100 protein-coding genes, 4 tRNA genes and 1 pseudogene (1 of these 105 cut by a window edge) are annotated in these 115,343 nt (G+C 65.0%); 23 read left to right on the top strand and 82 right to left on the bottom strand.

All coding sequences use genetic code 11. From position 1 onward, the window contains the following. A protein-coding gene (gene sufB / locus E3O25_RS01355; protein WP_092107867.1) for a Fe-S cluster assembly protein SufB crosses the window boundary here: on the bottom strand, positions 1–307 show its 5' end (the start). 1,112 nt of this gene lie to the left of the window's left edge; the window shows 307 of its 1,419 coding nt (coding positions 1–307); it begins with the start codon at positions 305–307; the stop codon falls past the left edge of the window. Positions 308–628: 321 nt separating this feature from the next. Here sufB and E3O25_RS01360 point away from each other — a divergent pair, with 321 nt between their 5' ends. Continuing rightward, positions 629–1,600 (top strand): heme A synthase, encoded by a 972-nt coding sequence (locus E3O25_RS01360; RefSeq protein ID WP_092107865.1) that lies wholly within the window; start codon positions 629–631, stop codon positions 1,598–1,600. Between the two features lie 47 nt (positions 1,601–1,647). Continuing rightward, positions 1,648–2,235: a hypothetical protein gene (locus E3O25_RS01365; RefSeq protein WP_134360263.1), complete on the top strand. Its 588-nt coding sequence runs from the start codon at positions 1,648–1,650 to the stop codon at positions 2,233–2,235. 31 nt (positions 2,236–2,266) lie between these two features. Here E3O25_RS01365 and E3O25_RS01370 read toward each other — a convergent pair whose 3' ends face one another. Then, the gene (locus E3O25_RS01370) at positions 2,267–3,187 is read right to left on the bottom strand and encodes a heme o synthase (RefSeq protein ID WP_092107861.1); all 921 of its coding nucleotides are present in this window, start codon (positions 3,185–3,187) and stop codon (positions 2,267–2,269) included. 346 nt (positions 3,188–3,533) lie between these two features. Between E3O25_RS01370 and tkt the strand changes: the two genes are divergently transcribed. The 6 genes from tkt to pgl all read left to right on the top strand — a co-directional run bounded on the left by tkt (position 3,534) and on the right by pgl (position 11,877). Continuing rightward, the gene (tkt, locus tag E3O25_RS01375; RefSeq protein ID WP_092107859.1) at positions 3,534–5,627 is read left to right on the top strand and encodes a transketolase; all 2,094 of its coding nucleotides are present in this window, start codon (positions 3,534–3,536) and stop codon (positions 5,625–5,627) included. Positions 5,628–5,721: 94 nt separating this feature from the next. Continuing rightward, entirely contained in the window at positions 5,722–6,864 is a 1,143-nt protein-coding gene (gene tal, locus E3O25_RS01380) for a transaldolase (protein ID WP_134360264.1), read from the top strand. Continuing rightward, positions 6,864–8,465 (top strand): glucose-6-phosphate isomerase, encoded by a 1,602-nt coding sequence (locus E3O25_RS01385; protein WP_092107855.1) that lies wholly within the window; start codon positions 6,864–6,866, stop codon positions 8,463–8,465. The genes tal and E3O25_RS01385 overlap by 1 nt, the downstream gene beginning before the upstream one ends. 126 nt (positions 8,466–8,591) lie before the next feature. Further along, on the top strand, positions 8,592–10,133 hold the full coding sequence (gene zwf / locus E3O25_RS01390; RefSeq protein ID WP_092107853.1) for a glucose-6-phosphate dehydrogenase: 1,542 nt from the start codon (positions 8,592–8,594) through the stop codon (positions 10,131–10,133). Further along, on the top strand, positions 10,130–11,092 hold the full coding sequence (locus E3O25_RS01395) for a glucose-6-phosphate dehydrogenase assembly protein OpcA (RefSeq protein WP_092107851.1): 963 nt from the start codon (positions 10,130–10,132) through the stop codon (positions 11,090–11,092). The genes zwf and E3O25_RS01395 overlap by 4 nt, the downstream gene beginning before the upstream one ends. A 2-nt stretch (positions 11,093–11,094) precedes the next feature. After that, positions 11,095–11,877: a 6-phosphogluconolactonase gene (pgl, locus tag E3O25_RS01400; protein WP_092108161.1), complete on the top strand. Its 783-nt coding sequence runs from the start codon at positions 11,095–11,097 to the stop codon at positions 11,875–11,877. A 102-nt stretch (positions 11,878–11,979) separates the two neighbouring features. Here pgl and E3O25_RS01405 read toward each other — a convergent pair whose 3' ends face one another. Continuing rightward, positions 11,980–12,348: an RNA polymerase-binding protein RbpA gene (locus E3O25_RS01405; RefSeq protein WP_092107849.1), complete on the bottom strand. Its 369-nt coding sequence runs from the start codon at positions 12,346–12,348 to the stop codon at positions 11,980–11,982. A gap of 27 nt (positions 12,349–12,375) precedes the next feature. Here E3O25_RS01405 and E3O25_RS16840 point away from each other — a divergent pair, with 27 nt between their 5' ends. Further along, complete coding sequence (locus tag E3O25_RS16840) at positions 12,376–12,543, top strand: hypothetical protein (RefSeq protein ID WP_166805936.1); 168 nt, start codon at positions 12,376–12,378, stop codon at positions 12,541–12,543. Positions 12,544–12,554: 11 nt separating this feature from the next. On the opposite strand, the gene secG is transcribed toward E3O25_RS16840, so the two are convergent. The 9 genes from secG to uvrA form a co-directional block, all read right to left on the bottom strand. Next, positions 12,555–12,806 (bottom strand): preprotein translocase subunit SecG, encoded by a 252-nt coding sequence (gene secG / locus E3O25_RS01415; protein WP_092107845.1) that lies wholly within the window; start codon positions 12,804–12,806, stop codon positions 12,555–12,557. A 131-nt stretch (positions 12,807–12,937) separates the two neighbouring features. Beyond that, complete coding sequence (gene tpiA, locus E3O25_RS01420; RefSeq protein ID WP_174721691.1) at positions 12,938–13,738, bottom strand: triose-phosphate isomerase; 801 nt, start codon at positions 13,736–13,738, stop codon at positions 12,938–12,940. Continuing rightward, positions 13,729–14,943, bottom strand: a complete 1,215-nt coding sequence (gene pgk, locus E3O25_RS01425; RefSeq protein ID WP_092107843.1) for a phosphoglycerate kinase — start codon at positions 14,941–14,943, stop codon at positions 13,729–13,731. The genes tpiA and pgk overlap by 10 nt, the downstream gene beginning before the upstream one ends. Before the next feature lie 10 nt (positions 14,944–14,953). Continuing rightward, entirely contained in the window at positions 14,954–15,961 is a 1,008-nt protein-coding gene (gap, locus tag E3O25_RS01430) for a type I glyceraldehyde-3-phosphate dehydrogenase (RefSeq protein ID WP_092107841.1), read from the bottom strand. Between the two features lie 98 nt (positions 15,962–16,059). Next, on the bottom strand, positions 16,060–16,686 hold the full coding sequence (locus E3O25_RS01435; RefSeq protein WP_092107839.1) for a superoxide dismutase: 627 nt from the start codon (positions 16,684–16,686) through the stop codon (positions 16,060–16,062). Between the two features lie 102 nt (positions 16,687–16,788). Further along, the gene (whiA, locus tag E3O25_RS01440) at positions 16,789–17,769 is read right to left on the bottom strand and encodes a DNA-binding protein WhiA (protein WP_092107837.1); all 981 of its coding nucleotides are present in this window, start codon (positions 17,767–17,769) and stop codon (positions 16,789–16,791) included. 80 nt (positions 17,770–17,849) lie between these two features. Next, complete coding sequence (gene rapZ, locus E3O25_RS01445; protein WP_092107835.1) at positions 17,850–18,725, bottom strand: RNase adapter RapZ; 876 nt, start codon at positions 18,723–18,725, stop codon at positions 17,850–17,852. Positions 18,726–18,786: 61 nt separating this feature from the next. Then, positions 18,787–20,697, bottom strand: a complete 1,911-nt coding sequence (gene uvrC, locus E3O25_RS01450; RefSeq protein WP_134360266.1) for an excinuclease ABC subunit UvrC — start codon at positions 20,695–20,697, stop codon at positions 18,787–18,789. Positions 20,698–20,710: 13 nt separating this feature from the next. Beyond that, the gene (gene uvrA / locus E3O25_RS01455) at positions 20,711–23,578 is read right to left on the bottom strand and encodes an excinuclease ABC subunit UvrA (protein ID WP_092107831.1); all 2,868 of its coding nucleotides are present in this window, start codon (positions 23,576–23,578) and stop codon (positions 20,711–20,713) included. Positions 23,579–23,781: 203 nt separating this feature from the next. Between uvrA and E3O25_RS01460 the strand changes: the two genes are divergently transcribed. The 4 genes and pseudogenes from E3O25_RS01460 (at position 23,782) to E3O25_RS01475 (ending at position 27,087) form a co-directional block, all read left to right on the top strand. Next, a complete protein-coding gene (locus E3O25_RS01460; protein WP_134360267.1) occupies positions 23,782–24,390 on the top strand; it encodes a PadR family transcriptional regulator in 609 nt (202 codons plus the stop codon). Beyond that, a pseudogene (locus E3O25_RS01465) lies at positions 24,387–25,108 on the top strand (ABC transporter ATP-binding protein). The gene E3O25_RS01460 and the pseudogene E3O25_RS01465 overlap by 4 nt, the downstream one beginning before the upstream one ends. Before the next feature lie 300 nt (positions 25,109–25,408). Next, positions 25,409–26,431 carry an FtsX-like permease family protein gene (locus E3O25_RS01470; RefSeq protein ID WP_166805937.1) on the top strand — a complete coding sequence of 341 codons (1,023 nt, stop codon included), beginning with the start codon at positions 25,409–25,411 and terminating at the stop codon, positions 26,429–26,431. Positions 26,432–26,688: 257 nt separating this feature from the next. Next, positions 26,689–27,087, top strand: a complete 399-nt coding sequence (locus E3O25_RS01475; RefSeq protein ID WP_139175904.1) for a hypothetical protein — start codon at positions 26,689–26,691, stop codon at positions 27,085–27,087. On the opposite strand, the gene uvrB is transcribed toward E3O25_RS01475, so the two are convergent. The 6 genes from uvrB to E3O25_RS01505 form a co-directional block, all read right to left on the bottom strand. Beyond that, positions 27,041–29,104: an excinuclease ABC subunit UvrB gene (gene uvrB / locus E3O25_RS01480; RefSeq protein ID WP_134360269.1), complete on the bottom strand. Its 2,064-nt coding sequence runs from the start codon at positions 29,102–29,104 to the stop codon at positions 27,041–27,043. The two genes, E3O25_RS01475 and uvrB, sit on opposite strands and share 47 nt — an antisense overlap. 69 nt (positions 29,105–29,173) lie before the next feature. After that, positions 29,174–29,797, bottom strand: coding sequence for a dephospho-CoA kinase (coaE, locus tag E3O25_RS01485; RefSeq protein WP_134360398.1), 624 nt, complete (start codon positions 29,795–29,797; stop codon positions 29,174–29,176). Beyond that, the gene (locus tag E3O25_RS01490; RefSeq protein ID WP_166805938.1) at positions 29,797–32,028 is read right to left on the bottom strand and encodes a response regulator; all 2,232 of its coding nucleotides are present in this window, start codon (positions 32,026–32,028) and stop codon (positions 29,797–29,799) included. Before E3O25_RS01490 ends, coaE begins: the two co-directional genes overlap by 1 nt. Before the next feature lie 404 nt (positions 32,029–32,432). Next, a complete protein-coding gene (rpsA, locus tag E3O25_RS01495) occupies positions 32,433–33,887 on the bottom strand; it encodes a 30S ribosomal protein S1 (protein ID WP_092107815.1) in 1,455 nt (484 codons plus the stop codon). A 217-nt stretch (positions 33,888–34,104) separates the two neighbouring features. Further along, the gene (locus E3O25_RS01500) at positions 34,105–35,781 is read right to left on the bottom strand and encodes a DUF885 domain-containing protein (RefSeq protein ID WP_134360271.1); all 1,677 of its coding nucleotides are present in this window, start codon (positions 35,779–35,781) and stop codon (positions 34,105–34,107) included. 9 nt (positions 35,782–35,790) lie between these two features. Beyond that, complete coding sequence (locus E3O25_RS01505) at positions 35,791–36,237, bottom strand: sensor histidine kinase KdpD (RefSeq protein ID WP_092107811.1); 447 nt, start codon at positions 36,235–36,237, stop codon at positions 35,791–35,793. Between E3O25_RS01505 and E3O25_RS17245 the strand changes: the two genes are divergently transcribed. Further along, a complete protein-coding gene (locus E3O25_RS17245; protein ID WP_206750203.1) occupies positions 36,140–36,685 on the top strand; it encodes a hypothetical protein in 546 nt (181 codons plus the stop codon). The genes E3O25_RS01505 and E3O25_RS17245 overlap by 98 nt on opposite strands. A 12-nt stretch (positions 36,686–36,697) precedes the next feature. Here the strand turns inward: E3O25_RS17245 and polA are convergent, their stop codons facing one another. Further along, positions 36,698–39,370: a DNA polymerase I gene (polA, locus tag E3O25_RS01515; protein ID WP_134360274.1), complete on the bottom strand. Its 2,673-nt coding sequence runs from the start codon at positions 39,368–39,370 to the stop codon at positions 36,698–36,700. A 53-nt stretch (positions 39,371–39,423) separates the two neighbouring features. Between polA and E3O25_RS01520 the strand changes: the two genes are divergently transcribed. Beyond that, positions 39,424–39,849 carry a hotdog fold thioesterase gene (locus E3O25_RS01520; protein WP_092108157.1) on the top strand — a complete coding sequence of 142 codons (426 nt, stop codon included), beginning with the start codon at positions 39,424–39,426 and terminating at the stop codon, positions 39,847–39,849. On the opposite strand, the gene E3O25_RS01525 is transcribed toward E3O25_RS01520, so the two are convergent. Together E3O25_RS01525 and E3O25_RS01530 are read right to left on the bottom strand one after the other, a co-directional pair. Then, positions 39,846–43,355, bottom strand: coding sequence for a bifunctional RecB family nuclease/DEAD/DEAH box helicase (locus tag E3O25_RS01525; RefSeq protein ID WP_134360275.1), 3,510 nt, complete (start codon positions 43,353–43,355; stop codon positions 39,846–39,848). The genes E3O25_RS01520 and E3O25_RS01525 overlap by 4 nt on opposite strands. A 129-nt stretch (positions 43,356–43,484) precedes the next feature. Continuing rightward, the gene (locus E3O25_RS01530; RefSeq protein WP_035879545.1) at positions 43,485–44,090 is read right to left on the bottom strand and encodes an ANTAR domain-containing response regulator; all 606 of its coding nucleotides are present in this window, start codon (positions 44,088–44,090) and stop codon (positions 43,485–43,487) included. A gap of 37 nt (positions 44,091–44,127) precedes the next feature. Between E3O25_RS01530 and E3O25_RS01535 the strand changes: the two genes are divergently transcribed. Then, positions 44,128–44,213 (top strand) — tRNA-Leu (locus E3O25_RS01535). 113 nt (positions 44,214–44,326) lie between these two features. On the opposite strand, the gene pyk is transcribed toward E3O25_RS01535, so the two are convergent. The 15 genes from pyk to rpe form a co-directional block, all read right to left on the bottom strand. Beyond that, on the bottom strand, positions 44,327–45,772 hold the full coding sequence (gene pyk, locus E3O25_RS01540; RefSeq protein ID WP_092107803.1) for a pyruvate kinase: 1,446 nt from the start codon (positions 45,770–45,772) through the stop codon (positions 44,327–44,329). 66 nt (positions 45,773–45,838) lie between these two features. Further along, a complete protein-coding gene (locus E3O25_RS01545; protein ID WP_134360276.1) occupies positions 45,839–47,296 on the bottom strand; it encodes a glutamate synthase subunit beta in 1,458 nt (485 codons plus the stop codon). Continuing rightward, a complete protein-coding gene (gene gltB, locus E3O25_RS01550) occupies positions 47,289–51,830 on the bottom strand; it encodes a glutamate synthase large subunit (RefSeq protein WP_370448703.1) in 4,542 nt (1,513 codons plus the stop codon). Before gltB ends, E3O25_RS01545 begins: the two co-directional genes overlap by 8 nt. Before the next feature lie 187 nt (positions 51,831–52,017). Beyond that, positions 52,018–52,980 (bottom strand): prolipoprotein diacylglyceryl transferase, encoded by a 963-nt coding sequence (gene lgt / locus E3O25_RS01555; RefSeq protein WP_370448704.1) that lies wholly within the window; start codon positions 52,978–52,980, stop codon positions 52,018–52,020. Positions 52,981–53,067: 87 nt separating this feature from the next. Continuing rightward, complete coding sequence (gene trpA / locus E3O25_RS01560; RefSeq protein ID WP_134360278.1) at positions 53,068–53,916, bottom strand: tryptophan synthase subunit alpha; 849 nt, start codon at positions 53,914–53,916, stop codon at positions 53,068–53,070. Continuing rightward, a complete protein-coding gene (gene trpB, locus E3O25_RS01565; RefSeq protein ID WP_134360279.1) occupies positions 53,913–55,139 on the bottom strand; it encodes a tryptophan synthase subunit beta in 1,227 nt (408 codons plus the stop codon). Before trpB ends, trpA begins: the two co-directional genes overlap by 4 nt. Position 55,140: 1 nt before the next feature. After that, positions 55,141–55,911, bottom strand: coding sequence for an indole-3-glycerol phosphate synthase TrpC (gene trpC, locus E3O25_RS01570; protein WP_134360280.1), 771 nt, complete (start codon positions 55,909–55,911; stop codon positions 55,141–55,143). Between the two features lie 19 nt (positions 55,912–55,930). Beyond that, positions 55,931–56,158: a DUF6704 family protein gene (locus E3O25_RS01575; protein WP_134360281.1), complete on the bottom strand. Its 228-nt coding sequence runs from the start codon at positions 56,156–56,158 to the stop codon at positions 55,931–55,933. Positions 56,159–56,231: 73 nt separating this feature from the next. Then, positions 56,232–56,876 (bottom strand): Trp biosynthesis-associated membrane protein, encoded by a 645-nt coding sequence (locus tag E3O25_RS01580; protein ID WP_166805939.1) that lies wholly within the window; start codon positions 56,874–56,876, stop codon positions 56,232–56,234. Positions 56,877–56,887: 11 nt separating this feature from the next. Continuing rightward, entirely contained in the window at positions 56,888–58,444 is a 1,557-nt protein-coding gene (locus tag E3O25_RS01585) for an anthranilate synthase component I (RefSeq protein ID WP_092107786.1), read from the bottom strand. Continuing rightward, a complete protein-coding gene (gene hisI / locus E3O25_RS01590; RefSeq protein WP_092107784.1) occupies positions 58,441–58,806 on the bottom strand; it encodes a phosphoribosyl-AMP cyclohydrolase in 366 nt (121 codons plus the stop codon). Before hisI ends, E3O25_RS01585 begins: the two co-directional genes overlap by 4 nt. Next, a complete protein-coding gene (hisF, locus tag E3O25_RS01595; protein WP_092107782.1) occupies positions 58,806–59,567 on the bottom strand; it encodes an imidazole glycerol phosphate synthase subunit HisF in 762 nt (253 codons plus the stop codon). Before hisF ends, hisI begins: the two co-directional genes overlap by 1 nt. A gap of 23 nt (positions 59,568–59,590) precedes the next feature. Beyond that, positions 59,591–60,430 carry an ATP phosphoribosyltransferase gene (hisG, locus tag E3O25_RS01600; RefSeq protein WP_134360283.1) on the bottom strand — a complete coding sequence of 280 codons (840 nt, stop codon included), beginning with the start codon at positions 60,428–60,430 and terminating at the stop codon, positions 59,591–59,593. Between the two features lie 70 nt (positions 60,431–60,500). Then, the gene (locus E3O25_RS01605) at positions 60,501–60,764 is read right to left on the bottom strand and encodes a phosphoribosyl-ATP diphosphatase (protein ID WP_092107778.1); all 264 of its coding nucleotides are present in this window, start codon (positions 60,762–60,764) and stop codon (positions 60,501–60,503) included. After that, positions 60,764–61,444 (bottom strand): ribulose-phosphate 3-epimerase, encoded by a 681-nt coding sequence (rpe, locus tag E3O25_RS01610; protein WP_092107776.1) that lies wholly within the window; start codon positions 61,442–61,444, stop codon positions 60,764–60,766. Before rpe ends, E3O25_RS01605 begins: the two co-directional genes overlap by 1 nt. Positions 61,445–61,618: 174 nt before the next feature. On the opposite strand from rpe, the gene E3O25_RS16845 reads away from it, so the two are divergent. Continuing rightward, positions 61,619–61,948, top strand: coding sequence for a DUF2809 domain-containing protein (locus E3O25_RS16845; RefSeq protein ID WP_166787696.1), 330 nt, complete (start codon positions 61,619–61,621; stop codon positions 61,946–61,948). Positions 61,949–62,052: 104 nt separating this feature from the next. Here the strand turns inward: E3O25_RS16845 and E3O25_RS01620 are convergent, their stop codons facing one another. The 19 genes from E3O25_RS01620 to E3O25_RS01710 form a co-directional block, all read right to left on the bottom strand. Next, positions 62,053–63,513, bottom strand: a complete 1,461-nt coding sequence (locus E3O25_RS01620; RefSeq protein ID WP_092107774.1) for an RsmB/NOP family class I SAM-dependent RNA methyltransferase — start codon at positions 63,511–63,513, stop codon at positions 62,053–62,055. Then, positions 63,510–64,427 (bottom strand): methionyl-tRNA formyltransferase, encoded by a 918-nt coding sequence (gene fmt, locus E3O25_RS01625; RefSeq protein WP_134360285.1) that lies wholly within the window; start codon positions 64,425–64,427, stop codon positions 63,510–63,512. The genes E3O25_RS01620 and fmt overlap by 4 nt, the downstream gene beginning before the upstream one ends. Continuing rightward, a complete protein-coding gene (locus tag E3O25_RS01630) occupies positions 64,428–66,515 on the bottom strand; it encodes a primosomal protein N' (RefSeq protein ID WP_134360286.1) in 2,088 nt (695 codons plus the stop codon). A 13-nt stretch (positions 66,516–66,528) separates the two neighbouring features. Then, positions 66,529–67,722: a methionine adenosyltransferase gene (gene metK / locus E3O25_RS01635; protein ID WP_092107768.1), complete on the bottom strand. Its 1,194-nt coding sequence runs from the start codon at positions 67,720–67,722 to the stop codon at positions 66,529–66,531. Between the two features lie 140 nt (positions 67,723–67,862). Then, positions 67,863–69,089 carry a bifunctional phosphopantothenoylcysteine decarboxylase/phosphopantothenate--cysteine ligase CoaBC gene (coaBC, locus tag E3O25_RS01640; RefSeq protein WP_092107766.1) on the bottom strand — a complete coding sequence of 409 codons (1,227 nt, stop codon included), beginning with the start codon at positions 69,087–69,089 and terminating at the stop codon, positions 67,863–67,865. Positions 69,090–69,126: 37 nt separating this feature from the next. Next, positions 69,127–69,387 (bottom strand): DNA-directed RNA polymerase subunit omega, encoded by a 261-nt coding sequence (gene rpoZ / locus E3O25_RS01645; RefSeq protein WP_092107764.1) that lies wholly within the window; start codon positions 69,385–69,387, stop codon positions 69,127–69,129. 97 nt (positions 69,388–69,484) lie between these two features. Beyond that, on the bottom strand, positions 69,485–70,405 hold the full coding sequence (gene gmk / locus E3O25_RS01650) for a guanylate kinase (protein WP_092108153.1): 921 nt from the start codon (positions 70,403–70,405) through the stop codon (positions 69,485–69,487). Then, positions 70,398–71,297, bottom strand: a complete 900-nt coding sequence (gene pyrF / locus E3O25_RS01655) for an orotidine-5'-phosphate decarboxylase (RefSeq protein WP_092108151.1) — start codon at positions 71,295–71,297, stop codon at positions 70,398–70,400. The genes gmk and pyrF overlap by 8 nt, the downstream gene beginning before the upstream one ends. 17 nt (positions 71,298–71,314) lie before the next feature. Next, positions 71,315–74,602 carry a carbamoyl-phosphate synthase large subunit gene (gene carB, locus E3O25_RS01660; RefSeq protein ID WP_134360287.1) on the bottom strand — a complete coding sequence of 1,096 codons (3,288 nt, stop codon included), beginning with the start codon at positions 74,600–74,602 and terminating at the stop codon, positions 71,315–71,317. Beyond that, positions 74,602–75,735 carry a glutamine-hydrolyzing carbamoyl-phosphate synthase small subunit gene (gene carA, locus E3O25_RS01665; RefSeq protein ID WP_092108149.1) on the bottom strand — a complete coding sequence of 378 codons (1,134 nt, stop codon included), beginning with the start codon at positions 75,733–75,735 and terminating at the stop codon, positions 74,602–74,604. Before carA ends, carB begins: the two co-directional genes overlap by 1 nt. Before the next feature lie 130 nt (positions 75,736–75,865). Further along, entirely contained in the window at positions 75,866–76,405 is a 540-nt protein-coding gene (locus E3O25_RS01670; protein WP_174721692.1) for a hypothetical protein, read from the bottom strand. Next, positions 76,398–77,759, bottom strand: a complete 1,362-nt coding sequence (locus E3O25_RS01675) for a dihydroorotase (RefSeq protein WP_241988465.1) — start codon at positions 77,757–77,759, stop codon at positions 76,398–76,400. The genes E3O25_RS01670 and E3O25_RS01675 overlap by 8 nt, the downstream gene beginning before the upstream one ends. Continuing rightward, complete coding sequence (locus E3O25_RS01680; protein WP_134360288.1) at positions 77,749–78,711, bottom strand: aspartate carbamoyltransferase catalytic subunit; 963 nt, start codon at positions 78,709–78,711, stop codon at positions 77,749–77,751. Before E3O25_RS01680 ends, E3O25_RS01675 begins: the two co-directional genes overlap by 11 nt. After that, on the bottom strand, positions 78,708–79,250 hold the full coding sequence (gene pyrR, locus E3O25_RS01685) for a bifunctional pyr operon transcriptional regulator/uracil phosphoribosyltransferase PyrR (RefSeq protein ID WP_092107758.1): 543 nt from the start codon (positions 79,248–79,250) through the stop codon (positions 78,708–78,710). The genes E3O25_RS01680 and pyrR overlap by 4 nt, the downstream gene beginning before the upstream one ends. A 93-nt stretch (positions 79,251–79,343) precedes the next feature. After that, positions 79,344–80,351 carry a thioredoxin domain-containing protein gene (locus E3O25_RS01690; RefSeq protein WP_092107756.1) on the bottom strand — a complete coding sequence of 336 codons (1,008 nt, stop codon included), beginning with the start codon at positions 80,349–80,351 and terminating at the stop codon, positions 79,344–79,346. A 53-nt stretch (positions 80,352–80,404) separates the two neighbouring features. Beyond that, positions 80,405–80,824: a transcription antitermination factor NusB gene (gene nusB / locus E3O25_RS01695; protein ID WP_092107754.1), complete on the bottom strand. Its 420-nt coding sequence runs from the start codon at positions 80,822–80,824 to the stop codon at positions 80,405–80,407. Next, positions 80,821–81,384 carry an elongation factor P gene (gene efp, locus E3O25_RS01700; protein ID WP_092107753.1) on the bottom strand — a complete coding sequence of 188 codons (564 nt, stop codon included), beginning with the start codon at positions 81,382–81,384 and terminating at the stop codon, positions 80,821–80,823. The genes nusB and efp overlap by 4 nt, the downstream gene beginning before the upstream one ends. A 74-nt stretch (positions 81,385–81,458) precedes the next feature. Then, positions 81,459–81,923, bottom strand: coding sequence for a type II 3-dehydroquinate dehydratase (locus E3O25_RS01705; RefSeq protein WP_134360289.1), 465 nt, complete (start codon positions 81,921–81,923; stop codon positions 81,459–81,461). A 45-nt stretch (positions 81,924–81,968) separates the two neighbouring features. Beyond that, positions 81,969–82,373, bottom strand: a complete 405-nt coding sequence (locus tag E3O25_RS01710) for a hypothetical protein (protein WP_092107749.1) — start codon at positions 82,371–82,373, stop codon at positions 81,969–81,971. Positions 82,374–82,679: 306 nt separating this feature from the next. On the opposite strand from E3O25_RS01710, the gene E3O25_RS01715 reads away from it, so the two are divergent. The 3 genes from E3O25_RS01715 to E3O25_RS01725 all read left to right on the top strand — a co-directional run bounded on the left by E3O25_RS01715 (position 82,680) and on the right by E3O25_RS01725 (position 86,146). Then, positions 82,680–83,954, top strand: a complete 1,275-nt coding sequence (locus tag E3O25_RS01715; RefSeq protein WP_166805940.1) for a GAF domain-containing protein — start codon at positions 82,680–82,682, stop codon at positions 83,952–83,954. Between the two features lie 56 nt (positions 83,955–84,010). Beyond that, positions 84,011–85,534: an aldehyde dehydrogenase family protein gene (locus E3O25_RS01720; RefSeq protein WP_092107745.1), complete on the top strand. Its 1,524-nt coding sequence runs from the start codon at positions 84,011–84,013 to the stop codon at positions 85,532–85,534. A 132-nt stretch (positions 85,535–85,666) separates the two neighbouring features. After that, the gene (locus E3O25_RS01725; RefSeq protein WP_092107743.1) at positions 85,667–86,146 is read left to right on the top strand and encodes a DUF779 domain-containing protein; all 480 of its coding nucleotides are present in this window, start codon (positions 85,667–85,669) and stop codon (positions 86,144–86,146) included. A gap of 3 nt (positions 86,147–86,149) precedes the next feature. Here the strand turns inward: E3O25_RS01725 and aroB are convergent, their stop codons facing one another. The 11 genes from aroB to E3O25_RS01785 all read right to left on the bottom strand — a co-directional run bounded on the left by aroB (position 86,150) and on the right by E3O25_RS01785 (position 97,611). After that, the gene (gene aroB, locus E3O25_RS01730; RefSeq protein ID WP_092107741.1) at positions 86,150–87,247 is read right to left on the bottom strand and encodes a 3-dehydroquinate synthase; all 1,098 of its coding nucleotides are present in this window, start codon (positions 87,245–87,247) and stop codon (positions 86,150–86,152) included. Next, on the bottom strand, positions 87,240–87,761 hold the full coding sequence (locus tag E3O25_RS01735) for a shikimate kinase (protein ID WP_166787694.1): 522 nt from the start codon (positions 87,759–87,761) through the stop codon (positions 87,240–87,242). Before E3O25_RS01735 ends, aroB begins: the two co-directional genes overlap by 8 nt. 19 nt (positions 87,762–87,780) lie before the next feature. Beyond that, the gene (aroC, locus tag E3O25_RS01740; RefSeq protein WP_134360291.1) at positions 87,781–88,989 is read right to left on the bottom strand and encodes a chorismate synthase; all 1,209 of its coding nucleotides are present in this window, start codon (positions 88,987–88,989) and stop codon (positions 87,781–87,783) included. Positions 88,990–88,994: 5 nt separating this feature from the next. Further along, on the bottom strand, positions 88,995–89,888 hold the full coding sequence (locus E3O25_RS01745; RefSeq protein WP_092107737.1) for a shikimate dehydrogenase: 894 nt from the start codon (positions 89,886–89,888) through the stop codon (positions 88,995–88,997). Then, a complete protein-coding gene (gene mltG, locus E3O25_RS01750) occupies positions 89,881–91,296 on the bottom strand; it encodes an endolytic transglycosylase MltG (protein WP_092107735.1) in 1,416 nt (471 codons plus the stop codon). The genes E3O25_RS01745 and mltG overlap by 8 nt, the downstream gene beginning before the upstream one ends. A 1-nt stretch (position 91,297) precedes the next feature. After that, the gene (ruvX, locus tag E3O25_RS01760; protein WP_092107733.1) at positions 91,298–91,768 is read right to left on the bottom strand and encodes a Holliday junction resolvase RuvX; all 471 of its coding nucleotides are present in this window, start codon (positions 91,766–91,768) and stop codon (positions 91,298–91,300) included. Positions 91,769–91,857: 89 nt separating this feature from the next. Beyond that, the gene (gene alaS / locus E3O25_RS01765; protein ID WP_092108143.1) at positions 91,858–94,512 is read right to left on the bottom strand and encodes an alanine--tRNA ligase; all 2,655 of its coding nucleotides are present in this window, start codon (positions 94,510–94,512) and stop codon (positions 91,858–91,860) included. Positions 94,513–94,615: 103 nt separating this feature from the next. Beyond that, positions 94,616–94,840: a hypothetical protein gene (locus E3O25_RS01770; RefSeq protein ID WP_092107731.1), complete on the bottom strand. Its 225-nt coding sequence runs from the start codon at positions 94,838–94,840 to the stop codon at positions 94,616–94,618. 134 nt (positions 94,841–94,974) lie between these two features. Continuing rightward, positions 94,975–95,346 carry a DUF948 domain-containing protein gene (locus E3O25_RS01775; protein ID WP_092107729.1) on the bottom strand — a complete coding sequence of 124 codons (372 nt, stop codon included), beginning with the start codon at positions 95,344–95,346 and terminating at the stop codon, positions 94,975–94,977. Between the two features lie 96 nt (positions 95,347–95,442). Then, entirely contained in the window at positions 95,443–96,072 is a 630-nt protein-coding gene (rpsD, locus tag E3O25_RS01780; RefSeq protein ID WP_092107727.1) for a 30S ribosomal protein S4, read from the bottom strand. Positions 96,073–96,270: 198 nt separating this feature from the next. Further along, complete coding sequence (locus E3O25_RS01785) at positions 96,271–97,611, bottom strand: replication-associated recombination protein A (RefSeq protein ID WP_134360294.1); 1,341 nt, start codon at positions 97,609–97,611, stop codon at positions 96,271–96,273. Positions 97,612–97,717: 106 nt separating this feature from the next. On the opposite strand from E3O25_RS01785, the gene E3O25_RS01790 reads away from it, so the two are divergent. The 3 genes from E3O25_RS01790 (at position 97,718) to E3O25_RS01800 (ending at position 100,585) form a co-directional block, all read left to right on the top strand. Continuing rightward, positions 97,718–98,512, top strand: a complete 795-nt coding sequence (locus tag E3O25_RS01790) for a peptidylprolyl isomerase (RefSeq protein ID WP_134360295.1) — start codon at positions 97,718–97,720, stop codon at positions 98,510–98,512. A gap of 109 nt (positions 98,513–98,621) precedes the next feature. Next, positions 98,622–99,854, top strand: a complete 1,233-nt coding sequence (locus E3O25_RS01795; protein ID WP_092107719.1) for a DUF349 domain-containing protein — start codon at positions 98,622–98,624, stop codon at positions 99,852–99,854. A 110-nt stretch (positions 99,855–99,964) separates the two neighbouring features. Continuing rightward, entirely contained in the window at positions 99,965–100,585 is a 621-nt protein-coding gene (locus E3O25_RS01800) for a type IV toxin-antitoxin system AbiEi family antitoxin (protein ID WP_134360296.1), read from the top strand. Here the strand turns inward: E3O25_RS01800 and E3O25_RS01805 are convergent. From E3O25_RS01805 to E3O25_RS01880, 16 genes are all read right to left on the bottom strand, one after another. Further along, positions 100,572–102,827 carry a bifunctional (p)ppGpp synthetase/guanosine-3',5'-bis(diphosphate) 3'-pyrophosphohydrolase gene (locus E3O25_RS01805; RefSeq protein WP_092107715.1) on the bottom strand — a complete coding sequence of 752 codons (2,256 nt, stop codon included), beginning with the start codon at positions 102,825–102,827 and terminating at the stop codon, positions 100,572–100,574. The genes E3O25_RS01800 and E3O25_RS01805 overlap by 14 nt on opposite strands. Before the next feature lie 244 nt (positions 102,828–103,071). Then, positions 103,072–104,085: a protein translocase subunit SecF gene (gene secF, locus E3O25_RS01810; RefSeq protein ID WP_092107713.1), complete on the bottom strand. Its 1,014-nt coding sequence runs from the start codon at positions 104,083–104,085 to the stop codon at positions 103,072–103,074. Next, the gene (gene secD / locus E3O25_RS01815) at positions 104,085–105,809 is read right to left on the bottom strand and encodes a protein translocase subunit SecD (RefSeq protein ID WP_134360297.1); all 1,725 of its coding nucleotides are present in this window, start codon (positions 105,807–105,809) and stop codon (positions 104,085–104,087) included. The genes secF and secD overlap by 1 nt, the downstream gene beginning before the upstream one ends. Positions 105,810–105,925: 116 nt before the next feature. Beyond that, on the bottom strand, positions 105,926–106,312 hold the full coding sequence (gene yajC / locus E3O25_RS01820) for a preprotein translocase subunit YajC (RefSeq protein WP_092107709.1): 387 nt from the start codon (positions 106,310–106,312) through the stop codon (positions 105,926–105,928). 224 nt (positions 106,313–106,536) lie between these two features. Next, entirely contained in the window at positions 106,537–107,616 is a 1,080-nt protein-coding gene (gene ruvB / locus E3O25_RS01825; RefSeq protein ID WP_134360298.1) for a Holliday junction branch migration DNA helicase RuvB, read from the bottom strand. Then, positions 107,613–108,278 (bottom strand): Holliday junction branch migration protein RuvA, encoded by a 666-nt coding sequence (gene ruvA, locus E3O25_RS01830; protein WP_092107705.1) that lies wholly within the window; start codon positions 108,276–108,278, stop codon positions 107,613–107,615. The genes ruvB and ruvA overlap by 4 nt, the downstream gene beginning before the upstream one ends. Continuing rightward, on the bottom strand, positions 108,275–108,967 hold the full coding sequence (gene ruvC, locus E3O25_RS01835) for a crossover junction endodeoxyribonuclease RuvC (RefSeq protein ID WP_166805941.1): 693 nt from the start codon (positions 108,965–108,967) through the stop codon (positions 108,275–108,277). Before ruvC ends, ruvA begins: the two co-directional genes overlap by 4 nt. Next, positions 108,918–109,682, bottom strand: a complete 765-nt coding sequence (locus E3O25_RS01840) for a YebC/PmpR family DNA-binding transcriptional regulator (RefSeq protein ID WP_134360300.1) — start codon at positions 109,680–109,682, stop codon at positions 108,918–108,920. Before E3O25_RS01840 ends, ruvC begins: the two co-directional genes overlap by 50 nt. Before the next feature lie 76 nt (positions 109,683–109,758). Continuing rightward, the gene (locus tag E3O25_RS01845) at positions 109,759–110,328 is read right to left on the bottom strand and encodes a DUF1697 domain-containing protein (RefSeq protein ID WP_092107699.1); all 570 of its coding nucleotides are present in this window, start codon (positions 110,326–110,328) and stop codon (positions 109,759–109,761) included. A gap of 74 nt (positions 110,329–110,402) precedes the next feature. Further along, a complete protein-coding gene (pdxT, locus tag E3O25_RS01850; protein ID WP_241983852.1) occupies positions 110,403–111,038 on the bottom strand; it encodes a pyridoxal 5'-phosphate synthase glutaminase subunit PdxT in 636 nt (211 codons plus the stop codon). A gap of 17 nt (positions 111,039–111,055) precedes the next feature. Next, positions 111,056–111,958, bottom strand: a complete 903-nt coding sequence (pdxS, locus tag E3O25_RS01855; protein ID WP_092107697.1) for a pyridoxal 5'-phosphate synthase lyase subunit PdxS — start codon at positions 111,956–111,958, stop codon at positions 111,056–111,058. A 120-nt stretch (positions 111,959–112,078) separates the two neighbouring features. Next, positions 112,079–112,648 (bottom strand): HIT domain-containing protein, encoded by a 570-nt coding sequence (locus E3O25_RS01860; protein WP_092108139.1) that lies wholly within the window; start codon positions 112,646–112,648, stop codon positions 112,079–112,081. Between the two features lie 25 nt (positions 112,649–112,673). After that, positions 112,674–114,641, bottom strand: coding sequence for a threonine--tRNA ligase (gene thrS, locus E3O25_RS01865; protein WP_241983851.1), 1,968 nt, complete (start codon positions 114,639–114,641; stop codon positions 112,674–112,676). A 210-nt stretch (positions 114,642–114,851) separates the two neighbouring features. Then, positions 114,852–114,923: transfer RNA gene (locus E3O25_RS01870), tRNA-Val, on the bottom strand. Between the two features lie 46 nt (positions 114,924–114,969). After that, a tRNA-Cys gene (locus E3O25_RS01875) sits at positions 114,970–115,040 on the bottom strand. 73 nt (positions 115,041–115,113) lie between these two features. Next, a tRNA-Gly gene (locus tag E3O25_RS01880) sits at positions 115,114–115,185 on the bottom strand. Positions 115,186–115,343: the final 158 nt, after the last annotated feature.

Consider the following 115,343-nt stretch of genomic DNA (forward strand, 5'->3'; position numbering starts at 1 on the left):
CGGGCAGGTCTTCCCAGGTCTGGGCCTGCTTCTCCGTCGAGCGCACGAAGTACTTGATGTTGTCGAAGTCAATCTCCGAGAGATCCGCGCCCCAGGTGGGCATGGGCTTACGTTCGAACAGTTGCAGGGCCTTGAGGCGTCGCTGCAGCATCCAGTCCGGCTCGGACTTCAGGTTCGAGATGTCGGTGACGACCTCGGGGGAAATACCACGGCGAGCGGATGCGCCGGCCTTGTCGGAGTCGGCCCACCCGAATTCGTAGGTACCGATCCCCTCAAGGTCGGGACGGTCGAGCAGGACATCCGACATAATTACCTCTTCTCTACCCAGCACAACCCGGATATTAGTCCGGTCATTCCCGCGGGGCCGCCGTACTGATCAAGTCAGTGGAGACCACGGGGAACGGGTTGTGTGGACAGCTTCGTTGCGTACCTAGAATATTCATGGAGCAAGAAACGAACCGGAGCCAGCCAGACCTCGGTGAGGCTGTTCGGTTCCGACCACAACGTGCAATCACCATGACCGCACGAAGATCTCCATGGAGATCCTAATTCTACAGGTTGATCAGCACGATACGCGTGCTTTGCTGGTCGATTCACATTTGCACAGGGCACGATCAGAAGGCACGCGATGAGAAGCAAGACAGTGGGAGCAGAACCGGTGAATGCGATATACCAATGGCTACCGAGCGCTATCGATGCACGAATTCGGGTGGTCGCCTGGCTGTCACTCGTGACGGAGATTCTCATTGTCGGAACGGGAGGCGCCGTTCGCCTCACCGGCTCCGGCCTGGGCTGCCCAACCTGGCCGACCTGCGTCGCCGGTTCACTCGTGCCGACCCCGGAGATGGGGATCCACGGCGTCATTGAGTTCGCGAACCGCACCATGACCGGACTGATCGGCATCATTGCGATCGCGGCAGTTGTTCTGCTCTGGCGTTTGCGCAAGGAACGCAAAGACCTGTTCGTTCTCGCCGTGATTCTCGCGGCCGGCGTTCTCGCGCAGGCGCTCGTCGGCGGCGTCACCGTGCTGACCGGCCTCAACCCGTTCATCGTCGGATTTCACTTCACGATCTCGCTCGTCATGGTCTGCTTTGCAACGGTGCTCGTTCACCGCGTCTACCTCGCCCCCGGGCCGCGCGCGCTCGTCGTTCCGGCTGGGTTCGCCGGCCTGGCCCACGCCACGAGCTTCGTCGTGGCGCTGACGGTGATGATGGGCGTTCTCACCACCGCTTCCGGACCGCACTCGGGCGATGCCGCCGCCGGGCGCACCGGCTTCAACGCCGAACTGCTCGAGCACCTGCACGCCTGGCCGGGCTACGCGACGCTGGTGTTGACGATCGTGCTGCTCGTGGCATCCGTTCGCGGCACGCTGCCCGTTCGTTCCTACGTTGTGACGTTGCTGGTGGTCGAGCTCGTGCAGATCGTCGTTGGACTGCTGCAGGCGAACCTGGGGCTGCCGCCGGTGCTCGTCGGCCTGCACATGGTGCTGGCCTGCGTGCTCGCTGCAGCGATGACTCTGGTCATACTGAACCTCAAGGCTCCGGTCGGTCATCCTGCCGCACTCCCCGAGTTTGCCGGGAACGGGACCGCGAGGAATTAGTCCGCGTGGCTCTCCCCCGGCGGGGTGCACCGGTGTACTCTCCAGACATGCATCTCGCTCCGGGAGCCAAGTGGAAGCCGCCAGACGACGCGGCGCGCCTTGCTTTGTTCGGCCCGCCGGTGTTCGGTTTTGTTCCGCAACCGCGGATTCAGGAGCGTGGCTGGAGTTGGTACGGCAACCACGGGCGCACGTTGGAGGCTCAGGCGCATTATTGGCTAGCCGATCCGTTGGGTAATTTCTGGTTCGAAGATTCCCCGGCGGGCCCGGTTGGCATCGCCGAACTTCGCGGATTCGTCTTCACCGACGTGCCGGGCTCCACCAGTCGTGGCGGTGACCCCATTCGCGACGCGCTCAATCAGCATCTGCAGTACATCGTCATGAACTACGCCAAGAACCCGCACGACTTCGGGTCGGAGTTGTGGGCCGCCAGGCACACCCAGCAGCAGGCGGAAATCGAACTCGCCCTCGCACACCGGTCCAATCTGGTCGTCGATGACACGGCCCTGCCCGCCATCACCGTCACGGCGTCCGATTTCACCGCGACGACGATGGCCCTGGCTGGACGAGTGGTCACGGTCGTGATTCATACCGCCGACGTCGGCAAAATCGATACTCGGCTCACTCGCCGCGTCTGACTCCGCCCGCGCGCGGACGAGGGCGGTGGGGTTAGAACGGCAGGAGCGGATCTACTCCGACAGCCACGAACAGCAGCGTCAGGTAGGCGATCGAACCGTGAAACACCCGCATCGGCGACACGTGCTCGTGTCGGATAGCCAGGCTGTACAGGCGGTGCGTCTCGTAGATGAACCATCCACCCGTGACGAGGGCGGTGAAGCTGTACAGCAGCCCCATATCGGCGATGGGAATCAGAAGCAGTGAGCAGGCTACGGTGGCCCAGGCATAGAGGATGACCTGCAGGCCCACCTGGGCACGACCCCGCACCACGGCGAGCATCGGAACGCCGGCAGCCTGGTAATCGGCGCGGTATTTCATGGACAGCGGCCAGTAGTGCGGCGGGGTCCACAGGAAGATGATCATGAACAGGATGATCGGGGGCCAGGACACATCATTGGTCACAGCCGCCCAGCCGATGAGCACGGGCATGCAGCCGGCGACGCCGCCCCAGACGATGTTCTGCGGCGTGCGACGCTTGAGGATGATCGTGTAGAACACGACGTAGAGCAAAATGGCACCGAACGACAGTGCGGCGGCGAGCCAGTTGGTCAGAAGTCCCAGCCACAAAATGGATGCTGCACCCAGCGCCCATGCAAAAATCAGAGCCTCCCGATCGCTCAGTTCTCCAGTGACGAGCGGCCGGTTCTTGGTGCGTTTCATGAGGCGATCGATATCGCGATCGAGATAGCAGTTGAACGCCCCGGCGGATCCGGCGCTGAGCGATCCGCCGACGAGTGTGGCCAGGATCAGCCACAGATTGGGGATTCCCCGCTCAGCGAGCAGCATGGTGGGGGCGGTGACCACCAGGAGCAATTCGACCACTCGCGGTTTGGTCAGGGAGACGTAGGCCTTAACGGTGCGCTTCAGTGTGCGCGGTCCGCTCCGGACCGGGGTCTTCAGGGCGACGTCCATTAATCCTCTAACGCTAGGCAAGTCTTCCTATTCTAGGACACGTCCGGCGCGACGCTCCACCTTGGTCAAATGCGGTTTGTGTCTCCATGTCACGTCATTCCGAGCGTCTCGATACATTCCTTCCGTATACTTGTGGTGCTCCCCACAGTGAATCAGTAGTTCGGCGAGCCCCCGGGTGGGAGATGGCAGCACTAAGCAGGCCAACTCGCTGGGGGTGACATTTCGCTTGCGGTCCAGCGCCAGCACGGCGCGACCGGCAGGAGCGAAATGGTTGCCGACAATTGCACAACTATCAAAGGATGGGTTGAGCTCAACCCGCCTTCGCTCCGATGAAGGGTTACGAGACGTGGCAGCTTTCCAATGGGATTCCATTGACGATCAGGCGGTCGACACCGCGCGCATTCTGGCGGCGGACGCCGTTGAGAAGGTTGGGAATGGGCATCCGGGCACCGCGATGAGTCTCGCCCCGGCCGCCTACCTGCTCTTCCAGAAGATCATGCGCCGCGATCCGGTCGACAACGAGTGGATCGGTCGCGACCGCTTCATTCTCTCGGTCGGCCACAGCTCACTCACCCAGTACGTGCAGTTGTACCTCGGCGGCTACGGCCTCGAACTCGAAGACCTCAAGGCCTTGCGTACCTGGGGATCCAAGACCCCCGGCCACCCGGAATACGGCCACACCGACGGTGTCGAGATCACGACCGGCCCGCTCGGCCAGGGGCTGGCATCCGCTGTCGGGTTCGCCTACGCATCGCGTTTCGAGCGTGGCCTGTTCGACCCGGATGCCGCTGCCGGCGCCAGCCCGTTCGACCATTTCGTCTATGTCATCGCCGGCGACGGCGACCTGCAGGAAGGGATCACGAGCGAGGCATCCTCTCTCGCCGGCCACCAGCAGCTCGGCAATCTCATTGCCATCTACGACAGCAACCAGATCTCGATCGAGGACGACACCAATATCGCCTTCACGGAGGACGTCGCTGCCCGCTATGCCGCCTATGACTGGCACGTGCAGACGGTGGACTGGAAGAAGACCGGCTCCTACGTCGAAGACCTCGCCGAGCTGAACAACGCCATCGAGGCCGCCCAGCACGAAACCGGCAAGCCCAGCTTGATCATCCTCAAGACGATCATCGGCTGGCCGAGCCCGAAGAAGCAGAACACCGGAAAGATTCACGGCTCCGCGCTCGGTGCCGATGAACTCGCCGGGGTCAAGACGGTTTTGGGATTCGACCCGGAGAAGACCTTCGACGTGTCCCCCGAGGTCATCGCCCACACCCGTCTGGCCGTGGAGCGCGGTGCCACCGCGCACACCGAGTGGACTGTTCAGTTCGATGCCTGGGCGACGGCCAACCCCGAGCGCAAGATCCTGCTCGATCGAGTGCTGTCCGGCGACCTGCCCGACGGCGTCGACGACGCTCTGCCGGTTTTCCCTGGCGGCACCGCGGTCTCGACCCGCGCAGCCTCCGGCAAGGTGCTCACCGCCCTCGGCGGCGTCATCCCCGAACTGTGGGGCGGCTCGGCCGACCTCGCCGAATCGAACAACACCACCATCGGCGGTGCCGCCTCGTTCATTCCGAGCGAGCACTCCACCGGTGAATGGACCGGCAACTCCTACGGTCGTGTTCTGCACTTCGGCATCCGCGAACACGCCATGGCCGCGATTCTCAACGGCATCGTGCTGCACGGCAACACCCGCCCGTTCGGCGGCACCTTCCTGATTTTCAGCGACTACATGCGCCCGGCCGTGCGACTGGCCGCGCTCATGAAAGCGCCGTCGATTTTCGTCTGGACCCACGACTCCGTCGCACTGGGCGAGGACGGCCCCACCCACCAGCCGATCGAACAGCTCGCAACCCTGCGTGCCATCCCCGGACTCGACGTCGTGCGCCCCGGCGACGCCAACGAAACCGCCTGGGCCTGGAAGACCATCCTGGAACGACGGAATGGCCCGGCCGGGATCGCCCTGACCCGCCAGAACATTCCCGTGTACGAGCGTGGCGAGGGCGCAGCATCCGCTGAAATTTTCGCCTCGGCCAAGAACGTAGCCCGTGGCGCCTACGTACTGGTCGAAGCGGCCGGCGGAACCCCTGACGTCATCCTGATCGGAACCGGCTCCGAGGTGCAACTTGCCGTGGACGCCCGCACGCAGCTGGCTCTCGAAGGCATCAATGCGCGCGTGGTCAGTGCCCCGTGCCTGGAATGGTTCGACGAGCAGAGCAGCGAATACCGTGAATCGGTGCTTCCGGCCGCGATCACGGCCCGGGTCTCGGTCGAGGCCGGCCTCGCGCTGACCTGGCGCGGCTACGTCGGCGACGCCGGCCGCAGTATCTCCATCGAACACTTCGGGGCGTCCGCCGACTACCAGACGCTGTTCCGCGAATTCGGCATCACCACAGAGGCCGTTGTCAGAGCCGCCAGGGAATCAATCAGCGCAGCCTGATGTTGGCCCCGATACGGGGTCAACATCGCACTATCCTCTCCACCACACCGCATCAGCTCACTGCCTGACGGCAGCACGAAGGAGATTTTCAACAATGACAAACCCGACACCCCTCGCCCAGCTGTCCGCAGCCGGCGTCAGCATTTGGCTCGACGATCTCTCCCGCGAACGCATCAACTCCGGCGGGCTGCAAGACCTGATCAAAAACAGCAACGTCGTCGGCGTTACCACCAACCCGACGATCTTCGCCGGCGCTCTCGCCAAGGGTGAGGCATACACCGAACAGGTTGCGACGTTGGCCGCCGCCGGCAGGAACGTGACCGACGCAGTCTTCGCCATCACCACAGACGACGTCGCCGCTGCCTGTGACATCTTTCGCCCGGTGTACGACTCAACCAACGGCCAGGATGGACGCGTCTCCATCGAGGTCGAGCCGAGCCTCGCCCGCGACGCGGCCGGTACGGTCGCCGAGGCGCAGCAGCTCTGGGCCAAGGTCAACCGCCCCAACGCGATGATCAAGATTCCTGCGACGATTGAGGGCCTCGAAGCCATCACGTCGACCATTGCTCTTGGCATCAGCGTCAACGTCACCCTGATCTTCAGCCTCGAGCGTCACCGCCAGGTCATCAACGCCTACCTCGCCGGTCTCGAGCGGGCCAAGGCCGCCGGCCTCGATCTCTCTACGATTCACTCGGTCGCCTCGTTCTTCGTCTCGCGCGTCGACTCCGAGATCAACGCCCGCCTCGAAGCGATCGGCACCCCGGAAGCCCTCGCGCTCAAGAGCAAGGCCGGAGTCGCCAACGCGCAGCTCGCTTACCAGGTGTACGAGCAGGCGTTCAGCAGTGAGCGCGCTCTCGGTCTGATCAGGGCCGGCGCTACCAAGCAGCGTCCGCTCTGGGCCTCGACCGGCGTCAAGGACGCCAGCCTGCCCGACACCCTGTACGTGACCGAGCTGGTCGCCCCCGAGGTCGTCAACACGATGCCGGAGAAGACCATGCAGGCCGCCGCCGACCACGGCGTCATCCCAGCTGACTCGGTCACCGGCTCCTACGCGGCTGCGAACGCCATACTCGACGCACTCGCAGCCCAGGGCGTCTCCTACGACGACGTGACCCGTCTGCTCGAAGAAGAGGGCCTGTCGAAGTTCGAGGTGTCCTGGAACGAACTGCTCGATACCGTGCAGACCGCCCTCACCGCCGCCTCGACCAGCGCGGCCCCGACAAGCTCGGCTCTCTGATGAACTTTCGCATCTCGGTGAGTGGCGCTGCGGCCGATGCCGTGCGCGCCACGGTTCCTACCCTGGTCACGGATCGCGTCGCCTCCGGTATCACTGCCAAAAATGCCGCCCTGTGGGGCCCCGAGGCCGAAGCCGAGGCTGCTTTGCGCCTCGGCTGGACCGAGTCCGCCTCGGTATCCCGCCCGCTGGTCGCCGAAATCGTGCAACTGCGAGCCATCCTGCAGGCCCGTGGCGTCACGCAGATCGCCCTCGCCGGAATGGGCGGATCGTCGCTCGCCCCCGAGGTCATCACCCGCACCGCCGGCGTGAACCTGACCGTGCTCGACGCGACCGACCCCGGACAGGTGCTCGCCGCGCTGAACGACAACCTGGCCGGCACTGCGCTCGTGGTTTCGTCCAAGAGCGGCTCGACGGTCGAAACCGACAGCCAGCGGCGCGTGTTCGAACGCGCGTTCCGCGCCATCGGCGTCGACCCGGCCGAACGCATCATTGTCGTGACCGATCCGGGATCGCCGCTCGAGGCATCCGCTCGGGAAGCCGGGTACCGTGTCTTCACTGCCGACCCGACCGTCGGCGGACGTTATTCGGCCCTGACTGCATTCGGTCTCGTGCCATCGGGACTGGCCGGGGTCGATGTCGGCGCACTGCTCGACGAGGCCGAGTCGATCGCACGGGCGCTGGCCGTGGACTCCCCCGAGAACCCGGGACTCGTGCTCGGCGCGGCGATCACCGCCACCGACCCGAGGCGCGACAAGCTCGCCATCGTCTCTGACGGTACCCACATCATCGGTTTCGCCGACTGGGTCGAACAGCTCATCGCCGAATCAACCGGCAAGCTCGGTACCGGCATCTTGCCGGTCGTGCTCGAGCTGAATGCTCCCGAACTGATCGAGGCGCTGCCCGATGTGCAGCTCGTTCGGGTCGTCGCTGATGCCGGGACTGAACTCTTCGGTGACGCGGGCGATGAGATCCGGGTCAGCGGAACCCTCGGGGCGCAATTTATGGTCTGGGAATACGCGACCGTCGTGGCCGGACGACTGCTCGGCATCAACCCGTTCGACCAGCCCGACGTGGAATCCGCTAAGATCGCCACCCGTGGTCTGCTCGACGCCCGCCCAGCACCGGAACCTGCCGCGTTCATCGCAGACGGCATTGAGGTGCGTGGCACCCCGCACGTCATCGGTGCCGCGAGCGACCTCGCCTCAGCGATCGACGCGCTGCTGGAGGAACTCGGCCCCGACGGTTACGTTGCCGTTCAAGCGTACGTCGACCGTCTCGCCCTGCCGGAACTGGCCGAGGTGCGCAACAAGCTGGCCGCCCTGTCAAAGCGGCCGGTCACGTTCGGTTGGGGTCCGCGCTTTCTGCATTCCACCGGGCAGTTCCACAAGGGCGGGCCGGCCACTGCCGTGTATCTGCAGATTCTCGCCAGACCGGCGGAGGACCTCGACATTCCCGAGCGTCCGTTCACGTTCGGTCAGCTGATCCAGGCGCAGGCCAGCGGCGACGCGAGCGTGCTCGCCGAGCACGGCCGCCCCGTGTTGACGCTCACCCTGACCCAGCCGGCGCAGAACATCGCCACCCTGTTCCGCGCACTCGCCTAGCCACTGATCGGTTCCTCGCGGGCATGCGCCCGCGAGGAACCGGCCACCAGCACCAGCCAAGATCTTCGCTGCATCCCCGCGTTTCACCCCCTCATATTTTCTGCACTGTCCCGTCAAAGGAGCTGCATGTCCCCGGTGGAAATTACCCCGGAGTTTAATCCGCTCAGGTCGCCCTCCGACTATCGTCTGAATCGTATCGCCGGGCCTTCCAGCCTCGTAATCTTCGGCGTCACCGGTGACCTGGCGCGCAAGAAACTCATGCCCGCCGTCTACGACCTCGCAAACCGTGGGCTGTTGCCGCCCGGTTTCGCCCTCGTCGGTTTTGCCCGCCGAGACTGGGACAACGAAGACTTCATGCAGGTTGTGCACGATGCCGTCAAAGAACACGCCCGCACCGACTTCCACGAGGATGTCTGGGCGCAGCTGGCCGAGGGCATCCGTTTTGTGTCGGGCACTTTTGATGACGACGAAGCCTTCACCCGGCTCAGCCAGACCATCGACGACCTCGACCGTGAGCGCGGAACGATGGGCAACCATGCGTTCTACCTGGCGATTCCGCCCAAGGCCTTCCCCCAGGTCACCGAGCAGCTGCGCCGCTCCGGCCTCGCCGAGCAGAAGAACGGCCAGTGGCGTCGGGTCGTCATTGAGAAGCCCTTCGGGAGCGATCTCAGGACAGCGCGTCAGCTGAACGATGTGGTCGAGTCGGTCTTTCCGCCCGATTCCGTCTTTCGCATCGACCACTACCTCGGGAAGGAGACGGTGCAGAACATTCTGGCGCTGCGCTTCGCCAACGAGATGTTCGAGCCGCTCTGGAACGCCAACCACGTCGAGCACGTGCAGATCACCATGGCCGAGGACATCGGTGTGGGTGGCCGTGCCGGATATTACGACGGCATCGGCGCCGCTCGCGATGTGATTCAGAACCACCTGCTGCAGCTCCTCGCCCTGACGGCCATGGAGGAGCCCATCTCATTCGATGCCGCCGACCTGCGCGCTGAGAAGGAGAAGGTGCTCGCCTCGGTTCGGCTGCCTGCCAACCTGGGCACCGGCACCGCCCGCGGGCAGTACGCCGGTGGTTGGCAGGGTGGCGAAAAAGTCGTCGGTTTTCTCGAGGAAGACGGCATGAATCCGGACTCGGTCACCGAGACCTACGCGGCCATGCGATTGACGATCGACACACGCCGCTGGGCGGGAGTGCCGTTTTACCTGCGCGCCGGCAAGCGTCTCGGACGCCGCGTCACCGAAATCGCCGTGGTGTTCAAACGCGCCCCACAATACCTGTTCGCTCCCGGCCAGACCGCCGAACTCGGCCACAACGCCCTGGTCATTCGGGTGCAGCCTGACGAGGGCGTCACGATCCGGTTCGGATCGAAAGTACCGGGAGTCGTCATGCAGGTGCGCGATGTGACCATGGACTTCGGGTACGGCCATGCCTTTACCGAGGCGAGCCCTGAGGCGTACGAGCGACTCATCCTCGATGTGCTCCTCGGCGATCCGCCGCTGTTTCCCCGGCACGAAGAGGTTGAACTGTCGTGGAAGATCCTCGACCCGATTGAAGAGTACTGGGCCGCGCAGGGGCAGCCGGAGCAGTACCGCCCGGGAACCTGGGGTCCCACATCCGCTGATGATTTACTGGCCCGCGACGGCCGCACCTGGAGGCGTCCATGATCGTCGATCTGCCCAACACCACGACCGCGAAGATCTCGAAGGCTCTCGTTCGCATTCGGGAAGAGGGCGGCGCTGTCGCCCTCGGACGTGTGCTGACCCTGATCATCGCATCTACCCTCGGACACGAGGAAGAAGCCATCGAGGCCGCCAATGACGCTTCTCGGGAGCATCCAATGCGAGTCATCGTCGTTTCTACCCAGGAAACCACCTCGTCAGCGGCGACGCCCGAGGCCCGGGTTGATGCGGAAATTCGGGTCGGCGGCGACGCCGGCGCCAGCGAGGTCATCGTTCTGCGCGCGTACGGTGACGCTGCGAGTGATCCGGAGAGTCTGGTCACCGGCCTGCTGTTGTCGGATGCTCCCGTCGTAGCCTGGTGGCCGGGGACGGCCCCGGCCGTTCCCGGTGATTCACCGCTCGGGCGTATCGCCTACCGCCGCATTACGGATGCCTCGGCGCAGCCGGACCCGCAGTCTGCGCTGCACCACCTGTGCGGAAGCTACCGTCCTGGTGACACCGACTTTGCCTGGACCCGCCTGACGCTGTGGCGCGCTCAGCTGGCCGCCGTGCTGGACCAGCCGCCCTACGAACCGGTCACGGGCATCCAGGTCACCGGCGCTGCGGCCTCACCGTCGACCACCCTGTTGGCCGCATGGCTGCAGATGCAGCTGCAGGTGCCCGTGGACTACGAATTGACCACCGGCCCCCTCGCCAATGGCGTGCACGGGGTTCACCTCACCCGGGCGTCCGGGACGATCTCCCTCGAACGTGAAGTCCCCGACATCGCCACGCTCAGCCAGCCGGGACAGCCGATGCAGGATCTGACCCTCAAACGTCGGAGCCTGCGCGACTGTCTGGCCGACGAACTGCGTCGACTTGATCCCGACGAGCTGTATGGTGAGGTCATCACCCGCGGTCTGCCGCAACTCGATGACGTGGTGAGCTCAGGAACCGGAGTGTGACCGTGACAAATGATCGCCGCGTGCTGGTGCACCAGAACAAGCAGGCGCTGGCCGGGTCGGTCGCGGCCCGTTTTCTGACGAACATGGTCGACGTGCTCCAAGAACAAGACGAAGCGCATGTTGTGCTGACCGGTGGCTCCGTGGGAATCGCAGTCCTGGCGGCCATCAATGAGTCGGCCGCACGAGACACCATCGATTGGTCTCGGGTTAATTTTTGGTGGGGTGACGAACGTTGGCTTCCGCGCGCTGACCCCGAGCGCAACGAGTTGCAGGCACGGGCAGCTCTTCTCGACCACATCGATGTTCCGCGCGCCAACATCCACGCGTTCGGAGCGTCGGATGATCCGGCTGAAACCGGGACCGACCCCCTCGAGGCCGCAGCCGCTCGGTATACGGCCGAGTTGCTGGCCCACGCGCCGGAGGGTGCCCAGTACCCCCGTTTAGACGTGACGTTTCTCGGAGTCGGACCAGACGGGCATGTCGCGTCGCTGTTCCCGCATCGGGCGGGCATTCGGGAGCGTGAGGCCAGTGTGATCACCGTGCGCGACTCGCCAAAGCCGCCGGCTGATCGTTTGTCGCTGACGCGTCCCGTGCTCAATTCCTCTGACCGGGTTTGGCTGGTTCTGGCCGGATCCGACAAGGCCTCAGCGCTCGGACTCGCACTGGCCGGCGCGAGCCGCGACGAGGTTCCGGCAGCGGGAATCAAGGGACGCCACCGTACGATGTTCTTTGTGGACAGTGACGCGGCAGCCCAGGTTCCGGAAAACCTCATCGCACCGGCGTAGTCAAAATGTCGGCGGTCCCGGATGAACCCGTCGTGGAGAACTCTCCCTGAGAACAAAGAAACCGGCTGTCGATTTCTCGAGAGCCGGCTTCTGCGTCGTGCGTCAGTTCGTGGGAGACAACTTTCCGCGACGAACGCGCAGCTGATTCAGTGCCTCTTCAAGGAGCGACTCTGCTTCTTCCTCGGTGCGACGTTCCTTAACGTAAGCCAGGTGCGTCTTGTAGGGCTCGAGCTTTACGACTGACGGAGGATTCTCCTTATCGCGGCCGGCCGGCAGCCCGGATGACGGGCAATCGATGGTCACCGGAATCTCCTCGTCGGGAAGGCTCGCGGCGAAGTACCGTACGGTCTCATTGCCGAGTGCATCCCAGTAGGAAACCTTGATGCGGTCCGCGTGAAAACCCCGGTCCTGCTCGCCCATGGGGCCCGCGCCTACACGCGAGCCACGAATTGCGCTGCCGCCTGATGCCATCTTGTTCCTCCGTTGACTCGTGCAGTTGTGCGCCGCATTATCGAGCAGTTATTGGTTCTGTTGCTGAACTACCGTTACCTGAGTCTGCAGGTGTTGACTCTGCAGGCGTTGGCCCTGCAGTTGTTAACCCTGGAGTTGTTAACCCTGCAGTTGTTAACCGTGCAGTTGTTAACCCTGCACAGGGTAACTCCGTGAAGAGCGAAAAGTTAAGCCCCGGTGTCAAACTTGGTGATCAAACCGAGCACCACGATGCAGGAGATCCAGAGCAGGCCCAGGATGATCGTGATGCGGTTGAGGTTGCGCTCGGCAACCCCTGAGGCTCCAAGGTTCGATGTCACACCGCCCCCGAACATGTCGGACAACCCACCACCCCGCCCCTTGTGCAGCAGAATGAGCATGGTGAGCAGGAGGCTCGTAATTCCGACGAGCACCTGCATGACGACCTGGAGAATCTCCACACGAAACCTTTCAAAACACGGTGGGCGCAACTCTGGCGCCCAGACCATCGTAATTATACCCTTTACACGGGAGCGAGGTGGTTGCCCCCGGGGGCAACCACCTCGCCACCTGGTGTCGGGAAAGCGTCGGGTTAGACTCCGACGTGCTTGTGATAGCGAACGATACTGGAGAACTCTGGAATGTCCAGGCTCGCACCGCCGACCAGGGCTCCGTCGACGTTGGGTTCGCGCATGAAAGCGGCAATGTTGCCGCTCTTGACCGAGCCGCCGTACAGAATTCGAGTCTTATCGGCGACGTCTTGCCCGAGGGTGTCGACGAGGACGCCGCGCAACGCTGCGGCGACCTGCTCGGCCTGCTCCGGTGTGGCGGCCTGGCCGGAGCCAATCGCCCACACCGGCTCGTAGGCTACGACGATGTCGGCCGCGTTTGTGACGCCGGCGAGGGCTGCCCGCAGTTGCGCGACCGGGACGGCGCTCGGACCATGGACGGCGAGGTCCTCGGCACTCTCTCCGACACAAATGAGCGGTACGAGGTTATGCTTCAGCGCCGCCGTCACCTTGGCGGCGACCTGCTCGTCGGTCTCATTGTGCAGGATTCGGCGTTCGGAGTGCCCGATGATGACGTACTGGCATTCCAGCTGCGCCAGAAACGCACCGGAGATCTCACCCGTATAGGCACCGGAGTCGTGGGCTGACACATCCTGAGCACCGAAGGCCAGCGGAAGCTTGTCGGCCGACACGAGCGTTTGCACGCTGCGCAGATCGGTGAACGGTGGGAAGACGGCGACCTCGACCGCGGCGAAGTCGTGCCCGGCGTCCTTGAGGTTCCAGGCCAACTTCTGAACGAAGGCGATTGCCTGGAGGTGGTCCAGGTTCATCTTCCAGTTGCCCGCGATCAGCGGTGTGCGCCGAGGGTTGATATTCACTGCCATCCGAGGACCTCCAGTCCTGGTAGACGCTTGCCCTCGAGGAATTCGAGGCTAGCGCCACCGCCGGTAGAAATATGACCGAATTGGTCGTCGTGGAAACCGAGGATGCGCACGGCAGCGGCCGAATCACCGCCACCGACCACGCTGAGGCCGGTGACCTCGGTGAGTGCGGCGGCCACCGTTCGGGTGCCCTCCGCGAATGGTGCCAGTTCAAAAACACCCATCGGACCGTTCCAGAACACGGTGTTCGATGCACGGATGATCTGTGCGAAGGCTGCCGCGGTCTCGGGCCCGATATCCAGGCCGAGTCCGGCAGCGCCGAACGGTGTATTTTCGATGCCATCAGCCGGAGTGATTACGTGCTCAGCGTCGGCACCGAACCGGGATGCCACCACGACGTCGGTCGGAAGCACGATTTTCACACCAAGACGTTGGGCTTCAGCGAGGTAGCCGCGAACAGTTTCGATCTGGTCGCTCTCCAACAGGCTGGCGCCGACCTGGTGCCCTTGGGCGGCGAGGAAGGTGAACAGCATGCCGCCGCCGATGAGCAGGGAATTCACCCGGGGCAGCAGATGTCCGATGACGCCGAGCTTGTCGCTGACCTTGGAGCCGCCGAGGATGACCGTGTACGGTACGTCCGGCTTCTCGGTGAGACGATCGAGTACGTCGAGTTCGGCGGCAATGAGCAGCCCGGCGGCACTCGGCAAGAGCGAGGCCAGATCGTAGACGCTCGCCTGCTTACGGTGCACAACCCCGAATCCGTCGGAGACGAGGGCGTCACCAAGCCGAGCGAGTTGCTCGGCGAAGGCGACGCGCTCGGCATCCGCTTTGCTGGTTTCACCGGCGTTGAAGCGCAGGTTCTCCAGAACGACAATGTCGCCGTCGTTCAGCGCAGCGACGGACTGGGTAGCTGAGTCGCCGACGGTGTCGGTGGCAAAGGCTACCGGGAGATTCACCAGTTCGCTCAAGCGAGCGGCAACGGGCTTGAGGCTGTATTGGGGATCAACCGCCCCGTCGGGGCGCCCAAGGTGAGAGACGATCACCACGCGGGCGCCCTGAGCGACGAGGGCGTTGAGGGTGGGCAGTGACGCCCGCACTCGTCCGTCGTCGGTGATCTGACCGTTTTTCAACGGCACATTCAGGTCAAAGCGAACAATAACCCGCTTGCCGCGCAGCGGTCCGAGCGAATCAATCGTGCGTAACGTCACCGCGCGGCCCTTAGAGTCGCTCGGCGACGAACTCGGTGAGGTCGACGAGACGGCTGGAGTAGCCCCACTCGTTGTCATACCACGCAGCAACCTTGACCTGGTCACCGATCACTTTGGTGAGTCCGGCGTCGAAGATCGACGAGTGCGGGTCGCCAACGATGTCGCTGGACACGATCGGGTCCTCGGTGTAGCTGAGGATGCCCTTGAGCGGTCCCTCGGCGGCAGCCTTGTACGCGGCGTTCACTTCTTCGACCGTCACCGCGCGGGACGCGGTGACGGTGAGGTCGGTGATCGAGCCGGTCGGGACCGGAACGCGCAGAGCGTAACCGTCGAGCTTGCCGACGCTCTCTGGAATGACCATGCCGAGGGCCTTGGCCGCGCCGGTCGAGGTGGGGATGATGTTGAGTGCGGCAGCGCGGGCACGTCGCAGGTCGTTGTGCGGGCCGTCCTGCAGGTTCTGGTCTGCGGTGTAGGCGTGGATGGTGGTCATGAGGCCACGTTCGATGCCGAAATTGTCGAGGAACACTTTGACGAGCGGCGCGAGGCAGTTCGTGGTGCACGACGCGTTCGAGATGATGTTGTGGATCGCGGCATCATAGGTGTTCTCGTTCACACCGAGCACGAGGGTCGCGACGTCGGCACCCGTTGCGGGGGCGGAGACAATGACCTTCTTGGCACCGGCTTCGATATGCTTCTGTGCGTCGACGGCTTTGGTGAAACGACCGGTGGACTCGATGACGATTTGCACGCCCAGCGCCCCCCAGGGCAGGTTGGCCGGGTCGCGCTCGGCAAGCACCTTGATGGGCTTGCCGTTGACGATGATGTTGTCCCCATCGACCTCGACGGTGGCGTTCAGGCGACCGCCGACAGAGTCATACTTCAGCAGGTGGGCGAGCGACGCGGGGTCGCTGAGGTCGTTGACAGCGACAATTTCAATGTCGCTGCCCTTGGCAAGGGCTGCTCGGAAGTAGTTACGACCAATGCGGCCGAATCCGTTGATGCCGATCTTTACGGACACTGATAGCTCCTGATTGAGAAAAGGCGCCACTTGGCGCGATGAAAAGAGGACGGGGACGGGAACCTCGGTGCCCCGAATCGTTCGGGGCACCGGCAGGGTTACGAGAGTAGCAGCAGGCCGTTCGTCTTCTCGCGTGCAACGTCGAAACGTTTCTGCACGTTTGCCCAGTTCGCAATGTTCCAGAAAGCCTTGACATAGTCGGCTCGCACGTTGCGGTAGTCGAGGTAGTAGGCGTGCTCCCAGACATCGAGCATGAGAACCGGCACGGTTCCGGCCGCGAAGTTGGACTGCTGATCGAAGAACTGCTGGATGATCAGGCGCTGCCCGATGGAGTCCCAAGCGAGGACGGCCCAGCCGGAACCCTGAACGCCAAGTGCCGCGGCGGTGAAATGCGCCTGAAACTTGTCGAAAGAGCCGAAGTTGTCGTCGATCGCAGCAGCGAGCTCACCGACCGGCTTGTCGCCGCCGTTCGGCGACAGGTTCGTCCAGAAAATGGAGTGGTTGACGTGGCCGCCGAGGTTGAAGGCCAGGTCCTTTTGCAGTTTGTTCACGTTGGCGAGGTTTCCGCTGTCGCGGGCCTCCGCGAGCTGGGCCAGTGCCGTGTTGGCGCCGGTGACGTAGGCCTGGTGGTGCTTGCCATGGTGGAGTTCCATGATGGTGCCGCTGATGCTGGGCTCGAGAGCCGCATAGTCATAATCAAGGGTGGGCAGGGTGTATTCGGCCATTACTTATCTCCTTGTGAGTTGTGCCACCGCACCGGGTGCGGCGGCGTTGTAAGCGACGATTTAGTCTACCTGCGGGCGTTGCGAGCCACAGAATTCGCCGCTTTAAGCGCCATCGGAATGAACCGGATAGTCAACATCGGTTCCTTCAACGCCGAGTTCGACCGCTTTCTTGTCGGCCATGGCAAGCAGGCGTCGAATGCGGCCTGCAACAGCGTCTTTGGTCATGGGCGGATCGGCGTGGTGGCCCAGCTCGTCAAGGCTGGAGTCCCGGAAGTTTAGTCGCAGGTCTCCCGCGTAACGGAGGTGCTTGGGGATATCCTCACCGAGGATGTCCATGGCCCGTTGCACCCGGGCGCAGGCGGCGACTGCGGCCTCGGCGGATCGCCGAAGGTTCGCGTCATCGAAGTTGACCAGCCGGTTGGCCGTGGCACGCACTTCGCGGCGCTGGCGCAAAGTTTCCCAGTTGAGCACGGTGTTGGTCGCACCCATGTGCACGAGCATCGCGCCGATGGCGTCGCCGTCGCGGATGACGACGCGATGCACTCCGCGCACTTCACGAGCCTTGGCCGCGACGCCGAGGCGTCCCGCCGCTCCGACCAGCGCCATCGCGGCCTCGTTGCCGGGGCAGACGACTTCCAAAGCTGCGGAGCGGCCCGGATCGGTCAGGGTTCCGTGGGCGAGGAATGCCCCGCGCCAGACGGCGGCGATTTCTTCCTTCGAGCCCGTGGTCAGCCGGTTCGGCAGCCCGCGGATCGGTCGGCGGCGAGCATCCAGCAGGCCGGTCTGGCGTGCCAGCGTCTCGCCGCCCTCGATCACCTGCACGAGGTAGTGGCTGGACTGACGAATTCCGGTTGCGGCGATGACCTGCAGGGCGCTGCGCACCCCGTACAGCTCGGCGAGGTCTTTGCGCACCCGGCGGGCCAGAATGGCCGTGTCGAGTTCCGATTCGATCGCGATGCGGCTGCTGATCATGTGCAATCCGCCGGAGAACCGGAGAATCGTGGCCAGTTCGGCCGCGCGCACGGTGGTCTTGGAGACCTCCACACGCGAAAGTTCATCTTTAACGTCGGCGGTGAGTGCCAATCGCTTTTCCATTCTGTTGATCAGTTGCGTTACGTCTGAGTGGTGAAAGGCCGGGGAGCGGATGCTGCGCCCCGCCTCGCTTATTCGCGTCCGAGATCGCGGTGCTTGATATTGACCGCGACTCCGGGAAGTTTTTCGAGCCGGGACGCCAGTTCTCTGGCCATCGCGACGGAACGGTGCTTGCCGCCGGTACAGCCGATGCCGATGGTGGCGTGACGTTTGTTTTCTCGCTGGTAGCCGGCCAGCACGGGTGCCATGGCGGCGGCATAGTGCTCGATGAACTCACGGGCACCGGTTTGCGCGAGTACAAAGTCTCTCACCTCGGGGTCAACGCCGGTGTGCGCGCGAAGTTCCGGGATCCAAAACGGGTTCGGTAGAAAACGGGCGTCCACGACCAGATCGACGTCGGTTGGCAGGCCGTACTTGAAGCCGAAACTCATGATGGTCAGTTGCACCCCCGCGCGGCCCTCAGCCGCGAACCGCTCGGTGATCGTCGTCGCGAGCTGGTGCACGTTGAGATCTGAGGTGTCAATGACGAGGTCGCTGGATTCCCGCACCGCGAGCAGTCTGGACCGTTCTGCCGCGATACCGTCCAGCAGAGTGCCGTCCCCCTGCAGCGGATGCGGGCGGCGCACGGATTCGAAACGGCGCACGAGCGCGTCGTCCCTGGCTTCGAGAAAGATGACCTGTACCTGGGTGCCACTGCGCAGCAGTTGCACGGTCTCGAGGAAGTCACCGAACAGGTCGCGGCCCCGAATATCGACGACCGCGGCGATTCGGGGCAGGTTGGTGCCGGCGCGTTCGACCAAATCGACCAGAGGTCGCAGCATCTGTGGCGGCAGGTTGTCGACCACATACCAGTCGAGGTCTTCCAACGCGTTGGCAACGGTGGAACGTCCCGCCCCGGACATTCCCGTGACGATCAGCACTTCCTGCTTGTCGGGGTCCGTAGTCATTCTTGGAAATCGCCTTCATGAGAAGTTGGTGGGTTATCCAGCCTACCCAGCGCCGGACCCTTCACGCGCGCAGGTGGGCGTGGATGGACTCGGCCAGCACCGGGCCGATACCGCGGACATCCGCTATTTCCGCCGCGGAAGCGACCTTCAGCCGCGACACCGACCCGAAATGTTGTAACAAGACCTTCACTCGGGCCGGCCCCAGCCCGGCGATCTCCGCCAGAATGGAGGAGATGTCCTTCCTGCGGCGAATGCGCTGATGCGTGATCGCGAATCGGTGTGCTTCATCGCGGATGCGTTGGATGAGAAACAGTGCATCACTGTTGCGGGGCAGAATCACGGGGTAGTCGGAGTCGGGGAGCCAGATTTCTTCGAGCCGCTTGGCGATTCCGCACAATTGAATGCCGGTGACACCGGATTCGGCGAGGGCACGTTTCGCGGCCGCTACCTGCGGTTGGCCGCCGTCGACGATGAGGAGGTTCGGCTGGTATTTAAACTTGGCACGCTTCTGCTCGACCTGGGCGACGTCGTTCTGGTCGCCATCGGCCGCCGCGTTCAGTGCTGGACCGGCGGCATTCGCTGGGAAGGAGTCGGGTTTCAGGTAGGCGAGCCGACGAGAAAGAATCTGGTAAATCGAGTCAGTGTCATCGGTTGATTCGGGAATGTTGAAGCGTCGGTACTCGTCTTTGCGGGGCAGGCCGTCTTCGAAGACGACCATGGAGGCGACGATATTGGTGCCGCTGAGGTGCGACACGTCGTAGCACTCCATGCGCAGCGGGGCGGCGGGCATCTCGAGGGCGTCCTGAATGTCTTCGAGGGCTTTTGACCGTGCGACGAAGTCCGAGCTGCGGCGGGTTTTGTAGAGCATGAGTGCCTGCTTGGCGTTGTTGCCGGCCGTGACGAGCAGGGCGGCCTTCTCACCGCGCTGGGCGGCGACCAGGCGCACCTTGCGTCCGGCTCGCTCGGCCAGCCAGGTTTCGAGGGCCTCGGCATCGTCGGGCAGTTCGGGAAGGACGATTTCGCGTGGCGGCAAGGCGTCGGCGTTGTAGGCGGTGCGCATCATGGAGTCGATGAGTTCGCTCGTAGTGACATCGAGTTCCTTGTCGACCATCCAGCCGCGAACACCGCGGATGCGCCCGCCACGCACGATGAACAGCTGCACGGCGGCTGCCAGTTCGTCTTGCTCGATGGCGAACAAATCGATGTCTACGTTATCGCGCAGCACGACCGCGCTCTTCTCGAGCACGGCGTTGAGCGCCCGCACCTGGTCGCGACGCTTAGCCGCTATTTCGTACTGTTGGGCGGCAGCCGCGTCTTTCATCTCCTGGGTGAGTTCGTTGATGAGCTTCTTGTCGTGGCTGCTCATGAAGCTGACGAACTCATTGACAATCGCCCGGTGGTCCTCCATCGAGACCAGTCCGGAGCAGGGGCCGAAACAGCGCCCGATCTGCCCGGCAAAGCAGGGCTTGCCGCTTTGCATTGCCCGCTTGTAGTTAGCGGTGTTGCAGGTGCGGATGGGAAAGGCCTTGAGCATCAGTTCGATGGTTTCGTGCACGGCCCAGACCTTGGGATACGGTCCGAAGTAGCGCGCTCCCTTGATGCCCTCGGTGCGGGTCACCAGTGCGCGCGGAGCCTCGTCAGCCAGGGTCACGGCGAGGTACGGGTAGGACTTGTCGTCTTTGAACTGCACGTTGAACGGCGGATCGAACTCATTGATCCACATCCACTCGAGCTGCAGGGCCTCGACTTCGGTGCCGACCACCGTCCATTCCACACCCGTCGCGGTGGTCACCATGCGCCGGGTACGTTCGTGCAGGCTGTGTAGCGGGGCAAAGTAGTTACTCAGCCGTGCCCGCAGGTTCTTGGCTTTGCCGACATAGAGGATGCGTCCGGTCGCGTCGCGAAAGCGGTACACCCCGGGGGTCGTGGGAATCTCGCCCGTTTTCGGGCGATAGCTCAGCGCATCAGACATAGCCGATTGCCGCCTAGCCGGCGGCCAGAACCTCCTTGAGGAACGAACCGGTGAAGCTCTTCTTGACCGTGGCGAGGTGCTCTGGCGTGCCAGTGGCGAGCACCTTACCGCCGCCGGAGCCGCCTTCTGGACCGAGGTCGATCACCCAGTCGGCGCTCTTGATGACGTCGAGGTTGTGCTCGATCACGATAACGGTGTTGCCCTTGTCGACGAGGCTGTTCAGAACGAGCAGCAGTTTGCGCACGTCTTCGAAGTGCAGGCCGGTGGTGGGCTCATCGAGCACGTACACGCTGCGCCCGTTGGAGCGGCGCTGCAACTCGGTGGCGAGCTTCACCCGCTGGGCTTCGCCGCCGGAGAGGGTGGTGGCGCTCTGGCCGAGGCGCACATAGCCGAGCCCGACCTCAACGAGCGTCTTAAGGAACCGGTGGATGGACGAGATCGGTTCGAAGAAATCGGCCGCTTCGCTGATGGGCATGTCCAGCACTTCGGCGATGTTCTTGCCTTTGTAGTGCACGGTGAGGGTGTCGCGGTTGTACCGGTCTCCCCCGCATACCTCGCACGCCACATATACGTCGGGCAGAAAATTCATCTCGATTTTGATCGTGCCGTCGCCCGAGCAGGCTTCGCAGCGCCCACCCTTGACGTTGAAGCTGAACCGACCGGGCAGGTAGCCGCGGGTTTTGGATTCGATGGTCTCGGAGAACAGGGTGCGGATCTTGTCGAACACCCCGGTGTAGGTGGCCGGGTTGGACCGTGGGGTGCGACCAATCGGCGCCTGGTCGACGTGGATGACCTTGTCGAGCTGTTCCAATCCGGTGACCCGGGTGTGCTTGCCCGGCAGCTTGCGGGCGCCATTGAGCCGGTTAGCGAGCACCCGGTACAGGATGTCGTTGACGAGCGACGACTTGCCGGAGCCGCTTACTCCGGTGACGGCCGTGAAGGTACCGAGCGGGAAGGTCACCGAGACCTTTTGCAGGTTGTTTGCCTCGGCACCGGTGACGCCGATCAGGCGTTCAGGGTCGACCGGGCGGCGGGTCTTCGGCGTGGCGATGGACTTGCGTCCGGACAGGTAGTCGCCGGTGAGTGACTTGGTGTTGGCCAGCAGTCCTGTGTAGGAGCCGGAGTGCACCACGTGCCCGCCGTTGACGCCGGCGCCGGGGCCGATGTCGACGACCCAGTCGGCGGTCTTGATCGTGTCTTCGTCATGCTCAACCACGATGAGGGTGTTTCCGAGGTCCCGCAGGGTGACCAGCGTCTCGATCAGGCGCCGGTTGTCGCGCTGGTGCAGGCCGATGCTCGGTTCGTCGAGCACGTAGAGCACACCGGTGAGGCCGGAACCGATCTGCGTGGCCAGGCGGATGCGCTGCGCTTCACCGCCGGAGAGGGTCGCCGCGGCGCGGGCGAGGTTGAGGTAGTTCAGCCCCACCCGAATCAGAAAGTCGAGGCGGGCCCGTATCTCACGCAGGACCTGGGCGGCGATGGCCGCCTCCCGGTCGGTGAGGGTGAGTTTGTCCATGAACGCGCGGGCGTCGCTCAAGCTGAGCGCGCAGACATCCGCAATGCTCGCGTCGTGCACGAGCACGGCGAGCACCTCGGGCTTGAGCCGGGTGCCCTTGCAGACGTGGCAGTCGACCTCACGCAAATATTCAGACCAGCGCTGGCGCTGGGTGTCGCTCTCGGCCTGCAGGTACTGACGTTCAATATAGGGCACGACGCCCTCGAAGCCGGAGGTGTAGCTCATTTCCCGGCCGTAGCGGTTCTTCCACTTGACCCGAACCTCGAAGTTGTCGCCGCGCATGACAGCGTTCTGCACCTCGTGACTGAGTTCGCCCCAGGGGGTGTCGAGCGAGAAGCCGAGGTCACGGGCGAGACCGTCGAGCAGCTTCTCGTAATACTGGAACAGGCCTTTGCCCTGGGTGGTCCAGGGCAGCACGACGCCCTCGGCGATGCTCAGATCAGGGTCGCCCAGGAGAAGGTCTTCGTCGACGGACATGCGGGTGCCCAGGCCGGAACACTCCGGGCAGGCGCCGAACGGGGCATTGAAAGAGAAGGTGCGTGGTTCGATCTCGGTCAGCTGCACCGGGTGGTTGTTCGGGCACGACAGCTTTTCGGAGTAGTTCTGCCAGGCCTTGTCGCCTTCCTCGTCGAGAAAGTTGATCTGCACGAGGCCGTCGGTGAGTTTGAGCGCCGTCTCGAGCGAATCCGTGAGGCGGCTGAGCAGTTCGGGCCCGGCGACGAGGCGGTCGACGATGACGGCGATGTCGTGCTTCTGCTGTTTCTTGAGCACGGGCGGTTCGCTCAGCTGAATCTGGGTGCCGTCGACGATGGCGCGGGAGTAACCGCCGCCGGCAAGTTCCTGGAACAGGTCGACGAACTCACCCTTCTTCTGCGAGACGATCGGGCTGACCACCTGGTAGCGGGTGCCAGCCTTCAGCTCCATCAGCTGGTCGGCGATCTGCTGCACGGTTTGTGACTGGATGATCTCGCCGCAGACGGCGCAGTGGGGCACCCCAATGCGGGCCCAGAGCAGGCGCATGTAGTCGTAGATTTCGGTGATGGTGCCGACCGTGGACCGAGGGTTACGGTTGGTCGACTTCTGGTCGATCGAGACCGCCGGGCTCAGGCCTTCGATGAAATCCACGTCGGGCCGGTCAACCTGCCCGAGAAACTGGCGAGCGTAAGCGGAGAGCGACTCGACATAGCGCCGCTGCCCCTCGGCGAAGATGGTGTCAAAGGCGAGCGACGACTTGCCCGACCCGGAGAGGCCGGTGAAGACCACGAGCGAATCGCGCGGGATCTCCAGATCGACGTTGTGGAGATTGTGTACGCGGGCTCCGCGCACACTGAGTTTTGGACCTGTTTCTACCTTGGTAATCGACACTCATTGAGTCTATGCAACGCCACTGACAGTCTCGTACAGCGGGCATCATTGCCCCTCCGATTGCGCTCACAGCACGCGTGGGGGCCCTCTCGCGGCTGGTAATTCGTGCCACTTTCCCAGACTCGAGTCTAACGAGTCGCCCTCGTGTTTCCGAGTATGTATATACTCAGTAGTTATTAGTCGCGTGAATTGCCGGAGGTCGTATGTCCGTTCGCCAGAGTCTGCTCGCCATCCTGAACCAGGGGCCGTGCTACGGCTACCAGTTGCGGTCTGAATTTGACCGCCGTACTGGATCGACCTGGCCGCTCAACGTGGGCCAGATCTACAACACTCTCGACCGGCTCGAACGGGACGGCCTGGTGCGGAAGGCTGACATCGACGCCGAGGGTCAAAACTACGTCGAGATAACGGATGCCGGCCGCACCGAGGTCGCCGAGTGGCTAGGCTCCCCCGTGGTGCGAACCCTGGCCACCCGCGACGAGCTGGCCATCAAGCTCGCGATCGCAGTGACGCTGCCGGGCGTGGATATTGCCCAGGTGATTCAGGTGCAGCGCACCGCGACCATGCGCACCCTGCAGGAGCTGACCCGCACCAAGAACGCAACGACCGACCCGGAATCTTCCGAGCAACTGGCCTGGCTGCTCGTGATCGACTCGCTCATCTTCGCCGCCGAGGCCGAAGCTCGCTGGCTCGACCACTCGGAGAGTCGGCTCGCCCGGGCGCGGGCAGCCGGTTTCGCCGCGCCGCTGCCGCTCAACACCGAGGTACCCAAGCGTGGTCGCCCGGCCAAGACATTGCAGGCCGGCGCATGAGTGACATTCTCCTGCAACTCGACGGCGTGTCGATGCAGTACGGGCGCGGCGAGACCGCAATCACCGCCCTCGCCGGAATTGACCTGTCAGTGCGGCGCGGCGAACTCGTGGCGGTGATGGGGGCATCCGGTTCGGGAAAGTCGACTCTGCTGACCGTGGCCGGCGGGCTCACCCCGCCGACGGCCGGGGAGGTCATCGTCGAGGGCCACTGGCTCAGCCAGCTCTCGGCCCGGAACTTGCGACGCTGCGGCGGCGCAGCCTCGGCTTCGTGTTTCAGGATTTCAACCTGATTCCCTCGCTGACCGCGCTCGAGAACGTGGCCCTGCCACTCGAACTCGACGGGTGGACCTCGACGAAGGCACACCGTCCAGCACTCGATGCGCTCAATATCGTCGAGCTCGGCGACCGGGCCCAGCATTTTCCCTCCGATTTGTCGCGCGGCCAGCAACAGCGCGTGGCGATCGCCCGCGCGGTCGTCGGCGGCCGGTCGTTGATTCTCGCCGATGAGCCCACCGGAGCCCTCGACAGCACGACCGGCGAGCTCGTGCTGCGGATGCTCCGCTCGCGAGTCGACGCCGGTGCCGGCGGCATCCTGGTCACCCACGATGCCCGCCACGCGGCCTGGGCGGACCGGATCGTCTTTCTGCGCGACGGACGCATCGCGGACGAGTCGCGGGCATCCGCTGTGTCGTGCCTGCTCGCGGGGTCGCCGGCCTGAGTATTGAACCGAATTCGCTCTCCGGTGGGCGCAGCGGTGGCACCCGGCATTCGCCGGAAAATGGGATATGACGGCCGGCTCCGTCCCGAGCGCTGACCACGAGATCATGGTGACCGCGGCCACCCTGGAACGACTCGGGACGCAGATCGGGTCGACAGCGACATTCACGGCGCCCATCGCCGAATCGTTCACTATTGTTGGCACGATTCGCACCGCGAGTCTCGACGACGCTGCGGTGTCGTTCTACGGAATGCCCGGAGTCTTCGATGGCGTCATGCCCGGCGACGACCTGCTGACCGAGTGGTACCTACCCGACACGGACTCACCTGGAGCCAGATCGGGGAGCTCAACCCGCGCGGGGCGACCGTGCTGTCGCGCACCGTTCTGCTCGACCCGCCGCCTGTGGGGAGCTACATCTACAGCTCTGGCGATACCACGGACACCTCTACCAACTTGTTCATTGCCCTGCTCGGCGGATTCGCCCTGTTCGAGGTCGCGCTGCTGGCTGGAGCCGCGTTCACCGTCGGCGCCCGTACCCAGCAGCGCACCCTCGCGACCCTGGCGAGCGTCGGCGGCGACAAACGGATGCTGATTGGCGTCGTGTCGTTCGGCGGTGTCATTCTCGGCGCTCTCGGAGCGGCACTGGGAACGGTGCTCGGCCTCACTGGTGCCTGGATCTTCATGCAGATTTCGGCGAACGGCAGCGCGGCTCGGTATCCGGGCTTTCACCTCGACGTGGTGTCCTTCATTGTCATCGCTGGCTTTGCCGTGCTCGCAGGCTGGTGCGCGGCCACGGTTCCAGCCCGAGCGGCCGGGCGCATCGACGTTCTGGCGGCGCTGCGCGGCGCGCAGCGTCCGCCGCGAGTGACGCGACGCCGCACGGTTGCTGGACTCGTTCTGCTGGCCCTCGGTGCGGTCATCGCCGTGATCGGCGGCGTGGTCGAGCGCGCCGCATACATGCCCGTCTATCAGATCAGACTCGTAAACTTTGGGATCGCCCTGATCATCGCCGGTCCGGTCATCATGCAGATCGGGGCGGTCTTGATCGTTCCCATGATTCTGCGCTGGGCTGCCCGCGTGGCTTCCCGGGTCGGACCGGGGGCCCGCCTCGCGACCCGCGATGTGGCCCGTAACCCTGGTCGCAGCGTTCCGGCCCTCGCGGCCATCATGAGTTGTGTTTTCGTGGCAACCTTCGCGATGACCCTCATTTCGACGTTGCAGCTGAATTCGACCACGGATTACATCTACGGCGCACCGCTGCCCACGGCTTCGGTGAGCCTGACGACCTCCCTCGACGTGCCACCGTATGGACAGGTTCTGTAGACCACCGGGCCCGACGTCGTTGCCGCCGTAGATAGCATTTTTCCGAGCGCCCAGGCCAGGCTTCTCACCAGCGCCGAGAAACCGCCGATGGGATTCGGGGACGCGGATGCCGACGGCACCGCCTCGGCGGCACCCACCTTCGCCTTCCCGAGGATCAATGCTGACACCGTGCCCCGAGTGATTCAACTCGGATGGATGCCAGTCAGGAGGACACGCCCACCGACATCCGCTGCCCAACTCCGTACTATCTCGACACGATGATGAACTCGAGTATGAACGACCAGCTCTGGGTCGGCGATCTGGCGGATTTCGCCGCGATTCTCGGCGAACCGGTCTCGGCCAAGTCCCGGGCAACGCTCACCGCCGGTGGCGCCGTGGCAACCTACCCGCAATACGTCGTCGCTCTCACGGCGATCATCGCGCTCGTCACGGCGTCGATCACGATCGGGCTCGCACGCGCTGACGGGCACCGGGACAATGCGGTGCTCACCTCGCTCGGGGCGTCCGCTCTCGTGGCACTGGTTAGAGAAGTTCGCACGTGTTTGAACCAGTGCCAGCTTCTCAAACACGTGCCGCGATCCGCCATGGCCCGGTGGAGGGTGGGCACGGCTACTGCAGGTGGCCGGCTTTCTCCATCTGGCGCAGCTCGCGTTTGAGCTCGGAGAGTTCATCGCGCAGGCGGGCGGCGAGCTCGAACTTGAGCTCCCCGGCAGCTTCGAGCATCTGCGAGTTGAGGTCGGCGATGATCGATTCGAGATCGTTGGCACCGTTCGCCGCCAGGCCCACCCGCCGGTTGGGCGTCGAACTCTTGCGCCGGGCCTCGCGGCCGGCGAGCAGCTCAGCGGTGTCGGCCTCCTCCCGGGCCAGGGCCTCGGTGATATCGCCGATGCGTTTGCGCAGCGGGGTTGGATCGATGCCGTGCAGGGTGTTGTAGGCGACCTGCTTTTCGCGCCGGCGGTCGGTTTCGTCGATGGCTTTCTCCATCGAGGCGGTGAGCCGATCGGCGTACATGTGCACCTCACCGGAAACGTTGCGCGCAGCTCGCCCGATGGTCTGGATGAGCGAGGTTGCGGACCGCAGGAAGCCTTCCTTGTCGGCGTCGAGAATGGCGACGAGGGACACCTCGGGCAGGTCGAGGCCCTCACGCAGCAGGTTGATGCCCACCAGGACGTCGTAGATGCCGGCGCGCAGCTCGGTGAGCAGCTCGACCCGACGCAGGGTGTCGACGTCGGAGTGCAGGTACCGCACACGCACCCCGGCCTCGGTGAGAAAGTCGGTGAGGTTCTCGGCCATCTTCTTGGTCAGCGTCGTGACGAGCACGCGTTCGTTGCGTTCGGTGCGCTTCTTAATCTCTTCGAGCAGGTCGTCGATCTGACCGGCGCTCGGCTTCACGATGATCTGCGGGTCGATCAGCCCGGTTGGGCGGATGATCTGCTCGACAATGCCGTCGGCGATTCCCATCTCGTATTTGCCCGGTGTCGCCGACAGGTACACGGTCTGTCCGACCCGGTTCTTGAACTCGTTGAACTTGAGCGGTCGGTTGTCGAGCGCGCTCGGCAGCCGAAAACCATGATCGACCAGCGTGCGTTTGCGCGAGGAGTCGCCCTCGTACATGGCACCGATCTGCGGCACGGTCACGTGCGATTCGTCGATGACCATGAGGAAGTCGTCGGGAAAATAGTCGAGCAGGCAGTGCGGGGCCTCCCCCGGTTCGCGCGCGTCGATGTGCCGGGAATAGTTCTCGATGCCGGAGCAGAACCCGATCTGCTCCATCATTTCGAGGTCGAAGGTCGTGCGCATGCGCAGTCGTTGGGCTTCGAGCAGTTTGCCTTCGCGCTCGAGAACTTCGAGTCGTTCCGCCAGTTCGATCTCGATGGTGCCGATGGCCCGGCGCATGACGTCATCACTCGCGACGTAGTGCGACCCGGGAAAAACAGAGACAGCGTCGAGTTTCTTGACGATGTCACCGGTGAGCGGATGCAGGCTGTAGAGTCCTTCGATCTCGTCGCCGAACATTTCGATGCGGATGGCGAGCTCTTCGTACATGGGGATGATCTCGATCGTGTCGCCGCGAACTCGAAAATTACCTCGGGAGAAATCGACGTCGTTGCGCTTGTACTGCATGGCCACGAATTTGCGAACCAGCCAGTCGCGGCTGACTTTCTGGCCGACCTGCAACGCGATCATGGCATCGAGGTACCCTTGCGGCGTGCCCAGACCATAGATGCACGACACGGTCGACACCACGATGACGTCGCGGCGACTCAGCAGCGAATTGGTGGTGGAGTGCCGCAGCCGTTCGACCTCCTCGTTGATCGAGGAGTCCTTCTCAATGAAGGTGTCGGTCTGCGGAACGTAGGCTTCCGGCTGGTAGTAGTCGTAATAGGAGACGAAGTATTCCACCGCGTTGTTCGGCATCAGGTCGCGAAATTCGTTGACCAGCTGGGCCGCCAGAGTCTTGTTGTGGGCCAGAACCAGTGTTGGCCGTTGCACCTGCTCGATCAGCCAGGCCGTCGTCGCAGACTTACCAGTGCCGGTGGCGCCGAGCAGCACGATGTCGGTTTCTCCGGCATTGATGCGGGCAGTCAGGTCGGCGATCGCCGTGGGCTGGTCTCCGCTCGGTGTGTACTCACTGACCACTTCAAAGGGGTTCACAGCGCGCGTGGGTTCCATGACTCCATTGTACAAAGGGGGTCTGACACTCAGCTTTGCACGGCCGATCGTGAACAGCGGATGTCAGGTTTACGGCAGTCGCGCGGCCTCGGCCGATCGCACCCGCTCCGAGAGAGCGTTGACTTGAGCCAGGGTGGCGTCGACGGTGCCGGTGTTGTCGATCACCACGTCGGCCAGGGCGAGGCGCTCCGCGTCGCTCGCCTGCGCGGTGATGCGGTGAGTCGCCTCTGCGCGCGTGAGACCGCGCAACTCCATCATCCGTTGGATTCGGGTGTCGGCATCCGCTTGCACGACGACGACCAGGTCAAAGGAGACGAGTCCGCCGGCGACGGCCTCGGCCAGAAGCGGAACGTCGTAGACGACGATGGCGCTCGGGTCAGCTGCCGCAGCAGCGGCAATCTGGTCGCGACTGAGCTGGCGCACCGCCGGATGTGTGATGTTATTCAACAGTGTTCTGCGAATCGGGTCGGAAAAGATGATGGCACCCAGCGCTGGGCGGTTCAAGGTGCCGTCGGCGAGCAGAATATCGCCACCGAACTCGGCGGCTATCGCCGCGAGACCGGGGGTGCCGGGTTGCACCACTTCACGGGCCAGCTGATCGGCGTCAATGATCACGGCACCAAGGTCAGCCAGCATCTTCGCCACGGTGCTCTTTCCCGAGGCGATGCCGCCGGTCAGCCCAATCAGATACATCATTCCATGCTATCTCCTGCTCGTCCGCTCGCCGGGTGGTTCTGGACATCCGCTCCCCTGAGAGCACGCTTGACCTCGGCGAGCAAGACCTCCCGGTTGAAGTCAGGCCGGTCCATGGCCAGTACAGGCTGGCCAGGGTCGCTGTTGATGGCGGCTTGATCTTCGCCGGTGAGCTGGGACGAGGACATTACCAGAACGGGGATGTGCTGAGTCGCGGTGTGCTCCTGGAGTGCGCGCACGATCTTGAACCCGCTGAAGTCTTCCATCATGAGGTTGATCAGGATGAGGTCCGGTTTGAGCGAGAGGGCGTCGGTGATCGCCGCTTCACCGGTCAACGCCGATTTGACTCGATAAACGGGGAGTTCCAGATAGGAATCGACCCTCTGGATGGTCTCCCAGTCTTCGTCGACAACGAGGATGCAGCGGGTGCGAGCGTCGTCTGGGCGAAACCCGAGGAGGGCGAGGGACTTCTGCAGCTCGGCTCGCTGGAGCGGCTTCTCCAGCACGGCGGCAGCACCACGGCTCAGCGCCAGGCTCATGTCCGCCAGTCCTGCGATAACCACGACCGGCACGGAAGCCCAGTCAGGCGAATCGTGGAGCTTCATCAGGAACTTCCACCCGTCCATTCCTGGTAGCCGCACGTCGAGCGTGATCAGGCTGACGGCCGTACGATGCACCAATTCGAGCGCCTCCTCGCCGCTCGGAGCCGCAATCACCTGGAATCCTTCTGCTTCGAGGAGCAGCCGCACGAGTTTGGCCGATTTCTGATCGTCTTCAACCACGAGTGCGATTGAGCGCTTTGTTTCAGCGTCCAGATCGGCCACGGCTTCGCCGAGACTCTGAACGTCGACATCGGAATCTGCGTCGGCCGCGCCGACCAGGTCAGGAGATGCGTGTTCCGCGAGCGCGTCGCTGTTTTCGTCGTGAGGTTCCTGAGGCGCCCCGGACGACACGTGTAGCTCACCGACCGTTGGCTGCCCTGCATCGAGCCGAGTTTCCAGCGTTGGCCTGGCAGCCTCTTCCCCCGCTGCACCATTGCTGGCTGCCCCGAGAATGCGGCGGGGCAGCCAGATGGCGAAAGTCGCGCCATCGCCGGGGGCCCCCTGCACGCCGAGAGTGCCACCCTGCAGCTCGATCAACAATTTTACTTTGGCCAGGCCGACGCCATCGCCGCTCGACTTCCAGCCGGCGTCGGACCTGCCGTTACGCAACGGCAGGAAAACCGTAGGCAGGTCCTCAGCTGCAATGCCCACCCCGTGATCCTCAACCCGAATCTGCAGGTAGTCGACATAGTCGCCTGCCGGCAGCGGGAAAGACCAGTGCGGACGGACCCCCTCGAATTCGCCCACCATGCCCGGTTCCACGGTTTGCGCGCTCAGGATCACCGGAGTATCGCTACCCGCGGCCAGGGCGTTGGCGACCAGGACAGCCAACATTTGCTCGACGTTTGTAGCATCGAGAGGGAACAGACCCACCCCATCGGAGACGTCAACGCTGACCGACACCTGCGGTTCACCGGAGTGATTCACCGCCGCGGCGGTGGCGCTGAGAAGACCGAAAACGTCCACGTTGTGAAAGTCGAAGTCGACCAGCCCGGTTTCTACCGTGGACATGCCGATGAGTTCGCTGAGCAGCGATAGCAGGTGCTTGCCATGCGAGGAGATCTTCTCGATCCGCTCCTGCTGGGTCGTATTCAGGTCTCCGTCAGTACAGCTTCGCAGGGCTTCGGACGACTCGACCACGGCCTGTAATGGAGTAAGCAGATCGACTTTTGCACGCTCAAGGTCCTCAGAGAGCGAAATGTTCGCCTGTTCGAGCTTGAAAATCTTCTCGAGGAGGGCACGTTCGAATTTCTTGCTCTCTGTAACGTCACGGGCTGCGGCGACGACTCCGCGGACCGTTCGCTCCCGGTCTCGCAGGGTCGCAGCGTTGCACGACACCACGGTTTCGGTGCCGTCGAAAGCGCGTACCGTCAACTCATAATCACTGAGGCGGTCCTCGGTCAAAACTCGGGCGATCGCTGTGTCGGCCCGTGCCGGGTTCGTGAAGAAGTTGCGGCAAGGAGCACCGATGAGTTCATCGCGGGTTCTTCCGGTGAGGTCCACCATCTGCTGATTGACGTCGGTGATGATCCCCGTGGTATCCGTCGTCATCAATGAATCGATGTTCGATTCAATCAGCGACCGGGTGTAGAACTGCAGGTCATGCAGGCGTCTATTGAGCACCTCCACTGACAAAGACAGGCTCGGTGCATCCGCATCGTTCAGGTTGGCCGACCGCGCAGCGGTTGCCTCAGAGCTGTCCTCGAACCGGGTGTCTGTGTCGTCTGGGGGGTGAAAACCATTCATACCATTCTCCGATGGGACCGTAGTGCCTGGAACTATTCGATTTCGAATTCCATCCAGCCTTCGGGTGCATCGGTGGAAAACTCAATGATTTCAACGACCTCGTGAACAGCCGATCCTAAATCACAAGAGGATAGATCCTCATTATCAGGTATATCACGAACCTCCCGGTGGGCCGTGATGCTCCCACGACCCGGACTTAGCCCTGAGCCGGGTGTGGCACGTTCGGTACACAAAACGGGCCGCACCCCGAAGGTTGCGACCCGTTGATTCAGTGTCGTGCTGTACTGCTAGTTGCCGCCGGAGAGCTTCTCGCGGAGGGCCGCGAGTGCTTCGTCGTCGGCGAGCGTGCCGGCGCCAGCCGACTCGCTCGAGAAGGCGGAGCCGGCCGGTGCGACGTCGCTGGGGGCAGCGATCTCGTCGTTCGCGGTCGAAACCTGCTTCTTGTGAGCTTCCCAACGGGCTTGGGCTGCAGCGTAGTCCTGCTCCCACTTTTCGCGCTGCTCGTCAAAGCCTTCGCGCCACTCGTTGGTCTCGGAGTCGAAGCCTTCGGGGTACTTGTACTGGCCCTTGTCGTCGTACTCGGTGAGCATTCCGTAGAGCGCCGGGTCGAACTCGGTGCCGTCGGGGTCGACGCCATCGTTGGCCTGCTTGAGGCTGAGCGAGATGCGGCGACGCTCGAGGTCGATGTCGATGACCTTGACGAACACCTCGTCGCCGACCGAGACAACCTGCTCGGCGAGCTCGACGTGCTTGCCGGAGAGCTCGCTGATGTGCACAAGGCCCTCGATGCCCTCGGCAACGCGAACGAACGCGCCGAACGGAACGAGCTTGGTGACCTTACCCGGTGCAACCTGGCCGATGGCGTGGGTGCGGGCGAAGACCTGCCACGGGTCCTCTTGGGTGGCCTTGAGAGACAGCGAGACACGCTCGCGGTCGAGGTCAACTTCGAGGATCTCGACGGTGACTTCCTGGCCAACTTCAACAACCTCGCTGGCGTGCTCAATGTGCTTCCAGCTGAGCTCGGAAACGTGCACCAGACCATCGACGCCGCCGAGGTCGACGAACGCACCGAAGTTGACGATCGAAGAGACGACGCCCTTGCGGACCTGTCCCTTCTGGAGGTTGTTGAGGAACGTGGTGCGGCTTTCGCTCTGCGTCTGCTCGAGCAGGGCGCGACGCGACAGTACGACGTTGTTGCGGTTCTTGTCGAGCTCGAGGATCTTCGCTTCGATTTCCTGGCCCAGGTACGGGGTCAGGTCGCGAACGCGGCGAAGCTCGATGAGCGAGGCCGGCAGGAAGCCGCGCAGGCCGATGTCGACGATGAGTCCACCCTTGACGACCTCGATGACCGAACCGGTGACAACACCGTCGGACTCCTTGATCTTCTCAACGTCGCCCCATGCCCGCTCGTACTGAGCGCGCTTCTTGGAAAGGATGAGGCGGCCTTCTTTGTCTTCTTTCTGAAGAACGAGGGCCTCGACCAGGTCGCCGACCTTGACAACCTCGGAGGGGTCAACGTCGTGCTTGATGGAAAGTTCGCGGGAGGGAATGACACCCTCGGTCTTGTACCCAACGTCGAGGAGAACCTCGTCGCGGTCGATCTTCACAACGGTGCCCTCGATGAGGTCTCCGTCGTTGAAGAATTTCAGAGTCTTTTCGACCGCGGCAAGAAAGTCTTCAGCAGATCCAATGTCGTTGATGGCGACCTGCTTGGGTGCCCGTTCGGTCGTTGCGATTGTCATGTAGTAGTTGCTCCAGGATGGACATAGTCGGGCCATACGCGAAAAGTCGTTCAGATTTATGCATGTTCCGCGGTATAGACCGTGGAACGCTCCGCGCATGGCAGCGGATAGGCGCCACAAATGTGACACTCTATCCTAGCTACCAGACTCCCTCACGGGCAACTTCACCAGCACACGCAGTCCGGCGGGCCGAAGCGTGACCGCACCAGGGGGATGCCTACTTCAGCAGCGCCGCCCGCAACGTGTCGAGCCCCACGCCACCCAGGTCGAGAGCCGAGCGGTGGAATTCCTTGATCGAGAAGGCCGCACCCTGTCGCTGCTTCGCAGCGTCGCGGAGTTGCTCCCAGATGCGCTGCCCCACCTTGTACGACGGAGCCTGGCCTGGCCAGCCCAAGTAGCGGTTGACCTCGAACTTCACGAAGCTCTCGTTCATATTGACGTTCTGGCCGAGGAATTCGAAAGCATGGTCCGCGGTCCACGGACCTGAACCGTCCGGCAGCGTCTTGCCGAGGTGCACGCCGATGTCGAGGACGACTCGAGCGGCGCGCATCCGCTGCCCGTCGAGCATGCCCAGACGGTCCGCCGGGTCGTCGAGGTAGCCGAGCTGTTCCATCAATCGTTCAGCGTAAAGCGCCCAGCCCTCGGCGTGGCCGGAGGTGCCGGCCAACTGGCGACGCCAGGTGTTGAGTTTGGCCCGGTTGTAGACAGCCTGACCGATCTGCAGGTGGTGGCCGGGCACGCCCTCGTGGTAAACGGTGGTGAGTTCGCGCCAGGTGTCGAATTCGGTCACCCCGACCGGAACGGACCACCACATGCGGCCCGGCCGGGAAAAGTCGTCGGTCGGTCCGGTGTAGTAGATGCCGCCTTCCTGGGTGGGAGCGATCATGCACTCGATGGTCTTGATGTCATCGGGAATGTCGAACTGGGTTTCGGCCAGATCGGCCACAGCCTTGTCGCTGGTCTTCTGCATCCACTCCTGCAGTGCCTGGGTGCCGTGCAGCTTGCGGCTCGGGTCGGTGTCGAGGTAGGCGATGGCTTCGAGCACGCTCGCGCCGGGTTTGATCTGGTCGGCGACCTTCTCCTGCTCGTCCACCATGCGGGCGAGCTCTTCGATTCCCCACTCGTAGGTCTCGTCGAGGTCGATCGTGGCGCCAAGAAAGCGGCGCGAGGCGAGGGTATACAGGTCACGGCCGATCGCGTCGTCTTCGGTGGCTTTGCCCTCGAGCTCGGTGCTGAAGAATGCTGCCAGTTTGTCGTAGGCGGTCGCCGAGCGGCGGGCACCACGTCCGAGGTCTTTAGCCAGGGAGGCGGGTAGAGTGCCGTCCTCGAGCGCGGCGTTGGCGGCGAATTCAGCGAAAAATCCGTCGTTGGCGGCGTGGCGCTGAGCCTGAACCAGCACCTCACGCACCTGGCGGCGCGCCGGCGTCACGCCGCGTTCGATGCCGAGGCGAAGCGTCTCGATGTATCCATCGACGGCGGCGGGAAGATTCCCCAGACGCGACGCGATGTTGGCCCAGTCGTCAACGGTTTTGGTGGGCATGAGGTCGAAGATCTCACGAATCTCCTGAGCTGGCGAGGCGATGACGTTGAGGTCGCGCAGCTGCAACTGCGCTTCAGAACTTTCCACGCTCAGCGACAACTCACTGCGCAGGTCGGTGTGCGTGACCTCGTCGACGCTGTCGATCGGGTGGGCGGCATCCAGTTGGGCGATCGTCTTCTTCGCCTCGTCGACGAATCGTTCGTGCCCGGCCGGTGAATAGTCCCCATACCGTCCGTCACCCTCGGTGCGCCCGATGTAGGTGCCGACGGTGGGGTCGAGGTCGACGAGGGTGTCCACCCACTTCTCAGCGATCTGATCGATAGCCGTCGGAGTGCGCTGGAAGTCGTTTGTCATGTCATGAGCCTAGAACACCGGGCCCGGGCGTGTCGCCCCCCGAGAAAGAGGAAGTCGAACCACGAAACGGATGCCCGCAGCCTGGCCTGGGTCGATCGCGATCGTTCCGCCATGGCCGGCGATGAGCTCCCTGGCTATTGCGAGCCCCAGTCCACTGCCGTTGCTGATGCCGTTTGACGAGGACCTTGCCTCGTCAACCCGCGCAAAGCGTTCAAAAACCCGCTCTCGCAAATGGGCCGGGATGCCCTGGCCATCATCCGCCACAGCTAACACGGCCTCACCGGCATACTCGCAGAGCGTGATCGTCACGGTTCTGCCACCGTGCTGTGCGGCGTTGTCGGACGAGCTGACTGCTGTCGTGACAGTGACAACCGACACAAAGGAGGTCGCCAACGGAATCACCGCGCGCGTCGTACGCGACACCGTTTTTCGGGGCGACAGTATTATCGAGGACACGTTTGACTGGTATGCGCAGGACGGACAAGGAGCGATCTGGTACCTCGGCGAAGATACTGCGGAATTCGAGAACGGTGCGATCGTCTCCACAAGCGGCTCGTTCGAGGCCGGAGTTAATGGTGCCCTGCCCGGGATCGCCATTCCCGCCGATCCGGCACCTGGCATGAAATATCGACAGGAGTACTACCAGGGAGAAGCCGAGGACAACGGCGAGATCCTCAGCATTGCTGAGATGGTGGACGTCCCACTGGGCCACTTTGACTCAGTTCTCCTCACTAAAGACACCATCACGATCGATCCTGAGGTGTTGGAGTACAAGTTGTATGCACGCGATGTCGGGCCGGTGCTCACACTTGATGTCTCCGGTGGAGCAGGGCGGGCAGAGTTGGTCCGTATGGAAACGGTTTCGGATGGATCGGGGACGGGTCCACTCGGACAGCCGGACTAGGACCCTCGTCAATCAGTGCGCGGCTTCGTCCCAGTTGGCGCCGCGCCCCACCTGTACGGTCAGCGGGACGAGCAGGTCGGCAGCGGACTCCATGTTGTCGGTGACGACGAGGCGCAGAGCCTCCCATTCCCCCGGGGCAACATCGAAGATCAATTCGTCGTGCACCTGCAGCAGCATGCGGGACTCCATCGAGGCGTCCGTCAGGTCGGCGGCAATTCCATTCATGGCGATCTTCATGATGTCGGCGGCCGACCCCTGGATGGGCGCGTTGAGGGCGGCCCGCTCGGCATTGTCGCGCAGCACGCGTTTCGGGCTGGCCAGGTCGGGAAAGGGACGGCGCCGACCGTAGATGGTCTCGGTGTAACCGTCGACCTTGGCCTGCTCGACGACGTTGCGCAGGTAGTCACGCACCGCGCCGAACCGCTCGAAGTAGTCGGTCATGAGCTGCTTGGCCTCTTTGGTGTCGATGCGCAACTGCTTGGACAGCCCGAAGGCGCTGAGGCCGTAGGCGAGCCCGTAGCTCATGGCCTTCACCTTGCTGCGCATCTCACCGGAAACATCGGCGGGGTCGACACCGAAGATGCGCGAACCGACGAAACGGTGCAGGTCCTCCCCGGCGTTGAAGGCTTCGATCAGCCCGGCGTCCTCGGAGAGGTGCGCCATGATGCGCATCTCGATCTGCGAGTAATCGGCGGTGAGCAGGCTCTCGCTGTCGGCGCCGGCCTGGAACGCGGCGCGGATGCGCCGGCCCTCCTCGGTGCGCACCGGGATGTTCTGCAGGTTCGGGTCGTTCGACGAAATGCGGCCGGTGGTGGTGCCGATCTGCACGTAGGTGGTGTGGATGCGGCCGGTCGTGTCGATCGCCTTGTCGAGCGTTTCTACGATCTGGCGCAGCTTGGTGGCGTCGCGATGCTTGAGCAGCAGATCGAGGAACGGATGCGGGTTGCTGGCCTGCAGGTCGGCAAGGGCGCCGGCATCCGTTGAAAATCCGGTCTTGTTGGCCCGGGTCTTCGGCATCTCCAGCTGCTCGAACAGGACGTCCTGCAGCTGCTTGGGCGACCCAAGGTTGACCTCACGGCCGATCTCGGCGTAGGCCGCCGCGGCGAGGCTCGCCGTACTGGCCCCCAGCTCAGCGGACAGCTCGGCGAGTTGCTCGTGCGACACACTGACTCCGGCGAGTTCCATGTCGGCGAGGGCCAGCAGGGTTGGCAGCTCGATCTCCAGCAGCAGCTTGAGCGAGCCGGGGTCGAGCGCCTGTTCAACAGCAGCGAACACCCGCATCGTGTACCAGGCCTGGGCAGGGGAGCCGGCCTGCTGGGTCTCGTCGGGTACGAGCTGGTTGGGGTCGGCGATCGGCAGCGTTTCGTCGAGATAGCGCGAGACCAGGTCGGCCAGGGTCTTGTCCGGGCCACCGGGGCGGATAAGCCAGGCCCCCACCAAGGTGTCGAAGGCCAGACCGGCGAAGGGCAGTCCGCTGCGGCGCAGCGCTTTCACCTGGTGTTTGGCGTCGTTCATGATCTTCGGGGCGTCGCTGGCGAGCCACGCTTCGAGCGGGGCGTAGTCCTTGCGATCGGCCTGCCAGGGCAGGTTGATGGTCTCGGTCGGACTGGCTAGTCCGAAACCGATCGCTTTGCCGTCCTGTACCTCGACGGTCAGGCCGAGTCCGGCCGGGCGGGCGGCTGTGGCCCGGTCAAGCCAGGACTGCAATTCTTCGTCGAGCAGATCCTGCGCGACGGGGGCTTGAACGGCGGGCACCTCATCGATGACGGCGACGGCCGCTTCAACCGCCGGGTCCTCACCGGCGAGTTTGAGCACCCGGTCGAGCAGGGTCTTGAACTCGAGGCGGGTGAAGATGTCGCGCACGGCGTCGGTGTCCATGGCGCCGCGTTCGAGGGCGGCCACGGCCAGCGGCAACTCCAGGTTGGTGACCAGGCGGTTGAGACGGCGGTTGCGAATCGCGTTCTCTTTTTGCTCGCGCAGGTTGTTGCCCACGACGCCCTTGATCTCCTCAGCGTGTTCCAGGATTCCGTCGAGGCTGCCGTACAAGCCAAGCCACTTGACCGCGGTTTTCTCGCCGACCTTGCTGATGCCGATCAGGTTGTCGCTGGTTTCGCCGACGAGAGCGGCGACATCGGGATACTGCTCGGGCTCGATGCCGTAGCGTTCACGCACCCGGGCCGGATCGTAGCGGGTGAGGGCTGACACGCCCTGGCTCGCGGGGTACAGCAGGGTGACGGTCTCGTTGACCAACTGGATGGCGTCCCGGTCGCCGGAGACGACGAGCACGTTGTAGCCGGCCGCTGTCCCTTCGACCGACAGCGTCGCGAGAATATCGTCGGCCTCGTAGTCTTCCTTGGTGATGGTCGTGATGTTCATCGCGGCGAGGGCTTCCTGAAGCAGCGGAATCTGGCCGAGAAACTCCGGCGGCGTCGCATTGCGGGTGCCCTTGTACTCGGGGTATTCCCTGGTGCGAAAGGAGGCACGGGAGATGTCGAATGCAACCGCGAGGTGCGTCGGCTTCTCGTTGCGCAGCAGGCTGAGCAGCATCGACAGAAATCCGTGGATGGCGTTCGTATGCTGCCCGGCGTGGGTCTGGAAGCTGTCCACTGGCAGGGCGAAGAACGCCCGGAATGCCAGGGAATGGCCGTCGATGATCATCAGGGTAGGCTTTTCGGAGTCCAACACTCCCCCAGCCTACAAGTGTCTTCCCACGTGGGCTCCCCCGACCAAAGGTGATCATGTTCGATACGACTGACGACGCACTCGCCTGGGTTCAGCAGCGCGGCGGCGGAGACCTGGCCGACAAGATGGGGCTGGAGTTCACCGAGTTCACCATTGACCGGGCCGTGGCACGGATGCCGGTGGCCGGCAACACCCAGCCCGCCATGCTCATGCACGGTGGCGCTTACGTCGTGCTCGGCGAGTCGCTCGGCTCGATGGCCGCGAACCTGCACGCCGGTCCGGGAAAGCTCGCCGTCGGTATCGAGATCAACGCCTCGCACAATCGCTCGGCGACGACCGGCTACGTCACCGGAGTTTGCACGCCGATCCACCTGGGCCGCACGCTCACCACGCACGAGATTGTGGTCACGGACGACGCCGGGCGGCGCTGCTCGACGATACGCATCACGAACATCATTAAGGACCTTCCGCCGCGAGGCTAGTTTTCCGGCTCGATCAGGCCGATGAACGCACTGAGTTCGGCGACGCCAGCGGGCGTCACCGGCAGGTATTCGGTCAGCGCCGGTGAATAGACCAGGTACGCGGCCCATTGAGCCCGCGAGATGGCTACATTCAGCCGATTCTTCAGAATGAGGAAGGCCATGCCGCGCGGCACGTCATCGGCCGAGCTGGCCGCGAGCGTGACGATCGCGACAGCCGCCTCCTGGCCCTGGAACTTATCCACCGTGCCGACCCGCACGCCGGAATACCCGGCATCGGTTAAGGCCTGGCGCACGAGGACCACCTGGGCGTTGTAAGGGGTGACGACGATGACATCCGCTGCAGCCAATGGGTCGTTGCGGCGCCCCGCGGTCGGGTCGGTCCACAGCCGGTCCAGCGCGGCGCGCACGAGGGCGACCACTGCCTGCGCCTCTTCGGGTGAGGAGACGGCGTTGCCGGTGTGTATGACCGGAACGGCGTGCACCCCTGGCGCGACGCCAGCAAGCGACCGTGTCGAGGTGACCGGGTTAGCACGCAACAGACCGCCATAGGAGAGACGTGAGACCGGCGCGGTGACCGCAGGATGCAGGCGTCGACTCTCAGCCAGAAAATAGCCTTGCGCGGCTGGTAGCACGTCATGGCCGGCCGCGACCCAGCCAAGCGCCGACTGGTCGATCGGCTCCGGGTGGGTTCCCTGGCTCACCTGCGGCAGCTGTTGCGGGTCGCCCAGCAGCAGCAGGTTTTGGGTGCCGACACTTGCGGCGATGGTCGAGGCGAGTGAGAACTGCCCGGCTTCGTCGACGACCAGCAGATCGAGGCTGTGGCGGGGCACGCGCGCCGGATTGCTGAAGTCCCAGGCGGTGCCGCCGATCACGAATCCGGTGGCCGTGTGATCGAGTGCGAACAGCAGCTGGCCGTCTTTCGGCAGCATCGTGTAGCCGACTTCAGCCTCGTCGGCCCCCGTCTTCGCCACCTTGCCGACGAGGGCCGGATCGAGCCCGGCCGAAACGACGGCGCCAAGGAGATTCTCGACGACCGCGTGGGACTGGGCGACGACACCGATCTTCCAGCCGTGCTGTTGCACGAGGGCGGTGATGACGTGGGCGCCGAGGTAGGTCTTGCCCGTGCCGGGCGGGCCCTGGATCGCGAGAAAGGAGCGGTCGAGGTCGAGCAGGGTCGCGATGACAGCGTCGATCATGGTGCCAGCGGCCGGAACGGCAGCGAGGTGCCCCGTGCGGGTGCGCGGCGGGGTGCGGCGCAGAATGTCGACCATCGGGTCGTTCGGCCAGCCCGGCTGGGCGTCGACGATGGCTGCGGCCCACTCGTCGATGGCGGGTTTTTGCTGCATCGCCCGGGGCGGCGCGGCCGGTGCGACGGCACTCGGCCGGTGATCGTACCGGGCAACGTTATTCTGCAGGGTCTCTTCGACCAGGATGCCGCCGTCGTCGGCTACCTCGAGCACTTTCACGGTGCGGTGGGTGCGGGAGCCCTCGGAGGTGTCGGGGTTCTTAAACGGGCCCGGGTATTCATAGAGCAGGTAGGGGCCGGCCTGGTCGCCCGGCTTGATGCTGCTGCCAGGGGCAAGTCGCCCGCGAAGCCAGAGATGGCGGCGGTCGACGCGCTGCTGGCCCTCGCGAAACCAGTCCCGGTCAACGTCTACCCGTTCGACGATGAGCACATCGCGGGTGTCCTGCCACTCGTCGATCGGGTACTCGAGCCGGAAGTAGTGGCCCCACCAGAAACTCTTCTGCTCCCGGCGGTGATAATCGATGGCGGCGGCGGCGAAGGCGGCCGCCGTCTCGTCGCTACTGCGCGGCGTGTGGCCAGCCGTGACCGCAACGGCGAGTAGCGCGTCGCGCACCGGTGACGGTTCGAGCGTGTCGGCATCCGTCACGAGCTGGGTGTCGGCCGAGCGGACGCCTGCCCCACGCGCCAGGGCGAGCAGCCAGTCGCGCAGGCGCAACGTTGACACACAGTCGTAGCGGTTGTAGTCCGCGATGGAGTGGAGCATACGCTGGGCTTCTGACCGGTCGCCGTGCGCGTGCAAGTCGCGCGCGGCCGCGTATTCGGTGATGGAATCGGCCGCTTTGGTGACTTCACCGCCTCGCAGTTCGGTGCCCATGTAGAGCGGTTCGAGTTTCTTGATCGAGTACGAACGTGAGCCAACCCGCATGGTCTTGCGAATGAGCGGATACAGGTCGACCAGCACGTTCTCCCGCAGCAGTTGGTCGACCTGCTCCTCGCCGACGCCGTGGCGCGCTGCGAGGCTGAGCAGGTGGGTGCGCTCGTAGGCGGCGTAGTGGTACACGTGCAGGCCGGGGTGCCGAGCTCGACGGTCGGCGAGGTACGCCAGGAAATCGGTAAGCGCCTGCTTCTCATCGGCCCAGGTGTGCGCCCAGAAGGCACGGAACTCTTCATCGGTGTCGACCAAACCGAACAGGTAGTCAAGGCCCCACTGCGTGCTGGCGGGTTCGGTCGCGTCTGTTTCGGTCGCGTACGTCTCAGAGTAGAGCGGGTCACCCTCGAAGTCGAAGAAGATATCTCCGGGGTTCGGCTCTGGGAGCGCGACCAGCGCTCCCGGGTTGTACAGGTCGACCGGTGGGGCTGTGCCCGCGACCGCCTGCAGTTGCAGCAGGGCCTGCGTGCGAAGCGCGGCGAGGGTCGAATCGGCCATGCCTTCGATTGCGCCGGTGGACGCCGCGAGGTCATCAACGGAGCGAATGCCTCCGGCCGCGAGCCGAGCCCGCTGCGACAAACGCAGCCCGGCTACCAACAATGGGTCGCGATGCTGCTGCACCTCCAGCTCACAGGTGGCACAACGCCCGCAGACGGTATAGCGCGGGTCCCCCCACGCGACGACGGCGGTGTCGCTCAGGCGTTCCGCGATGATCTGCACGAGGCGGTGCTTGCGTTTGCGGTACACCGGGCGAATGTCAGCGAGATGGTGCACGCTGACCGAGCCGTCGCCGAGCAGCAACTCAACAGTGCCGGCCGTTTCAACCCCGATGCGCTCAAGCTGTTCCGCGTACGCGGCGAGCTGCAGCAGGGCGGTGACCCTGGCGTGCCGGGCGAGCTTGGTGTCCTGCAGCAGCCAGGCGCCGTCGTTCTGCCGCACGATGAAGTCGGCGAATCCGACGAAGGCGATGTGGCCGTTTGCGGTTTCCTCTCCGAAGTCGGGGTCAAAGAAGGTGGCTTGAAAGATGACCTCGGCGCCCTCGGTGAAGGCCAGCCGGGTGTCGTCGGCGGCGGTCTCGATGGCCGCGCGCGACATCCTCTCTGGCCGGGCGATTTCTGCGACCGACTGCGCGTGCCGGTAGCGTTCGAGCACCCGATGCTCGTGCTCGTCACCGAGCCGCGACGTGCGTTCGAGCAGGGCGTCGACCGGGTCGGGCACCGCGTCGATGCGGCCGAGTCTCGCGTCGATACGGCGCAGAAACGCGAACTCGCAAACGGATGCCGCGCTCAGGTCGCTCGCGCTCGTCACCACGCTGTCGTCCAGTAAGAACATGCGCCGCCTTTCCTCATCTGAGAGTATCGGACACCGCCGACAGGGCATCCGGCTAGCCCTCAGCCGAAACCAGGCAGGACGCAAAACGGCCCGGCAGAATCTGCCGGGCCCCTTTTTGCGGAAAGTGCGTTACTTTTTGGCGCTGAGCTGCTCGATGATCGCCTGCGACACGTCGTGCATGGTAAGTCGACGGTCCATGGAAGCTTTCTGAATCCAACGGAAGGCTTCCGGCTCGGTCAGGCCCATCTTCTCGTTGAGCAGGCCCTTCGCGCGGTCGACGAGCTTGCGAGTCTCGAAGCGCTCGACCAGGTCGGCGACCTCGGCTTCGAGGGTGATGATCTGGCTATAGCGCGAGAGGGCGATCTCGATCGCGGGCAGCAAGTCGTTCGGGGTGAACGGCTTCACGACGTAGGCGAGGGCGCCGGCTTCGGTAGCGCGCTCGACCAGTTCCTTCTGGCTGAACGCGGTCAGCAGAACGACCGGGGCGATGTGCTCCTTCGAGAGGCGCTCGGCCGCGCTGATTCCGTCGAGCTGAGGCATCTTGACGTCCATGATGACCAGGTCAGGGCGGAGTTCCCGTGCCAGGGCGACCGCTGTTTCTCCGTCACCGGCTTCGCCGACGACTTCAAAGCCGTTGTCGCGCAGAATCTCGACGATGTCGAGGCGGATGAGGGATTCATCCTCAGCGACGACAACGCGGCGCGGAGGGGTGGGGGTGCTGTCTTGGTCGGTCACGAGGAAAGCCTACGGTATTCTGAACGAGTAGTTGCAAGCCGGTGTGGCGGAATGGCAGACGCGGAGCACTCAAAATGCTTTGTTCGCAAGGACGTGTGGGTTCGAGTCCCACCACCGGTACCAGATACCACGGTTAGTCAACCGTCGGCGTGCACGTGTGTGCAGAGTCGAGTTCTGAGTTGGTACGCACGAAAGCCCCGCCCGGGACAACCCGGGCGGGGCTTTCGTGCCAAGCGCTACTTCTTGACGTAGGCCGGTGCGACCTCGTTGTGGGCGTCGCCCACACGGTGCACGCGGATGTCGTTCGTCGAGCCGACGATTCCGGGAGGGGAACCGGAGATGACGACGACCTTGTCACCGATTTCGGCGAGGCCCTGACCGATGAGAATGTCGTCGACCTGGCCGAACATGGCGTCGGTGTGGGTCACCGGCTCCACCAGGAAGGTCTGAACTCCCCAAGTGAGGGCGAGACGACGACGGATGCCCGGCTCCGGTGTGAAGGCCAGCATGGGAATCTTCGACCGCAGACGGGACATGCGCCGGGCCGAATCGCCGGACTCGGTGAAGATGCAGAGGAACTTGGCGTCGACGAACTCGGCAACCTCGATGGCGGCCAGGGTGATTGCGCCGCCCTGGGTGCGGGGGCGGTTGGTCAGCTTGCCGATGCGTTCCAGGCCGTGCACCTCGGTGGACTCGACGATGCGGGCCATGGTCTGCACCGTGACGACCGGGTATTCTCCGACGCTGGTCTCACCGCTGAGCATGACGGCATCCGCACCGTCGAGCACGGCGTTGGCGACGTCGCTCGTCTCGGCGCGGGTCGGTACCGGGCTCAGAATCATGGATTCGAGCATCTGTGTGGCGACGATGACCGGCTTGGCCATGCGGCGGGCGATCTCCACGGCCTGCTTCTGCACGATGGGCACGGCCTCGAGCGGAAGCTCAACGCCGAGGTCGCCGCGAGCGACCATGATCGCGTCGAAGGCGTCGACGATTTCTTCCAGGTTGTCGACGGCCTGCGGCTTCTCGATCTTGGCGATCACGGGAACGCGGCGACCTTCTTCGGCCATGATCTCGTGCACGCGGGTGATGTCCTCGGCGCTGCGCACGAAGGACAGCGCGATGAGGTCGGCGCCAAGGCGGAGGCCCCAGCGCAGGTCGGCCTCATCCTTCTCCGACAGGGCGGGCACATTGACGGCCACGCCGGGCAGGTTGATGCCCTTGTTGTTGGAGACCGGGCCGGCGACGATGACGCGCGTGGTGACGACGACGCCATCCGTTTCAACGACCTGGACTTTCACCTTGCCGTCGTCGATGAGCAGGAAGTCACCGGGGTGCACGTCGTGCGGCAGGCCCTTGAAGGTCGTTCCGGAGAGTTCCTTGGTGCCGAGCACGTCTTCGGTGGTGATCTTGAAGATGTCGCCGACGGCGAGTTCGTACGGGCCGCCCTCGAACTTGCCGAGGCGAATCTTGGGACCCTGAAGGTCGACCATGACGGCGACGGCACGCCCCGAGTCGTTCGCGGCCTTGCGCACGTTGGCGTAAACGCTTTCGTGCACCTGGTAGTTGCCGTGGCTCAGGTTCATGCGGCAGACATCAACGCCCGCGTCGATGAGCGCTCTGATCTGCTCGTAGCTGGCAGCTGCAGGCCCGAGGGTGGCGACGATTTTTGCGCGTCTCATTCTGGTGAATCTCCGATTTCCGCGCTGTTCGGGCGCATTACGACGTGGTGCAGGAATGCTAGTGGATTAGAGGGCGAATGAGCGGTCCGTGGGCTTAACGGGAGACGGCAGCTGCGTCTGACCCTCCAGAAACTGGTCGACGGCGGCCGCAGCGGCCCGGCCCTCGGCGATGGCCCACACGATGAGCGACTGGCCGCGACCGGCGTCGCCGGCGACGAAGACGCCCTCATGGCTGGTCTGGTAATGGCCGTCGCGTTCCACGTTGCCGCGGCCATCGAACGGCAGTTTCAGCTGGTGGCTGAGCTCGTCTGGTTCCGGGCCGGTGAAGCCCATGGCGAGCAGCACGAGGTCGGCCAGAATCTCTCGCTCGGTGCCGGCCTTGGGAACGCGGCGTCCGTCGAGGTATTCCGTCTCGGCGATGCGAATGGCTCGCACCTCGCCGAATTCGTTGGCCAGGAATTCGACCGTGGACGCGAGGTACTGGCGGGTGCCGCCCTCTTCGTGGGCGCTGGAGACCTCGAACAAGGTAGGCGACATCGGCCACGGCTGGTGCTCCGGTCGGGTGGTACCCGGCTGCTTGCCGATCGCGAGGTTGGTGACGGAGGCGGCCAGCTGGCGGTGCGCGGTCCCGATGCAGTCGGCTCCGGTGTCACCGCCGCCGAGGACCACGACATGCTTGCCTTCGGCGGTGATCTGAGCTTCGATGCTGCCGCCGGCGCCGATCTTGTTCTGCTGCACGAGGTATTCCATGGCGAAGTGCACCCCGGGCAGGTCACGGCCCGGAACGGGCAGGTCGCGGGGAACCATGGCGCCGGTCGCGACCACGACCGCGTCGTACCGAGCACGCAGGTCGTCCCAGGTGATGTCCACGCCGATGTTGACGTTGGCGCGGAACCGGGTACCTTCGGCCGTCATCTGCGCGAGGCGCAGTTCCAGGTGCTTCTTTTCCATCTTGAAGTCGGGAATGCCGTAGCGCAGCAGCCCGCCGATACGATCGTCACGTTCGAACACGGCGACGGTGTGGCCGGCGCGGGTGAGCTGCTGGGCGGCAGCCAGACCGGCGGGGCCGGAGCCGACGACAGCGACGGTTTTGCCGGTCAGACGGCCGGGCGGCTGCGGCTGCACCCAGCCTTTTGCAAAGGCCTGGTCAATGATCGACACCTCGACCTGCTTGATGGTGACGGCCGGCTGGTTAATGCCGAGCACACACGATGATTCGCACGGTGCCGGGCAGAGCCGTCCGGTGAATTCGGGAAAGTTATTCGTGGCGTGCAGGCGTTCGATGGCTGCGCGACCCTCATCGCGCCAGACCAGGTCATTCCATTCGGGAATGAGGTTGCCGAGCGGGCAGCCCTGATGACAGAACGGTACGCCGCAGTCCATGCAGCGCCCGGCCTGCCGCTTGAGCACGGCGGCATCTCCCTGCTCGTAGACCTCTTTCCAGTCCATCAAGCGGATGGCCACCGGCCGGCGAGCGGGAAGCTCACGTTCCGTGGTTTTCAGGAATCCCTTCGGATCAGCCATTGGTTACCTCCAGAATTCGATTCCAGACGACGAGTCCGTCGGGATCGAGTCCCTCGGCGACGGCCGTTTGTCTGGTCTCCAGTACGGCCGCGTAGTCGCGCGGCAGCACCTTGACAAAAGTGTTCATGGTTTCTTCCAGGTTGTCCAACATTCGCGCAGCGAGTGCCGAGTCGGTCTGGTCCCGGTGTTGTTCGAGCAGATCGCGCACGATCTCACGGTCGACACTGTCGAGGGACAGCAGTCGCAGCTCCCCCGACGTCAGCGCGTCGCGGTTGACGCGTTCGGCGGTCAGCCCGTAGACGTAGGCGGTTCCGCCGCTCATGCCGGCGCCGAGGTTGCGCCCGGTGTCGCCGAGGATGACAGCGAGGCCGCCGGTCATGTATTCCAGGGCGTGGTCGCCAACGCCCTCGACGACGGCGATCGCTCCGGAGTTGCGCACCAGGAATCGTTCGCCGACGATGCCGCGAATGAACATGCTGCCCTGGGTTGCGCCATAGCCGATGACGTTGCCGGCGATGACGTTGTCTTCGGCCGGGAATTGGCTCGCCCGGTCGGGTCGCACGATGATCTGCCCGCCCGACAGGCCCTTGCCGACGTAATCGTTGGATTCGCCTTCGAGCCGCAGGGTGATGCCGCTCGGCAGGAACGCCCCGAAGGACTGCCCGGCCGACCCGGTGAGGGTGACCTCGATGGACCCGGTCGGCAGGCCGTTTTCACCGTGGCGGAGCGTGACCTGGTTGCCGAGCATGGTGCCGACGGCGCGTTCGGTGTTGCGGATCGGCAGGTCGATTCTGACCGTGCCGCCGTGTTCAAGCACACTCTGGCTCCGACGAATGAGCTCGTTGTCGAAATGCTTGTCGAGTTCGTGCTCCTGCGCGCGCGCCCACTTGCGTGGTTCGCTCTCGGAGAAGTCCGGACCGCTCAGAATGGGCGAGAGGTCGAGTCCCTGCGCCTTCCAGTGCGTGAGGGCGCGGTTCATGCCCAGTACCTCACGGTGGCCGATGGCCTCCTCAAGGCTGCGAAAACCGAGTTCGGCGAGGTACTCGCGCACTTCCTGCGCGATGAACTCGAAGAAGTTCACGACGTGGTCGGCTTGACCGGCGAAGCGCCCCCGCAGCTCCGGGTTCTGCGTGGCGACGCCGACCGGGCAGGTGTCAAGATGGCAGACGCGCATCATGATGCAGCCGGCCACCACGAGCGGGGCGGAGGCGAAACCGAATTCCTCAGCACCGAGCAGCGCACCGATGAGTACGTCACGGCCGGTCTTCAGCTGGCCGTCGACCTGCACGACCACGCGGTCACGCATGCCGTTGAGCATGAGCGTCTGCTGGGTTTCGGCGAGGCCGAGTTCCCACGGCGTACCGGCGTGCTTGAGCGAATTGACCGGGCTGGCGCCCGTTCCACCGTCGTGCCCGCTGATCAGGATCACGTCGGAGAGCGCCTTGGCGACGCCCGCCGCGACGGCTCCGATACCAGACTGGCTGACCAGTTTGGTGTGGATGCGCGCCTTGGGGTTGGCCCGTTTCAGGTCGAAGATGAGCTGCTTGAGATCTTCGATCGAATAGATGTCGTGATGCGGGGGCGGCGAGATGAGACCGACGCCGGCCGTTGCATGTCGGGTGCGGGCGATCCACGGGTAGACCTTGGTGGGCGGCAGCTGGCCGCCCTCGCCGGGCTTGGCCCCCTGGGCGAGTTTGATCTGGATGTCATCGGCGTGGGTGAGGTACATACTCGTCACACCGAATCGCCCGGACGCGACCTGCTTGACCGCGCTGCGCCTGGTCGGGTCGAGCAACCGGTCGAGGTCTTCGCCGCCCTCGCCGGTATTGGATTTGCCGCCGAGGCGGTTCATCGCGATCGCGAGCGTCTCGTGCGCTTCCTGCGAGATGGACCCGTAGCTCATCGCACCGGTGGAGAACCGCTTGACGATCTGCGAGACCGACTCGACCTCGTCGAGCGGCACGGGCGGCCGCTGGCCCGGGTTGAGCGTGAACATGCCGCGCAGCGTCATGAGGGCTTCGGCCTGGTCGTCGACCAGCTTGGTGTATTCACGGAAAATGTCGTAGCGCCGCGTGCGTGTGGCGTGCTGCAGTCGGAAGATGGTCTCCGGGTTGAACAGGTGCGGAGCCCCGTCGCGGCGCCACTGATACTCGCCACCGGTCGCAAGGCGCTCGTGAGCGGTCACCGCGGCATCCATGGGGTAAGCGGATGCGTGCCGAGACAGATTTTCTACCCCGATCACGTCGATGCCGACGCCACCGAGTTTGCTCGTCGTGCCGGTGAAGTACTGATCGACGAAGGACTGGGCCAGGCCGACGGCTTCGAAAGTCTGCGCGCCGGCATAGGACGACACGGTAGAGATGCCCATCTTGGACATGATCTTGAGCACGCCCTTGCCGAGGGCCTTGATGACGTTACTCACCGCCTTTTCGGGTGTGACGTTGGTGATGATGCCGCTGCGAACGAGGTCTTCGCAGGTTTCCATGGCCAGGTACGGGTTGACGGCAGAAGCGCCGTAACCCATGAGCAGTGCCACGTGGTGCACCTCGCGCACGTCGCCGGCCTCGACCACGATGCCGACCTTCATGCGGTTCTCCGTGCGGATCAGGTGGTGATGCACGGCGGCGATCATCAGCAGCGACGGAATCGGTGCGAGGTCCTTGTTGGAATCGCGGTCGCTCAGCACGATGAACAGGGCGCCGGCGTCGATGGCCTCATCGACCTCGACGCAGATGGCGGCGAGCCGCTTCGAAAGCGCGTCTGCGCCTTCTTCGAAGCGGTACAGGCCGCGAATGGTCGTGGTGGTGCGGCTGCCGACAACGGGGTCGATGTGCTGGATCTTAGCCAGTTCGTCGTTGTCAATGACCGGGAAGTCCAAAATTACCTGCCGGGCATGCTCGGGGCCGGCGCTGAGCAGGTTGCGCTCCGGACCGAGACCGAGCTTGAGGCTCGTGACCACTTCTTCCCGGATCGAGTCGAGCGGCGGGTTGGTGACCTGCGCGAACTGCTGGGTGAAGTAGTCGAACATGAGCCGCGGGCGGTCGCTCAGCACGGCGATGGGGGTGTCGCTGCCCATGGCGCCGAGCGGTTCGGCGCCGGTACGGGCCATCGGAGCGAGGATGATGCGCACCTCTTCCTCGGTGTAGCCGAAGGTGCGCTGGCGACGCACAACGGAGGCCGGCGGGTGCACAATGTGCTCCCGCTCCGGAAGATCCTTGAGGTTGATGCGCCCCGTCTGGAGCCAGTCTCCCCACGGTTCGCTCGCCGATAGTTCGGCCTTGATCTCGCTGTCGTCGATGATGCGGCCCGCCACGGTGTCGACCAGGAACATCTGGCCGGGGCGCAGTCGTCCCTTACGCACAACACGAGCCGGATCGATGCCGAGCACGCCGATCTCGCTCGCGAGCACGACGAGGCCGTCGTCGGTGATGAGGTAGCGGCCGGGACGCAGGCCGTTACGGTCGAGCGTCGCGCCGACCAGGGACCCGTCGGTGAACACGATCGCAGCGGGGCCGTCCCACGGCTCCATGAGCATGGAGTGGTATTCGTAGAAGTCGCGACGTTCGTCGTCGAGGTCGGTTTGGTTTTCCCAGGCTTCCGGCACCATCATCATGATGGCGTGCGGCAGCGACCGCCCGGACAGGCTGAGCAGTTCGACAACCTCGTCGAACGAGGCGGAGTCGCTCGCGCCCGGAGTAACGATCGGCAGCAGCGGGGCCAGGTCGCCGAGCAGATCGGACTCGAGCTGGGACTGGCGCGCCCGCATCCAATTGCGGTTGCCCTGCACCGTGTTGATCTCGCCGTTGTGGGCGATCATGCGGAACGGTTGCGCGAGCGGCCACGAGGGGAACGTGTTAGTGGAGTAGCGGGAGTGCACGAGGGCGAGCGTCGAGACGAAGCGTTCGTCGGATAGATCGGGGTAGAACGGCTCAAGCTGCAGGGTCGTGACCATGCCCTTGTACACCAGGGTGCGGCAGGACAGCGAGACGAAGTAGATCTCAAGCTCACGTTCAGCGCGCTTGCGCAGCCGGAAGGTCTGGCGATCGAGGCCGATGTCGGACGCAGGCTCGCCCGCTTCGGTGGTGCGGGTGCTCTGCACGAACAACTGCTGAATGGCGGGCATGTTGGCGCGTGCCTGGCTGCCGAGGTCCTCCGGGTGCACCGGAACCTCACGCCAGCCAAGGATGGTGAGGCTTTCCTCGTCGGCGATGAGACTGATCGCTCGTTTGATTCCGGTGCGAGCGGTCGGGTCGGTCGGCAGAAATACGTTGCCGACGGCGTACTGGCCCACCGGGGGAAGCGCGAAATCGGTGACGGCGCGCAGGAAGGCATCCGGTATCTGCGTGATGATGCCGGCACCGTCACCGGTTCCGGCATCGGAGCCGACCGCGCCGCGGTGTTCGAGGTTGCGCAGCGCGTCGAGGGCCTGGGTGATGATGTCGTGCCCGGCGGTTCCGCGCAGGGTCGCCACCATGGCCAGGCCGCACGCGTCGCGTTCGGCCGAGGGGTCATACAGCCCCGAAGCTTCAGGCATGCTGCTGAAGCGGGAATAAAGAGGTTTCTGCGCCATTGAGACCGTCCTCACGAAATGACTGGCAGTAAGGGACGACGCTGGCCCGAAGAAGAAGTGTGCAGGAAAAACAGTAACGGGCGCCCGGTTCGGGCCGGGCCCGAACCGGGCGACGCTCGGAGAGTGTCAGCTGAGATGCAGCGAACTGTGTCTACAGTCGAGAAGCGCTCGAGCTTGTGGCTTGGGCCTCGGATGATTCGGTGTTGTTATCGTCAGACTCCGAATCGCTGTCATCGAATTCTACCCCAGCGTCCGGCGCAATCCATTCGCGACCGGGTACGTACGGGCTGGGTTCCAGGCCCGGGTGGCGGTGCCGCTGCACGAGAATGATCACAATGCCGAGCGCGATGGCCGCGATGGCCGCCCAGACATTTGTGCGGATTCCGAAGTAAATCTCGCTCGGGTCAATGCGAATCGACTCAAAAAAGCTGCGACCCAGACCATACCAGATGAGGTAAGCGCCCAGGGTCTGGCCGAAGCGCAGGCGGAACTTGCGCTCGAGGTAGAGGATGACCGCGACGCCGAGCAAGTTCCAGATGATCTCGTAGAGAAAAGTCGGGTGAAACAGGGTGTCGGCCGGCAGTCCAAGCGGGAAGGCCGGATTGCTTGACGGAATTTCCAGTCCCCAGGGCAGGGTCGTCGGCAGACCGAACAGTTCCGTGTTGAACCAGTTGCCCAGACGGCCGGTGGCCTGCGCGACCAGAAGAGCGGGGGCGACAGCGTCGGCGAAGGTCCAGAAGCGGATGCCGGCCAGACGACAGCCGATGTACGCACCGACCGCTCCGCCCAGCAGCGACCCGAAGATAGCGTTTCCGCCCTCCCAGATGTACAGGGTACGCAGCAGATCGGCACCCTCGAAGAAGTAATCACCGGGGTGGGTGAGCACGTGGTAGATGCGGGCCCCGACGATACCCAGCGGAACGGCCCACAGGATGATGTCGAGCACGACCCCCGGCTCGGCGCCGCGCCTGGTCAGGCGGCGGGAAGTGATGATCGTAGCGAGGATGATTCCGGCGAGAATGCACAGCGCGTAAGCGTGAATGCGGAAGGGGCCGAGATCGAAGAAGCTCCAGTCGGGGCTCGGGATACTCGTGCTCAAAAGACTCAAGGACACCTGGGTACTACCTTTCATCGTGACTCACGTCACCGGGGGCGAATCGATCGATTGTCTCGAACTATTTAGTGTAGATCGCGCCTGGATTTACCCGGGCGATGAGGCTGGGCGAATATCTTGCGCGCCCGCAGCGAGTTGCAGTGCCAAACGCGCAACGGCCGGCACTCCCCCGTCGGTGAGCGCCTTCACGAGGGCCGAACCGACAATGGCGCCGTCGGCATAGCCCAGGATCTCGCGCACTTGCTCCGGGGTGGAGATGCCGAGGCCGACACACGCGCTCGTGCAGCCGACCGCGCGTAAACGCTCGACCAGGATGCGTGCGGCCGCGTCGACGCCAGCGCGAGCGCCGGTCGTCCCCATCGTGGAAACGGTGTAGACGAAGCCGCGGCTGGCTTCGATTGCCTGGATCAGGCGAGCATCGGACGAGGACGGTGCGGCCAGGAAGACCCGGTCGAGTCCAGTACGAATGCTTGCATCCATCCAGTCGCCCGCTTCGTCGGGGATCAGGTCGGGCGTGATCAAACCGGCGCCGCCCGCAGCGCGCAGGTCGTCGGCGAAGCGCTCAACGCCGTACTGCACGACCGGGTTCCAGTAGGTCATGACGAGTACGGGGGCGTCGACCTGGGCAGTGATGGCCCTGATGGCTTCGAACCCGTGACGCAGTTTGAAGCCGTTGGCGAGTGCCTGCTGGGTGGCCGCCTGAATGACCGGGCCGTCCATGACCGGGTCGGAGTAGGGAAGGCCGAGTTCGATGATGTCGACGCCGTTGGCGACGAGGGCCACCGCGGCGTCGATGCTCTCGGTCAGTGTGGGAAACCCCACCGGCAGGTACCCGATCAAGGCGCCGCCGCCCTCGGAGCGTCGCCGGGAAATGGTCTGTTCGACCGTGCTCACCACGCCTCCGGCGACCGCGTCGCTGATTTTCGGGGTGCTCATGACTGCTCCGCGCCTTCGTCGAGCAGGTCGAAGTATCGGCCAGCTGTTTCCATGTCCTTGTCGCCGCGCCCGCTGAGGTTGACCAGGATGGTCGCCTCCGGGCCGAGTGCGCGGCCGAGTGCGAGAGTGCCGGCGAGGGCGTGCGACGATTCGATCGCCGGAATGATCCCCTCCGTGCGGCTCAGCAGCCGCAGGGCGCTCATCGCCTCATCATCGGTGATCGGCAGGTAGGTAGCCCGGCCGATGCTCGAGAGCCAGGCGTGCTCCGGACCGACCCCCGGGTAGTCGAGGCCCGCCGAAATGGAGTGCGATTCAACGGTCTGACCGTCTTCATCCTGCAGCAGCATGCTGCGGGCGCCGTGCAGCACCCCGGGACGGCCCTTGGTGATGGTGGCTGCGTGCCGCAATGTTTCAACGCCGTCGCCGGCCGCTTCATAGCCGAACAGCGCAACATCGGCATCGTCGAGGAAAGCGTGAAAGATTCCCATGGCGTTCGAGCCACCGCCGACGCAGGCGGTGACGGCGTCCGGCAGGCTGCCGGTCAGGTCGAGAACCTGCTGCCGGGCCTCTTCCCCGATGATCTTCTGAAAGTCGCGCACCATGGCGGGAAACGGATGCGGTCCGGCCACGGTTCCGAAGATGTAGTTGGTGGTCTCAACGTTGGTGACCCAGTCACGCATGGCGTCGTTGATGGCGTCTTTCAGGGTGCGTGAGCCGGTCTTGACCGGCACGACTTCGGCGCCGAGCAGGCGCATCCGTGCCACGTTGAGGGCCTGACGCTCGGTATCGACCTCGCCCATGTAGACGACACATTCCAGTCCGAACAGGGCGGCGACGGTGGCCGTGGCCACTCCGTGCTGGCCGGCTCCGGTTTCAGCGATCACGCGAGTCTTGCCGATCCGCTTGGTCAGCAAGGCTTGTCCGAGCGCGTTGTTGATCTTGTGTGAGCCGGTGTGGTTGAGGTCTTCGCGTTTGAGGATGATGCGGGCGCCACCGGCATACTCGGCGAAGCGCGGCACCTCGGTGATGATGGAGGGGCGCCCGGTGTAGTTGCGATGCAACTCCATCAGCGCCGCAGCGAAGGCGGGATCCTTCTTGGCGAGCTCGTATTCCGCTGTGAGTTCGTCGAGGGCCGCCACGAGGGACTCGGGAACGAACCGGCCGCCGAATTCGCCGAAGTACGGCCCGGACTGCAAACGCAAGGATTCATTTCGCAAAGACATGTTAAACCGCCAAAAACTCGGAGAGGGTTCGGATGGGATCACTCGTGACGAGCGCTTCGCCGACCAGGACGACGTCGGCGCCCGCAGCACGATAATGTGCGACGTCAGCGGCGGTTTTGACGGCGGATTCGGCGACACGGATGACGCCGGACGGGATTTTATCGGCGAGAGTGCCGAAAAGGTTCTGGTCAAGGTCGAAGGTGGACAGGTTGCGCGCGTTGACTCCGACCAGATTCGCGCCGATATCGAGCGCCCGGCTCACCTCATCAGCGCTGTGCGTTTCGACCAGCGCGGTCATGCCGAGCTCACGGATGAGATCGTGCAGCGAGACCAGAGTGCCCTGGTCGAGGGCCGCCACGATGAGCAGCACAAGGTCGGCGCCGGCCGCGCGGGCCTCGAACACCTGATACGCCGTGCCGATGAAGTCCTTGCGCAGGATGGGAATGCTCACCGCAGCCCGCACCTGCTCGAGGTCAGTCAGGGAACCGTGAAAACGCCGACCCTCGGTGAGCACGCTGATGGCGCTCGCCCCGCCGGTCTCGTAGGAGACGGCCAGCGCTGCCGGGTCGGTGATGGCCGCCAGGGAGCCGCGACTCGGGCTGGACCGCTTGATCTCGGCGAGAATCTTCACGCGGTCGGTCGGGGCCAGCGCTGCCAGCGCGTCGAGGGCGGGCGCGTGGGCGCGCGCCGCAGCCTCCACACTCGCCAGCGGGCGAGTGTGGAGGCGTTGTTCGGCGTCGGAAAGCGCGCCAGCGAGAAGTTCTTGAAGCACCAGGTTTCAGCGCAGCCGCTTAGTTTCCATGCGGGGCTGGTAGGGCGCTGACGCCGTAGCCGACCTTGCTCAGCACGTAGCCGACAATGACTCCCACAATAAGCAAACCGAACGACGCCCAGACGAGCCAGGCCAGCTCGAAGAAGAAGGCGATGGTGCCGATCGTGAAAGCTGCCAGCATGATGGTGACGGCCGTCCAGGCCGCCGCGGAGTGGCCGTGTCCGGGATCTGACGGATCGATGCTCATGGTTCTCCTCGTGAATACGTATCGCTCTGTGCGTTGACAAGCGGGTCAAGTCTAGCGGAGCGAGGGCTGGCGTTCAGCGAGCGGTCGGGTCTTCGCCGCGGCTGAGGTCGTCCCAGTCACCGACGGAGTCGTTTGGTGCGAGTTCGACGGGCGCGTGGCCGACGGGCGCGATGGTGTCGGGCCCGTCGGGCGACGCCACCGTTTCAAACCGTACGGCCTGGTATTTGCGCGTCGGGCCCGGCCAGCGGGCGCTGGTCAGGATGACGGCCAGCCCGGTGGCCGCCATGATGACAGCGGCAGCCAGGGCGACGAACGGCCAGGTCGTGACGACCGTGCCGAGCACGCTGAGCCTGATGGATTCGTGCCCGGCGATCCCCGTCGCGGCGGTGACCGCTGCCGCGCTGGCCTGGGCGGGGTCCTCGACCGCGAGAAACGCAGCGAGGAACACCGAAAAGCCCAGCAGCATTTCAAGTGCTCCGAGCACGATACGGATGACCCGCCCGGCTATGGTGAGGGCTCCGGCAAGAGCGAATCCGGACAGGGCCAGTGCCGTCAGCGCGGGAGCGGCGACGGCACCGTCGATCTCCAGCACCTGGGTGCCGGCGTCGGGCAGCCCGACTTCGGCCTTAATCCACACCTGGGTCCACGCCAGCAGCGCGAGGGAACTCGCGCCCAGGATCGTGAGGATGAGAACGAGTTTGAGCCGGCGCGGAGGCATCCGTCGTTTCATCAGTACACCCGGCGCATCGCGTTGGCCACGGCCACCGCACGCAACGGCGCGGCCGCCTTGTTCTGCGATTCCTGGTACTCGGAAGCCGGATCGGAGTCGGTGACGACGCCGCCGCCGGCCTGAACACGGGCGATGCCGTCCTTGATGGTGGCGGTGCGGATGGCGATGGCAAGGTCGGCGTCGCCGGCGAAGCCGAAGTAGCCGACCACTCCCCCGTACACGCCGCGTTGGGTGGGTTCGAGGGCGTCGATGATTTCAAGTGCCCGCGGTTTCGGCGCGCCCGACAGCGTTCCGGCCGGAAAGGTGGCACGGAAGACGTCGATGGCGGTCTTGCCGGGCACGAGGTTGCCCTCGACCGAGGAGACCAGGTGCATGATGTGGCTGAACCGTTCTATGCGCATGAACTCGGTCACCTCGACGGAACCGGCCGCGCAGACCTTGAGCAGGTCGTTGCGGGCGAGGTCGACGAGCATGAGGTGCTCTGCCCGTTCCTTCGGGTCTTCGGCGAGTTCGATCGCGTAGTCGGCGTCGGCATCCGGTGTGCCGCCGCGCGGTTTGGAGCCGGCGATCGGGTGCGTGAAGACACGCTGATCCTGCACCTTGACGAGCGCTTCTGGTGACGAACCGACGATCCAGTAGGGGTCACCGCCCGGCGTCTCAAGGCTGAGCAGGTACATGTACGGGCTGGGATTGAGGCTGCGCAGCACCCGGTAGACGTCGATGGGGTGGGCAGTGCACACGTGGTCGAAGCGCTGCGAGATGACGACCTGGAACACGTCACCGTCGATGATGTGCTGCTTGCCGACATTCACGGCGGCGAGAAAATCATCACGGGTGGTGCGATTGCTCGGCGCGCTCGGAGCCTGCAGGTCAACCTCGGCGAGCCAGGCTTCGGCGGGCGCGGCGAGGCGCTTCTGCAGGGAATCCAGGCGTGCGCACGCGTCAGCCCACAGCTCGTCGGGTGTGTCGGTGCCGTCGCCGAGGACGTTGGAGATCAGTTGCACGGTGCCGTACTTGTGGTCGAGTACGACGAGGTCGGCGACGAAGCTGAAGGACTGGCCCGGCACATCATAATCGGCCGGCGGCTGGTGCGGCAGACGTTCAATCTGGCGAATCGCCTCCCAGCCGATAAAGCCGACCAGTCCGCCGGTCAGCGGCGGGTGTTCGGGCAGCCGCGGGGTCTGCCAGCGGTCGAACAGGAAGGCCAGGGCGTCGAGCGGGCGAAGGGTCGCGGCGGAGCCGAGTGCGCGATCGGCGGACAGTCCGTAGTCGATCCAGCGGGTGTCGTCACCCTCCTGGGTGAGCACGCCGAAGGAGGAGACGCCGACGAAGGAGAATCGCGACCATATTCCGCCCTGTTCGGCGGATTCGAGCAGAAAACTGCCCGGCAGGCCGTTGGCGAGCTTGCGATAGATGCCGACCGGGGTTTCGCCGTCGGCGAAGAGCTCACGAATGACCGGGATGACCCGGTGCGCGTCGATGAGCGCGTCGAACTGAGCACGCGTGGTGGAGCCGGCCGTGCGGGCGCCGGTCGCGGCCGGGGTGCTGTCGGTCATTCCAGGGGCCTTTCCTGAGCTGTTGCGCCGAGATCGCGGCCATCGAAGCAGGTGCGCGTGCCGGTGTGGCAGGCCGCTCCGACCTGGTCGACCTGCACGAGCAGGGTGTCGTTGTCGCAGTCGAAGGCTGCGGAGTGCACGTACTGGGCGTGTCCGGACGTGTCGCCCTTGCGCCAGAATTCCTGCCGGCTGCGGGACCAGAAGGTCACGCGCCCCTCCGTGAGAGTGCGGTGCAGCGCTTCCCGGTTCATCCAGCCGAGCATGAGCACCTCGTGGCTGTCGAACTGCTGGATGACGGCGGGCAGCAGCCCGGCATCGTTGAAAATCGCAGCGTCGAGCTGATCGGTCAGTTTTGCGCTCATCAGCGCACCAGCATTCCGGCGTCGCTCAGTTCGCGCTTGACGTCGCCTATGGTCAGTTGTGCAGAGTGAAAAACGGATGCCGCCAGCACGGCGTCCGCGCCGGCCCGGATTGCCGGTGGGAAGTCTTCAACCCGTCCGGCGCCGCCGGAGGCGATCACCGGAACCCGGCTGTTAGCCCGCATGAGCGCGATGAGCTCGGTGTCGAAGCCGGCCTTGGTGCCATCGGCGTCGATCGAGTTGACCAGGAGTTCCCCGGCGCCCAGCTCGATCGCCTGTCGAGCCCAGGCGACGGCGTCCAGATCCGTCTCGGTGCGCCCACCGTGGGTCGTGACGACGAAGCCGCTCTCGGTGCGCTGGGAACGTTTGACATCGAGGCTCAACACGAGCACCTGGGCACCGAACCGGTCGGCGATTTCGCCGATCAGAGCCGGGCGGGCGATGGCTGCACTGTTGACGCCGACCTTGTCGGCACCGCTCGCCTGCAGCCGGGAGACGTCTTCGACGCTGCGAATGCCGCCGCCGACGGTGAGCGGAATGAACACCTGCTCCGCCGTCGCGCGCACCACGTCGTACGTTGTTGCGCGATTGTCGACCGTCGCCGTGACATCGAGAAAAGTGAGCTCATCGGCGCCCTGCTCGTAGTAGCGGCGGGCGAGTTCAACCGGGTCGCCGGCGTCACGCAGATTCTGAAAGTTGACCCCCTTGACGACGCGCCCGTTGGCGACGTCGAGACAGGGAATGACGCGAACGCTCAGGCTCATCGCTGGTTCTCCTCCGCTGGTTCTTAGAGGCGGGCGTTGTGAATGGTCGTGACCAGGATGGCCCTGGCGCCGAGGGCGTAGAGGGCGTCCATCACGTTGTTCATGTCGAGCCGGGCGATCATGACCCGAACGGCGGCCCATTCCGGGTCGTGCAGCGAGGAGACGGTCGGCGATTCGATGCCGGGGGCAAGCGCCGCAGCGGCGTCGAGCAGAGCCACCGGGATGTCGTAGTCGAGCAGCACGTATTGGCGCGCCACGAGCACACCCTGCAACCGGCGCAGCAGGGTGTCGATTCCGGCCTTGTCGTTGGTGGAGCTGATCAGCACGGCGGTGGATTCGAGGATGACCGGTCCGAAGATTTCGAGGCCGGCCTTGCGCAGGGTGGTTCCGGTGGAGACGACGTCGGCGACGGCATCCGCTACGCCGAGCTGAACGGCGGATTCGACCGCGCCGTCGAGTTCGACGAGGTCGACGGTCACCGAGTGGGTGGCGAGGAAGCGTTCGACCAGGCCGGGATAGCTCGTGGCGACGCGCAGGCCGTGGAGGTCTTTCAGCTGGGTAAAACGGCCGGCCGGCCCGGCGAAACGAAAGGTGGAGTCGCCGAAGTCGAGGCTGGCGATCTCGATCGCCGTGGAGTGCGAGTCGAGCAGCAGGTCGCGGCCGGTGATACCGACGTCGAGGGCGCCGGATCCGACGTAGGTGGCGATGTCGCGGGGGCGCAGGTAGAAGAATTCGACCCCGTTTCGCGGGTCGGCGGTGACGAGGTCGCGCGGGTCGCGGCGGCCGGTGTAACCGGCCTCGGCGAGCATCTGCGCGGCGGTTTCAGACAACGAACCCTTGTTGGGCACGGCAATTCTCAGCATGGGGTACTCTCTCGGTTCTCTTGCACACGACTAGTGACGGATACGGGCCAGCATGGGGGGCTGGCGCCGGTCACAGATGTCGGTAGATGTCGGCCGGAGAGAGACCTTTGGCGATCATCATGACCTGTAGGTGGTACAGCAATTGGGAGATTTCAGCGGACGTTTCGTCGTCGCTCTGAAACTCGGCGGCCATCCACACTTCGGCGGCTTCCTCAACAATTTTCTTGCCGATGGCGTGCACGCCGGCGTCGAGTTCACGAACGGTGCCGGAGCCTTCTGGGCGGGTGCGGGCCTTGTCGCTCAGTTCTACGAAAAGGTCATCGAATGTTTTCACTACTCTAGGTTACCCGCCCCGTGACGGTGGCTGCCCGCACGCTCGCGCAGCAGAGCGATCTGGGCGGCCGGATTCTCGGCTCCGAACACGCTGGACCCGGCCACGAAGGTGTCGGCGCCGGCGGCAGCAGCGATCTCGATGGTCTGCGCGGTGATTCCGCCGTCGACCTGCAGCCACAGGTCGAGGCCGCCCTGGTCAACCGCGGTGCGCAAGCGCGCGAGTTTCGGCATGGTCGATTCCATGAAGCTCTGGCCGCCGAAACCCGGTTCGACGGTCATGACGAGCACCTGGTCGAATTCGGGGAGCAGCTCGAGATAGGGCGTGATGTCGGTGCCTGGCTTCAGCGCAATGCCGGCGCGAGCGCCGATCTGACGCAAGCGACGGGCCACCGCGACCGGTTCGGTCGTGGCCTCGGCGTGAAAGGTGACCGAGAAGGCGCCGGCCTCGGCGTAGCCGGGTGCCCACCGCGCGGGGTCGTCGATCATCAGGTGGATGTCGAGCGGCAGCGACGACACCTGCTGCAGGCGTTCGACCATGCCGAGCCCGAAGGTGAGGTTCGGCACGAAATGGTTGTCCATAATGTCGACGTGCACCAGATCGGCCGAGCGGATGCGGGAGAGCTCGCTCTCAAAGTTGGCGAAATCGGCGGCGAGGATGCTGGGGTTGATGCGGGTGGCCATCCATTCAGCCTATCGAGCCGCAGCTCGTGCGTGGTTGCGTGCCACTTGGGGGGGGTCACCTATCCTCAAGGGATGCAACGATCGCACGCCCCGGATTCGCACCGGATCAGACCTGGGTCGCGGAGCCGACGGAACCTTTGTGTTTTTGCGGCTGTCAACATCGGGGCTGGATTGATGGTTCATTTCACCACTGCCGGACCGGTCGGCGATTTCGCTGCCGACGCCCTGTACGCGGTGTTGGCCTACCTGGTCGTGTCATTCATCGCTCCACGCCTTCGACAGATGGGCAGCGCAGCGGTTGCCTTTCTGGCCTGCGCGGCGGTCGAGGCAGCCCAACTCTCCCCGGCGCCGGCTGCCCTGGCCGATGCCTTTCCGCCGGCCAGGCTCGTTCTCGGCACGACGTTTGCGCCGGTGGATCTTCTCGCCTATGCCGTGGGGGTCTTGGCCGCGCTGGTCTGCGACAGGCTCATTCCGCGAGCCCGGGACCGCGCCCGCTCTGGGTAGGCGCTACGGTAATGGGCGTAGCGGCTACCCATCTTGGGCGCGCGCATCCGCTCGCTGGCGCGAAGGGCGCAGGCACCGGGGAGGCGCGCGGCGAGGGCGCCTGGCTACAGGGCGCGCTGCAGCAGCGTGATGAACATGGCGTCGGTACCGTGGCGGTGCGGCCAGAGCTGCACACTGCCGCTGTCGGCGGGCAGGTCAAGGTTCGCCGCGCTGAAGGACTGCACGACGGCGGCGGTGTCGAGCGCGGTCACCGCGCCGCCGGCCTTACGCACGGCGAGGGCCACGATCGCCCGGGTCTCGGCGGTGTGCGGCGAGCACGTGACGTAGGCGAGGATACCGCCGGGCTTGAGCGCGTCGAGAGCCGCGTCGATCAGGCCGGACTGCAGTCCGGCGAGGTCGGCAACGTCTTTCGGCTGCTTACGCCACCGGGCCTCCGGCCGGCGGCGCAGGGCGCCGAGACCGGTGCAGGGCGCGTCGAGCAGGATGCGGTCGAATTCGCCGGGATGCGTCTGGCCGATGGTCGTGCCGTCGACCTCCCACACCGGGACAGATTCGGGAAGGGCAGCGAGGGCGGTACGCACGAGGGTGGCGCGGGCAGGAACGAGCTCATTGGCCACGAGTTCGGCTCCCCCGGCGCGTGCTTCCGCGGCGAGCAGGGCGGCCTTGCCCCCCGGACCGGCGCAGAGGTCGAGCCAGCGCTCTCCCGCTACGATTGGCCGGGCCCGGCTGAGAGCCAGGGCGGCGATCTGGGAGCCTTCGTCCTGCACCCGAACGCGCCCGTCCGTCGCTGTCACGAGGTGGTACGGGTCACCCGAGTCGAGCACGAATCCGACCGGCGAGAATTCATCGGCCAGGCCCAGCCGTTCCCGGTCTGCGTCGGTGGCCAGGCCCGGCAGCGCCACCATGTTGACCTTGGCCGCCATATTGTCGGCGGCGAGCAGGTCGGCGAGCTCGTTCTCGTGGCCTTCGGCCTTCAGCGACTGGCGGAAGGCCCGCACGATCCAGGCGGGGTGCGAGTATTCGGCGGCGAGCCGGTCGTCGACGTTGACCGCGCGCTCGAGCACCCGCTCGCGCCATTCCTCGGCGCTCGACCGTGAGATGGTGCGGAGGACCCCGTTGGTGAAGCCGGTCGCCGAGCGCGAGCCCACCTGTTTGGCCAGGGAGACCGATTCGTTGACCGCGGCGTGGGTCGCCACGCGGGTGGCGAGCAGCTGGTGGGCGCCCAGACGCAGCACGTCGAGGATGGCGGGGTCGATTGCGGTGACGGCCCGGTTCGCGGCGAGGGCGATCACGCGGTCGTAGAAGCCCTGCATGCGCAGGGTGCCGTAGGTGAGCTCGGTGGCGAGGGCGGCATCCGCTGTAGTGAGGGCGGCGCGTTGGATGCGGGTCGGCAGCAGCAGGTTGGCGTAGGCGTCGGATTCCCGCACGGCGGCGATCACCTCGTAGGCGATGCGGCGGGCCGGCTGCACGAAATCGGCGGGGGCCTGCCGGGAACGCGCAGGGCCCGAAGGTGTCGAGCCGCTGCGGGTCGCATTTGTTCCAGCGCGGGTGTGTTCGTCGCTCATGAGGCAAGCACCGATTCTGCTCCCACTCCGCGCCACCAGTCGTTTGCTGTCATTGCTGTCTTTCCGGCCGGTTGCACGCGCAGCAGAACCAGCGGTTCGGTGTGCGTGCCCACGAGCACTGTTTTGTCGCGCTGCAGAATGGTTCCGGCAGGCAGGTTGGGTTCATTGACGCTGGGAGCGACCTCGAGCAGTTTCAAGACGGCGCCGTTCACGATGGTGAACGCGCCGGGCTCGGGCGTCACCCCGCGAATGCGGCTGTAAACGGATGCTGCCGGCTGCGTGAAATCGATCCGCGCGTCGTCCCGCACCAGCTTGGGGGCGAGGGTCACCTCGCCGGTCTGCGGCACGGCCACGGCTGTTCCCGCGGCGAGCTCGGCGACGACGCGCACGAGCAACTCTGCGCCACTGTGACTGAGCTCATCGAGAAGTACTCCCGATGTGGAATGTGCTGCGAGGGGTTGGGTGAAGCTGCCGAACACAGCGCCGGCATCGAGTTCGGGCACGAGCTGGAAGACGGCGGCGCCGATGAGCTCGTCACCGGCGATGACAGCGCGCTGCACCGGCGAGGCACCACGCCAGCGTGGCAGCACCGAGAAATGCAGGTTGATCCAGCCGAGCCGGGGCACCGAAAGCAGCGGCTCGCGCACGATTCCGCCGTACGCGACGATGACACCGAGGTCGGGCTGCAGGGCGCTGATCTGGTCGGTGGCTGCGGCGTCGAGCCGGTTGGTCTTCAGGACCGGGTAGCCATACCCGGCCGCGGCTTGCGCGACCGGCGACGGGGTGAGGAGGCGTTTGCGGCCGAGCGGGGCATCCGCTCGGGTGATCACAGAGACGATCTCGTGATCGGTGCCGGCCAGGGCCAGGAGACTGGGCAGCGCGACCTCGGGCGTGCCGGCAAAGACGAGTTTCATTTAGAGCAGCTCCGGGTCGTCGAATCGAACTTTAAGTGTAGGTGCCGGCTGGAACGAGCCCGACTTCGGCTTACGGCGGCGGGTGGCGTTCTGCACGACCGCCGCCTTGAGTGCGTGGGCGACCTCATCGCCGCGGGCGTAGCCGAACCGCACGACCGCACGCACGAGGGGCGCCTCGGTGTCGACCGGACCGAGTACGTCGAGGCCGGCGACCTCGGCCAGGGCGGTCACGGCGGCGTCGACGTCGGCGGCGGTTCCGGTGACCGAGGCGACCCGCACGGCCGGCGGAAAACGCAGCTGGCGGCGGTCGGCGAGCTCGCTCGCGGCGAAGACGTCGGGGCGCCAGGCGTTGAGAGCGCGAGCGAGGGCCCCGCCCACCCCGGCGAGCAGCACGGGAGCGCCGGGTGCGGCGAGGGCGGCCACGTTCGCCCACCAGCGCAGGCAATCCTCGCCGACGCGGAGGGATTCGCGGGCGAGCATGCGTTCACCGTCGAGAATGAGAATGGCACGGTAGCCGCCGGTCGGAACCGGTTCGGCGCCGCGGGTGGCGATGACGAGGGCCGGCTCGGCACCGAGGGTCTGAATGGTGTGCTCACCGTCGGCGACGATGACGCGGGCACCGGGAAAAGCCCGGCCGAGTTCTTCGGCGGTGCGCCCTGTGCCGAGGGTGACCACCCGCAGTTTGGTGCCCTCGCAGTGCGCGCAGCTCCAGCCGGCGGCGAGGGCGCCGCACCAGCGGCAGGACGGCACGGCCGACGCCGATTTGAGCCCGAGGGGCCCCTGGCAGTGCGTGCAGCGGGCCGCCTTCTTGCAGCCCTGGCAGGCGAGCATCGGCGCGTAGCCGGGGCTGGCGACCTGCACCAGCACGGGTCCGTGAGCGAGCGCCTCACGGGCCGCCTGCCAGGCGGCCGAGGGGATACGGGCGGCCCGGGCCTGCTGGTCCGGTTCGGACTGAAAGTCGGTGGGGATGATGCGCGGGTGGCGGTCGGCGGATGGGTTCACTTCGGTCAGGTAGTTCAGTTCGACCAGGCGCTGGGTTTCGACGCTGCGCGAGTGGCCCAGCAGCACGAGGGCGCAGTCGCAGTGCTGCTGGCGCACGAGGGCCGCGTCCCGGGTGTTGACGTAGGGACTGAGCGGTTCGGTGTAGAGCGGGTCGCCATCGTCCCAGACGGCGATGAGGCCGAGACGGTGCGCCGGGGCGTAGACGGCCGACCGATTGCCGAGAATGATGCGCGGCGCCGGTTCAAGGCAGGCCAGAAAGGCGCGGTAGCGGTCGGGATTGGGCTGGCGGGCGTCGACTCGGCTGAGCGGCAGCGTCGGGGCGAGCTGGGCCAGAGCGGCTTGCACCTGATCTTGGTCCCGAAAGTCGGGCACGCACAGAATGGCGCTCTGCCCGGTACCGAGCGTAGCAACGGCGAGTTCGGCCAGCGTCTGCGCCCACCGGCCGATCGTGCTGCCGTCATCGAGCTGCACGAGTTCGGGGATCGCCGCGACGGCCACGCGGTGGTGTTCCACAATCGCGGTGTCGAGGCGGCCGGTCGGGTACCCGACGAAGGCGGGCGTCGCCAGCGAGATGGGTGCCTTCTGCACACTGCTGCCCTCGACGGGCGCAATGACCGGGCGGCTGGGTGACGAAACGGTCGCCGGCGCGAGTGCCTCTGCCTGCGCGGTCGACGCAGCTGCCGCGCCCTGCGCGGCCAGCCAGGCTTTTTCTACCCGCACCTGTCGCGGCGGCACGGCGAGACGGATGATGTCACTCGCGTTCCCGGCGGCCCGATCCGCCAGCCGACGCGCCAGTTTCCACACGGCGGGAGTCAGCACGACGGCCGTGGATACGACCGAGTCGAGCGGGCTGAGGGCGCCGCGGTAGGCGGCATCCGTTTCAGAAGCTGACTCGGCGCGTGGATCGAAAACCTCGATCACGTAGGCGTCGACGACGCGCCCACCCGAACGGAACGGCACCTTCACACGCACGCCGGCGGACACCGGCTCGACCAGTTCGGCGGGCACGCTGTAGGAGAACAGGTGGTCCAGTTGCGGCAGCGGGGAATCAATCAGCACCCGTGCGACGAGGCCGGTGTGCGTCATGACGGGGCCGGCTTCAGAGGCCGGCGGCGCTGCGCAGGTCGTCGACCTTGTCGAGGCGCTCCCAGGTGAAGTCGGGCAGTTCGCGCCCGAAGTGGCCATAGGTGGCCGTCTGCGCGTAGATGGGTCGCAGCAGGTCAAGCGAGTGGATGATCGCTGCCGGACGCAGATCGAACACGGCGCGGATCGCCGCGGTGATCTCCTTGTCGGGCAACAGGCCGGTACCGAAGGTCTCAACGTACAGACCAACCGGCGACGCCTTGCCGATCGCGTAGGCGACCTGCACCTCGAGGCGTTCGGCCAGGCCGGCCGCTACGGCGTTCTTAGCGACCCAGCGCATGGCGTAGGCGGCCGAACGGTCAACCTTGGACGGGTCCTTGCCGCTGAAGGCACCGCCGCCGTGGCGGCTCGATCCGCCATAGGTGTCGATGATGATCTTGCGTCCGGTGAGGCCGGCGTCGCCCTGCGGGCCGCCGATTTCGAACCGGCCGGTGGGGTTGATCAACGTCGCGAGCGAAGACGAGTCGAGATCGATCGTGTCGAGCACCGGGCGAATTACGAGCTCTTCAACCTCGACTCGCAGCTGCTCGGTCAACACGGAGGGAGCGTGCTGGGTCGACACCACAACGGTTTCAACGGTGCGTGGAATGATGCCGTCGTAGCCGATCGTGACCTGGGTCTTGCCGTCGGGGCGCAGGTAGTCGAGCTCGCCGCTCTTGCGCACGAGGGCGAGGCGTTCAGCCAGCCGGTGCGCGATCCAGATGGGGATCGGCATGAGCTCGGGGGTCTCCCGGGTGGCGTAGCCGAACATGATCCCCTGGTCGCCGGCACCCTGCCGGTCGAAGTCGTCGAGGCTGGACTGCTCACGGGTCTCGAAGGCGTTATCGACGCCCTGGGCGATGTCGGGTGACTGGCCGCCGATGGAAATCTCGACGCCGCAGGACCGGCCGTCGAACCAGACGTCAGAGGAGTCGTAGCCGATGTCGGTGATGCATTTGCGCACGATCGACGGAATCTCCACGTAGGCCTCGGTGGTGACCTCACCGGCCACGTGCACGAGCCCGGTCGTGACGAGGGTTTCCACGGCGACCCGGCTGTGCGGGTCGTCGGTCAGAAGGGCGTCGAGGATGCTGTCGGAGATCTGGTCGCAGATCTTATCGGGGTGACCCTCGGTGACTGATTCCGAGGTGAAGAGGCGAAGATCGCTCATCTGGCCCGTCTCTGTTTATTAAAACGTAGTGGTGAATGAAAACGTAGAAGTTGAAAGTTACGCCGTGAAAACGTCGTTGTGCAGCAAAACCCACGAGTCGGACGTGTCTGGGCGACCCGACCTACCCGTCGTTGCGGCGGCTAGTCGATCAGGTCAAGTATGCAATTGGCCACCGACATTTTGCTGCCGGAGACCTCATTCACTATAACTCCGTGGTGATCGAGCACCGTCACGGTGTTACGTTCCGTACCGAACCCCTCGTGCTGACTGACCCGGTTCACGACCAGATAGTCGCAGCCCTTACGGGTGATCTTCTCGCGGCCGAGCGCGAGCAGCCGGTCGGCATCCGTTTCGGTTTCGGCGGCGAAGCCGATGATCAGCTGGCCCGGCCGGCGCGCAGCCGAGAGCCCGGCCAGAATGTCGGGGTTTTTGACCAGTTCGAGGGTGAGGGTGTCCCCCACGTCTTCCTTCTTGATCTTGCCGAGCTGCACCGTCTTGGGCCGGTAGTCGGCGACGGCAGCGGCCATGATGATGACCTCCGCCGATTGCGCGGCGAGCGTCATGGCCTCGTGCATCTGCAGGGCGCTGCTGACCAGCACCGTCGTGACACTGGTCGGAACGGCGACCTCGAGGTTGGCGGCAACGAGGGTGACCCGTGCGCCGCGGGCCAGGGCCGCCTGGGCGAGGTAGACGCCCTGTTTGCCGCTCGAGCGGTTACCGAGAAAGCGCACCGGGTCAAGCGGTTCCCGGGTACCGCCGGCGCTGATCAGTACGCGGCGACCGGCCAGATCCTGCACAGCGGATGCCTGATCCGCACCCGTCGTCGAAACCCGGTCCAGCACGGCCAGGGCCACCGCCACGATGGTCTCCGGCTCTTCCATGCGGCCGGCGCCGGAGTCGGTGCCGGTGAGCCGGCCCACGCCGGGGCCGACAATGGTGATGCCGCGCGACCGCAGGACCGCGACGTTCGCCACGGTCGCCGGATTGTTCCACATTTCGGTGTGCATCGCCGGGGCGATCACAAGCGGCGCCGTGCTGGCCAAAATAGTGTTGCCGAGCAGGTCGTCGGCGAGGCCGGCGGCGAGTTTGGCGATACTGTTGGCCGTCGCGGGGGCGACGACGATGAGATCGGCGCCCTGGCCGATGGCCACGTGGCGTACCTCGGCGACGCCCTCATAAAGGTCGGTGTGCACCGGGTTTCGGGAGATGGCTTCCAGTGTCGGCTTGCCGACGAAGCGCAGGGCGGCAGCGGTGGCGACGACGTGCACCGCGTCGCCGTTCAACACAAAAGCGCGCACGATGTTGACAGCCTTGTACGCTGCGATGCCACCGGTGATACCGACGACGATCGTGCGAGGTGTCTTCATCCTGCGCGCTTGAGAATTTATTGAGGGCTCGTGAAGCTTAGGCCTCAACGATGGGGCGGGAAACGAGCTTGTCGTCGTTGATCTCGCGCAGGGCCACCGAGAGCGGCTTGTCTTCGACGGTCGAGTCGACGAGCGGCCCGACATTGTCGAACAGGCTGCCTTCGTGCAGGTCGGCGTAATAGTCGTTGATCTGGCGTGCGCGCTTGGACGCGAAGATCACCAGAGCGTACTTCGAGTCGACCTTGGACAGCAGGTCGTCGATGGGCGGGTCAATGATGCCAGTGGGCTTGTTCGCCATTGGTGTCACACTCCTAATAGAGCACGGCCTGAGGCGGCGTGCGAGTTTTCGGGGGATGTGCGTCCGGCGACGCACACGAATTCAGCAGAAACGAGCGCTACGACATGCTGGATGCAGCGCGGATCTCCATCAAGTCTACGACCTCACGGGCGGCGTCGCCGACATCGTGGTTGATCACCTGGTAATCGAACTCTCCCTGGGCGGCCAATTCGAGCTTTGCGGTCTCCAGCCGGCGAGCCTGTTCGGCGGCGTCTTCGGTGCCGCGGCCGATCAGGCGGCGCACCAGTTCGTCCCAGCTCGGCGGCAGCAGGAACACCAGGCGGGCTTCCGGCATGGCGCGTCGCACGGCCCGAGCACCCTGCAGGTCGATCTCGAGCAGCACGCTGTTCCCCGCGGCGATCGCCGCGTCGACGGGGGCGCGGGGGGTGCCGTAGCGGTAGGCGTTGTGCACCGTGGCCCACTCGAGAAGTTCGCCGTCTTCGATCATGCGGTCGAATTGTTCGTCGGAGACGAAGTAGTAGCTGAGCCCCTCGGTCTCCCCCGGGCGTGGAGCGCGTGTCGTCGCCGAGACCGAGAGCAGCACGTCGGGGTAGTTCTCTCGGATGTAGCCCGCGACGGTTCCTTTGCCGACCGCGGTCGGGCCGGCGAGCACAATGAGTTTGGAGTCGGCAACCCCGTGGCGCAGCACCGGCCGCTCAGAGAGAAAGTCGCGCAGGCGGTCGCGCTGGTGACGGCCCAGACCGCCGAGGCGTTTGGACGGCGAGATTTCAAGGCGGTTGATGATGCGCTGCATCTTGGTCACGCCGATGGCCGGGATACTCACGAGCAGTTCGGTGACCCGCAGCCGGCCCTCGACCCCGACCGGGTCCGTGATCGCCGCAGCGAGCACCTCGAGCGCGGTGCGTTCGCCGGAGGCGACTTCGGCCTTGACCTTGGCGCGGGCTCGGCGGGCCGCGACAGCGGCACGCGACGCGGCAACCCGATCAACTTCGGGCGGGGTGGGACGGTTTTCAACCACGAACGGCACCTACTTCGGCTACTCGGCGCTCAATGGCTTCTTCGATCCGGTGGGGTCCGGCCGAGAGCACACTGCGCGATTCACTCACGATAACCCCTCCGGCGTATCCACCATATATAGAGATCAGATCCATAATATTCCCACCCTGATGTCCGAAGCCCGGCGCGAGCACCGGTGTTCGAAATTCGCCCGAAACGTGCTGCACGTCGATACCGAAAGCGGCCAGGTCAAGTGTGGCGCCGAGTACGACTCCGATCGACCCGAGACCGGTCGGTACGCGAGCGGATGCCGCACCAGCGCGCGCATTCCGCTGGCCGACCTCGTCGAGAACGGCGCGGGCGACACTCGAACCGGCCTGCGGCCCGTCCGCTACGATCGCCTGCTGGATGTGCGCAGCCTCGGGGTTGCTGGTCGCGGCGAGCAGGAAGACGCCCTTGCCGTTCGCGGCCGCGAGGGTGAGCGGCGAGTCAAGCGAACCGACACCCATGTACGCGGCGAGCGTGAGGGCATCCACTTCGAGCGGGGAGCCCGGTGACAGCCACGCCTGCGCGTAGGCCTCGACGCTCGTGCCGAGGTCGCCGCGTTTGGCGTCGCCGATCACGAGCAGACCGGCCGCTCGAGCGTCGGCCAGCACCCGTTCCAGCGCCACAAACCCGGCGGAACCGAACCGTTCGTAGAAGGCGACCTGCGGCTTGACCAGGCCGACCCGGCCCGCCGCCGCTGCGACGACGGCGCGGCCGAACGATTCGGCGCCGGCGGCCGTGTCGGGCAGGTTCCATTCGCGCAGCAGCCAGGAGTGCGGATCGATGCCGACGCAGAGCTGGCCGCGGCTGGCGAACACCCGCTCGAGACGTTCGCCGAAGGAGACCACCGCCGCCGACCCGGCCGTCATCGCCTCAGCAGGGCCCGTCACAGCAGTGCCGTACGGGCGGTGGCGTACTCCTGGAGCGAGGTCACCTCGAACCCGTCGCGAATCGAGTCGATCGACGCGACAGCGGCGCTGAGCTCGGCGATGGTCGTGAACAGCGGAAGATCGCCGGCGACAGCGGCCGCCCGAATCTCGTACCCGTCGGCCCTCGCGGTGCTGCCGCCGGGAGTGTTGATGACGATCTGGATCTCTTCGCGGCGGATGAGTTCGACGATGGACACGTCGTCCTCCCCCGCTTTTTCGCTGAATTTGGTCACAACGCGGGCGCGGATGCCGTTGCGTTGCAACACTTCGGCGGTACCGATGGTCGCGTATATCTCGTAACCGAGCTGCTGCAGGCGCAGCATCGGCAGGATGATGGCCCGCTTGTCACGGTCGGAGACCGACACGAACACGGTGCCGGAGAGCGGGATTCCGCCATAGGCGGCGAGCTGGCTCTTGGCGAACGCCCGCGGGAAGTCGCGGTCGATGCCCATGACCTCGCCGGTGGAGCGCATCTCCGGGCCGAGGATGGAGTCGACGACGAGGCCCTCGGGGGTGCGGAAGCGGTTGAACGGCAGCACGGCTTCCTTCACGGCGACCGGCGATTCAATCGGCACCCGCGAGCCGTCGATGAGCGGCAGCTTGCCCTCGGCCTTGAGCTCGGCGATGGTCGTACCGACCATGATGAGCGCGGCGGCCTTGGCCAGGGTGATACCGAGTGCTTTCGCGACGAAGGGCACGGTGCGGGAGGCACGCGGGTTGGCTTCGAGCACGTAGAGCACGCCGGCGCCAATCGCGAACTGTACGTTGAGCAGGCCCTTGACCCCGATGCCGCGGGCGATGCCGAGGGTGGCTTCGCGCACCCGGTCGATTTCGGCGCGGCCGAGGGTGACCGGCGGCAGGGTGCAGCTCGAGTCGCCGGAGTGGATGCCGGCCTCCTCGATGTGCTCCATGACGCCGCCGATGTAGAGCTCGTGGCCGTCGTAGATGGCGTCGACGTCGATCTCGATCGCGTCGTCGAGAAAACGGTCCACCAGAAGAGGATGTCCAGCGCCGATGATCCCCTGCCCGGACATCCGCTTGAAGTAATCTGCGAGCGACGGGGAGTCGTAGACGATCTCCATGCCGCGGCCGCCGAGCACGTAGCTCGGGCGCACGAGCACCGGGTAGCCGATTTCTTCCGCCACGACGACAGCGCCGGCGAAGTCGATCGCCGTTCCGTTGCGCGGGGCCAGCAGGCCGGCGTCATCGAGGATCTTGGAGAACAGGCCGCGCTCCTCGGCCAGGTCGATCGCGTCGGGGGTGGTACCGAGAATGGGGATACCGGCCGCTTCGAGGCCGCGGGCGAGGCTCAGGGCGGTCTGCCCGCCGAGCTGCACGACCACACCGATGAGTTCACCGCTCTGGCTTTCGGCGTGGATGACCTCGAGCACGTCTTCGAGGGTGAGCGGCTCGAAGTAGAGCCGATCGCTCGTGTCGTAGTCGGTGGACACCGTCTCCGGGTTGCAGTTGATCATGATGGTTTCGTAGCCGGCCTCGGACAGCGCGAAGGAGGCGTGCACGCAGGAGTAGTCGAATTCGACGCCCTGCCCGATGCGGTTCGGTCCGGAACCGAGGATGACAACCTTACGGCGGTCGCTCGCGACGACCTCGGTCTCGTCGTCATAGCTGGAGTAGTGGTACGGGGTGAGCGCCGGGAACTCCCCCGCGCAGGTGTCGACGGTCTTGAAGACCGGGCGCACGCCGAGAATGTGGCGCACGGTGCGCACATCCGCTTCGCCGAAGCCGCGCAATTCGCCGATTTGCGCGTCGGAGAAGCCGTGGTCCTTGGCGAGGATCATGACGTCGCGGTCGAGTCGGTCGGCGGCCTTGACCTGCTCGGCGATCTCGTTGATCAGCACGATCTGGTCGAGGAACCACGGATCGATCTTGGTGGCGGCGAAAACTTGCTCGATGGTCGCGCCGCGGCGAAGGGCCTGCTGCACGGTGACGATGCGGCCGTCGGTGGGAATCTCGGCGACGGCGAGCAGTTCGTCGACCGTGCGGGTCTCCGTGCCCCAGTGAAAGCTCGAGCCGCGCTTCTCGAGCGATCGCAGCGCCTTCTGCAGAGCGGATGCAAAACTGCGACCGATGGCCATGGCTTCACCGACGGACTTCATAGTGGTGGTCAGGCGCTGGTCGGCGGCCGGGAACTTCTCGAACGCGAAGCGTGGCACCTTGACCACGACGTAGTCGAGGGTCGGCTCGAAGCTCGCCGGGGTGACACCGGTGATGTCATTGGGGATCTCGTCGAGACGGTAGCCGATGGCGAGCTTGGCGGCGATCTTGGCGATCGGAAAGCCGGTCGCCTTGCTGGCCAGGGCGGAAGAACGCGATACCCGTGGGTTCATCTCGATCACGATGACGCGGCCGTCGGCCGGGTTGATCGCGAACTGGATGTTGCAACCGCCGGTGTCGACGCCGACGGCGCGGATGATGTCGATCGAGATGTCCCGCAGGTGCTGGAATTCACGGTCGGTCAGGGTGAGGGCCGGGGCGACGGTGATCGAGTCGCCGGTATGCACTCCGACCGGGTCGACGTTCTCGATGGAGCAGACGACGACGGTATTGTCGGCCGTGTCGCGCATCATCTCGAGTTCGTACTCTTTCCAGCCGAGAATCGATTCCTCGAGCAGTACCTCGGTGGTCGGGCTGTGATGCAGGCCGTCGGTGACGATGCGGCGCAATTCCACCTCGGTGTAGGCGAAGCCGGAGCCGAGCCCGCCCATGGTGAAGGAGGGGCGAACGACCAGCGGGTAGCCGAGGTCGGCGGCGTAGCCGACGGCTTCCTCGACGGTGCGCGCGATGAATGAGCGGGCCACACCGGCGCCGGCATCCAGTACGAGCTGCTTGAAGATCATGCGATCTTCGCCCTTGTTGATGGCGTCGAAGCTCGCGCCGATCAGCTCGACGTCATACTTTTGAAGAATTCCGCGCTCGTGCAGTTGGATCGCCGCGTTGAGGGCGGTCTGCCCACCCAGCGTCGGCAGAATCGCATCCGGTCGTTCCTTCGCGATGATGGTCTCGAGGATCTCCGCCGTGATCGGTTCGATGTAGGTCGCATCGGCGAAGTCGGGGTCGGTCATGATGGTGGCCGGGTTCGAGTTGACCAGGATGACGCGCACGCCTTCCTCGCGCAGTACGCGGCAGGCTTGCGTGCCGGAATAGTCGAACTCGCAGGCCTGGCCGATGACGATCGGGCCGCTGCCGATGACAAGAACACTGTTGATATCGTCGCGCTTGGGCATTATTTGGTTTCTCCTGCAACGGCTGACTGCGCAGCCAGAACAACGTCTCTGAATCGATCGAAAAGGTGGTTGGCGTCGTGCGGGCCGGAGGCAGCTTCCGGGTGGTATTGCACCGAGAAGGCGTTGATATCGAGGCAGCGGATGCCTTCGACCACCTGGTCGTTGAGGCTGTAGTGGCTGACCTCGACCCGGCCGAAGCCGGTGCGCGACTCGTGAACGCCCTCAATGGGCATGTCGACCGCGAAGCCGTGGTTCTGCGAGGTGATCTCGACCCGTCCGGTGGTCTTGTCGAGCACCGGCTGGTTGATGCCGCGGTGTCCGAATGGCAGTTTGTAGGTGCGAAAACCCAGCGCGCGGCCGAGAAGTTGGTTGCCGAAGCAGATGCCGAAGTAGGGAATGCCAGCCCGGAGCACTTCCTGCAACAGGGTGACGTGCGCGTCGGACGCGGCCGGGTCGCCCGGTCCGTTCGAGAAGAACAGGGCAGAGGGCTTCAGCGAGAGAACATGCTCTGCGGTGACCGACTGCGGCAGCACGAGCACCTCGAAGCCGCGTTCGGCGAGGTAGGTGAGTGTGCTGCTCTTCACACCGAGGTCGAGCACAGCGACGGAGCCGATGCGTTCACCCTGCGCGGGAATCGAGAAGGGTTCGACGGTCGAGACCTCGAACGACAGGTTGCGACCGCGCATGGCAGCCCCGGCGAGCACCCGTTCGAGCTGTTCGCTGTCAGAGAGGCCGAACAGGTCGCCCGAGAAGATGCCGCTCTTCATGGCGCCCGCAGAACGGATGTGGCGGGTGATGGCGCGGGTGTCGATGCCGCTGATGCCGACAACACCCTGTGCTTCGAGGTCATCGTCGAGGGTTCGGGTGGCGCGAAAGTTGGAGGCGATCCGGGCCGGCTCGCGCACGATGAAGCCGGCGACCCAAATCTGCCTGGACTCCATGTCCTCATCGTTCATGCCGGTGTTGCCGATGTGCGGCGCGGTCATCAGCACGATCTGGCCGGCGTAGGACGGATCGGTCAGGGTTTCCTGGTAGCCGGTCATGCCCGTGGCGAAGACGATCTCGCCCAGAGCCTGACCCTCGCTGCCATACCTGCGGCCGACGAAACGGCGGCCGTCTTCAAGCACGAGCACGGCCGGGCCGGGCTTGTCCGCCACGGAGGAGGACGTCAGGCCAGCGGATGCGCCGACCTCGCTTGCAACGACGTCAGCTGATGCCGCCTGGTCGGGTTCTGTCTGGTCTGGTGCGGTCGAATCGGGCACGTCAGGCCTCACTTTCGTCTTGATGGGCCGGGGCGGCGGCCGTTACGGCAATGGTGCGGATCGAGTCGACGAGGCGAGCCCGATCATTGGGATCGATGATGCGAAAGAAGCTGTCGACAGCGCGACGGTCGGGGGTGCCGGTGGCCAGCCGCCAGGACAGGCGCAGGAGACCGTCGGTTTCGACGGCCCGGTCGATGGCGACCCGGGCGGCACCGACCGCATCGATGGCGCCGGCCGGAACGAAAACCGGCTCATTGCCGTCGAGGTCGAGAATGATTCCGGCCTCCGTCACCATTAGGGCGGCGCGGGCGCGAAAGCCGAGGCCGGCAATGGCGAGCCGTTCAAGCGGCGCGTCGCGCGGAGTCGTCGCCACGTAATAGGCTTCGGCGCCGGCCAGGGTGACCCCGGCGGACTCCGGCAGGGGGTAGCCGGCGGAGAGTGTCGCATCCCGTCGGCTGCGCTTTCGCCAGCTGCGCCACATCAAAATCAGAACGCCGAGCAAGACGAGCGCGGTAATGACGGCCGGAATGGTCCTATCCATGAGTGAGCACTCCGCTCGCGTTCTCGGCTATTTCGAGGCTGCTGCGCACAACACCATCGAGCACGGTGGCATAGCCGCGGTGGAAGGTTGCCCGCACTTCGCCCGGCAGGGTCATCGACAGGTAGGGCGAGTTCATGCTCGTTCCGGCCAGGTCGGCGCGCCCGAAAACGCGGGTCGCTTGAGGGTCATACAGTGTCAGTTCGGCCGGTGACCCGACCGCGATCGGATTGCCCTGGCCGGTCACGCGCCCGATGCGGGCCGGCGTGCGGGAGAGAACGCGTTCGATGTCGGCCCAGTCGAGCAACCCGGTCGCCACGACCGCGGCGTGCACGACCGACAGCGCGGATTCCAGCCCGATCATGCCGTTCGCGGCGGCGTCCCACTCGCAGTCCTTGCTTTCGGCTGGATGCGGGGCGTGGTCGGTCGCGACGATGTCGATCGTGCCGTCGGCGAGTCCGGCGCGCAGGGCTTCGACGTCTTCCCGGGCTCGCAGCGGCGGGTTCACCTTGAAACGGGCGTCGTAGCCGCGAACGAGGTCTTCGGTGAGCAGCAGGTGGTGCGGCGTGACCTCGGCGGTCACGTTGATGCCGCGAGCCTTCGCCCAACGGATCACGTCGACGGAGCCGGCCGTCGAAACGTGGCAGACGTGCAGGCGCGATCCGACGTGTTCGGCCAGTAGAACGTCCCGGGCGATAATCGACTCTTCGGCGACGGCGGGCCAGCCGACGAGGCCCAGTTCGCCGGAGAGGGCGCCCTCGTTCATCTGGGCTTTTTCGGTGAGGCGCGGTTCCTGCGAATGCTGCGCGATGACGCCGTCGAAGGCCTTCACATATTCGAGGGCGCGGCGCATGAGAAGGGGGTCGGAGACGCAGAAGCCGTCGTCGGAGAACACCCGAACGCGGGCTCGACTCGAGGCCATCGCGCCGAGTTCGGCGAGTTGCTGGCCCGCGAGGCCCGCGGTGACGGCGCCGATCGGCTGCACGTCGACGTAGCCGGCACTTTCTCCGAGCGCGAGCACCTGCTCGACCACCCCGGCGGTGTCCTGCGTCGGCAGGGTGTTCGCCATGGCGAACACGCTCGTGAAGCCCCCTCGGGCTGCGGCGCGGCTGCCGCTGAGCACGGTCTCACTGTGTTCGTAGCCCGGTTCGCGCAGGTGGGCGTGCAGGTCGACCAGGCCGGGCAGCGCAATGAGGCCGTCGGCGTCGATCACGTTCGCGCCGTTCGGCGACAGGCCGGTCCCGAGTTCGGCGATCCGCCGGCCGTCGAGACGGATGTCGGTGCCCGTGCCGTTCGGTAGGGTCGCCCCGCGAATCAGCCAGTTGTGCGCAGTTCCGTGCATCGCGTCAATCGACATTCTTCGATTCCTTCCGGTCACCGGACAAGAGCAGGTAGAGTGCGGCCATTCGCACGGAGACGCCGTTCGTGACCTGTTCAAGCACGGTCGAATTAGCGGAGTCGGCCGCCGCCGACGAGATCTCCAGGCCACGATTCATCGGGCCGGGGTGCATGACAATGCTAGCCGGACCGAGTCGGCCAAATCGCGCGTCGTCGAGGCCCCAGACCCGGGAATACTCGCGGCTGCTCGGAAAGAAGGCCGCGCTCATCCGTTCGGTCTGGACGCGCAGCATCATGACCACGTCGGGGCTGGCATCGATCGCCTCATCGAGGTCAAAGCTGAATCGGGCCGGCCAGAGGGTGGTGTCGCTCGGCAACAGCGTGGGCGGGGCGACGAACGTGACCTCCGCACCGAGAGTGGTCAGCAGCCAGAGGTTCGACCGGGCGACGCGGGAGTGGAGCACGTCGCCGACGATGGTGACGGTGACTCCGTCGAGGCCCCGACCGCGGGATGCCTGCCCGTGGGTGCGGCGGCGGATGGTGAAGGCGTCGAGTAGGGCCTGGGTGGGATGCTCGTGGGTGCCGTCACCGGCGTTGATGATGCCCGCATCGATCCACCCGCTTGCGGCGAGCACGGCCGGGGCACCGGAGGCCGGGTGGCGGATGACGACACCGTCGGCGCCGATCGCGGCCAGGGTCTGCGCCGTATCCTTCAGGCTTTCGCCCTTCGACACGCTTGAGCCCTTGGCGCTGAAGTTGATCACGTCGGCGCTCAGCCGCTTGGCGGCGGCCTCGAAGGAGATGCGGGTGCGGGTGGAATCCTCGAAGAACAGGTTGACGACGGTCTTGCCGCGCAGGGTCGGGAGCTTCTTGACCTCACGCTTGGCGACATCCGCCATGTCTTCGGCAATGTCGAGCAGATTGATGGCCTCGTCACGGGTGAGGTCCTTGGTGGACAGAAGATGTCTCATCGGTTGGTCCCGCCGTCGATCGAGACGAACTCGTCGCCGTCGATCTCCTCGAGGTGCACGTTGATGCGCTCGTCGGTAGCCGTCGGCAGGTTGCGGCCGACGAAGTCGGCGCGAATGGGCAACTCACGGTGTCCCCGATCGACGAGAACGGCAAGCCGCACGATGGTTGGACGCCCGTGGTCCCCGAGCGCGTCGAGGGCGCTGCGAATGGTACGTCCCGAGTACAGCACGTCGTCGACGAGCACGACTGTGGCACCGTTGATCCTGCCGGGCACTTCGGTGCGCGACGGCGTGCGGGTACGGCCGTGGGCGAGATCGTCGCGATAGAGCGTGACGTCGAGCGATCCGACCCGCACGAGTGATGCTGCGGGTTCGATTCGCTGGATGGTCTCGGCGATGCGGCGGGCGAGAATGACGCCACGGGTGGGGATACCGAGGATGATGAGATTCTCCGGGCCCCGATTGGACTCCAGGATCTCGTGGGAGATTCGAGTTAACGCGCGGGTGATGTCAGCCTGAGTGAGCACAATGTGCGCCAAATGCCGACCTCCTTCCCCGTCTCACAGGACGGATCATTAAAGGATGTCTGAATGGGTCCAGCCTAGCCCGTGGGGAACCGGTGGTGCGAACCCTTAGAACGCGGAAGCAACGAAGGCGGAGAATTCGGCCGTGTCGGTGAGGCTGCCGGTGTATTGCACACCGTCGACCAGCACCGTGGGGGTCCCCTTGACGGATTCGATCTCAGCGCCCTCGATCGGTCCGGTCAGGGCTGCTTCGGTGTTCTGCTGCGACCAGGCCTGATAGTCCCCGGAATCGATGCAGTCGGCAATATTGGACGCGCCGGTCGCCAGGGCGGCGAGTTCGCCATTGCTGAGCCCGGCCGTCTGCTCGAGCGGTTGATTGGCGAACAGCGCCGACAGAAACGCGAGGGTCTCACCCGGGTTCAGTGTGGCCTGGCAGGTGAGAGCCGCTGAGGCCCGGCTGGAGTAGTCGGTGCCCTGAGACATCCGGTCGAGAAAGGTGAGCGAATGCACCCGCAGCGTGATGTCTCCGCTCGCAACGCCCGCAGCCAGCAGTTCACCGTTTGCGGCCTCGAACTGGGCGCAGTACGGGCACATCGGGTCGACGTACTCGTCGATGATGACCACTCCGGTGCCGAATTCGAGATAGCCGCCGTCGAAGTCGGCGGCGCCCAGCTGCCCGGTCGGCAGCGGTGTGCTCGATTCCGGTGCGCTCGATTCCGGTGCTGACGACGAGGTCGCGGTTCCTGAGCTTGTGCCGGCATCAATGGCGACCACGAAGGCTGCGATAGCGGAGGCGAAGATGATCGCGAACACGACCAGAATGGCGAACAGGGCCGTGGCGACGTAACCGATGATGAGACCGGCGAGGGCAAAGCCGCGACCGAGTTCACCGCGAGCCCGAATCTGTGCGAGCGCGATATGCCCGGTGATGATGGCGACAAGCCCGATGAAGAATGACGACACGAACGACACGATGGCCAGAGTGTTCGTCCTTTGGCCTGGCACGAACGGGGCCGGCGCGATCGGCGGAGTCGGCCCTCCCTTCGGCGGCACCGGCAGGTACGGGTTGGGCACAACCGGCTGGTCGCGAGGTGCGTCGGGTCCGGTGCTGTCCATGTGCGTGTCCTTCGGTGACGAGAGGCGAATGCGGCGGGAGTCGACGCGGCCGATCAGGCCGACGGTGCGGTTTGGGCGATCTTGCCGAGCAGCCCGTTGACGAAGCCGGCCGAGTCATCCGTGGAAAGAATCTTCGCGGCTTCTACGGCTTCATCGATAGCGACGGCGTGCGGAACGGCGTCGTTGTACAGAATCTCCCAGATTCCGATGCGCAGAATGGCGCGATCGATGTTGGGCATGCGCGCGAGCGACCATCCCTGCGAGTACGTCTCGATCAGCTCATCGATTTCTTCGCGATGGTCGACGACCCCGTCGACGAGTTCACGAGCGTAGAGCCAGGACGCCAGCCGGGCCGGCTCGCTCGCGGCGCGTTCGGCCTCGGTTGCGAGCGACTCCGGAATGCTGATCTGGCGCACATCGGCGGCGTACAGAATGTCGATGGCGCGCTTGCGGGCCTTGGTCCGTGCGCTCATTCGTTGACGCGACCGAGGTAGTCGCCGGTGCGGGTGTCAACCTTGACCTTGGTGCCCTGCTCCAGGAACAGCGGAACCTGAATCTGGTAGCCGGTCTCCACGGTGGCCGGCTTGGTGCCGCCGGTGGAGCGGTCGCCCTGCAGTCCCGGCTCCGTGTAGGTGATTTCCAGGGTGACGGAGGCCGGCAGCTCGACGTACAGCGGGTTGCCGTTGTGCAGGGCAACGGTCACGGCCTGGTTTTCGAGCATGAAGTTGCTCGCATCGCCGACGACGGCAGCGGACACGGTGATCTGGTCGTAGTCGGCGACGTCCATGAAGACGTAGGCGTCGCCGTCGTTGTACAGATACTGAAAGTCGCGACGGTCGACGTTTTCGGTCTCGATCTTTGCGCCGGCGTTGAACGTGCGGTCAACGGTTTTGCCCGAGACGACGTTCTTCATCTTGGTGCGAACGAAGGCGCCACCCTTGCCCGGCTTGACGTGCTGAAACTCGACGACGGCCCAAAGCTGGCCATCCATGTTGAGTACGACGCCGTTTCTGATATCAGCGGTAGAAGCCATGGGAGGGGTGTTCCGTTCAATTGATAAGGTGCGCGGGTGCAAATGGCACCTTATCGAGTCTACGTGCCGAAGCCTCAGGCACCAAAGGCGCTGTTCCGCCGCGGTGCCGGCGCGGTGACGAAATCCAGGGCCAGCCGGTACGAGTCGAAGCCGAGGCCGGCGATGACCCCGGTCGCGATGGCGCTCACAACACTGGTGTGGCGGAACGTTTCGCGGGCGTGCGGGTTGGAGATATGCACTTCGATCAGGCACAGGCCGGCCTTGGTGACGAGGGCAGCGGCGTCGCGCAGAGCGTAGCTGTAGTGGGTGAACGCTGCCGGGTTGAGGATGACCGACATCCGCTCGTCAACGGCTTCGTACAGCCAATGGATGAGTTCGGCCTCGTCATCGGTCTGCCGCAGGTCGATGCTCACCCCCGGTCGAGCGGATGCGACCAGCAGCGTGCGCAGGTCGTCCAGGTTCGCCGACCCGTACACGTCGGGCTCGCGACTGCCGAGGCGCCCGAGGTTCGGACCGTTTAGAACCAGCACTGTACTCATCCACTCAGCCTAGGCCGTGGGCACCCGCCGACCGGCCTGCGCCGGTCAGGGGGCAAGAACAGCGACGCCGTCGTCGTGCGCGACGAACAGGCCGGTGATGCACATGAGTTTTCCGAAAGATTCGGTCAGTTCAACGGCCCAGGCCTGATCTGGAGCGGTGAGGGCGGCCGAACCGGGCCGTTCCAGCGTCAGGATGACACTTCCCCCGGGAGCTTGAACGGCCAGCAGTTCGTTGATGCCGATCGCGAAAAACCGGCTGCGTCCCGGTTCTGGGCGCAGGGGAATATTGTCGATGGGAATCACCACCGGCAGCTGCCGCCCGTGAGCGTCGAGCAGCATGAGCCAGAGCTGCCGGCGGATGGCATGGCCGACCAGGTCGAATACCCGTGCTCTGGCCTGCTCCGGTGTGGTCACGGGCGGAGCGTCGTCGATGTTCACTGTCAGTGTCATACCGCTATCCTGAGCGGCTGCGGCAGGGCGAGACCCGTTGTCCCCAGAAAGAGTACGGTTGGCCCGGCTGTGGATAACCTCCGGCAGTGCCCTCCCCGTTGCGGCTGTGAATGCCTGTCACGCCAAACGCACGGCCGGGGCTGTGCCCGTAGAATGAAATTCCGATGCTGGCTGTGGCAGCACGCACCCGATCACTGCTAACGGAGGCAGACGCTCATGGGATACGGCTTGAAGAGTTCTTCATCGGTCCCGACCGGCGACGCGCGGGAGAACATCGTCGCCCTGGAACGTGCTCACCAATCCGCAATGACCGATCGAATTTTCCAGACCGGCGTGCGTAAGCTCGTGCAGGATTCCTGGCAACGTTCCCTCTCCTTGAGCCTCGACCCGGGCAGCGTTGCACCGGAGCGGGCGCTGACCGACGCCGAGCTGCGCGACCTGCGCAACCAGCATCCGCTCGCCGCGGTGTTACCGGTCGTGCACAACCTGCTCATTCGTCATGCGGTCGACGCCGAACTGATCGTCGCCATCGGTGACGAGTCCGGTCGACTGCTGTGGATCGACGGCGACCGCGTGCTGCGTCGCCGGGTGGAGGAAATGCTATTCGTCGAAGGCGCCGACTGGTCGGAGAGCCGAGTCGGCACGAGTGCACCGGGCACCGCCCTCGCCCTGGACCGCGGTATCCAGATTCGACGAGCCGAACATTTCAACGCCCTCGCCCACCCGTGGAGCTGCACGGCCGTGCCCATCCACGACCCGGACACCGGCAAGATTCTCGGTGTGATCGACATCACCGGCGGTGACCAGGCAGTCGCCCCGCAGACTCTGCCCCTGGTCGAGGCCGCCGTCGCCGCGATGGAGGCGGAGCTGCGCATCCAGCGCCTGGGCCGGCCGCAGGCCGCGCCGCCCGCCCCGCGGTCGCGCCTCTCGCTGTCGCCGAGCGTGCCGCGGCTCACCCCAGCCGTGTTGAGTGTTCTCGGCACCGACCACGGCCAGTTGCAGTGCGGTGGTAGCACAGCGGATGTCTCGCCCCGCCACACCGAGATTCTCACGCTCCTGGCCTGGCACCGCGAAGGACTCTCCGCCGATCGTCTGGCCGGCTATCTCTTCGATCAGGACACGGCGGTGGAGACGCTGCGCGCCGAAATGGTGCGGGTACGCAAGGTACTCGCCGTGCTCGACCCTCCGATCACGATCACCTCCCGCCCGTATCGATTGGAATCCCGGCTGGAACTGGATTCGCAACAGGTGTTGGCTTTTCTGGAACGCGGTGCCCACCGGGTGGCTCTCGGCGCCTACCGCGGCGCGGTGCTCCCAGGATCGTCGGCGCCCGGAATCATTGAAATCCGTTCAGAAGTGAGCAGCAGACTGCGTGAGGCGATGCTCGCCGATGCTTCGGTCGACCTGCTGCTGACCTACGCGCGCACCGAAGAAGCCACCTGGGACACCGAGGTCTGGCGGGCCTGTCTCGAGCTGCTTCCGGCCCGGTCGCCCAAACGAGCGACGGTCGTGGCACATCTTGCGCGCATCGAAGACGAAATCGGCGGACAGCGCAACATTCTGCAACGTTTCCACACCTAGAGTCGGATCAGGCCGCAGGTTTGCGAGCCCGACACCGTCGTCGAAATAGGAGTGACATGACCGTCTATGCAGCCCCCGGAACACCCGGCTCGAAAGTTACCTTCAAGTCTCGATACGAGAACTGGATCGGCGGCGAATGGGTCGCCCCGGTCAAGGGCCAGTACTTCGAAGACATCACCCCCGTGACCGGCAAACCCTTCGCCGAGGTGGCCCGCGGTACCGCAGAGGACATCGAGCTGGCCCTCGACGCCGCCCACAAAGCCGCACCAGCCTGGGGCAAGACCAGCGCCACGGAGCGCGCTGCCGTACTCAACCGGATCGCCGACGTGATCGACGCCAACACCGAGATGCTGGCCGTCGCTGAGACCTGGGACAACGGCAAGGCCGTGCGCGAAACGATCAATGCCGACATCCCGCTCGCCGCCGACCATTTCCGCTACTTCGCCTCGGCTATTCGCGCCCAGGACGGCGACCACGCCCAGCTCGACGGCGACACCGTCTCGTACCAGTTCCACGAACCGCTCGGCGTCGTCGGCCAGATCATTCCCTGGAACTTCCCCATTTTGATGGCCGTCTGGAAGCTCGCCCCCGCCCTCGCCGCCGGCAACGCAATCGTGCTCAAGCCCGCCGAGCAGACGCCGGTCTCGATTCTCGTGCTGATGGAACTCATCGGCGATATCCTGCCCCCCGGCGTGGTCAACGTTGTCAACGGTTTCGGGCTCGAAGCCGGCAAGCCGCTCGCGTCGAGCAACCGTATCCGCAAGATCGCGTTCACCGGTGAGACCACGACCGGCCGTCTCATCCTGCAGTACGCCTCCGCGAACATCATTCCCTCCACCGTGGAGCTCGGCGGTAAGAGCCCCAACATTTTCTTCAGCGACGTCGCCCAGGAGAAGGACGCGTTCTACGACAAGGCCCAGGAAGGCTTCGTGTTGTTCGCCTTCAACCAGGGCGAGGTCTGCACGGCCCCGAGCCGCGCGCTGCTGCAGAAGCCGATCTACGACAGCTTCCTCGGCGACGCCGTCACCCGGGCCAGCAAGATCATCCAGGGCAACCCGCTCGACACCGACACCCAGATGGGCGCCCAGGCCAGTAACGACCAGCTCGAGAAGATCCTGTCCTACATCGATATCGGCACCAAGGAGGGCGCCAGGCTCGCCCTCGGAGGCGAACGCGCCGACCTCGGCGGTGACCTCACCGACGGCTACTACGTGCAGCCGACCATCTTCGAGGGACACAACAAGATGCGGCTGTTCCAGGAGGAGATCTTCGGGCCGGTGCTCGCCGTGACGAGCTTCACCGACTACGACGATGCCATCTCGATCGCCAACGACACCATCTACGGCCTCGGTGCCGGCGTCTGGTCGCGCAACGGCAACGTCGCCTACCGGGCCGGCCGCGACATTCAGGCCGGCCGGGTCTGGGTCAACAACTATCACGCCTACCCGGCCGGCGCCGCCTTTGGTGGCTACAAGAGTTCCGGCATCGGCCGAGAGAACAACAAGCTCGCACTCGGCCACTACCAGCAGACCAAGAACCTGCTGGTGTCGTACTCCGAAAACAAGCTCGGCTTCTTCTAAGCCATTCGTTCCGGTCTGCGGCAACGCTCCCGTCGGGTGGGAGTTCGCTGCAGGTCTGGCCCGGGGGCTGCCGACGACGTAACGTCGTAGGCAGCCCCTTTTTTCACTTGTCTTTTGCAGAAAGGTCCGTCAATGTCGACACCCACGATTACCGCATCGGTCACCATCACCGGCGAAACAATCCCCCGCGTCGAACTCACCCCGGTGGCGGTCGATCTGCTCCGCAGCCTCTGGGAGGAGCACGGCCCGCTTATGTTCCACCAGTCCGGCGGTTGCTGTGACGGCAGCTCGCCGATGCTGTTCATGGCGGGCGAATTCATCACCTCCGACCAGGATGTACGTCTCGGCCAGTTCGATCTGGCCCCGGCCGGTGAGCCCGGTCAGCCGCTCGATTTCTGGATGTCGGCTGAGCAGTTCAATTATTGGAGCCACACCTTTCTCACGGTCGATGTGGTGCCCGGCCGCGGCAGCGGCTTCAGCGCCGAAGCACCCCGCGGCGTGCGATTTCTGATCCGTTCCGAGCTCATGACCACGATGACACCGTTCGCCGGCCCGACCGACACCGTCGAAGCGGATGCCGCGGACTCCCCCGCGCCGGTGGTTGCGTCCTGAGTCCTACTGCCCGATGGCCTGGTACGCGCTGAACAGCAGGGAGGCGTCCGGACCCTCGAGGATGGTCGGCTTGCCGACATCGTCGAGCACGACGAAGCGCAGCATGCCGCTGCGAGTCTTCTTGTCGCGCTGCATCGTGGCGAGCAGGGTGGGCCAGCGACCCACCGGGTAGCCGGTCGGCAGGGTCAGTGATTCGAGGATGCTGCGGTGCCGGTCGACGACCTCGACCGAGAGTCGTCCGCTGAGGGCGGCGAGTTCCGCCGCGAACATCATGCCGACGGCGACGGCTGCGCCGTGCCGCCAGCCGTAGCGTTCGGCGTGCTCAACGGCGTGACCGAGCGTGTGGCCGTAGTTCAGGATCTCGCGGAGGCCGGCTTCCTTGAAATCCTCACCCACTATTCGGGCCTTCATGGCGATCGAGAGCTCGATCAGCCGACGAAATTCGGGGGTCGTCGGGTCGGTGGCGCGGTCGACATCCGCTTCGATGAGGTCGAGGATCTCGGGAACCTGGATGAATCCGGCCTTCACGATTTCGGCGAAGCCAGCCAGGACTTCGTTGCGGGGCAGCGCGTCGAGCAGGTCCAGGTCGCAGAGCACAGCGGACGGGGCGTAGAAGGTGCCGACGAGGTTCTTGCCCTCGGCGGTGTTGATGCCGTTCTTGCCGCCGACAGCCGCGTCGACCATGCCGAGTACGCTCGTGGGGATCTGCACGAGCTTCACGCCGCGCAGCCAGGTCGCCGCGACGAAGCCGGCCAGGTCGGTGACAGCGCCGCCGCCGAGGCCGATCACGGCGTCGGTGCGGCTGAAGTCGGACTGCCCCATGACGCCCCAGCAGAAGGCGGCGACTTCGACGCGTTTGGCCGCCTCGGCGTCGGGAATCTCGGCCAGCAGCACTTCGGAGTAGGTCTCGAGCAGGTTGTCGCGAAGGGCGACGGCGCGGGCACCGACCGTGGAGGTGTGCACGATCAGCACCTTATTGACGCCGCTGCCGAGCTGCTCGGCGACGGTACTGACCAGGCCGCGCCCCACACTGACCGGATAGCTGTCGACCCCGGTCACGGTGATCACGGTGGTAGCGGTCTGTTGGGAGATCTCAGTCATCATTTCTTTCTTGAACCCAATTCACGATTTCGTCGGCGATGCCGCTGATGGGTCGGTTGGAGGTATCCAGGCGAATCGTCGCGAGGGATTCATAGGTGGAGCGGCGCAGGTTATAGATGCGCTCCCAGTCGGCGATGCCGCCAGCCAGGAGCGGCCGTTTGGTACCGCCGAGGCGGGCCTCGACGGCCGCGGTGCTCACGCTCAGGTAGACGACGGTCGCGTCGGCGAGATCAGCCTGGGTCTCGGGGTGCAGAACTGCTCCCCCGCCGAGCGAGACGACGGCCGGCTCGCCGAGCGCCCAATCCACCGCTTCGCGCTCGACGATACGAAAATATTCTTCGCCCTCCCGGGCGAAGATCTCCGGGATGGGACCGTAGCTTTCCACGACACGCTTGTCGGTGTCGATGAAAGGCACGTCAAGGCCGCGCGCCACCCGGCGACCGATCTTGGTCTTGCCGGCGGCCATCGGCCCGATGAACACGATCGGCAGCAGCGAGTTTCGCCGGGTCAGCATGGCTTCAGCCGGCTCTCACTCACAGCGATGCGTCGCTCGCCGCGCCGGTGCGCAGGTTGGCGGGAATGTGGGCCAGGTACGACTCGAGGTTGCGTCGGGTCTCCCCGATCGAGTCTCCCCCGAATTTTTCGAGCATGGAGTTCGCGAGAACGAGCGCCACCATGGCCTCGGCGACGATGCCGGCCGCCGGCACAGCACAGACGTCGGAGCGTTGGTGGTGCGCCGGAGCCGGTTCGCTGGTAGCCACGTCGACCGTGCGCAGCGCCCGCGGAATCGTCGCGATCGGCTTCATCCCGGCGCGAACCCGCAACACCGTACCGGTACTCATGCCGCCCTCGGTGCCGCCAGCCTTGTCGCTGACCCGTTGGATGGCGCCGTCCGCCTGAACGAGTTCGTCGTGGGCGGCCGAACCGCGGCGGCGGGTCGTCTCGAAACCGTCGCCGACCTCGACACCCTTGATCGCCTGGATGCCCATGAGGGCAGCGGCGAGTTGCGAATCCAGGCGGCGGTCCCAGTGCACGAAGGACCCGAGCCCGGGGGGCAGGTTGTAGGCAAGCACCTCGACAACGCCGCCGAGGGTGTCGCCGTCCTGGTGCGCAGCATCCACTTCAGCCACCATCAAAGCGGATGTGCTCACGTCGAAACAGCGCAGCAGGTCAGCGTCGAGGGTGTCGACGTCGCCGGGCTCCGGCAGCGGCGAACCGTCGGGCACGCGCACCGGACCGATGGCGATGGTGTGGCTGACCAGCTGGACTCCCAGCTCGTTCAGGAAGGACCTGGCGACCGCGCCGAGCGCCACCCGCGCGGCGGTCTCGCGGGCGCTCGCCCGTTCCAGCACCGGACGGGCTTCGTCGAAGCCGTACTTCTGCATGCCGGCGAGGTCGGCGTGGCCCGGCCGGGGGCGGGTCAGGGGGGCACCACGGCCGCGAGCGAGCGTGGCAGGGTCGACCGGTGCCGCACTCATCACCTCGACCCACTTGGGCCATTCCGAATTGCCGATGCGCAGCGCGACCGGCCCGCCGAGGGTGAGTCCGTGCCGCACGCCACCCGAGAGGGTGAGTTCGTCCTCTTCGAATTTCATGCGCGCGCCGCGGCCATAGCCAAGCTTGCGGCGCACCAGATCGAGGCGGATCGAATCAAGGGTGACCGGGATTCCAGCGGGCAAACCCTCAACAATGGCGATGAGTTCGGGGCCGTGAGATTCTCCGGCTGTGAGCCAACGAAGCATGGTTCCTATCTTTCCACAGCGGTAAGGGGTGCAGCGTCACCGGGGCCGGAGTCGCGGGTGAGCGCACCGCGCATGGCCGCCAGGACGGCCGACTCGTCGGGCAGCGGTTCGAACGGATCAGCGGTGACGAAGACTCGCACCTGGATCAGAGCCTGGTGCAACAGCATGCCCAGGCCGTTCAGTACGGTGCCGCCGGCTTCCTGCCATGAGGTGGCAACACCGCTCGGCCACGGCGAGTAGGCCACGTCGAACAGGATGGCCTGTTCCCGCAGGGCGAGCGGCAACGGCGCCGAAAGCAGGGTTCCCCCGGGCAGGGTACTGATCACGACATCGCTGTCCACGCGGGTAGCTCCGCTGAGATCCTGCAGGTCGACCACCACGCCGAGCGACCGACCGAGTTCGACGAGGGGCAGCGCCTTCTGCGGGTCGCGCACGAGCACCGCGACAAACTCGGTGCCGAGTTCCGCCGCCGCCATCAAAGCGGATGCCGCCGTTGCCCCGGCTCCGAGCAGAGTCACGTGCGCTGCGCGGGTGACTCCCCCTTCGGCGAGGGCCCGCACCAACCCGGCGACATCCGTGTTGTACCCGCTCAAGGTGCTGCGACCGTTAACCTTTCGGAGGAGAACCGTGTTGACGGCACCGGTCAGCTGCGCGACCCGATCGCAATCGTCGATGAAGGGCAGCACCTCCTGTTTGAGCGGCATGGTCAGTGACAGGCCGCGCCATTCCCGGCCGAGCTTGCTCAGGAACATGGCCAAAGAACCGGATTTCACCTCAACGGCCTCATAGGTCCAGTCGAGGCCGAGCTGCCGGTAGGCGGCCCGGTGCAGCATCGGCGATCGGGAATGCTTGATCGGTGAGCCGAGCACTGCGAGACGGTTCGACGTGAGACTATCCATATTCGGGGTGCTCCCTCATCCAGTTCTGCCAAACCACGACCGCGGCGTCGTGTTCTGCCACGGTAGTGGAGAAGACCGTCTCCCCGGTATCGAGGTTGACCGTGACGAAGAACAGCCAGGGTCCATCGGCCGGGTGCAGGGCGGCGTCGATTGCGAGGTCACCCGGGTTTGAAATAGGGCCGACGACCATACCCGGATGCGCGTAGGTGTTGTACATATTGCCGGCGTCAGCGCGTTCGGCGTCGGTCGTGGTCACGAGGTGGGTGTTGCCGGTGCCGTAGGCGACGGTCGCGTCGGACTGCAGCAGTCCGCTCTCCCACTGGGCCGGGTCCAGCCGGTTCAGAAACACCCGGGCCACCTTGTAGTAGTCGACGCGCAGGCCGGCCTCGCGCTGGATCAGCGAGGCGAACACGATGGTCTTCCAACGATCGGCGACCGCGACGCCGGCGGCGTCGAGGGCTTCATACTGCCGGTTCACCATGGTCTGCAGAACAATCTGGGCGGTGTCCCCCGGCGAAAAAGTGTAGGTGGCCGGAAACAGAAAGCCCTCAAGGGTGGTCGCCTCGGCCGGCAGGCCGAACCCGGCCACGTTGGCTGCGCCGGCCTGCAGGTCTGCGAGGGGAATGTCGGTGCCCTCTGAGATCGACTGCAGCACATCCACGGCCGCGGTGCCCTCGGGCACGATCACGGTCTGGTTCAGTCGCGCGCCATCATCGAGCAGGGCGTCGAGGGCGGTGCTGGCGACCATTTTGGTCTTCAACTGGTAGGCGCCGGGTTGAAACACCGGCTCCGGAGTGGTCTGCAGCAGAATCGAGTAGAACGCGTCGAAGCTCTTCACGACGCCCTCGTCGACGAGGGTGCTGGTGATGTCCGAACCGCCGTCGCCCTCGTGGATCATGATGACGACGTCTTCGCCGGTGGCCGCTTCCTCTGCGGTGAAATCGGCCGGTCCCTGCGTGGCCGCGATAATTTGGGAAATCGGCCCCTGGAGAAAAAAGTACGCGCCGGCTACGAGCGCGGCCAGCACGGCGAAGACGATGAGGCATCCCCAGGCACCGGTGTGGCTACGCTTTTCTCGCGGTGGTTCGTCGGCGAGCTGAGAGCGGCGGTTGGTGCGTCCGCGACCGGAGTCAGCTGGTTCAGTCGACTGCGTGTCGGGAGCGGGGCGGAGCGGTAACAGCGGGGCGTGGGCGGGCTCCGCCGGCAGGCTGGAATGCGCCTCGCTCGGCTGGACCGCTGAACTCCTGAGGCCGGCCGCAGTGCCGGCCGCATCGTCAGCTGCCGTGCCCGCCGCGGCTGCCGTGCCCGCCGCGGCTGCGAGCTCGGCAGCGGCCAGCTCGGCAGCGGCCTGTTGCGCGCGCCACTGACGGCGGCTCAGCGGCGGCTCTTCGGGGGTGGAACTCTGCACGTTACGGCCTCTCGGTCGGTTCGACGGGCGAGCCAGCTGGTCGCCCCGAGGCACGCTCGCTGTCGAGCGCGTGTTGCAGAATGATAGTCGCGGCCACCTGATCGATCACTGGCCGTTGGGTCTTCGCCGGGCGACCGGATGCCCGCAACGCAGACTGCGCCGACACAGTGGAGAGCCGTTCGTCGACCAGCCGCACCGGCACGCTCAAGGCCCGCGCGAGTCTTTCAGCGAATTCGACCGCGTCGTCGGTCGAGGCCGTCGCGTTTCCGGACAGCGCCAGCGGCAGCCCGACAATGACCTCGACCGCGTCAAGCTCCACCACGACCGCGCGAATGCGGGCGAGGTCGGTCAGGCCGGCCTGGTCCCTGGCCACGGTCTCGACCGGTGTGGCCAGCATGCCGTGGTTGTCGCTGCGAGCCAGGCCGATGCGCACCTTGCCGACATCAACCCCTACGCGCACCCCGGAGCGCATACGGTGCACCGGCGCAGGCACGACCCCAACCGTTCCGGCCTCCGTCCTGTCGGTGCGGGGCCGAGCCGGGGTTCGGTCGGATCGCATGGTCAGCGGCTGATCATTGCGACGACGGCCTGCAGCGCAGCCGGAATGGCGTCCCCGTTGGGTCCGCCGCCCTGGGCGAGGTCGTCCTTGCCGCCGCCGCCGCCGCCGAGAATGCCCGCGACGGTCTTAGCGAGAGCACCGGCCTTGTGTCCGACGTCCCTGGCAGCCTGGTTGGTGGCGACAATCACGACCGGCTTGTCGGCGGCAACGGCCGAGAGCGCCACGACGACCGCGTCGGTGCCGAGGCGTTCCCGGGTCGCGAGGGCCAGCAGGCGCACGTCGTCCGGAGAGCCCAGCACGCCGAGATCTTCGGCGACGACCGTTACCGCACCGATCCGACGAGCCGTGGCCAGCAGGGCGGGAACCCGGTCGGTCAGGGCGCGGGCTTCGAAGGCGGCGATCTTTTTTTCCGCCGCTTTCAGACTCGTGACCAGGTCGCTGATGCGATCGGGGAGCTGGTCGCGCGGTGTCTTGAGGCTGGAGGTGAGCTGGGACACCAGCATCCGCTCGGCGGCGAGGTCGCGGAAGGCTTCGAGGCCAACGAGCGATTCGACTCGCCGGTTGGTCGATCCGACCGAAGCCTCGCTGATCAGGTTGATCATGCCGATCTCGGCGCTGCTGGAAACGTGGGTGCCGGCACAAAGTTCGCGCGACCAGGGGCCACCGATGTCGACGACCCGCACGACGTCGCCGTACTTCTCACCGAACAGGGCCATGGCGCCAAGTGACTTCGCTTCCGCCAGGGGCAGCTCCCGGGTGGAGACCGGCAGGTTGTCGCGGATGGCGTTGTTGGAAATCTCTTCGATCTCGGTGCGGGTCGCCGGTGACAGCGCCTGGTTCCAGGAGAAGTCAAGACGAAAGAAGCCCGCCTTGTTGTACGAACCGGACTGGTGGGCGTTCGGGCCGAGCACCTGGCGCAGGGCCGCGTGCAGAACGTGGGTTCCGGAGTGGGCTTGGCGGGCACCGCGACGCCAGCTTTCGTCGACCACGCTGGTTGCGCTGTCGCCCACGGCGACCTCACCGGCCTGCACGAGCACCTTGTGGCTGATCAGCCCCTTGACCGGCTTCTGCACGTCGAGCACCTTGAGCTCGTAGCCGGGGCCGACGATGAGGCCGGCATCCGCTTCCTGTCCGCCGGATTCGGCCCACAGGGCGGTTTCGGCGAGGATGACCTCAGCCGTCTCGCCGGCGACCGCGCTCGTGACGGACTCGCCGTCGACGATGAGGCCGAGCACGCTCGACTCGTTCTGTAGGTCGTCGTAGCCGGTGAAGACGGTCTCGCCGAGGGCGCGGAAGGCGCTGTAGACGCCGAGGTCGGCGAGGGTGGTCTTCTTGGACTTCGCATCGGCCTTCGCCATAGTGCGCTGCTTGGTCATGAGCACGTCGAACGCGTCGCGGTTCACGCTCAAGCCGGCCTCTTCGGCGATCTCGAGGGTGATCTCAATCGGGAAACCGTAGGTGTCGTGCAGCAGAAATGCGGTGGGGCCGGCCAGTTCGGTCTTGTTGGCCTTCTTCGTCTTGGCCACGGCGAGGTCGAGCACTGCACTGCCGCTCGCGAGGGTACGCAGGAAGGTCTCTTCCTCGGCGAACGCGGCCTGGCTGATGCGACCGAAGTCGCTTTTCACCTCGGGATACGCGGCGCTCATGGCGTCACGGGAGGCTGGCAGCAGTTCGGGCAGGCTCACGGTGTCGACGCCGAGCAGACGCATGGCGCGCACGCTGCGCCGCAGCAGGCGGCGGAGGATGTAGCCGCGCCCCTCGTTCGACGGCATGACGCCGTCGCTCATGAGCATGAGGGAGGAGCGCACGTGGTCGGCGACGATGCGCATGCGCACGTCATCGTCGTGGTCGGCGCCGTAGCGTCGGCCCGACAGAGCGGCCGCGCGATCGAGCACCGGGCGTACCTGGTCGATCTCGTACATGTTTTCGACGCCCTGCTTCAGGAAAGCAACACGCTCAAGGCCCATGCCGGTGTCGATGTTCTTCCTCGGCAGGTCTCCGAGAATCTTGAAGTCGCTCTTACCGGTGCTTTCGCCGCGCAGGTACTGCATGAACACGAGGTTCCAGATTTCGACGTAACGGTCATCGTCGGTGGCCGGTCCGCCGTCCCTGCCGTAGGCGGGGCCCCGGTCGAAGAAGATCTCCGAGCAGGGGCCGGCCGGCCCGGGCTGGCCGGTGGACCAGTAGTTGGATTCCATGCCGAGGCGCTGGATGCGGTTTTCCGGTACGCCGAGCGCGCGCCAGTAGCGATGTGCCTCATCGTCGTCGAGGTAGATGGTGACCCAGAGGTCACTTTCGCGAAAGCCATAGCCGCCCTGGTTCTCCGGGGTGGTCAGCAGCTCCCAGGCGAAGCCGATGGCTTCCTCCTTGAAATAATCTCCGAAGCTGAAGTTGCCGTTCATCTGAAAGAACGTGCCGTGGCGGGGGGTCTTGCCGACCTCTTCGATGTCGTTGGTGCGAATGCACTTCTGCACGCTGGTGGCGCGCGGGTACGGCGCGGGAACGAGCCCGGTGAGGTAAGGCACGAACGGCACCATGCCGGCCACGGTGAAGAGAAGGGTGGGGTCGTCGCTCACCAGGGACGCGGACGGCACAACGGTGTGTCCACGATCGGCGAAGAAGTCGAGCCAGCGCCCGCGAATGTCAGCAGTCTGCATGGTGTCCGTTTGTTCATGGTGCATGAATGTGGTGGTGCTTCAAATCAGGGTGCTTCGGCGCTGTTTCAGCGCTGATTCAGTGCGGCTTCACCTCAGCGGATGCCTACGGGGCGCCGGTCACCGGCGCACCGCCAGCGGCGTCATCGCCCAGGGCGGCGTGCAGCTCCGCCTCGCGCTGGCGGTATCCCTCGGACATGGCCTCGCCGAATTCACGTGCTTTGGTGTCGAGTTCGGTGAAAAACGCCTTGCCCTGCTGGGTCTTGTTCACCTCGTGGGCGACCACGAAGCCCGCGGCAACGCCGATGACCAACCAGATGACGTTCTTCATGGCGTTTCTCCCTGAATCTGCGCGGCTTGCAGCCGCAGACAATAGAACAGAATTGAATGAAGCCGCAGCACCGCTAGCCGAAGCTGTCGATAAGTGGGGCGCGAGAATATCAACGCCGTGTCCAGAGTAGCCGGTCAACTCCGATTGCGCCCGGAGCGCGGCCTCCCGGCGCGAAAGGCCGCCCGCACGCCGGCCGAGAAACCGGCGAGCTTGATCAGCGGCCCACCGACGGTCGCCGCGAACAACGCGACGAGCGCTGAGACGTTACCGGTGACATCCGCTACGTTGCTCGTGATGGTGTCGACTCGCGCCAGCTGGTGATTGGTGGAGCGAATGGTCTCGGTCGTCTCGGTGAGAATCGGGGTGATTCCGTCGCTGAGTTCGTGAATGGCCGCGGTCGTCTCGTCGAAGACCCGGCCCAGTTTGACCAGCGGGATGGCGATGAACGCAACCAGGATCGCGAACACGCCGGCTGCGACGAGGCCGGCAATATCTCCACCTGACACGGTGACTCCACTCTGTTCGAGGGCTCGGCGCGAGCCCGGGTATGCAAAAAGGGCGGATCCCCCTGAGGTGATCCGCCCTTCAGCGTAGCGGTTGTGTTATCGAGCTGCGTAGTACTCCACGACGAGCTGAACTTCACAGGTCACGGGGATCTCGATGCGCTTCGGGGCGCGCACGAGGCGGGCCTGAAGCTTGTCGAGCTCAACCTCGAGGTACGGCGGGAGCTTGGGAAGCAGGTCGACGTGTCCGCCGGCTGCTGCAACCTGGAAGGGCTCCATGCCCTCGCTGCGAGCCTTGACGTGCATGAGCTGGCCCGGCTTCACGCGGAAGGAGGGCCGGTCAACGAGCTCTCCGTCAACGAGGATGTGACGGTGCACGATCATCTGGCGAGCCTGCGCCGTGGTGCGCGCAATCGCGGAGCGAACGAGGAGGGCGTCGAGACGGGTCTCGAGGATCTCCACGAGGTTCTCACCGGTCAGTCCCTGACGACGACGAGCCTGCTCGAAGGCAATCTTGAGCTGGGCTTCGCGGATGCCGTACTGGGCGCGTAAGCGCTGCTTTTCGCGCAGACGAACGGCATAGTCCGAATCGGTCTTGCGCTTGGTGCGGCCGTGCTCACCGGGTGCGTAGGGGCGCTTCTCGAGGAAGCGGGCTGCCTTCGGCGTGAGGGCAATGCCCAGGGCGCGCGAGAGGCGAGTTTTACTGCGGGTACGTGACTTGGTAGACACGGTTTCCTTTCAATCGGACTCAATAACAGGGATACCAGGGCGGGTGTCGACAGAGTCGTCACCGGTCATGGGAGATCAGAGGATTGGGTGCCATGGGACGTTCGGCTACAGAACGATTCCCCTCCAAACCGGAAACGGACGCAGCCGCATGCCGAAACCAGTTGTAGGCAGAGTCAAGGTTAGCATACGAGAACCCACTCACTGGTTGCGTACGATGCGCCGGATTTTGAGGAGGCGGGCGGAGATATCGCGTTCGTGGCCGTGCTCGGTCGGTACGTAATACTGGGTGCTTTTCAGTTCGGTCGGCGGGTACTGCTGGGTGACCACGCCGAGGGCGTCGTCGTGCGGGTACAGGTAACCCTTGCCGTGCCCGAGCCGCTTGGCCCCCGGGTAGTGCGCGTCGCGCATTCCCTTGGGCACGCGGCCCATCTTCCCGGCCCGCACGTCGGCGATTGCCGCGTCGAGGGCCATATAGGCGGCGTTGGACTTGGGGGCGGTCGCGAGGTGCACGACCGCCTGCGCGAGGGGAATCCGGCCCTCCGGCATGCCGATCAATGCCACCGCGTCGGCGGCGGCCACGGCGATCACAAGCGATTGGGGGTCCGCCATGCCGATATCCTCCGAGGCGAGGATGATGATGCGGCGACAGATGTAGCGCGGGTCCTCACCGGCCTCGATCATGCGGGCCAGGTAGTGCAGCGCGGCGTCCACGTCGCTGCCGCGCACCGATTTGATGAAGGCACTGATCACGTCGTAGTGCTCGTCGCCGTTGCGGTCGTAGCGCAGCAGCGCCCGATCCACCGCGAGCGAAACGATGTCGGTCGTGATCACTGGCTTCCCCGTAGCGCCGGCTTCCAGCGTTGATTCCGCCGAAACGGATGCCGCCTCCAGCGCGGTCAGCGCCCGCCTCGCATCGCCGGAGGCGAGGCGGATGATCGCGCCCCGAGCCTCCGGCTTCAGTTCGAACCGGTCGGCCAGGCCGCGCGCATCCGTGACGGCGCGATCCACAACGATGCCGAGGTCGTCGTCGCTGAGCACTTCGAGGGTGAGCAGCAGCGACCGGGACAGCAGGGGCGAGATTATTGAGAAGGAGGGGTTCTCGGTAGTTGCGGCGACCAGAATGACGACGCCGTTCTCGACCCCCGGCAGCAAAGTGTCCTGTTGAGCCTTGGAGAAACGGTGGATCTCGTCGAGAAACAACACGGTGGAGAGCCCATACAGGTCCCTATTGGTGCGAGCGTCTTCCATCACCTGGCGCACGTCCCGCACGCCGGCCGTCACGGCGGACAGCTCGACGAAACGGCGTCCCGAACTGTGCGCTATTGCCTGGGCCAGGGTCGTCTTGCCGGTCCCTGGCGGTCCCCACAATATGACCGACACGCTGCCGCGCTCCCCTGTCTTATCGCTCGCGAGACTCACCAGGGGTGAACCCGGCGTCAGCAAGTGGCGCTGGCCGGCGACCTCGTCCAGGGTTTTTGGGCGCATTCGTACGGCGAGGGGGGTCGCACCACTGCGCAGACCCGGTTGAGCATCCGACATTCCTCCAGCGTAGTTTGTGAGAGAGTTCTACGAGGTCGGGCGCGTTGACGCCTGGTTGCTTTTTGTACGGTCGTCGCCAACCCCGACGGCCCCGGAGGGGTTCCCAGTGGCTTCGAATTACAAGATTGAGCGTGCAGCACGTGAAGAGCGCGGACGTGTTCGTTCCTACCAAGCCCGGCGCGCGGTGCACGAGCATCAGCAGAAGCGTCGCGTGCGCGACAATCTGATCGCCGGCGGCGGTTTGCTCGTCGTGCTCACCTTGATCGTCGTCGCGCAGGTCTTCTACTTCGACGGTGGCCCCGGCACCCCGGCACCGACAGCAGCCGCGAGTGCAACTCCAACGCCCGCAGCCACCGCAGCGGCCGGTGAGAACTCGGGTGACGTGCCCGCGAGCACCCTCGCCGAGGGACGCACCTGGACCGGCACACTCACCCTCAACGACATTCCGCTGAGCATCGAACTCGACGGTGCGCTCGCACCGCAGGCGGTGTCGTCGACCATCAGCCTCGTGCAGGGTGGCGTCTACGACGGCCTCACCTGTCACCGCCTCACGGTAGAAGGCATTTTCGTGTTGCAGTGCGGCGACCCCGCCGGCGACGGCACGGGCGGACCGGGCTACAACTACGGCCCGGTGGAGAACGCCCCGGCCGACGATTCTTATCCGGCGGGAACGCTGGCGATGGCCCGCTCCGGTGACAACGGCTTCTCCAACGGCAGCCAATTCTTCATCGTCTATGAAGACAGTACGATTCCGTCCGATTCAGCCGGCGGCTATACCGTGCTCGGCAAGATCACGAGCGGCCTCGACGCGGTCAGGGCGCAGATCACCGATGCAGGCATCAGTGCTGACGGCGTCTCTCCGGTCGTGCCGACGACGATCACGGCGATAACAGTTCAGTAGGATCGATCGATCCCCCTGCGCTATTGCAATAGGCTTATCAGGGTATTTCTTAGGTTTCGCACTCGTCACTCCCGCGGATCCACACAACAACTCAGCAAAGGTGAGGCTCTTGACTACGACAGATCAGCAACCATGGGGTCGCGTAGACGAAACCGGCACGGTTTATGTGCGCGAGGCAGCCGGCGAACGCGCGGTCGGCCAGTACCCGGATGCCACTCCGGAAGAGGCCCTGGCCTACTTCGAACGCAAGTATGTTGAGCTCAACGGGCAGGTCACCCTGCTTGAGCAGCGTGCCAAGGGTGGCGCTCCCGCCGCAGACATCGCCAAGTCAGTGGCCAACCTGACCGTTGCCGTCGCCAACGCCAATGCCGTGGGCAACCTCGCCGCACTGGCTGAACGTCTCGGCGCCCTCGGCGGGGCCGTCAGTGAGCTCACCGAACAGCAGAGCATTGAAACGAAGGCTGCATCCGCTGCTGCCGTCGCCGAGCGAGCCGAAATCGTGGCCGAGGCCGAGCGCCTGGCCGCCGAAGATCCCGCCAAGACACAGTGGAAGCAGACCAGCGCTGCCCTCGACGCCCTGTTCGCCAAATGGCAGGCGCACCAGCACGACGCTCCGCGCATTCCCAAGGGCGAAGCCAACGACCTGTGGAAGCGTTTTCGCGCCGCACGCACCACGATCGAGCAGAACCGCAAGGCGTTCTTCGCGGAACTGGACAGCGCTCACAAAGACGTTCGTACCAAAAAGCAGCACCTGATCGAACAGGCCGAGGCCCTCGCCCCCCAGGGTGCCGACGGCGTCTCCGCCTACCGCAACCTGCTCGACGAGTGGAAGAAAGCCGGCCGCAGCGGCAAGAAGCAGGACGACGCCATGTGGGCGAAGTTCAAGGCCGCCGGCGACGTGCTTTACTCGGTCAAGAGCGAAGTTGAAGCTCAGGACAACGAGGAGTTCTCCGCAAACCTCGTGCTCAAGGTCGAACTTCTCACCCAGGCCGAGACCCTGCTCACCACGACCGATCGCAATGCCGCACGCGACACCCTCACCGCGATCCAACGCAAGTGGGACGAGATCGGCAAGGTCCCCCGCGATCAGGTCAAGCCGATCGAGGATCGCCTCCGCAAGGTGGAGGCCGTAGTGCGCAAACTCGACGACGACCACTGGAAGCGCAACAACCCGGAAACCAAGGCCCGCACCGAGGGCCTGGCCGGTCAGCTGAACGACGCCATCGCCAAGCTCGAGGCAGAACTCGCCACGGCGCAGAAGGGTCAGAACGCCCGCGCCATCAAGGACGCCACAGAGGCACTCGAGGCCCGCAAGGCCTGGCTCAAGGCGATCGGCGAGTAGTCCGCGCGAGCAGCATTCGCGGTTATCCACAATTCCGCGCCGAGCTCAGCTTCTCCACAGGTCCAGGCTCCTTCGGGGGCCCGGACCTGTTTAAGCGACATTCTGGTGGCATGACAACTCCACGAGACCGAGTGCTCACGGTCAACGACCTGGCGCTTGCCGAACTCTACGGCGCCCGCCTCGACGGGCAGGTTTTCCAGGTCGCCGACTCTTGGTGCGTGATCGACGAGATAGACGGATGCTCCAGTCGGGCCGTCGCCGCCAGCCAGCTGGTTCCGCCCCGCGCCATCGCCGAGCAGCTCACGGCCGCGTGGATTTACGGTGTGGCACCGGAGCCCCGCCGTCACCAGTTCTGTGTTGTGATCGGGGCGCGCACAACGGCACTGTGGTCGCCGCGGGCTCAGGTGCGCGAGATCGTGCGCACTCCCGATGACGTGCACACCATCGCTGGCGTCCGCATCACCACTCCCCTGCGTACCGCCGTCGATCTTGCCCGTTACACGCCGACGTCAACGTCGCCGCTGACGAACGACCTGACGCTGCTCCTGGCCCGACTACTGCATTACGGCCAGTTCACCGACGTCGCGGCCGCCGTGCGCCTGTGCAAACGCGGCAGTCCGGCCCACAGCACCCTGGCCGTTGCCCGGTTCGCGGCCGTCAGCGCCCCACTCAGTGCCCTGCGGCACAGCACGGAGCCTGGCCCGCCGGTCCCGCCGGTTAGCCGTCGCTGACCCGGTAGACGTCGTAGACGGCATCAATGCGCCGCACGGCATTGAGCACGCGATCGAGGTGGGTGGTGTCCCCCATCTCGAAGACGAACCGGCTGAGGGCCAGGCGGTCGCTCGAGGTATTGACGGTGGCCGAGAGAATGTTCACATGGTGCTCCGACAACACGCGAGTGACGTCGGAGAGGAGGCCGGACCGGTCGAGGGCTTCAATTTGAATGTGCACCAGGAACAGGCTTTTCGAGGTGGGCGCCCACTCCACCTCAATCATGCGCTCGGGTTCCTTGAGCAGGGACTGCACGTTGTGGCAGGCGGCCTGGTGCACCGAGACGCCGGCGCCGCGGGTGACGAAGCCCACGATCTTGTCCCCCGGCACGGGCGTGCAGCACCGGGCGAGCTTGACCAGAATGTCGGGCGCACCGCGAACGAGCACCCCAGAGTCACCGTTGCGGGTCGTGTGCGGCCGACCTCGTGCGGCGACCGGAAAGTCGTTGCTGTCGATGTCTTCGATGCTCTGCACCGACGAGACGACCTTCTCGAGCACGGACTGGGTGGAGACGTGCCCCTCACCGACGGCGGCGTAGAGCGCCGACACATCTTCGTACTTGAGCTGGGCCGCGACCTCCGCGAAGGAGTCCTGGTTCATCAGTTTCTGCAGCGGAAGGTTCTGCTTGCGCATGGCGCGCGCGATCGCGTCGCGGCCCTGCTCAATGGCTTCGTCGCGGCGCTCCTTAGTGAACCACTGCCGAATTTTGTTGCGCGCTCTGGGGCTTTTGACAAAGTTCAGCCAGTCTTTGCTGGGGCCGGAGTCGGGGTTCTTGGAGGTGAACACCTCGACCACGTCGCCGGTGATGAGCTCACTCTCGAGCGGCACCAGGCGGCCGTTGACCTTGGCTCCCATGGTGCGATGGCCCACCTCGGTGTGCACGGCGTAGGCGAAGTCGACCGGGCTGGCGCCGGAGGGCAGGCCGATGACGCGGCCTTTCGGGGTGAAGACGTAGACCTCTTTGGCGCCGATCTCATAGCGCAGCGAGTCGAGGAACTCGCCTGGATCGGCCGTTTCCGCCTGCCAGTCTGAGATGTGAGCGAGCCAGGCCATGTCGGTGTCGCTCTGCGGGCCGGGTCCGCCGGCACTTTTGCCGTTGACCTGTTCCTTGTATTTCCAGTGCGCGGCGACGCCGAATTCGGCACGCTGGTGCATCTCGGTTGTGCGGATCTGAATTTCTACGGCGCGACCGCTCGGGCCGAGAACCGTCGTGTGCAGCGACTGGTACAGGTTGAACTTGGGAGTGGCGATGTAGTCCTTGAACCGGCCGGGCAGCGGCGTCCACCTGGCATGGATGGATCCGAGCACCGCGTAGCAGTCCCGCACGGAGTTCACGAGGACGCGAATACCGACGAGGTCGTAGATCTCATCGAAATCCCGACCACGCACGACCATCTTCTGGTAGATCGAGTAGTACTGTTTGGGGCGCCCGGCGACCTTCCCGCGAATGCGGGCCGATTTGAGGTCGTCGTTGATGGTGTCGATGACCTGCTGCACGAATTCTTCGCGCTGCGGCGTGCGCTGCTTGACCAGGCTTTCGATTTCGGCGTAGAGCTTGGGATACAGCACCGCGAACGAGAGGTCTTCGAGTTCCCACTTGATGGTCTGGATTCCCAGCCGGTGCGCGAGGGGCGCGTAGATCTCCAGCGTTTCTGTGGCCTTGCGCACGGCGGATTCGTTGGGAACAAAGCCCCAGGTACGGGCGTTGTGCAGTCGGTCGGCGAGTTTGATGATGAGCACTCGGATGTCTTTGGACATGGCGACGATCATCTTGCGCACGGTTTCGGCCTGGGTTGAATCGCCGTATTTCACCTTGTCGAGCTTGGTGACCCCGTCGACGAGCATCGCGATTTCATCGCCGAAGTCGGCTCGCAGGGCATCGAGGGTGTAGTCGGTGTCTTCGACGGTGTCGTGCAGCAGAGCTGCAGCGATGGTTTTGGTACCGATTCCGAGGTCGGCCAGAATCTGTGCCACGGCGACCGGGTGGGTGATGTACGGTTCGCCGCTCCGCCGCAGCTGACCGTCGTGCGCGCGCTCGGCGGCCGTATAGGCACGTTCAATGATCGACAGGTCTACCTTGGGGTGGTTCAGTCGCACCGTCTTGATCAGGCGGTCGACGGCTCCGGCCGGCTGGGCCCGGGAGAAGATGCGCGGAACCAGACGGCGCAGCGACGCCGGGGAGGGGGTCGTCGTGTCCGTCATCGTCTCACCTCGTCACGCCCGTCGAAAGACGCTGAAGGGCTTTGCGTTGTATCAATTATGCCGGTTCCCGGGGCGCCGTCCGTACGCCCTTGGCAGAACGTAGGGCGGGGGCCTACGCAAATTTCGGACGAAAAGGAAAGAGCGGGGCCCCTACCCGATTCCCTTTTGGTGGAAAATTTACTCCGGCCCGGTACCAAAACGGCCAGCCCTGCTGGGCTGGCCGTGTCGGTTGTTTCAGGTCAGGCTAGGCCGTGACGCTCTCCGCGGCCGGAGCCGAGGCTTTCGCACGGGCCGCAATGGCTTTCTTGTCGTGCTTGCGGATGGCGTCCTCACCGTTTCGCAGCTGGGCGTACAGCGGCGAGGCAATGAAAATGGTCGAGTAGGTGCCGACCAGAATTCCGATGAGCAGGGCAAGTGAGATGTCGCGCAGGGTACCGGCGCCCAGCACGAACGCACCGATGAACAGAATCGACGCCACGGGCAGAGCCGCGACGACGGAGGTGTTGATGGAACGCACGAGCGTCTGGTTGACGGCGAGGTTGACCGATTCGGAGAAGGTGCGGCTCGAGCCTGACCCGTCGAAGTTGGTATTCTCCCGAATTTTGTCGAAGACCACGACCGTGTCGTAGAGCGAGTAGCCGAGAATCGTCAGGAAGCCGATCACCGCGGCCGGTGTGATTTCGAAACCGGTGATTCCGTAGAATCCGGCGGTAATGACCAGGTCGTGAAGCAGCGCGACCATGGCCGCCACCGACATCTTCCAGGTGCGGAAGTAGATGGCCATGATGATGCCGGCGAGTACGAGGAACACGACGAGGGCGCGCAGTGCCTGCCCTGTGATGTCCTGCCCCCAGGTTGCTCCGATGAACGAGGTGGCGACTTCAGCGACCGGCACGTCGAAAGCGGCGGCGAGAGCGTCACGCACTCCGGTCGTCTCGGTTTCCGACAGCTGGTCGGTCTGCACGCGCACACCATCCGAGCCCACGGTGGAGACCTTCGGAACAGCATCGGGAACGACGCTCGCCACGGCATCCGTCGCGATGCTCTCGGACTGGCTCGTGGTCTGCGAGACGACGAACTGGCTTCCGCCGGTGAACTCGATACCGAAGACGAACCCGCCGCGCAGCAGGAACGGGCCGACCAGGGCGATAAGGATCATGCCGCCGGCGATCAGGTACCAGAGCTTGCGACGTCCCACGATGTTGAGCGACCGAGCGCCCGTGTAGAGGTCATTTCCGAATTGCGAGAAGCTGGCCATCAGGAATCCTTCCCGTCCGTCGATCGATCAGTGCTGGTACCGACAAGTTCAGACGCTTTGCGCTCGGCGATGGTCTGTCGTTTTGCCGCTTCCTTGCTCGAGGACGAGACCTTGGTCGGCGAGATCGACGCCGAGGGCTCGAACCGAGCCCGTCCGCGGTACACGGCACCGAGCGCGCGCGGGTCGAGTCCGCTGAGCTTGTGGCCCTCGTTGAAGAATTTCGTCTTGGCGATCAGCTGCAGTATCGGGTGTGTGAACAGGCTGACCACGAGGAGGTCGACGATCGTGGTGAGGCCGAGGGTCAGGGCGAAGCCCCGCACGTTGCCGACCGCGAGCACGAACAAAACGGCGGCGGCGAGGAAGTTGACGACGTCGGAAGCGACAATGGTGCGGAAAGCGCGCTTCCAACCGGCTTCGACCGACGATTCCAGACCACGACCATCGCGCAGTTCGTCACGCACGCGTTCGAAGTAGACGATGAACGAGTCGGCGGTGATACCGATGGCCACGATCAGACCGGCGACACCCGCCAGGGAGAGCCGGTAACCCTCACGCCAGGAGAGGATGGTGATGAGCAAGTAGGTGATCACCGCTGCGACTCCGAGCGAGGCCACGGTGACGAGTCCCAGCAGACGGTACTGTGCGAGCGAATATATGACCACGAGGATCAAACCGATCAGGCCGGCGATGAGGCCGTTGAGCAGCTGCGTTGAGCCGAGCGTCGCCGAGATGGTGTCCTGGCTCTGCACGGTAAAGCTGATCGGAAGAGCACCGAATTTGAGTTGGTCGGCGAGGGCCTTGGACGTCTCCTGATCGAACGACCCGGTGATCTGTGGCTTGCCGTCGAGAATGGCAGCTTGCGTGGCCGGGGCGGAGATCACGTGCCCGTCGAGCACGATCGCGAATTGGTTCTGCACGCCGGTGAGGTTGAACAGGCGCTGGGTGACATCGGCGAACTTCGAGGTTCCGTCGTTGTTGAAGACGATATTGACGGCCCACTCGCCGGTGGTCGCACCGCTCTGCGTGGTGCGCTGGCCACTGGTCGCGTCCGCGATCGTGGAACCGTCCACCTCGACCGGGCCGAGGATGTACTTGACCGAGTCGTCGGACTCGCAGGTGATGAGGGGGGCATTCGCCGGAGCCACGTTGGTCGTGTTAATTTTGCTGCAGTCGAAGGCGTCGTACTCGGCCTGGAGCGCTGGGGTGACGTAGTTGAGGTCACTCGCGTCCGTCGGCTCGACGGCGGGTGTGGTCGACAGGGTCGGATCGACAGTCACCTCCGGTGCCGGCGTCGCTGTGCCGTCAGCGCCGACGGTCTGGCCGGACGGCTGGCCCGCGACGAGCACGGCCCGAAACTCGAGCTTGGCCGACGACTTGATTCGCTCCAGGGTGGCGTCATCGGGGGTGCCGGGTATCGACACCACGATGTTCTGCCCGCCCTGGGTGTTGATCTCCGACTCGGAAACGCCCGAGGAGTCGACGCGCTGGCGAATGATGCCCACGGCCTCACTTAGTTGGTCCGACGTGACCGTCTGCCCGCTCTCGAGCTGAGGAGCCAAAATGATCTGCGTTCCACCCTCAAGGTCGAGCGCCAGCTTCGGCGTCCACGATCCGTTCTGGGTGAAGACACCGAAAGCGTTGAGAGCGATCAGGCCGACGATGAGTACGCCCAACCAGGTCAGGGAACGCCAGGCCTTTTTGGCCGGAGACGACGACTTAGCCACCTATGAACTCAGCTTTCTGTTGGCGCCCACGCCAGAATGCGTGGGCGCGCCGCGTAATGCAGGACGTATGTCGTGATGCAGGTCAAGCCAGGCGAGGAAGACCTATAAAGCAGGAGCTACGCGTCGCCCTTTTTGGGCTGCTCGGTGGTGTCGGTGTCGGTGTCGGCAACACGCTGGCCGAATTCCGGTTCACTGAGCGAATCGATGCTGTCAACGTGGGTGTCGTCGAGATCCTCTGCAACGACCGGCTCGACCACGCGAGCGATGGTCTGACGGTGGATTTCAACGATGACGCCGGGCGCGATCTGCAGTTGGACCTTGTTGGCCTCTTCATCGATGGCAATGATCGTGCCGTACATGCCGAAGTTGGTCATGACATCGGCGCCGGGAACCATGGTGGCCTGCAGGGCCTCCTGGTCTTTCTTGCGCTTACGGCCGTTGCGGAACATGAAGAAGACGAGAACGGCCAGAACGGCCAGCATGACGAGAGTCAGATTATCCATGGAGCGGTGAAACCTTCCGATTGCGGCGCGGGTGGCCGAAGCTTGTGAGTGTGGGCCAGACTAACCCACCGGCACGTGCCAGCGGATCGATCAGGTGTCGTCTTTCCCAAGTACGGCTTTTCAGGTATGGCCGATGTAGGTATAGCCGTAATTGGTATGGCCGTAATTGGTATAGCCGTAATTGGTATAGCCGTAATTGGTATAGACAGACGGGCCAAATTGAATTATAGGTCAATAAGCGTTGCACTGCCCGGTATGGTCAGGCCAGGCGGAGGGGCCAGACCAAAATGCTGCCACGCTGCGCTGGTGGCAACGCGCCCTCGCGGGGTGCGCGTGAGGAAGCCTATCCGTACCAGGAACGGCTCCACGACCGCCTCCACTGTTTCGGACTCTTCACCGACCGAGACGGCGAGCGTGTTGAGGCCGACGGGCCCACCACCAAAGCGGGTCAGGATGATCTTCATGACCTCGCGGTCGAGTCGATCAAGGCCGATCGCATCGACGTCATACAGCTCGAGGGCCGCGTGCACGGCCGCTATGTCCGCCGCTCCCCCGTGCACGAGGGCATAGTCCCGTACCCGCCGCAGCAGGCGGTTCGCGATTCGCGGTGTGCCTCGGCAGCGGCCGGCGATCTCGGCGAGGGCATCCGCTTTGATCGGCAGACCAATCAGCTGCGCGGCCCGACCGAGCACCTGTTCAAGCTCGTTCTCGGCGTAGAACTCGAGGTGCGCGGTGAAGCCGAATCGGTCGCGCAGGGGGTTCGGCAAGAGCCCCGACCTGGTCGTGGCCCCGACCAGGGTGAACGGCGCCAGGTCGAGCGGAACGGAGGTGGCGCCGGCTCCCTTGCCCACCATGATGTCGATGCGAAAGTCTTCCATGGCGAGATAGAGCATCTCTTCGGCGGAGCGGGCCATGCGATGGATTTCGTCGATGAACAGCACTTCGCCGGGCACCAACGACGACAGCACAGCCGCGAGATCACCGGCGTGTTGGATGGCGGGGCCGCTCGACATGCGCAGCGGGCGGTTGCCCTCATAGGCGACGATCATCGCCAGGGTGGTCTTGCCGAGGCCGGGTGGGCCAGCCAGAAGGATATGGTCGGGCGTGCGATTCTGCATCGTTGCGGCGGTCAGCAGAAGCTGCAACTGCCCGCGGACCTTCTTCTGGCCGACGAATTCAGCCAGGCTCGCCGGGCGCAGCGCGCCCTCGAAGGCCAGCTCCGATTCGCTCTCGAGCGAGGGATTGCTGAGTTCGGCGGCGGGGTGCTCGACGGCTGCAGGGTTGGCGGCGGCGTCGCGGGTCATGAACGATCCTTGCTGGTCGAAGCGGCGGCCGCTCCTGTGGCATGGTGCGCTGCCGGGCCGAGGCGGCCGAGGGCCAGTCGGAGCACGGCGGCGACCGCCGGCGGGGCGGAGTCGGCACCGGCGGCATCCGCCAATTCGGTGAGAGTGTCGTCGACGGCCTCGGCCGCGACGCGTTCCGACCAGCCGAGGCCGATCAGTGCCGCCTGCACGCTCGCAGCCACGGAGGTGGCTCCCAGCGGGCGGGTCGGCGTGCTGGCGGGCGTCACGGCAAGCTTTCCGGTGAGGGAGAGCACGATGAGTTTGGCTGTCTTCGGCCCGATGCCGCTCACCTTGCGGAACGCGCCGTCATCGTCGCCGGCGACGGCCTGCGCGATCTGGTTGGGCGTGAGCACGGCCAGCACGCCGAGGGCCGACTTGGGGCCGACACCGGTGACTCCGACGAGCAGTTCGAATACCGTGAGTTCCTCGGTGGTGAAAAAGCCATACAGGGTGAGCGAGTCTTCGCGTACGATGAGCGTCGTCATCAGCCGGGCTTCGTCGTTGATGCGCACGCCCAGGGCAGTGGCCGGCGTCACCTGCACGGCGAGGCCGATACCGCCCACTTCGACGACCACGGTTGAGCCGAGGGCTGAGAGGACGAGGCCACGTACGGAAGAGATCACTGCTTAAGACTACGGGGCACCACTGACAGTGCCGGTACAGACACCCCTGGCATCGACCCACGCTCAGCGGCCCGCCATGCTTTCTGGGCCGGGGTGAGTGGCCCGGGTGTGACGGTCGCTGTGATCGAAGCTACGGTCGGCAGGGTGCCGCCGGAGGCGCCGGTGCGCCACGCGTGGCAGATGGCGAGGGCGAGGGCATCCGCTGCGTCGGCCGGTTTGGGAATCTCGGTGAGGCCGAGAATGCGGGCGACCATGGTGCCGACCTGTTTCTTGTCGGCGGCCCCGTAACCGGTGATGGCGGCTTTCACCTCGCTCGGCGTGTGCAGGGTCACCGGCAGGCCGCGCTGGGCGGCCAGCAGCAGGGCGACGCCGCTGATCTGGGCTGTCCCCATGACGGTGCGCACATTGTGCTGGGCGAAGACCCGCTCAATGGCGATGAACTGCGGCCGGTGCCGGTCAAGCATCTCTTCCAGCCCCTGGGACAACAGCAGCAAGCGCTGCTCCAGGGGAAGGCCGGGCGCGCTCCGCAGCACGGTCACGTCCACCAGGCGGGCCGACCGGTTACCTTCTACGTCGACGACGCCGACACCGCAGCGGGTGAGGCCCGGGTCGATGCCGAGAACCCGGACCGCCACCGAACTACTCGGACTCGCTCGCGAGGGCGGCCTGCACGTCAGCAGACAGGTCATAGTTGGAGTAGACGTTCTGCACGTCATCGAGGTCTTCCATCGCGTCGATCAGGTGGAACACCTTGCGTGCGGTTTCGGCGTCGACCTCGATCTTGAGCGACGGAATGAAGGCGATGTCCGCCGACTCGTAGTCGATTCCGGCTGCCTGCAGCGCGGTGCGGGTGGCGACGAGGTCGCCAACGGCGGAGTGGATCTCGAACGTGTCGCCCTCGTCGATGACCTCCTCGGCACCGGCATCGAGAACGGCGAGCATGATGTCATCCTCGGTGATCGTCGGCAGGTGCTTGACCACCACGACGCCCTTCCGGTGAAAGTTGTAGGCGACACTGCCCGGGTCGGCCATGGCTCCGCCGTTGCGGGCCATCGCGGTTCGAACTTCCGCGGCAGCGCGGTTCTTGTTGTCGGTGAGGCACTCGATCATGATTGCGACGCCGTGCGTGGCGTAGCCCTCGTACATGATGGTCGTATAGTCGACCTGTTCACCCGACAGTCCGGCACCGCGCTTGACGGCACGGTCGATGTTGTCGTTGGGTACCGAGGTCTTCTTGGCCTTCTGAATGGCGTCGACCAGAGTGGGGTTACCCGAGAGATCTGCGCCGCCCAGTCGGGCCGCGACCTCGATGTTCTTGATGAGCTTGGCGAACGCTTTGGCCCGACGCGAGTCGGTGACCGCCTTCTGGTGCTTGGTGGTGGCCCATTTGGAATGCCCGGACATACATCTCCCGTTGTTGTGCTACGTCAAAAAATAAGTGAGCGCTGCGAAGTTGGTGCACGCTTGGTGCCGTTCAAGTCTATCCCGGAGTGACTTCGAGCAGCTTGTGCAGCGTGTGCAGGTTGCGCGTGGTGGTCGTGTCGCGGTACTTGAGCTTGGCGCTCTTCTTGCTGAAAGCGCTCTTGATGCCGACAGCCTTGCGCACCTCCCAGTACAGCACGCCATGGCCGAGTTCGATGCGTTCGTCGGACGCATCGAGTTCCTTGGCGTGGCCGGCGAGTTCGCTGAGATGGCCGGGGTCGGAGGAGAACATGACATAGGAATGCCAACCATCGTGGTCCGCGTTGAAGGGGTAGGCACGCACGATTCGGTCGAGCGATTCGGCGTCCACGAGCACGATCCACGCCTCATACTCGAACCGGGCGGTCAGGGCGGCTTCGATGCGGGACTTGAGGGCGGCGGCATCCACTCTGTTAATTGGCGGAGTGTCGACGAGCGGGCTGTCGATACTGAAGAGCACGTTGCCACTCGCCAGCACCGTTTTGACGTCGGTGTAGCCGAGTTCATGAAAAGTGTCGGCGAGATCGGCCATGGCAACGGTGATGCCGTTGACGTTGATGCCGCGGAGCAGTGCTACGTAACGGGTCATCGTTGACCACCGGTTGTCTGAGTCATGTCTGAACCCTAGCCACACTCACGCGCCCGGCACAAATGAGCATCTCCTCACCTGCGACGGCGACTCAGTTTCTGCAGGAAATACCGGTGAAAACGGTCTTCGCCGGTGATTTCCGGGTGAAAGGACGTGCCAAGCAGGTTTCCCTGCTCCACGGCGACACAGCGACCGTCGTCGAGGGTGGCCAGGGCCGTCGCTCGCGGGCCGACGGTCTCAACGACCGGAGCCCGAATGAAGACGGCGTGTACCGGCTGCTCACCGAGCACCGGAATGTCGAGGTCGGTCTCAAAGGACGCCGTTTGCGAGCCGAAGGCGTTGCGGCGCACACTGATATCGAGCCCGCCGAGACTCTGCTGCCCGTTCATGCCGTCGAGAATGGTGTCGGCGAGCATGATCAGGCCGGCGCAGGTACCGTAGACCGGAAGCCCACCGCGGATGGCAGCCCGGAGCGGCACGGCGAGGCCGAACGTACGGGCGAGTTTGTCCATGACGCTGGATTCACCGCCCGGAATGACCAGACCGTCGATCTGGTCGAGTTCTTCCGGACGGCGAACCAGGTCAACGCTTGCTCCGAGCTCACGCAGTACCTGCGCGTGTTCGCGAAAATCGCCCTGCAGCGCGAGCACCCCGACGCGCAGTCCTGCCGGTACGGCGGTAGCGGTCGGTCCGGTGCCCACGGAGAGGATCGTCACGAACGGATGCGCTACCAGCCGCGAGTGGAGAGGAGGTGCGGCGCCGGAATATCGGACACGTTGATGCCGACCATGGCCTCGCCGAGGCCTCGGGAGACTTCAGCGATGACCTTGGCGTCATCGTAGAATGTGACGGCCTTCACGATGGCTGCCGCGCGCTGCTCCGGGTTGCCCGACTTGAAGATTCCGGAGCCGACGAACACGCCGTCAGCACCGAGCTGCATCATCATGGCAGCGTCGGCCGGGGTGGCCACGCCGCCTGCGGTGAACAGCACAACGGGCAGCTTGCCGGTCGAGGCGATTTCGGCGACGAGCTCGTACGGAGCCTGCAGCTCCTTCGCGGCGACGTACAGTTCGTCGCGGCTCATCGAGGTGAGGCGCTTGATCTCACCGTTGATGGTGCGGATGTGCTTGGTGGCTTCGGAGACGTCGCCGGTGCCGGCCTCACCCTTCGAACGGATCATGGCTGCGCCCTCGTTGATGCGGCGAAGCGCCTCACCGAGGTTGGTCGCGCCACAGACGAAGGGAATGGTGAAGTTCCACTTGTCGATGTGGTTCTTGTAGTCGGCCGGGCTGAGCACTTCGGACTCGTCGATGTAGTCGACGCCGAGCACCTCAAGAATCTGCGCCTCGACGAAATGGCCGATGCGGGCCTTCGCCATGACTGGAATGTTGACCTCGGCGATGATGCTGTCGATCAGGTCGGGGTCGCTCATGCGGGCCACGCCGCCCTGTGAGCGGATGTCGGCGGGAACGCGTTCGAGGGCCATGACGGCGACAGCGCCGGCGTCTTCAGCGATTCGAGCCTGGGCAGCGGTGACGACGTCCATGATGACGCCGCCCTTGAGCATTTCGGCGAGTCCGCGCTTGACGCGGCTCGAGCCGAACTGCTCGGCGGAGTTTGATTCAGTCATAACTACGATCCTATTCCTTGCACGGTGGTGGTCTGGTCGGGGGCTGGGGGTCGGGGGCGCTGTGGTCGGAACGGGAACGGGCCGAGGCATACCAGCGGGCGCCCGACGGTGACAGGAGAGCTAGAGTGACGTCGCGGCGGGCCAGCCGTCGGCGATTTCACGGCGAACGTCGCCGAGCAGGCGCGGAATGGCCTTGGTGCCGGCGATGATGGGAAAAAAGTTGGAGTCCAGAGCCCAGCGGGGCACGATGTGCTGGTGCAGGTGCTCGGCGATGCCGGCTCCGGCGATGCGCCCCTGGTTCATGCCGAGGTTGAATCCGTCACACTTCGACACCTGGGTGAGCACCCGCATGGCGATCTGGGTGAGTTCACCGATCTCGGCGACCTCCTCCGGCGTGGCCTGATCATAGGTGGCGACGTGCCGGTACGGGCAGACCAACAGGTGACCGCTGTTGTAGGGAAAAAGGTTGAGCAGCACGTAGGCGTGGGTGCCGCGCGCCACGATCAGTGCCTTCTCATTGCCCAGCCCCGGTGCGATGCAGAACGGGCAGTCGTCGGGGTGCGGCTGCTGACCATCCTGGATGTAGACCATCCGGTGCGGCGTCCAAAGCCGCTGGAAGGCATCCGGCACCGCCGCGAAGTCGGCAGACGTCTCCCCCGCACCCGCGTCAGCGGACTCGGAACCGCGCAGACGGTCGGCGGGAATGCCCGGCACGCTACGCCTGCACTTCGGCGGCGACCGGGGTGGTCACGACCTGGGCGCGATTCTCGATCGATTCCACGATGAGACGCACAGCCTCGGCAACCGGCACGCCGTTTTGCTGCGTGCCGTCGCGGTAGCGGAAGCTCACCGCGCCGTTGGCCTGGTCGTCTTCGCCCACGATGAGCTGGTAGGGCACCTTGGCCTTGGTGTGGGTGCGGATCTTCTTCTGCATGCGATCGTCGGAGTGGTCGACCTCGGCGCGCACGCCGGCCTTCTTCAGGGTCGCGATCACGTCGTCGAGGTAGGGGCCGTACTGCTCGGACACCGGGATGCCGACGACCTGAACCGGCGCCAGCCACACCGGGAAGGCCCCGGCGTAGTGCTCGGTGAGCACGGCGAAGAAGCGCTCGATCGAGCCGAACAGGGCACGGTGGATCATTACCGGTCGCTGGCGGCTGCCGTCGTTCGCGGTGTACTCCAGGTCGAACCGTTCGGGCAGGTTGAAGTCGAGCTGAATGGTCGACATCTGCCAGGTGCGACCGATGGCGTCGCGAGCCTGAACCGAGATTTTGGGGCCGTAGAAGGCTGCCCCGCCCGGGTCGGCGACCAGATCGAGACCGGAGCCTTCCGCGACCTCGCGCAGGGTCTCCGTGGCCTCCTCCCAGGCGTCGTCGCTGCCGACGAACTTCTTCGGGTCTCTGGTGGACAGCTCGAGGTAGTAGTCCTCGAGTCCGTAGTCGGCGAGGAGCTGCAGCACGAAGTTGAGGGTGCTGGTGAGCTCCTCTTTCATGCCTTCCTTGGTCGTGTAGATGTGGGCGTCGTCCTGGGTCATGCCGCGCACACGGGTGAGCCCGTTGAGCACACCGGACTTCTCGTAGCGGTAGACCGACCCGAATTCGAACAGACGCATCGGCAGCTCACGGTAGCTGCGACCGCTGGACTTGAAGATGAGGTTGTGGAACGGGCAGTTCATCGGCTTGAGGTAGTAGTCGACGCCCTGACGGGTGACATGGCCGGTCTCGTCGCGTTCCTCGTCAAGGTGCATCGGGGGGAACATACCCTCGCGGTACCAGTCGAGGTGGCCGGAGGTTTCGAACAGGGTCGACTTGGTGATGTGCGGCGAGTAGACGAAGTCGTAGCCGGCCTCGGAGTGGCGTTTGCGCGAGTAGTTCTCCATCTCCTGCCGAATGATGCCGCCCTTGGGGTGGAACACGGCCAGGCCGGAACCGATCTCTTCCGGAAAGCTGAACAGGTCCAGTTCGGCGCCGAGTTTGCGGTGGTCGCGCTTGGCGGCCTCTTCCTGACGGGTCTGGTAGGCGCGAAGTTCATCCTTGGTCGGCCAGGCCGTGCCGTAGATGCGCTGCAGCTGGGGGTTCTTCTCGGAACCGCGCCAGTACGCGGCGGCCAGCCGGGTGAGCGAGTAGCCGTTGCCGATCATGCGGGTGTTGGGCAGGTGCGGGCCGCGGCAGAGGTCCTTCCAGACCGTCTCCCCCGTCTTCGGGTCGACGTTGTCATAGATGGTGAGTTCAGCGCCGCCGACCTCGACCGATTCTTCGTCGGCGGTCGGGCTGTTGTTGCCGGCAGCATCGCCGCCCTCACCGGGTCCGCCCTTGATGCCGATGAGTTCGAGCTTGTAGGGTTCGGCGGCCAGTTCGGCGCGGGCCTCGTCGTGGGTGACGACGCGGCGCACGAACCGCTGGCCCTGGCGGATGATGCGGTCCATCGCCTTTTCGAGCGATTTGATATCGTCCGGCGTGAACGGTTCGGCCACGTCGAAGTCGTAGTAGAAGCCATCCGTGACGAAGGGGCCGATACCGAGGCGGGCGGCCGGGTTCACGGTCTGCACGGCCTGGGCGAGCACGTGGGTGGCGGAGTGGCGCAGAATGTTGAGGCCGTCGGGAGAATTTATGCTGACCGGTTCGACGGTATCCGTCGGCAACACGGTGGCCGCCAGATCTTTCAACTCACCGTTGACGCGCATTGCGACAACGGATCGATCGGTGAAAAGCGCAAAGCCGTCAGCCACGTGTATAACTCCCTATTGATTGCCTACCCGTCAACTTTAGCGGCGTGCGCGGCGTAGTTCGTCGGCGGGCAGAGCGCTGGCACAGTTCTCCACGCACCGTTGCGATTTTGGGTACAAAAAAGCCCCAGCGAACCGGGGCTTTTGTTGTGAACGGAACATACTCTGTGGGCGATACTGGGATCGAACCAGTGACCTCTTCCGTGTCAGGGAAGCGCGCTACCGCTGCGCCAATCGCCCAAGATTCTGGGAAGTACGTATTCTTCAGGACGTGCTCAAAGAACGGAGGTGGATACGGGATTCGAACCCGTGTTAACGGCTTTGCAGGCCGCTGCCTCGCCTCTCGGCCAATCCACCATGTGGGTTCACACCATATGGGTTCATACCAAACGAATTGGAACCGGCCCGAAGGCCGATTCCAGTTCATTTGAGCGGATGACGAGATTCGAACTCGCGACCCTCACCTTGGCAAGGTGATGCGCTACCACTGCGCCACATCCGCAACTGTCCGCATTTCTGCGTACTCAGAGACTCTAGCTGAATAGCAAGACGGAAACCAAACCGAGCCGTTTACGGCGTGTTGCGCCATGTAGTGCTGGCGGGTTTGCGACGCAGCGGCGCGGCTCCCGCGCCACGCTAAATTGGCTTCGACCGCGTCCG

Origin of the sequence: Cryobacterium sp. TMT1-3 (assembly GCF_004402315.1) — a bacterium.
Classification (GTDB): domain Bacteria; phylum Actinomycetota; class Actinomycetes; order Actinomycetales; family Microbacteriaceae; genus Cryobacterium; species Cryobacterium luteum.

Coding starts and splice junctions, on each gene's coding strand:
- E3O25_RS01405 (WP_092107849.1), bottom strand. CDS start 12,348: ATGGCATCAGGCGGCAGCGCAATTCGTGGCTCGCGTGTAGGCGCGGGC.
- trpB (WP_134360279.1), bottom strand. CDS start 55,139: ATGTCTTTGCGAAATGAATCCTTGCGTTTGCAGTCCGGGCCGTACTTC.
- E3O25_RS01720 (WP_092107745.1), top strand. CDS start 84,011: ATGACCGTCTATGCAGCCCCCGGAACACCCGGCTCGAAAGTTACCTTC.
- E3O25_RS01770 (WP_092107731.1), bottom strand. CDS start 94,840: ATGAAGAACGTCATCTGGTTGGTCATCGGCGTTGCCGCGGGCTTCGTG.
- E3O25_RS01395 (WP_092107851.1), top strand. CDS start 10,130: ATGATCGTCGATCTGCCCAACACCACGACCGCGAAGATCTCGAAGGCT.
- pyrF (WP_092108151.1), bottom strand. CDS start 71,297: ATGACGGCCGGGTCGGCGGCGGTGGTCTCCTTCGGCGAACGTCTCGAG.
- E3O25_RS01715 (WP_166805940.1), top strand. CDS start 82,680: ATGACCGATCGAATTTTCCAGACCGGCGTGCGTAAGCTCGTGCAGGAT.
- rpoZ (WP_092107764.1), bottom strand. CDS start 69,387: ATGGCGAACAAGCCCACTGGCATCATTGACCCGCCCATCGACGACCTG.
- hisF (WP_092107782.1), bottom strand. CDS start 59,567: ATGAGCCTGAGCGTTCGCGTCATTCCCTGTCTCGACGTCGCCAACGGG.
- E3O25_RS01630 (WP_134360286.1), bottom strand. CDS start 66,515: ATGACGCACACCGGCCTCGTCGCACGGGTGCTGATTGATTCCCCGCTG.
- carB (WP_134360287.1), bottom strand. CDS start 74,602: ATGCCCAAGCGCGACGATATCAACAGTGTTCTTGTCATCGGCAGCGGC.
- thrS (WP_241983851.1), bottom strand. CDS start 114,641: ATGCGCGTCAACGGTGAGTTGAAAGATCTGGCGGCCACCGTGTTGCCG.
- rpe (WP_092107776.1), bottom strand. CDS start 61,444: ATGGCCACCCGCATCAACCCCAGCATCCTCGCCGCCGATTTCGCCAAC.
- E3O25_RS01805 (WP_092107715.1), bottom strand. CDS start 102,827: ATGACGGACACGACGACCCCCTCCCCGGCGTCGCTGCGCCGTCTGGTT.
- uvrC (WP_134360266.1), bottom strand. CDS start 20,697: ATGTCTGATGCGCTGAGCTATCGCCCGAAAACGGGCGAGATTCCCACG.
- aroB (WP_092107741.1), bottom strand. CDS start 87,247: ATGACTGAGATCTCCCAACAGACCGCTACCACCGTGATCACCGTGACC.
- ruvC (WP_166805941.1), bottom strand. CDS start 108,967: ATGACCTGTCTGCTGACGTGCAGGCCGCCCTCGCGAGCGAGTCCGAGT.
- E3O25_RS01690 (WP_092107756.1), bottom strand. CDS start 80,351: ATGGACAGCACCGGACCCGACGCACCTCGCGACCAGCCGGTTGTGCCC.
- E3O25_RS01585 (WP_092107786.1), bottom strand. CDS start 58,444: ATGACCGACAGCACCCCGGCCGCGACCGGCGCCCGCACGGCCGGCTCC.
- pdxS (WP_092107697.1), bottom strand. CDS start 111,958: ATGACTGAATCAAACTCCGCCGAGCAGTTCGGCTCGAGCCGCGTCAAG.
- E3O25_RS01675 (WP_241988465.1), bottom strand. CDS start 77,759: ATGTCGATTGACGCGATGCACGGAACTGCGCACAACTGGCTGATTCGC.
- E3O25_RS01785 (WP_134360294.1), bottom strand. CDS start 97,611: ATGTCGGATGCTCAACCGGGTCTGCGCAGTGGTGCGACCCCCCTCGCC.
- E3O25_RS01845 (WP_092107699.1), bottom strand. CDS start 110,328: ATGACCCGTTACGTAGCACTGCTCCGCGGCATCAACGTCAACGGCATC.
- E3O25_RS01620 (WP_092107774.1), bottom strand. CDS start 63,513: ATGAGCGACGAACACACCCGCGCTGGAACAAATGCGACCCGCAGCGGC.
- E3O25_RS01580 (WP_166805939.1), bottom strand. CDS start 56,876: ATGCCTCCGCGCCGGCTCAAACTCGTTCTCATCCTCACGATCCTGGGC.
- ruvX (WP_092107733.1), bottom strand. CDS start 91,768: ATGCGCTCCGGGGTGCGCGTAGGGGTTGATGTCGGCAAGGTGCGCATC.
- coaBC (WP_092107766.1), bottom strand. CDS start 69,089: ATGAAGACACCTCGCACGATCGTCGTCGGTATCACCGGTGGCATCGCA.
- efp (WP_092107753.1), bottom strand. CDS start 81,384: ATGGCTTCTACCGCTGATATCAGAAACGGCGTCGTACTCAACATGGAT.
- pyk (WP_092107803.1), bottom strand. CDS start 45,772: ATGAGACGCGCAAAAATCGTCGCCACCCTCGGGCCTGCAGCTGCCAGC.
- E3O25_RS01745 (WP_092107737.1), bottom strand. CDS start 89,888: ATGGATAGTCTCACGTCGAACCGTCTCGCAGTGCTCGGCTCACCGATC.
- E3O25_RS01500 (WP_134360271.1), bottom strand. CDS start 35,781: ATGACAAACGACTTCCAGCGCACTCCGACGGCTATCGATCAGATCGCT.
- E3O25_RS01735 (WP_166787694.1), bottom strand. CDS start 87,761: ATGCTGACCCGGCGAAACTCGCTGCTGCCGATCGTGTTCATCGGGCCG.
- zwf (WP_092107853.1), top strand. CDS start 8,592: ATGTCCCCGGTGGAAATTACCCCGGAGTTTAATCCGCTCAGGTCGCCC.
- E3O25_RS16845 (WP_166787696.1), top strand. CDS start 61,619: ATGGTTCATTTCACCACTGCCGGACCGGTCGGCGATTTCGCTGCCGAC.
- E3O25_RS01545 (WP_134360276.1), bottom strand. CDS start 47,296: ATGGCTGATCCGAAGGGATTCCTGAAAACCACGGAACGTGAGCTTCCC.
- E3O25_RS01710 (WP_092107749.1), bottom strand. CDS start 82,373: ATGACACTGACAGTGAACATCGACGACGCTCCGCCCGTGACCACACCG.
- trpA (WP_134360278.1), bottom strand. CDS start 53,916: ATGAGCACCCCGAAAATCAGCGACGCGGTCGCCGGAGGCGTGGTGAGC.
- fmt (WP_134360285.1), bottom strand. CDS start 64,427: ATGAAACTCGTCTTTGCCGGCACGCCCGAGGTCGCGCTGCCCAGTCTC.
- ruvB (WP_134360298.1), bottom strand. CDS start 107,616: ATGACCCGCGACGCCGCCGCCAACCCTGCAGCCGTCGAGCACCCCGCC.
- E3O25_RS01360 (WP_092107865.1), top strand. CDS start 629: ATGAGAAGCAAGACAGTGGGAGCAGAACCGGTGAATGCGATATACCAA.
- yajC (WP_092107709.1), bottom strand. CDS start 106,312: ATGGATAATCTGACTCTCGTCATGCTGGCCGTTCTGGCCGTTCTCGTC.
- E3O25_RS01370 (WP_092107861.1), bottom strand. CDS start 3,187: ATGGACGTCGCCCTGAAGACCCCGGTCCGGAGCGGACCGCGCACACTG.
- secF (WP_092107713.1), bottom strand. CDS start 104,085: ATGGCCAGCTTCTCGCAATTCGGAAATGACCTCTACACGGGCGCTCGG.
- E3O25_RS01435 (WP_092107839.1), bottom strand. CDS start 16,686: ATGGCCGAATACACCCTGCCCACCCTTGATTATGACTATGCGGCTCTC.
- E3O25_RS01705 (WP_134360289.1), bottom strand. CDS start 81,923: ATGAGTACAGTGCTGGTTCTAAACGGTCCGAACCTCGGGCGCCTCGGC.
- E3O25_RS01680 (WP_134360288.1), bottom strand. CDS start 78,711: ATGAGACATCTTCTGTCCACCAAGGACCTCACCCGTGACGAGGCCATC.
- hisI (WP_092107784.1), bottom strand. CDS start 58,806: ATGAGCGCAAAACTGACCGATCAGCTCGACGCTGCGATTTTCAACGAT.
- E3O25_RS01520 (WP_092108157.1), top strand. CDS start 39,424: ATGTTCGATACGACTGACGACGCACTCGCCTGGGTTCAGCAGCGCGGC.
- E3O25_RS01475 (WP_139175904.1), top strand. CDS start 26,689: ATGATGAACTCGAGTATGAACGACCAGCTCTGGGTCGGCGATCTGGCG.
- E3O25_RS01575 (WP_134360281.1), bottom strand. CDS start 56,158: ATGAGCATCGATCCGTCAGATCCCGGACACGGCCACTCCGCGGCGGCC.
- nusB (WP_092107754.1), bottom strand. CDS start 80,824: ATGAGCGCACGGACCAAGGCCCGCAAGCGCGCCATCGACATTCTGTAC.
- E3O25_RS01385 (WP_092107855.1), top strand. CDS start 6,864: ATGAACTTTCGCATCTCGGTGAGTGGCGCTGCGGCCGATGCCGTGCGC.
- gltB (WP_370448703.1), bottom strand. CDS start 51,830: ATGCCTGAAGCTTCGGGGCTGTATGACCCCTCGGCCGAACGCGACGCG.
- alaS (WP_092108143.1), bottom strand. CDS start 94,512: ATGCAGACTGCTGACATTCGCGGGCGCTGGCTCGACTTCTTCGCCGAT.
- E3O25_RS01840 (WP_134360300.1), bottom strand. CDS start 109,682: ATGTCCGGGCATTCCAAATGGGCCACCACCAAGCACCAGAAGGCGGTC.
- E3O25_RS01525 (WP_134360275.1), bottom strand. CDS start 43,355: ATGTTCTTACTGGACGACAGCGTGGTGACGAGCGCGAGCGACCTGAGC.
- tpiA (WP_174721691.1), bottom strand. CDS start 13,738: ATGGCAGTGAATATCAACCCTCGGCGCACACCGCTGATCGCGGGCAAC.
- E3O25_RS01365 (WP_134360263.1), top strand. CDS start 1,648: ATGCATCTCGCTCCGGGAGCCAAGTGGAAGCCGCCAGACGACGCGGCG.
- tal (WP_134360264.1), top strand. CDS start 5,722: ATGACAAACCCGACACCCCTCGCCCAGCTGTCCGCAGCCGGCGTCAGC.
- metK (WP_092107768.1), bottom strand. CDS start 67,722: ATGAGCGATCTTCGCCTCTTCACCTCGGAATCAGTCACCGAGGGTCAC.
- uvrB (WP_134360269.1), bottom strand. CDS start 29,104: ATGGAACCCACGCGCGCTGTGAACCCCTTTGAAGTGGTCAGTGAGTAC.
- E3O25_RS01725 (WP_092107743.1), top strand. CDS start 85,667: ATGTCGACACCCACGATTACCGCATCGGTCACCATCACCGGCGAAACA.
- E3O25_RS01460 (WP_134360267.1), top strand. CDS start 23,782: ATGTCCGTTCGCCAGAGTCTGCTCGCCATCCTGAACCAGGGGCCGTGC.
- E3O25_RS01670 (WP_174721692.1), bottom strand. CDS start 76,405: ATGGATAGGACCATTCCGGCCGTCATTACCGCGCTCGTCTTGCTCGGC.
- hisG (WP_134360283.1), bottom strand. CDS start 60,430: ATGCTGAGAATTGCCGTGCCCAACAAGGGTTCGTTGTCTGAAACCGCC.
- rpsA (WP_092107815.1), bottom strand. CDS start 33,887: ATGACAATCGCAACGACCGAACGGGCACCCAAGCAGGTCGCCATCAAC.
- E3O25_RS01800 (WP_134360296.1), top strand. CDS start 99,965: ATGACAACTCCACGAGACCGAGTGCTCACGGTCAACGACCTGGCGCTT.
- aroC (WP_134360291.1), bottom strand. CDS start 88,989: ATGCTTCGTTGGCTCACAGCCGGAGAATCTCACGGCCCCGAACTCATC.
- coaE (WP_134360398.1), bottom strand. CDS start 29,797: ATGTATCTGATTGGGCTGACCGGCGGCATCGCCTCGGGAAAGAGCACC.
- rapZ (WP_092107835.1), bottom strand. CDS start 18,725: ATGACTACGGACCCCGACAAGCAGGAAGTGCTGATCGTCACGGGAATG.